The organism is Mesorhizobium sp. AA23 (assembly GCF_001672435.1).
Classification (GTDB): Bacteria; Pseudomonadota; Alphaproteobacteria; order Rhizobiales; family Rhizobiaceae; genus Mesorhizobium.
This window is the reverse complement of sequence record NZ_LYTP01000001.1, coordinates 527,044-638,506: the sequence shown is the minus strand read 5'-3', so window position 1 is coordinate 638,506 and position 111,463 is coordinate 527,044. Positions and strand designations below refer to the sequence as shown.

General features: G+C 64.5%; 108 protein-coding genes, 3 pseudogenes and 1 riboswitch (2 of these 112 running past the window's edge). Of the genes and pseudogenes, 58 read left to right on the top strand and 53 right to left on the bottom strand.

The genetic code is table 11. The features are described from left to right. A protein-coding gene (locus A9K66_RS03065; RefSeq protein WP_067319484.1) for a peptidase M32 crosses the window boundary here: on the bottom strand, positions 1–60 show its 5' end (the start). Its footprint begins 1,425 nt before the window's first position; only the first 60 of its 1,485 coding nucleotides appear in the window; the start codon lies at positions 58–60; the stop codon falls past the left edge of the window. 147 nt (positions 61–207) lie between these two features. Here A9K66_RS03065 and A9K66_RS03060 point away from each other — a divergent pair, with 147 nt between their 5' ends. Beyond that, on the top strand, positions 208–561 hold the full coding sequence (locus A9K66_RS03060; protein WP_067319482.1) for a DUF1304 domain-containing protein: 354 nt from the start codon (positions 208–210) through the stop codon (positions 559–561). An 88-nt stretch (positions 562–649) separates the two neighbouring features. Here the strand turns inward: A9K66_RS03060 and A9K66_RS03055 are convergent, their stop codons facing one another. The 8 genes from A9K66_RS03055 to A9K66_RS03020 form a co-directional block, all read right to left on the bottom strand. After that, positions 650–1,075 carry a hypothetical protein gene (locus A9K66_RS03055; protein ID WP_067319480.1) on the bottom strand — a complete coding sequence of 142 codons (426 nt, stop codon included), beginning with the start codon at positions 1,073–1,075 and terminating at the stop codon, positions 650–652. Positions 1,076–1,323: 248 nt separating this feature from the next. Then, complete coding sequence (locus A9K66_RS03050; RefSeq protein WP_067319478.1) at positions 1,324–2,352, bottom strand: peptidoglycan -binding protein; 1,029 nt, start codon at positions 2,350–2,352, stop codon at positions 1,324–1,326. A 1-nt stretch (position 2,353) separates the two neighbouring features. After that, complete coding sequence (locus A9K66_RS03045; RefSeq protein ID WP_067319476.1) at positions 2,354–3,373, bottom strand: MotA/TolQ/ExbB proton channel family protein; 1,020 nt, start codon at positions 3,371–3,373, stop codon at positions 2,354–2,356. A gap of 105 nt (positions 3,374–3,478) precedes the next feature. Continuing rightward, entirely contained in the window at positions 3,479–4,171 is a 693-nt protein-coding gene (locus A9K66_RS03040; protein ID WP_067319474.1) for a hemolysin III family protein, read from the bottom strand. 193 nt (positions 4,172–4,364) lie between these two features. Continuing rightward, on the bottom strand, positions 4,365–5,165 hold the full coding sequence (locus A9K66_RS03035; protein WP_067319472.1) for an inositol monophosphatase family protein: 801 nt from the start codon (positions 5,163–5,165) through the stop codon (positions 4,365–4,367). 25 nt (positions 5,166–5,190) lie between these two features. After that, positions 5,191–5,757: an elongation factor P gene (efp, locus tag A9K66_RS03030; protein ID WP_067001754.1), complete on the bottom strand. Its 567-nt coding sequence runs from the start codon at positions 5,755–5,757 to the stop codon at positions 5,191–5,193. Between the two features lie 132 nt (positions 5,758–5,889). Continuing rightward, positions 5,890–7,050, bottom strand: coding sequence for a tetratricopeptide repeat protein (locus A9K66_RS03025; protein WP_245307364.1), 1,161 nt, complete (start codon positions 7,048–7,050; stop codon positions 5,890–5,892). Position 7,051: 1 nt separating this feature from the next. Next, positions 7,052–7,699: a thiamine phosphate synthase gene (locus tag A9K66_RS03020; protein ID WP_067319470.1), complete on the bottom strand. Its 648-nt coding sequence runs from the start codon at positions 7,697–7,699 to the stop codon at positions 7,052–7,054. A gap of 226 nt (positions 7,700–7,925) precedes the next feature. On the opposite strand from A9K66_RS03020, the gene A9K66_RS03015 reads away from it, so the two are divergent. Continuing rightward, positions 7,926–8,576 carry a class I SAM-dependent methyltransferase gene (locus A9K66_RS03015; protein WP_245307362.1) on the top strand — a complete coding sequence of 217 codons (651 nt, stop codon included), beginning with the start codon at positions 7,926–7,928 and terminating at the stop codon, positions 8,574–8,576. Positions 8,577–8,685: 109 nt separating this feature from the next. Here A9K66_RS03015 and A9K66_RS03010 read toward each other — a convergent pair. Then, positions 8,686–9,145: pseudogene (locus tag A9K66_RS03010) on the bottom strand (GNAT family N-acetyltransferase). A gap of 193 nt (positions 9,146–9,338) precedes the next feature. Between A9K66_RS03010 and A9K66_RS03005 the strand changes: the two are divergent. Next, complete coding sequence (locus A9K66_RS03005) at positions 9,339–10,109, top strand: sulfite exporter TauE/SafE family protein (RefSeq protein WP_067319468.1); 771 nt, start codon at positions 9,339–9,341, stop codon at positions 10,107–10,109. 38 nt (positions 10,110–10,147) lie between these two features. Here A9K66_RS03005 and A9K66_RS03000 read toward each other — a convergent pair whose 3' ends face one another. Next, complete coding sequence (locus A9K66_RS03000) at positions 10,148–10,699, bottom strand: DUF2269 family protein (RefSeq protein WP_067319698.1); 552 nt, start codon at positions 10,697–10,699, stop codon at positions 10,148–10,150. A 524-nt stretch (positions 10,700–11,223) separates the two neighbouring features. On the opposite strand from A9K66_RS03000, the gene A9K66_RS02995 reads away from it, so the two are divergent. The 16 genes from A9K66_RS02995 (at position 11,224) to ftsH (ending at position 26,387) form a co-directional block, all read left to right on the top strand. Then, positions 11,224–11,754 (top strand): DUF1465 family protein, encoded by a 531-nt coding sequence (locus A9K66_RS02995; protein ID WP_067001767.1) that lies wholly within the window; start codon positions 11,224–11,226, stop codon positions 11,752–11,754. Between the two features lie 213 nt (positions 11,755–11,967). After that, positions 11,968–12,480, top strand: coding sequence for a crossover junction endodeoxyribonuclease RuvC (gene ruvC / locus A9K66_RS02990; protein ID WP_067001770.1), 513 nt, complete (start codon positions 11,968–11,970; stop codon positions 12,478–12,480). A gap of 53 nt (positions 12,481–12,533) precedes the next feature. Further along, positions 12,534–12,803, top strand: coding sequence for an AbrB/MazE/SpoVT family DNA-binding domain-containing protein (locus A9K66_RS02985; RefSeq protein WP_067319466.1), 270 nt, complete (start codon positions 12,534–12,536; stop codon positions 12,801–12,803). Then, positions 12,781–13,200: a type II toxin-antitoxin system VapC family toxin gene (locus tag A9K66_RS29025; protein WP_082953652.1), complete on the top strand. Its 420-nt coding sequence runs from the start codon at positions 12,781–12,783 to the stop codon at positions 13,198–13,200. The genes A9K66_RS02985 and A9K66_RS29025 overlap by 23 nt, the downstream gene beginning before the upstream one ends. A gap of 10 nt (positions 13,201–13,210) precedes the next feature. Next, entirely contained in the window at positions 13,211–13,831 is a 621-nt protein-coding gene (gene ruvA / locus A9K66_RS02980) for a Holliday junction branch migration protein RuvA (RefSeq protein WP_067319464.1), read from the top strand. A gap of 43 nt (positions 13,832–13,874) precedes the next feature. Next, positions 13,875–14,912, top strand: a complete 1,038-nt coding sequence (gene ruvB / locus A9K66_RS02975) for a Holliday junction branch migration DNA helicase RuvB (protein WP_067002199.1) — start codon at positions 13,875–13,877, stop codon at positions 14,910–14,912. 128 nt (positions 14,913–15,040) lie between these two features. After that, positions 15,041–15,943, top strand: coding sequence for a metallophosphoesterase (locus tag A9K66_RS02970; protein ID WP_067319462.1), 903 nt, complete (start codon positions 15,041–15,043; stop codon positions 15,941–15,943). 145 nt (positions 15,944–16,088) lie between these two features. Then, on the top strand, positions 16,089–16,562 hold the full coding sequence (ybgC, locus tag A9K66_RS02965) for a tol-pal system-associated acyl-CoA thioesterase (protein ID WP_067319460.1): 474 nt from the start codon (positions 16,089–16,091) through the stop codon (positions 16,560–16,562). A gap of 394 nt (positions 16,563–16,956) precedes the next feature. Next, a complete protein-coding gene (tolQ, locus tag A9K66_RS02960) occupies positions 16,957–17,667 on the top strand; it encodes a protein TolQ (protein WP_067001789.1) in 711 nt (236 codons plus the stop codon). 9 nt (positions 17,668–17,676) lie between these two features. Beyond that, positions 17,677–18,138, top strand: coding sequence for a protein TolR (gene tolR / locus A9K66_RS02955; RefSeq protein ID WP_067319458.1), 462 nt, complete (start codon positions 17,677–17,679; stop codon positions 18,136–18,138). 7 nt (positions 18,139–18,145) lie between these two features. Beyond that, entirely contained in the window at positions 18,146–19,300 is a 1,155-nt protein-coding gene (locus A9K66_RS02950; protein WP_067319456.1) for a TonB family protein, read from the top strand. A 79-nt stretch (positions 19,301–19,379) separates the two neighbouring features. Next, the gene (gene tolB, locus A9K66_RS02945; RefSeq protein WP_245307372.1) at positions 19,380–20,660 is read left to right on the top strand and encodes a Tol-Pal system beta propeller repeat protein TolB; all 1,281 of its coding nucleotides are present in this window, start codon (positions 19,380–19,382) and stop codon (positions 20,658–20,660) included. A 317-nt stretch (positions 20,661–20,977) separates the two neighbouring features. Next, a complete protein-coding gene (gene pal, locus A9K66_RS02940; protein WP_067001802.1) occupies positions 20,978–21,484 on the top strand; it encodes a peptidoglycan-associated lipoprotein Pal in 507 nt (168 codons plus the stop codon). A gap of 270 nt (positions 21,485–21,754) precedes the next feature. After that, on the top strand, positions 21,755–22,900 hold the full coding sequence (gene ybgF, locus A9K66_RS02935) for a tol-pal system protein YbgF (protein ID WP_067319452.1): 1,146 nt from the start codon (positions 21,755–21,757) through the stop codon (positions 22,898–22,900). 51 nt (positions 22,901–22,951) lie between these two features. Then, complete coding sequence (gene tilS / locus A9K66_RS02930; RefSeq protein WP_067319450.1) at positions 22,952–24,346, top strand: tRNA lysidine(34) synthetase TilS; 1,395 nt, start codon at positions 22,952–22,954, stop codon at positions 24,344–24,346. 106 nt (positions 24,347–24,452) lie between these two features. After that, on the top strand, positions 24,453–26,387 hold the full coding sequence (ftsH, locus tag A9K66_RS02925; protein WP_067001810.1) for an ATP-dependent zinc metalloprotease FtsH: 1,935 nt from the start codon (positions 24,453–24,455) through the stop codon (positions 26,385–26,387). A gap of 385 nt (positions 26,388–26,772) precedes the next feature. Here the strand turns inward: ftsH and A9K66_RS02920 are convergent, their stop codons facing one another. Beyond that, entirely contained in the window at positions 26,773–27,672 is a 900-nt protein-coding gene (locus A9K66_RS02920) for a hypothetical protein (protein WP_067319448.1), read from the bottom strand. Positions 27,673–28,028: 356 nt separating this feature from the next. Between A9K66_RS02920 and glmM the strand changes: the two genes are divergently transcribed. The 5 genes from glmM to serA all read left to right on the top strand — a co-directional run bounded on the left by glmM (position 28,029) and on the right by serA (position 34,520). After that, positions 28,029–29,381, top strand: a complete 1,353-nt coding sequence (glmM, locus tag A9K66_RS02915; protein ID WP_067001816.1) for a phosphoglucosamine mutase — start codon at positions 28,029–28,031, stop codon at positions 29,379–29,381. A 217-nt stretch (positions 29,382–29,598) separates the two neighbouring features. Then, a complete protein-coding gene (locus A9K66_RS02910; protein ID WP_067319446.1) occupies positions 29,599–30,414 on the top strand; it encodes an outer membrane protein in 816 nt (271 codons plus the stop codon). Positions 30,415–30,620: 206 nt separating this feature from the next. Beyond that, entirely contained in the window at positions 30,621–31,481 is an 861-nt protein-coding gene (locus A9K66_RS02905; RefSeq protein WP_067319444.1) for an outer membrane protein, read from the top strand. Between the two features lie 194 nt (positions 31,482–31,675). Further along, positions 31,676–32,851, top strand: coding sequence for a phosphoserine transaminase (locus A9K66_RS02900; protein ID WP_067319442.1), 1,176 nt, complete (start codon positions 31,676–31,678; stop codon positions 32,849–32,851). A gap of 67 nt (positions 32,852–32,918) precedes the next feature. Next, positions 32,919–34,520 carry a phosphoglycerate dehydrogenase gene (gene serA, locus A9K66_RS02895; RefSeq protein WP_067001828.1) on the top strand — a complete coding sequence of 534 codons (1,602 nt, stop codon included), beginning with the start codon at positions 32,919–32,921 and terminating at the stop codon, positions 34,518–34,520. Between the two features lie 41 nt (positions 34,521–34,561). Here the strand turns inward: serA and A9K66_RS02890 are convergent, their stop codons facing one another. Continuing rightward, positions 34,562–35,452, bottom strand: a complete 891-nt coding sequence (locus A9K66_RS02890) for a DMT family transporter (protein WP_067319440.1) — start codon at positions 35,450–35,452, stop codon at positions 34,562–34,564. 217 nt (positions 35,453–35,669) lie between these two features. On the opposite strand from A9K66_RS02890, the gene A9K66_RS02885 reads away from it, so the two are divergent. Further along, entirely contained in the window at positions 35,670–36,968 is a 1,299-nt protein-coding gene (locus A9K66_RS02885) for an adenylosuccinate synthase (protein ID WP_067001833.1), read from the top strand. A 71-nt stretch (positions 36,969–37,039) separates the two neighbouring features. Next, on the top strand, positions 37,040–38,884 hold the full coding sequence (locus A9K66_RS02880; RefSeq protein ID WP_067319437.1) for a hypothetical protein: 1,845 nt from the start codon (positions 37,040–37,042) through the stop codon (positions 38,882–38,884). On the opposite strand, the gene A9K66_RS29020 is transcribed toward A9K66_RS02880, so the two are convergent. After that, positions 38,805–39,197, bottom strand: coding sequence for a CcdB family protein (locus tag A9K66_RS29020; protein ID WP_245307359.1), 393 nt, complete (start codon positions 39,195–39,197; stop codon positions 38,805–38,807). The two genes, A9K66_RS02880 and A9K66_RS29020, sit on opposite strands and share 80 nt — an antisense overlap. After that, positions 39,197–39,439, bottom strand: a complete 243-nt coding sequence (locus A9K66_RS02870) for a type II toxin-antitoxin system CcdA family antitoxin (protein ID WP_067319696.1) — start codon at positions 39,437–39,439, stop codon at positions 39,197–39,199. The genes A9K66_RS29020 and A9K66_RS02870 overlap by 1 nt, the downstream gene beginning before the upstream one ends. Before the next feature lie 154 nt (positions 39,440–39,593). Between A9K66_RS02870 and A9K66_RS02865 the strand changes: the two genes are divergently transcribed. Beyond that, positions 39,594–40,532 carry a homocysteine S-methyltransferase family protein gene (locus A9K66_RS02865; RefSeq protein ID WP_067319433.1) on the top strand — a complete coding sequence of 313 codons (939 nt, stop codon included), beginning with the start codon at positions 39,594–39,596 and terminating at the stop codon, positions 40,530–40,532. Between the two features lie 16 nt (positions 40,533–40,548). Here the strand turns inward: A9K66_RS02865 and A9K66_RS02860 are convergent, their stop codons facing one another. After that, positions 40,549–42,363 (bottom strand): ABC-F family ATP-binding cassette domain-containing protein, encoded by a 1,815-nt coding sequence (locus tag A9K66_RS02860; RefSeq protein ID WP_067319431.1) that lies wholly within the window; start codon positions 42,361–42,363, stop codon positions 40,549–40,551. A 1-nt stretch (position 42,364) separates the two neighbouring features. Beyond that, entirely contained in the window at positions 42,365–43,009 is a 645-nt protein-coding gene (locus tag A9K66_RS02855) for a thiamine diphosphokinase (RefSeq protein WP_067319429.1), read from the bottom strand. 141 nt (positions 43,010–43,150) lie between these two features. After that, positions 43,151–43,264, top strand: a riboswitch (TPP riboswitch). A gap of 42 nt (positions 43,265–43,306) precedes the next feature. Here A9K66_RS02855 and thiB point away from each other — a divergent pair. The 4 genes from thiB (at position 43,307) to A9K66_RS02835 (ending at position 48,507) form a co-directional block, all read left to right on the top strand. After that, on the top strand, positions 43,307–44,314 hold the full coding sequence (thiB, locus tag A9K66_RS02850; RefSeq protein WP_067319427.1) for a thiamine ABC transporter substrate binding subunit: 1,008 nt from the start codon (positions 43,307–43,309) through the stop codon (positions 44,312–44,314). A gap of 162 nt (positions 44,315–44,476) precedes the next feature. Next, positions 44,477–46,099 (top strand): thiamine/thiamine pyrophosphate ABC transporter permease, encoded by a 1,623-nt coding sequence (gene thiP / locus A9K66_RS02845; RefSeq protein ID WP_067319425.1) that lies wholly within the window; start codon positions 44,477–44,479, stop codon positions 46,097–46,099. Next, complete coding sequence (gene thiQ, locus A9K66_RS02840) at positions 46,096–46,857, top strand: thiamine ABC transporter ATP-binding protein (RefSeq protein WP_067319423.1); 762 nt, start codon at positions 46,096–46,098, stop codon at positions 46,855–46,857. The genes thiP and thiQ overlap by 4 nt, the downstream gene beginning before the upstream one ends. A gap of 207 nt (positions 46,858–47,064) precedes the next feature. Beyond that, positions 47,065–48,507, top strand: a complete 1,443-nt coding sequence (locus tag A9K66_RS02835) for a M48 family metalloprotease (protein WP_067319421.1) — start codon at positions 47,065–47,067, stop codon at positions 48,505–48,507. Between the two features lie 82 nt (positions 48,508–48,589). Here the strand turns inward: A9K66_RS02835 and A9K66_RS02830 are convergent, their stop codons facing one another. Both A9K66_RS02830 and A9K66_RS02825 read right to left on the bottom strand, forming a co-directional pair. Beyond that, positions 48,590–50,587, bottom strand: a complete 1,998-nt coding sequence (locus A9K66_RS02830) for a caspase family protein (RefSeq protein WP_067319419.1) — start codon at positions 50,585–50,587, stop codon at positions 48,590–48,592. Between the two features lie 146 nt (positions 50,588–50,733). Next, entirely contained in the window at positions 50,734–51,597 is an 864-nt protein-coding gene (locus tag A9K66_RS02825; RefSeq protein ID WP_067319417.1) for an RNA polymerase factor sigma-32, read from the bottom strand. Positions 51,598–51,904: 307 nt separating this feature from the next. Here A9K66_RS02825 and A9K66_RS02820 point away from each other — a divergent pair, with 307 nt between their 5' ends. From A9K66_RS02820 to A9K66_RS02810, 3 genes are all read left to right on the top strand, one after another. Then, positions 51,905–52,678: an amino acid ABC transporter substrate-binding protein gene (locus A9K66_RS02820; RefSeq protein WP_067319416.1), complete on the top strand. Its 774-nt coding sequence runs from the start codon at positions 51,905–51,907 to the stop codon at positions 52,676–52,678. Positions 52,679–52,798: 120 nt separating this feature from the next. Beyond that, positions 52,799–53,479, top strand: a complete 681-nt coding sequence (locus A9K66_RS02815) for an ABC transporter permease subunit (protein ID WP_067319414.1) — start codon at positions 52,799–52,801, stop codon at positions 53,477–53,479. Further along, positions 53,476–54,270, top strand: a complete 795-nt coding sequence (locus tag A9K66_RS02810; protein ID WP_067319412.1) for an amino acid ABC transporter ATP-binding protein — start codon at positions 53,476–53,478, stop codon at positions 54,268–54,270. The genes A9K66_RS02815 and A9K66_RS02810 overlap by 4 nt, the downstream gene beginning before the upstream one ends. Before the next feature lie 256 nt (positions 54,271–54,526). On the opposite strand, the gene A9K66_RS02805 is transcribed toward A9K66_RS02810, so the two are convergent. From A9K66_RS02805 to A9K66_RS02780, 6 genes are all read right to left on the bottom strand, one after another. Continuing rightward, positions 54,527–55,108 (bottom strand): CarD family transcriptional regulator, encoded by a 582-nt coding sequence (locus A9K66_RS02805; RefSeq protein ID WP_040974338.1) that lies wholly within the window; start codon positions 55,106–55,108, stop codon positions 54,527–54,529. A gap of 375 nt (positions 55,109–55,483) precedes the next feature. After that, the gene (gene fdxA, locus A9K66_RS02800; RefSeq protein WP_067001876.1) at positions 55,484–55,822 is read right to left on the bottom strand and encodes a ferredoxin FdxA; all 339 of its coding nucleotides are present in this window, start codon (positions 55,820–55,822) and stop codon (positions 55,484–55,486) included. Between the two features lie 149 nt (positions 55,823–55,971). After that, complete coding sequence (locus A9K66_RS02795) at positions 55,972–56,358, bottom strand: RNA-binding S4 domain-containing protein (RefSeq protein ID WP_067319410.1); 387 nt, start codon at positions 56,356–56,358, stop codon at positions 55,972–55,974. A gap of 15 nt (positions 56,359–56,373) precedes the next feature. Continuing rightward, the gene (locus A9K66_RS02790) at positions 56,374–59,793 is read right to left on the bottom strand and encodes a helicase-related protein (RefSeq protein ID WP_067319408.1); all 3,420 of its coding nucleotides are present in this window, start codon (positions 59,791–59,793) and stop codon (positions 56,374–56,376) included. A gap of 723 nt (positions 59,794–60,516) precedes the next feature. After that, a complete protein-coding gene (locus tag A9K66_RS02785) occupies positions 60,517–61,239 on the bottom strand; it encodes a beta-ketoacyl-ACP reductase (RefSeq protein ID WP_067319406.1) in 723 nt (240 codons plus the stop codon). Positions 61,240–61,372: 133 nt separating this feature from the next. Further along, complete coding sequence (locus tag A9K66_RS02780) at positions 61,373–62,560, bottom strand: acetyl-CoA C-acetyltransferase (protein WP_067319404.1); 1,188 nt, start codon at positions 62,558–62,560, stop codon at positions 61,373–61,375. A 300-nt stretch (positions 62,561–62,860) separates the two neighbouring features. Here A9K66_RS02780 and phaR point away from each other — a divergent pair, with 300 nt between their 5' ends. After that, entirely contained in the window at positions 62,861–63,454 is a 594-nt protein-coding gene (gene phaR / locus A9K66_RS02775) for a polyhydroxyalkanoate synthesis repressor PhaR (RefSeq protein WP_067319402.1), read from the top strand. Between the two features lie 3 nt (positions 63,455–63,457). Here the strand turns inward: phaR and A9K66_RS02770 are convergent, their stop codons facing one another. Continuing rightward, positions 63,458–64,609 carry a citrate/2-methylcitrate synthase gene (locus tag A9K66_RS02770; RefSeq protein WP_067319400.1) on the bottom strand — a complete coding sequence of 384 codons (1,152 nt, stop codon included), beginning with the start codon at positions 64,607–64,609 and terminating at the stop codon, positions 63,458–63,460. A 93-nt stretch (positions 64,610–64,702) separates the two neighbouring features. Between A9K66_RS02770 and A9K66_RS02765 the strand changes: the two genes are divergently transcribed. The 3 genes from A9K66_RS02765 (at position 64,703) to A9K66_RS02755 (ending at position 68,660) form a co-directional block, all read left to right on the top strand. Further along, positions 64,703–65,788, top strand: coding sequence for a citrate synthase/methylcitrate synthase (locus A9K66_RS02765; RefSeq protein WP_067319398.1), 1,086 nt, complete (start codon positions 64,703–64,705; stop codon positions 65,786–65,788). A 201-nt stretch (positions 65,789–65,989) separates the two neighbouring features. Further along, positions 65,990–67,120 (top strand): patatin-like phospholipase family protein, encoded by a 1,131-nt coding sequence (locus tag A9K66_RS02760; protein ID WP_067319396.1) that lies wholly within the window; start codon positions 65,990–65,992, stop codon positions 67,118–67,120. A 118-nt stretch (positions 67,121–67,238) separates the two neighbouring features. Next, complete coding sequence (locus tag A9K66_RS02755) at positions 67,239–68,660, top strand: coniferyl aldehyde dehydrogenase (RefSeq protein ID WP_067319394.1); 1,422 nt, start codon at positions 67,239–67,241, stop codon at positions 68,658–68,660. Positions 68,661–68,870: 210 nt separating this feature from the next. Here A9K66_RS02755 and A9K66_RS31415 read toward each other — a convergent pair whose 3' ends face one another. Next, complete coding sequence (locus A9K66_RS31415; protein ID WP_280944302.1) at positions 68,871–69,005, bottom strand: hypothetical protein; 135 nt, start codon at positions 69,003–69,005, stop codon at positions 68,871–68,873. A gap of 22 nt (positions 69,006–69,027) precedes the next feature. Between A9K66_RS31415 and A9K66_RS02750 the strand changes: the two genes are divergently transcribed. From A9K66_RS02750 to A9K66_RS02740, 3 genes are all read left to right on the top strand, one after another. Next, the gene (locus tag A9K66_RS02750; protein WP_082953667.1) at positions 69,028–70,200 is read left to right on the top strand and encodes an efflux RND transporter periplasmic adaptor subunit; all 1,173 of its coding nucleotides are present in this window, start codon (positions 69,028–69,030) and stop codon (positions 70,198–70,200) included. A gap of 74 nt (positions 70,201–70,274) precedes the next feature. Further along, entirely contained in the window at positions 70,275–73,451 is a 3,177-nt protein-coding gene (locus A9K66_RS02745) for an efflux RND transporter permease subunit (protein ID WP_067319392.1), read from the top strand. 99 nt (positions 73,452–73,550) lie between these two features. Further along, complete coding sequence (locus A9K66_RS02740; protein ID WP_040991775.1) at positions 73,551–73,709, top strand: DUF3309 family protein; 159 nt, start codon at positions 73,551–73,553, stop codon at positions 73,707–73,709. 64 nt (positions 73,710–73,773) lie between these two features. On the opposite strand, the gene A9K66_RS02735 is transcribed toward A9K66_RS02740, so the two are convergent. Further along, entirely contained in the window at positions 73,774–74,730 is a 957-nt protein-coding gene (locus A9K66_RS02735; RefSeq protein ID WP_067319390.1) for an SDR family oxidoreductase, read from the bottom strand. Between the two features lie 96 nt (positions 74,731–74,826). On the opposite strand from A9K66_RS02735, the gene A9K66_RS02730 reads away from it, so the two are divergent. Next, a complete protein-coding gene (locus tag A9K66_RS02730; RefSeq protein WP_067319388.1) occupies positions 74,827–75,741 on the top strand; it encodes a LysR family transcriptional regulator in 915 nt (304 codons plus the stop codon). Here the strand turns inward: A9K66_RS02730 and A9K66_RS02725 are convergent. The 3 genes from A9K66_RS02725 to A9K66_RS02715 all read right to left on the bottom strand — a co-directional run bounded on the left by A9K66_RS02725 (position 75,699) and on the right by A9K66_RS02715 (position 78,245). After that, complete coding sequence (locus A9K66_RS02725) at positions 75,699–76,880, bottom strand: MFS transporter (protein WP_067319386.1); 1,182 nt, start codon at positions 76,878–76,880, stop codon at positions 75,699–75,701. The two genes, A9K66_RS02730 and A9K66_RS02725, sit on opposite strands and share 43 nt — an antisense overlap. Positions 76,881–77,109: 229 nt before the next feature. Beyond that, entirely contained in the window at positions 77,110–77,418 is a 309-nt protein-coding gene (locus tag A9K66_RS02720; protein WP_067319384.1) for a DUF1244 domain-containing protein, read from the bottom strand. A gap of 29 nt (positions 77,419–77,447) precedes the next feature. Further along, complete coding sequence (locus tag A9K66_RS02715) at positions 77,448–78,245, bottom strand: N-formylglutamate amidohydrolase (RefSeq protein ID WP_067319382.1); 798 nt, start codon at positions 78,243–78,245, stop codon at positions 77,448–77,450. A gap of 244 nt (positions 78,246–78,489) precedes the next feature. Here A9K66_RS02715 and A9K66_RS02710 point away from each other — a divergent pair, with 244 nt between their 5' ends. Next, positions 78,490–78,978, top strand: coding sequence for a DUF1036 domain-containing protein (locus A9K66_RS02710; RefSeq protein WP_156750994.1), 489 nt, complete (start codon positions 78,490–78,492; stop codon positions 78,976–78,978). Continuing rightward, on the top strand, positions 78,975–80,402 hold the full coding sequence (pyk, locus tag A9K66_RS02705) for a pyruvate kinase (RefSeq protein WP_067319379.1): 1,428 nt from the start codon (positions 78,975–78,977) through the stop codon (positions 80,400–80,402). Before A9K66_RS02710 ends, pyk begins: the two co-directional genes overlap by 4 nt. 152 nt (positions 80,403–80,554) lie before the next feature. On the opposite strand, the gene A9K66_RS02700 is transcribed toward pyk, so the two are convergent. The 3 genes from A9K66_RS02700 to ykgO form a co-directional block, all read right to left on the bottom strand. After that, complete coding sequence (locus A9K66_RS02700; protein WP_067319377.1) at positions 80,555–81,613, bottom strand: alpha/beta hydrolase; 1,059 nt, start codon at positions 81,611–81,613, stop codon at positions 80,555–80,557. Between the two features lie 297 nt (positions 81,614–81,910). After that, entirely contained in the window at positions 81,911–82,528 is a 618-nt protein-coding gene (locus A9K66_RS02695) for a hypothetical protein (RefSeq protein WP_067319375.1), read from the bottom strand. 111 nt (positions 82,529–82,639) lie between these two features. Then, complete coding sequence (gene ykgO, locus A9K66_RS02690; protein WP_040974291.1) at positions 82,640–82,765, bottom strand: type B 50S ribosomal protein L36; 126 nt, start codon at positions 82,763–82,765, stop codon at positions 82,640–82,642. 335 nt (positions 82,766–83,100) lie between these two features. Between ykgO and A9K66_RS02685 the strand changes: the two genes are divergently transcribed. Next, complete coding sequence (locus tag A9K66_RS02685) at positions 83,101–83,517, top strand: lysozyme inhibitor LprI family protein (protein ID WP_067319373.1); 417 nt, start codon at positions 83,101–83,103, stop codon at positions 83,515–83,517. A gap of 6 nt (positions 83,518–83,523) precedes the next feature. Here the strand turns inward: A9K66_RS02685 and A9K66_RS02680 are convergent, their stop codons facing one another. The 8 genes from A9K66_RS02680 to A9K66_RS02645 all read right to left on the bottom strand — a co-directional run bounded on the left by A9K66_RS02680 (position 83,524) and on the right by A9K66_RS02645 (position 89,976). Further along, positions 83,524–84,600, bottom strand: a complete 1,077-nt coding sequence (locus tag A9K66_RS02680) for a 5-(carboxyamino)imidazole ribonucleotide synthase (RefSeq protein WP_067319371.1) — start codon at positions 84,598–84,600, stop codon at positions 83,524–83,526. Further along, on the bottom strand, positions 84,597–85,094 hold the full coding sequence (gene purE / locus A9K66_RS02675; protein WP_067319690.1) for a 5-(carboxyamino)imidazole ribonucleotide mutase: 498 nt from the start codon (positions 85,092–85,094) through the stop codon (positions 84,597–84,599). The genes A9K66_RS02680 and purE overlap by 4 nt, the downstream gene beginning before the upstream one ends. Positions 85,095–85,185: 91 nt before the next feature. Next, positions 85,186–86,391 (bottom strand): aminotransferase class V-fold PLP-dependent enzyme, encoded by a 1,206-nt coding sequence (locus A9K66_RS02670; protein WP_067319370.1) that lies wholly within the window; start codon positions 86,389–86,391, stop codon positions 85,186–85,188. Positions 86,392–86,408: 17 nt separating this feature from the next. Continuing rightward, complete coding sequence (locus A9K66_RS02665; protein WP_067001934.1) at positions 86,409–86,870, bottom strand: RidA family protein; 462 nt, start codon at positions 86,868–86,870, stop codon at positions 86,409–86,411. A gap of 37 nt (positions 86,871–86,907) precedes the next feature. Continuing rightward, positions 86,908–87,702 (bottom strand): amino acid ABC transporter ATP-binding protein, encoded by a 795-nt coding sequence (locus tag A9K66_RS02660; RefSeq protein WP_067319368.1) that lies wholly within the window; start codon positions 87,700–87,702, stop codon positions 86,908–86,910. Positions 87,703–87,706: 4 nt separating this feature from the next. Beyond that, positions 87,707–88,357: an amino acid ABC transporter permease gene (locus A9K66_RS02655; protein ID WP_067001941.1), complete on the bottom strand. Its 651-nt coding sequence runs from the start codon at positions 88,355–88,357 to the stop codon at positions 87,707–87,709. Beyond that, entirely contained in the window at positions 88,357–89,022 is a 666-nt protein-coding gene (locus tag A9K66_RS02650; protein ID WP_067319366.1) for an amino acid ABC transporter permease, read from the bottom strand. Before A9K66_RS02650 ends, A9K66_RS02655 begins: the two co-directional genes overlap by 1 nt. Before the next feature lie 123 nt (positions 89,023–89,145). Then, positions 89,146–89,976: a transporter substrate-binding domain-containing protein gene (locus A9K66_RS02645; RefSeq protein WP_197504271.1), complete on the bottom strand. Its 831-nt coding sequence runs from the start codon at positions 89,974–89,976 to the stop codon at positions 89,146–89,148. A gap of 162 nt (positions 89,977–90,138) precedes the next feature. Here A9K66_RS02645 and A9K66_RS02640 point away from each other — a divergent pair, with 162 nt between their 5' ends. Continuing rightward, positions 90,139–90,939, top strand: a complete 801-nt coding sequence (locus tag A9K66_RS02640; RefSeq protein ID WP_067319364.1) for an IclR family transcriptional regulator — start codon at positions 90,139–90,141, stop codon at positions 90,937–90,939. Between the two features lie 24 nt (positions 90,940–90,963). On the opposite strand, the gene A9K66_RS02635 is transcribed toward A9K66_RS02640, so the two are convergent. After that, the gene (locus A9K66_RS02635) at positions 90,964–91,167 is read right to left on the bottom strand and encodes a DUF465 domain-containing protein (protein WP_067001951.1); all 204 of its coding nucleotides are present in this window, start codon (positions 91,165–91,167) and stop codon (positions 90,964–90,966) included. A gap of 235 nt (positions 91,168–91,402) precedes the next feature. Between A9K66_RS02635 and A9K66_RS02630 the strand changes: the two genes are divergently transcribed. From A9K66_RS02630 to A9K66_RS02620, 3 genes are all read left to right on the top strand, one after another. Continuing rightward, a complete protein-coding gene (locus A9K66_RS02630) occupies positions 91,403–91,582 on the top strand; it encodes a YdcH family protein (RefSeq protein WP_040998838.1) in 180 nt (59 codons plus the stop codon). A 254-nt stretch (positions 91,583–91,836) separates the two neighbouring features. Further along, positions 91,837–93,087 (top strand): flavodoxin-dependent (E)-4-hydroxy-3-methylbut-2-enyl-diphosphate synthase, encoded by a 1,251-nt coding sequence (ispG, locus tag A9K66_RS02625; protein ID WP_067319688.1) that lies wholly within the window; start codon positions 91,837–91,839, stop codon positions 93,085–93,087. 3 nt (positions 93,088–93,090) lie between these two features. Further along, positions 93,091–93,951 carry a lytic transglycosylase domain-containing protein gene (locus A9K66_RS02620; protein ID WP_067319362.1) on the top strand — a complete coding sequence of 287 codons (861 nt, stop codon included), beginning with the start codon at positions 93,091–93,093 and terminating at the stop codon, positions 93,949–93,951. 1 nt (position 93,952) lies between these two features. On the opposite strand, the gene A9K66_RS02615 is transcribed toward A9K66_RS02620, so the two are convergent. The 5 genes and pseudogenes from A9K66_RS02615 to A9K66_RS02595 all read right to left on the bottom strand — a co-directional run bounded on the left by A9K66_RS02615 (position 93,953) and on the right by A9K66_RS02595 (position 98,892). Further along, positions 93,953–96,283, bottom strand: a complete 2,331-nt coding sequence (locus A9K66_RS02615; protein WP_067319360.1) for a response regulator — start codon at positions 96,281–96,283, stop codon at positions 93,953–93,955. 125 nt (positions 96,284–96,408) lie between these two features. Next, positions 96,409–96,750 carry a hypothetical protein gene (locus tag A9K66_RS02610; protein ID WP_067319357.1) on the bottom strand — a complete coding sequence of 114 codons (342 nt, stop codon included), beginning with the start codon at positions 96,748–96,750 and terminating at the stop codon, positions 96,409–96,411. Then, positions 96,747–97,635, bottom strand: a pseudogene (locus A9K66_RS02605) (NAD(P)-dependent oxidoreductase). Before A9K66_RS02605 ends, A9K66_RS02610 begins: the two are co-directional and overlap by 4 nt. Beyond that, positions 97,632–98,168: a gluconokinase gene (locus tag A9K66_RS02600; protein ID WP_082953650.1), complete on the bottom strand. Its 537-nt coding sequence runs from the start codon at positions 98,166–98,168 to the stop codon at positions 97,632–97,634. The pseudogene A9K66_RS02605 and the gene A9K66_RS02600 overlap by 4 nt, the downstream one beginning before the upstream one ends. After that, positions 98,137–98,892, bottom strand: a complete 756-nt coding sequence (locus A9K66_RS02595) for an SDR family oxidoreductase (protein ID WP_067319353.1) — start codon at positions 98,890–98,892, stop codon at positions 98,137–98,139. Before A9K66_RS02595 ends, A9K66_RS02600 begins: the two co-directional genes overlap by 32 nt. Before the next feature lie 78 nt (positions 98,893–98,970). Between A9K66_RS02595 and A9K66_RS02590 the strand changes: the two genes are divergently transcribed. The 3 genes from A9K66_RS02590 to A9K66_RS02580 all read left to right on the top strand — a co-directional run bounded on the left by A9K66_RS02590 (position 98,971) and on the right by A9K66_RS02580 (position 102,082). Continuing rightward, positions 98,971–99,918 (top strand): 2-hydroxyacid dehydrogenase, encoded by a 948-nt coding sequence (locus A9K66_RS02590; RefSeq protein ID WP_067319351.1) that lies wholly within the window; start codon positions 98,971–98,973, stop codon positions 99,916–99,918. A 61-nt stretch (positions 99,919–99,979) separates the two neighbouring features. After that, the gene (locus A9K66_RS02585; protein ID WP_067319349.1) at positions 99,980–101,014 is read left to right on the top strand and encodes an L-idonate 5-dehydrogenase; all 1,035 of its coding nucleotides are present in this window, start codon (positions 99,980–99,982) and stop codon (positions 101,012–101,014) included. Between the two features lie 75 nt (positions 101,015–101,089). Beyond that, positions 101,090–102,082: a LacI family DNA-binding transcriptional regulator gene (locus A9K66_RS02580; protein ID WP_082953666.1), complete on the top strand. Its 993-nt coding sequence runs from the start codon at positions 101,090–101,092 to the stop codon at positions 102,080–102,082. 67 nt (positions 102,083–102,149) lie between these two features. On the opposite strand, the gene A9K66_RS02575 is transcribed toward A9K66_RS02580, so the two are convergent. From A9K66_RS02575 to A9K66_RS02565, 3 genes are read right to left on the bottom strand one after another with little or no spacing between them, the layout of a single operon-like run. Beyond that, positions 102,150–103,247 carry a substrate-binding domain-containing protein gene (locus A9K66_RS02575; protein WP_067319345.1) on the bottom strand — a complete coding sequence of 366 codons (1,098 nt, stop codon included), beginning with the start codon at positions 103,245–103,247 and terminating at the stop codon, positions 102,150–102,152. 13 nt (positions 103,248–103,260) lie between these two features. Then, positions 103,261–104,343: an ABC transporter permease gene (locus A9K66_RS02570; protein ID WP_067319343.1), complete on the bottom strand. Its 1,083-nt coding sequence runs from the start codon at positions 104,341–104,343 to the stop codon at positions 103,261–103,263. 9 nt (positions 104,344–104,352) lie between these two features. Then, the gene (locus A9K66_RS02565; protein ID WP_067319341.1) at positions 104,353–105,846 is read right to left on the bottom strand and encodes a sugar ABC transporter ATP-binding protein; all 1,494 of its coding nucleotides are present in this window, start codon (positions 105,844–105,846) and stop codon (positions 104,353–104,355) included. A gap of 133 nt (positions 105,847–105,979) precedes the next feature. Between A9K66_RS02565 and A9K66_RS02560 the strand changes: the two genes are divergently transcribed. Further along, positions 105,980–106,903, top strand: coding sequence for an SMP-30/gluconolactonase/LRE family protein (locus A9K66_RS02560; RefSeq protein ID WP_067319339.1), 924 nt, complete (start codon positions 105,980–105,982; stop codon positions 106,901–106,903). 37 nt (positions 106,904–106,940) lie between these two features. On the opposite strand, the gene A9K66_RS02555 is transcribed toward A9K66_RS02560, so the two are convergent. Then, positions 106,941–107,858, bottom strand: a complete 918-nt coding sequence (locus A9K66_RS02555) for a polyprenyl synthetase family protein (protein WP_067319337.1) — start codon at positions 107,856–107,858, stop codon at positions 106,941–106,943. A 128-nt stretch (positions 107,859–107,986) separates the two neighbouring features. Between A9K66_RS02555 and A9K66_RS02550 the strand changes: the two genes are divergently transcribed. The 3 genes from A9K66_RS02550 to A9K66_RS02540 all read left to right on the top strand — a co-directional run bounded on the left by A9K66_RS02550 (position 107,987) and on the right by A9K66_RS02540 (position 109,691). Then, positions 107,987–108,694: a transglycosylase domain-containing protein gene (locus tag A9K66_RS02550; protein WP_067319686.1), complete on the top strand. Its 708-nt coding sequence runs from the start codon at positions 107,987–107,989 to the stop codon at positions 108,692–108,694. Positions 108,695–108,847: 153 nt separating this feature from the next. Next, the gene (gene rpmF, locus A9K66_RS02545) at positions 108,848–109,030 is read left to right on the top strand and encodes a 50S ribosomal protein L32 (protein ID WP_006203806.1); all 183 of its coding nucleotides are present in this window, start codon (positions 108,848–108,850) and stop codon (positions 109,028–109,030) included. Between the two features lie 259 nt (positions 109,031–109,289). Next, complete coding sequence (locus A9K66_RS02540) at positions 109,290–109,691, top strand: hypothetical protein (RefSeq protein WP_067319335.1); 402 nt, start codon at positions 109,290–109,292, stop codon at positions 109,689–109,691. Between the two features lie 34 nt (positions 109,692–109,725). Here A9K66_RS02540 and A9K66_RS02535 read toward each other — a convergent pair whose 3' ends face one another. Beyond that, a complete protein-coding gene (locus A9K66_RS02535; RefSeq protein ID WP_067319333.1) occupies positions 109,726–110,247 on the bottom strand; it encodes a helix-turn-helix domain-containing protein in 522 nt (173 codons plus the stop codon). Between the two features lie 97 nt (positions 110,248–110,344). On the opposite strand from A9K66_RS02535, the pseudogene A9K66_RS02530 reads away from it, so the two are divergent. After that, positions 110,345–111,168: pseudogene (locus A9K66_RS02530) on the top strand (alpha/beta hydrolase). Between the two features lie 91 nt (positions 111,169–111,259). Beyond that, a protein-coding gene (locus A9K66_RS02525; RefSeq protein WP_067319331.1) for a glutathione S-transferase family protein crosses the window boundary here: on the top strand, positions 111,260–111,463 show its start. It continues 453 nt past the right edge of the window; the window shows 204 of its 657 coding nt (coding positions 1–204); it begins with the start codon at positions 111,260–111,262; the stop codon falls past the right edge of the window.

Sequence of the window (111,463 nt, the reverse complement as noted above, 5' to 3'; positions counted from 1 at the left end):
CAGCGCATGTTCCAGCGCTTCGAGCCTATGGCCGAGCTGATCGAGTTTTTGGAAGGACATGGAGAGTTTCCGGCTGCAAAGGGGTTGGCGCGAAAAGATACCAAGGCGCGCAGCTTGGCAACCCTGATCCGCCCGTTCCGGATCAGCCCACCTTGCCTTGCAACAGCGCTGCGTGATCAAGGTTGGGGCCAACGAGCGGAGGGGACAATGATCGGCAATATCCTGACCGGGCTGGTGGCGCTGATCCACTGCTACATCGTCTATCTGGAGATGGTGCTGTGGGACACGCCGCGCGGCCACAAGGCGTTCAACCTCAAGCCGGACTTCGCCAGCGCCTCGAAAGTGCTCGCCGCCAACCAGGGGCTCTATAACGGCTTTCTTGCTACAGGCCTGATCTGGGGGCTCTATCTCGGCACCGGTGGGTTCCAGATCAAGATGTTCTTCCTGCTTTGCGTTGCCGTCGCCGGCCTCTATGGCGGGGCGACCGTCGGCCGCAAGGTCCTGTTCGTCCAGACGCTGCCTGCGGTGCTTGCCATTATCGCGCTTTGGCTCGGCCGGTGACTGAAAAAAGGACGCCCTCGGGCCAGGTCCCTCGGGCGCCAGATCGTCCCTTCCTGGTCTCGAAACGGCAGTCGCGGCCCGAAACCGCTCAGCCGTTCGGATAGTGACCGCCGTCGGCGCCGTCGCCCATCAGGAAGCCGCTGCCGGTATCGGTTCTCAGCTTCTGGTCGACATTGTCGAGACGGCGCAGCAGATCGTGATATTGCGCAGCCGGAATCCTGCCGTGATCCGAAGCGGCTACGTGCTCGGCCACCTGGCTGATGTGCGCGGCGCGCATATGCAGTTGCTGCGCTTCCGAGGCCGAGATGTCGTTTGCTTGCCGCGCGTCGGCGATGCCCTGATCCACACCCTGGACCTGCTCGATCAGGCTGGTCACCCGCGGTCCGGTGAAGTCGGTTGGATCGGTTGCGTCGAGAGCGCCCTTGTGATGTCCGGCGGCGTAGGCGCCGGCGAGCGGAGCGGCAATCAGAATCGCGGCGAGAGTTGCAGTCTTGAGAGATGTCAAAGCGCGCATGACGGCGCGTCCTCCTGCTGGGGAAGGAGCGGCCATCCCGCTCTGCTTCCGAGCTAGTGGGCCGTCCGGTTCCGTCGCGTCGCGATGGGAGGCATCGCCGGCGGTTCCCGGCCCTGCGCAGCAAATTAGGGCCTCCAAGTCGCCGAGTGTAATTAAAAAAAGATAATGTTTTCAGGCCTTGCCGGCGAGCTTCTGCGCGCTAGAGTTGAGCCTGCGAACAAATTCGCGTGAGTTCGCGTGATGCCGGATCAACGTTCGGTGAGCTTCAGTTCAATTCGGCGATTCTTGCTGCGCGCCTCATCCGTGTCGGCCGGATCGAGCGGCTGGAATTCGCCGAAGCCGGCGGCTACCAGCCGGTTCGCCGGCACGCCGTTCTCGATCAGGAACTTCACCACCGAGGTCGCACGGGCGGTCGACAGCTCCCAGTTGTCGCGATAGCGGCCGGTGCCGGACAAGGGCTTGTTGTCGGTGTGGCCATCGACGCGCAGCACCCAGCTGATCTCGGGCGGGATTTCCCTCTGCAGCTCGATGACGGCATCGGCGAGCTTCTTCATCTCGACCTTGCCGGCATCGTTGATCTCGTCGGAGCCGGTCGGGAACAGCACTTCCGACTGGAAGACGAAGCGGTCGCCGACGATGCGGATGTTCTCGCGGTCGGCGAGGATCTCGCGCAGTCGGCCGAAGAAATCGGAACGGTAGCGGTTGAGCTCCTGGACGCGCTGCGCCAGCGCCACGTTCAGGCGGCGGCCGAGATCGGCAATCTTGGTGTTGGACTCGCGGTCGCGCTGCTCGGACACGTTGAGCGCGTCCTCGAGCGCCGCGATCTGCTTGCGCAGTGCGGCGATCTGCTGGTTGAGGATCTCGACCTGGCTCAGCGCTTGCTGGCTGATCTGGCGCTGGTTGCTGAGTTCGCCGGACAGCGCGTCTGCCCGCTTGTTGGCCGCGTCGCCGGCGCCGGCACCCTGCTCCAGCAATTGCTGAAGACGGCTCTTTTCCGCCTCCGCCGCCGACAGCGAGGCCTGCAGATTGGCGAGCGTATCTTCCTTGTCCTGGCTGTTCGAGCGCTCCAGCGCCAGCAACTGCGTCAGCTCGTTGATCTGCGAGTTGAGGCGGCTGAGCACCGTGTCCTTGCCGGAGATTTCGCGGCTGAGCAGGAATTGCGCCAACACGAAGACCGTCAGCAGGAACATGATGGCGAGCAGAAGCGTCGACAGCGCGTCGACGAAGCCGGGCCAGTAGTCGATGCGGCGATCGGCGCGCCGCCTTGCCAGCGCCACGTCAGTGCACTCCGGTCTTCTTCAGGGCGTCAGCGATCTTTTCCAGCGTGTTGCGCATCGCCTTCTGTTCGTCCGACTGCGCCTCGACCCAGTCGCGCATGATCTGCTGTTCGGAGCGCATGTTCTTGACCAGTCCGGAAATGCCGTCCGCCAGGTTGGCCATGGCGGTGGCGACGCGCGGGTTGGAGCCGCCGCCGTTTTCCTGCAGGCTGCGCAGCCGTTCCGACAGCAGGCGGATCTCCTCCGACGGCTCGGCGCGCGCCGATTCCGACACGACGATATCGGACGAGAGATCGGTGACCGAGGACAGCCAGTTCTCGAGCTCGGTGTAGAAGCGGGTCTGGGCGCGGCCCGCCTGCAGGTCGAGGAAGCCGAGCACCAGCGAGCCGGAGAGGCCGAACAGCGAGGACGAGAAGGCCGTGCCCATGCCGGCGAGCGGCGCCGAGAGGCCCTGCTTGAGCGCGTCGAGTACGGCGGCGGCATCGCCGCTGCCGGGGTCGAGCGCCTCGATCGTCTCGCGGATTGAGGCGATGGTGTTGAGCAGGCCCCAGAAGGTGCCGAGCAGGCCGAGAAACACCAGCAGTCCGACAAGATAGCGCGAGGTGTCGCGGCTTTCATCGAGGCGCGTGGCGATGGAATCGAGCATGGTGCGCATCGAAGAGGTCGAGAAGGCGATCGTCGACGAGCGGCCGATCATCGCCTTCATCGGCGCCAGGAGCACCGGCTCGGTGGTCTCGGAGCCGGCGCGGAAGGAGTTGACCCAGCGCACCTCTCTGAACAGCCGGCCCACCTGGGCGAAGGCGAGCAGGATGCCGACGGCGAGCACGCCGATGATCAGCCCGTTGAGGCCGGGATTGCTGGAGAAGGCGGAGGAGATCTGGCGGGTGAGGATGGCGGCGATGAAGGCGACGATGACCAGGAAGATCACCATCGTGAGCAGGAAGACCTGCGGGCTCGACAGTTTGTGCGGATCGTAGACCAGGACATCCGAGCGCCTGCCGAAGGATCTGAGAAAAGCCATCCGTGCCCCGTTTCCGATGCCACCCGCCGCAGAATTGCCGCGACTCTAAACGGAATTGTGACCAAATTGAATGGTGCTTGACAATATCGCCCCGCGCGGGTCGTTTCAAAAACGGCTGATGACCAGACAGTCGACCATGGCGGCCAGGTGCAGCCCGGCGCCGGTGACGACGAAGCCATGCCAGACGGCATTGTGGAAGCGCAGGCCTTTCCAGGCAAAGAAGATGACGCCCAATGAATAGACGATGCCGCCCGCGACCAGCAGCATGACGGAGGCAGGCGGCAGCGTCGCGGCCAGCGGTCCGGCGAGCACGACGCCGCTCCAGCCGATGGCGAGATAGAAGAGGATCGCCAGCCGGTCGTAGCGCCCGGGCAGGAACATCTTGATGGCGATGCCCATTGCCGCCGCGCTCCACACGATAACGATCATCGGCATGGCAAGCGCGGACGTGTGGAGCTGGGCCAGGAAAGGCGTGTAGGTGGCGGCGATCAGCAGATAGATCGCGGCATGGTCGAAGCGGCGCAGGATCCACTTCGCCGGCCACGAAATCGGCCACAAATTATAGGCCAGCGATACCGACAGCACGGTGAGCAGCGACACAACGTAGAAGACGGCGGCGACATACTCACCCGGGCCGGAATGGAAGGCGGCTAAAGCCAGGAAGGCAGAGCCGGCGGCGATCGCCAGCACGATGCCCACAGCATGGACGATGCCATCGGCGATCATCTCGGCGCGTGAATAGTGCCAGCGGCCGACAAAGGGGATTTCGATCGTTGTATTTGCGCGAGCGTCGTTCATGAATGATCCTGCAACCATAATCTGGGCAGTCGCGGATCAGTATTTCAAGCTTCGGTTGCGGTTTTGCGACGAGCGCGCTGCGCGTCCTTTTCGACGCGCAAAGGAGGCTGCAGCCCTTTGATTTGCGCTTATCCGTTCCGAACCGGAGGTCAGCGAATCAATTCCGATTTCGGGGTGATGCGATAGGGGCGCTTCAGCGCGCAGCCAGCGGCTTCTTTACCGTCTTCAAGAGGGCGCGTTGGATAAGCTCGTTGCCGGCGACGATGGAGCCGGCCTCCAGCATGTCCTGCCCGCCATCCATATCCGAAACGAAGCCGCCCGCTTCACGGATGAGCAGGGCGCCGGCGGCGATGTCCCAGGCCGAAAGGCCGGTTTCCCAAAACCCGTCCATGCGGCCGGCCGCGACATAGGCGAGATCGAGCGAGGCTGAGCCAAGGCGGCGGACGCCGGAGACCTCGGCCATGACATTGCGCAACTCGATCAGGAAATTGCCGTGCTGGCCGCGCCCAAGATGCGGCACGCCGCAGCCGATCACGGCATCGGTGAGCTTGGCGCGTCCGGCGACGCGCAGCCGGCGGTCGTTCATGAAGGCGCCGCCGCCGCGCTCGGTGGTATAGAGCTCATCCATGGCCGGATTGTAGACGACACCGGCGACGATCTGGCCCTGGCGCTCGAGCGCGATCGAGACCGCGAAGAGCGGGATGCCGTGGAGGAAGTTGGTCGTGCCGTCGAGCGGGTCGACGATCCAGCGATGCTGGCCGTCCTCGCCGTCGACGGCGCCGCGCTCCTCCATCAGGAAGGCGTAGCCCGGCCGCGCCTTCGACAGTTCGGTAAAGACGATCTCTTCGGCCTTGCGGTCGGCCTGGCTGACATAGTCGCCAGGCCCCTTCATCGAGACCTGCAGGTTCTGCACCTCGCCGAAATCGCGCGACAGCGACCGGCCGGCCTTCATCGCGGCCTGGACCATGACATTGAGGAGAGCGGAACGCGCCATTCTTCTTCTTCCTGTGTTGGCCGTTTTATTCTGCGCGACGCACGTAAGTGATCTCGTTGGTGTCGACGATGATGCGCTCGCCGGCCGAGATGAAGGGCGGCACCAGGACGCGGACACCGTTTTCCAGCACTGCAGGCTTGTAAGAGGACGCCGCCGTCTGGCCCTTCACCACGGGGTCGGCCTCGGTGATGGTCAGCGTCACCTGGTCGGGCAGCGAGATGCCGATCGGCCGCTCCTCATAGAGCTGGACCGTGACCATCATGCCGTCCTGCAGGAACGCGGCGCGCTCGCCGACGAAATCCTTGTTCAGTTCGAGCTGCTCGTAGCTTTCGGTGTCCATGAAAACCAGCGCGTCGCCCTGCTCGTAGAGGAAGGAGAAATCCTTCATCTCCAGCCGGATCTGCTCGACGGTCTCGGCCGAGCGGAAGCGCTCGTTGAGCTTGGTGCCGTTGATCAGGTTCTTCAGCTCGACCTGGTTGTAGGCGCCGCCCTTGCCGGGCTTCACGGTGTTGGTCTTGACCGCGACCCAGAGGCCGCCGTCATGCTCGATGACATAGCCGGGACGGATTTCGCTGCCACTGATCTTGGCCATGTTGAACTGATCCGGAATGAGATTTTTGGCGCGGAGCGCGCTTTGGCGCCTCCAAGACCACAAATCGCATTGAGTGGCAAGGGAGGGCGTCGCGAACGCTCATGGAGATGGCCGATGCCGTGAGCCGTCTTTTCAGGGCAGCCGGTTCGCCTTCTGCAGCGCCTGCTTGGTCTGACCGTCGTCGAGGCCTTGCAGGAAATCGTCCATCTGCGGGTCGATCAACCCGGCGCGCCGGGCGACGATATACCAGGCTCCGGCCAGGATCAGATCGGGGTCGGTACCGATGCCGCCCATATAGAGTTTGGCGAGGCGGTTCTGGGCGGCGACATTGCCGCCTTCGGCCGCGCGCCTCATCCAGGCAAAGCCCGATTTCAGGTCGCGATCGCCGCCGCGCCCCTCGATCATCCATGCGGCGAGGTCAAGTTGCGCGGTGTCGTAGTTCTGCCGGGCGGCCTGCGCCAGCAGGGTGCGTGCCTTGGCGTCGTCCCGCGGTTTTCCGCCGGCGCCGTTGGCGTAGATTTGCGCCATCGCGTACTCGGCGTCGGCAAGGCCGGTACTGGCGGCGCGCTCATAATACACAGCCGCCTTGGCGATGCCGGCATCGCCCGGATCCTGCTGGACGAGCAATTGGGCGAAGTTGAACTGGGCCAGGCGGTTGCCCGCCTCGGCGGCGGCCTGCATCAGCGCATAGGCTTCCTTGGCGTCCTTCTTCACATAGCGTCCGTCGAGCAGCATCAGCGCATATTGGAACTGTGCTTCCGGCACGCCCTGCTCGGCGGCGAGCCCATACCATTTCGCGGCCTCTGCCGCGTTGAGCGGCACGCCCAGCCCACGCGACAGGATCTCGGCGACCAGTGTCTGCGCCGCGGGGTCGCCGTTCTTGGCCCGCACCAAGGCAAGGTTGTAGGCGGTCTTATAGAGGCCGCGCTGGAAGGCGCCGTAGGCGGCGTCCGGGAGCTTGGCGCCGAAGCGATCGGGATTGATGGTATCGGCCGATGGCGGTTGAAGCGTTGCCGGCTGTGGCAGCGGTGTTTCGATCGGCTTATCGGCATGGGCCGCGCCAGTATTCGGGGCGGCAGCATTCGGGGCGCCGGTATTTGGGGCGCTTATATTCGGAATGCTTGTATTCGGGGCGCCGCTAGCAGGGGCGCTTGTATCCGGCGCGCTCGTGTCGGGTGTGGTCGTGTCCGGTCTGGGCTGCGGCACCGGCGGGGTCTCGGCGGCCAGCGCAGCGGCCGCCTGGATCGTCAAGGCAGCGGCCAACGCCGCGAAGGAAAGCCTGGGCCAGCGCACGTCAGTCCTCGAAGCGCGGCGCGATTTGGTCGAGCAGCGCGTTGGCCGCGGCGACCGCCGCGCGCGGATCGAGTCCGTCGGCGAAGACGGCGCTGGAGAGCGCCACGAACTCGGCGCCGGTGGCCGCTACCGTTTCCACCGACGCAAGCTCGGAGCCGGCCATCACGATGCAAGGAATCTGGATCATCTGGGCCCACCATTCACCGAGAGCGAGATTGCGGTGGTGCGGCTCGGGCTTGTTGTCATAGCCGAAGCGGCCGAAGAACATGTAGTCGGGCCGCTCCTCGCCGAGCTCCAGCGCCTCGTCGCGGGTCTTGGCGCCGCCCGCCCCGACCATCATCCTGTCGGCCAAGCGCTCGATCGTCTCGGCCAGTTCCTGGCGGTTTGCCTCGACATGGATGCCGTCGGCATGGACGCGGCCGGCGATGCGGCTGTCGCCGGCGATGATGACGGCGACGCCGGCTGCCTGCGCGATCGGCACGATCTTCTCGGCGAAGGCCTGGAAGGCGGCGTCATCCATGCCGTTTTCGGGCAGGATCAGCGAGGCGACGTCGCCGCCGTCGAAGGCGGTGCAGATGTGCTCGGGAGCTACAAGCGGCGGCGCGATCAGCACGATTCGGCAGCGATTGGGCGGGGTTGCTTCATTCATCGGTCTTCGATCCCGGTTTTCGCCTATGCCGGGCGAACATGGTGGCATTGCGGCATAGAGCAAAGCGTCCGGCTTGAACAGGAGGCGGGCGAAGATCGCCGCTGAAAAGCGTCGCGGCAGCAGCGGCTTGCGCCAATCTTCAAGGACTGACAGACGGCCTGTTGAAGCTCCTGATGGACGCTAACGAAACGACCGCTAGGTTAGCAAGCGAAAGCACGGGAAGAGCATGGCGCAAAATATCTACGACAAGGCCGATTTCTTCGAAGGCTACAGCCGTCTGCATCGTTCGGTGGAAGGGTTGGACGGCGCGCCCGAGTGGCCGGTTCTGCGCGCCATGCTGCCGAAGGTGGGTGGTCTAAGCATCGTCGATCTCGGTTGCGGCTTCGGCTGGTTCTGCCGCTGGGCGGGGGCGCACGGAGCCAAGCAGGTTCTGGGCCTCGACCTGTCGGAAAGGATGCTCGCCCGAGCACGCGCCGCCGGCTCCGACGAAGCCATAGCCTATGAGCGCGTCGACCTCGACGAGCTCAGTTTGCCGAAGGCGCGCTTCGACCTCGCCTATAGCTCGCTTGCCCTGCATTATGTCAGCGATGCCGCGCGGCTGTTCGCGACGGTTTACCAGGCCCTGGTCCCTGGCGGGTTTCTTCGTCTTCTCGACGGAGCATCCGATCTTCATGGCTCCAAGCAATCCGGGCTGGTCCGTGGACGCCGCAGGAAGGAACGTCTGGCCCGTCGATCAGTATCTGGTGGAAGGGCCGCGCACGACCGACTGGTTCTCCGAGGGCGTGGTGAAGCACCACCGCACACTCGGCACCACGCTCAACAACCTGATCCAGGCCGGGTTCACCATCGGCCGCGTGGAGGAATTCTGTCCAACTGAAGGGCAGATCGCCGCCAGGCCTGAACTGGCCAAAGAGGTCGAGCGGCCGATGTTTCTTCTGGTTCAGGCGCGACGATGAGAGGTCGGCGGCATCGCCCGCGCGGGTGCGTCAAATATCCAGCTTGTAGCCGATGTGGCTCGCCTTGAAGCCGAGCCGTTCGTAGAAGCGGTGCGCGTCGAGCCGGCTCTTGTTGGTCGTCAGCTGCACCACCCTGCAGCCGCGCTCGCGGCATCTTTCGATCGCCCATTCCAGCAGGCGATGCCGGGAGCCCGTCTCCGCGCCGGCTCGCCGCGACGCGCACCGCCTCGATCTGGCCGCGCCAAGCGCCCTGCAACGACAGGCCCGGGATAAAACTGATCTGCAAGGTGCCGATGACTTCGGCGCCGTCCGTCATCACCGCCAGGAAATGGTTCGGGTTGCCGTCTATGGTCGCGAAGGCGTCCTGATAGGCTTGCGCCAAAGGCACGCTTGCATTCTCGCGGGCGCGGCCAAGCGCGTCATCGGCAAGCATCGCGACGATCGCCGCAAGATCGGCTTTGTCCGCGCGGCGGATCAGGACTTCGCTCATCGTCAAACCTCATGCTGGGCGGGTGACCTTTTGCATGGCCCGCCGCCAGCCGCAAACTCGGCAGGCCGCATTACGGACAGTTGATCGCGCGCCGACCGGCTGACGGGCGCGCTTCGGCTATCGCGGTCTTTCGCTTTGTGGTCTATTGCAAGTCTCCCGCCATCCTCCAGCCGTTTCTTGTCCCCGTATCTCCATGTCAGGCCTGCTCAGCGATCCCTGGTTCTATGCCGCCGCCATTCCGGCGGTCATCCTTGTCGGCCTGTCGAAGGGCGGCTTCGGCGGCGCCGTGGGCTTCGTCGGCGTGCCGCTGATGGCGCTGGCCATCCCGCCGGTGCAAGCGGCGGCCATCCTGCTGCCGATCCTTTGCCTGATGGACATCGTTTCGGTGTGGACATGGTGGGGCGTCTATGACCGCAAGATGCTGGTCGACATGATGCCCGGCGCCGTCATCGGCATCGGCCTCGGCTGGCTAACGGCGGCCCTGGTGACGGAGGAAATGGTGCGGCTGATCGTCGGCGCGGTCGCGCTGGTCTTCGTCCTGCGCTGGATCTATCTGCAGTTTCGCCACGGCGCCGACCACGAGGTGGGGCCGAACCGCATCGCTGCGGCGTTCTGGGGCATCGTTGCGGGCTTCACCAGCTTCGTCGCCCATGTCGGCGGCCCGCCCTTCCAGGTCTACGCGCTGCCAATCCGGCTCGACCCGAAGGTGCTGTCAGGGACGGCGGCGATCTTCTTCGCCGCTACCAACGCGCTGAAGCTCATTCCCTATTTCGCGCTTGGCCAGTTCGACAGCACCAATCTCACCGCATCGTTTGCGCTGATGCCGCTGGCGCCGCTTTCCACCATCGCCGGCGCCTGGCTGGTGCGCCGCATGCGGCCGGAGGTGTTTTACCCGTTCACATACGCGACGGTGGCGGTGGTGGCGCTCAAGCTGCTCTGGGACGGTATTGCCGGCCTGATTTAACGGGCAGGGCGGCGCACCGGCCGCCCGCCACAGAAGGATCAAGCGGCGCTCGGCACCAGCTGGCGGCCGCCGCCAAGCGCAAGCGCTGCGCCGGACGCGATCACCAGCACCATGCCGGCGAGGATGCCGATGTCGTGAAGCGTAGGCTTCAGCACCATGTCGGCGATGATCACCAGCATCACCGCGTAGTCGAAACGCGCCCAGCGCATCATGCGCTGGCCGATGGCGAGAACCGCCGGCGTCACGCCTTCGTTGGCGACCATGGCGCCCATCCGCTCGCCGGTCGGCTTGAAAACGAGCATGCCGATCGAGAAGGTCGTGGCGTAGCCGACAAGGCCGATGATGATCCACAGGTCGGAAAAGCCGACCCAGAAGCCGCACATGATCAGGCCGAAAATCAGGGTGAGCATCGACATCGGCGCGAAGAAGCGGCCGCCAAGCTCGCCGCTCGCCCGCATCGCTTGCAGCTTGTCCTGGATGTTGCCGGCGCGCTCGGCGAGCACGCCGAGCAGGAACAGGACGAAGCCGCCGCCGACCCACAGGATGGCCGAGACGACGTGAAGGAATTTGACGATCGAATACCAGTCCATGGTGTGCTCCTGCATTTCTTGATCGGTGACGGCGTCGACTGCGCCAGCCATTGAGAGGAGCGGGCGTTTAGCGCGGAGCGTGTTTCGAAACGATGTCGCGGCGGCGGGACCGATGTTTCGGCGCCGCCATATGCATCCAGGGCTGGATGGCGCGGGAGGGAGCCGGGCCGTCCCGTTCCGGCACAGGAAAAGTCCGTTCGCTTGAAAATTCCGCACGGCGTTAAGCCTTCATTAAGCTTTACAGGCGTTTACTAGGACCCATCCAGTTTGTCTGGATTCTTACCGAGTGGTTGGAGCCACTTTGTTTGACGCCTCCCTGTTAAACTCCTGAGAGCCGCCTTATCCGCGGCTCTTTTTTTGCTCGTTGGCCGCCGGCGGACAACGCGCCTCGGCGTTAACCGTTTGTTAAACATGCGCTTGCCTTCATGGGCATCGAAGCGCATTTTCAAGCCTCAGTCGTTTAAGGGTGCAGGACGTATCGGCAAGGATGCCGAATCGGCTTGCGGCAGTGCAGGGGCGTATCGATGAACGAGCCTTCGAAGGGCAGCGCGAAAACCATAAAGCTCGCGGAACGCCGGGTTTTCTCCCAATCCTTCAAGCCGCTTTACCAGGAGGGCATGGGCCTGGTCGAACAGGCGGCCGAATATCTTGACGGCAAGGGCAGGCTCGAAGCCAAGAAGCTGTCGCGCACGGCGGCGACGCTCTATGCGGCCGAATCGATGCGTCTTACCACGAGGCTGATGCAGGTCGCCTCCTGGCTGCTTTTGCAGCGCGCGGCCAATTCCGGCGAGATGACCCGCGACCAGGTCGCCTCGGAAAAATCCAAGGTGCGGCTCGATACCGCCTCCGCGCATGACGAGGCGCTGGGCTGGAGCGAATTGCCAAAGGACTTCCTGGACCTGGTGAGCCGGTCGCTGCGCCTGCAGGCGCTGGTGAAGCGCATGGACGAGGAGATCTACGGCGGCGCCATGCACGACACGCCGGCCGCCGGCCGCCGCGCCAACCCGGTCTCCGATCAGATCAGCCTGCTGAACACGGCCTTCGCCCGCGGCTAACAGGCTGCTCCAAAATTCGCTCTGATGGCCATCTGGCGCTGTTTCTTGCGCGTCCGGTGCTCGCATACCAAAGCACGCTCCGCACCGGTTCTCGAGAACGCCGCCTTACGACTCATCGGATCGAATTCTGAAGCAGCCCATCCCCGGCACAGGCTGTTTCTGGTTTGTTCACAATTCACTGGCATCGCCATGCGCCGAGGTTAGACTTGGCGCATGGGGGAAGCGATTCGCATCATCGGCATCGATCCGGGCCTGAGGCGCACCGGCTGGGGCATCGTCGAGAGCCTCGGCAATTCGCTGCGCTTCGTCGCCTCCGGCACCGTGCGTTCCGACGACAAGGCGCCGCTCGCAACGAGGCTCTGCCAATTGCATGATGGGCTCGCCGAAGTGCTGCACCAGGCCATGCCGCACGAGGCGGCGATCGAGCAGACCTTCGTCAACAAGGATGCCACAGCAACGCTGAAGCTCGGCCAGGCGCGCGGCATCGCCATGCTGGTGCCGGCGCGCGCCGGGCTGGCGGTAGCGGAATACGCGCCCAACGCGGTCAAGAAGGCGGTGATCGGCGTCGGTCACGGCGAGAAGAAGCAGATCCATATGATGGTGAAAGTGCTGATGCCGAAAGCGGTGTTCGAGACCGACGATGCCGCCGATGCCCTGGCCATCGCCATATGTCATGCGCATCACCGTCAAAGCGTCGCCTACCGAATGGCGGCGCTGGCCGGGTAGTGTTCTTGACTTGTTCTCATTTGCGCAGTAAGTAATACCTTCGGAGTATTACCATGCGTGTGACCACCAAAGGGCAAGTCACGATCCCCAAACAAATAAGGGACCACTTGGGCATAGGCCCGGGTTCGGAGGTCCAGTTCGTGGCTACGGACGAGGGCGCCCGGCTTGTCGCCGTCAACGAAAACATTTCGGAGGAGGAAGCTGCCCGCAAATTCAAAGAGGTCCTCGGCAAGATGGAGGGGACGCTGGATTTGGGCGGCATGACGACGGACGAGTACATGGAGTGGTTGAGGGGACCACGTGAAAATCTCGACGTTGATTGACACAAACGTGCTCATTGACGTCTGGGGTCCGGCTGGGCCGCTGACGGAATGGTCTTCGTCCGCGATTATCTCCTGCCGACGCGATGGCGCGTTGGTCATCAACAGCATCGTCTGGTCCGAGCTTGCTCCCCTGGTTGCTTCCGAAGCAATGCTGAGGAAAGCAGCCGAGAGGCTTGAAATGGATCGCGAGTTTTTGCCCTGGGAAGCCGCATTCTTGGCTGGGTTGGCACATTCCCGTTATCGGCGGGCCGGCGGTGTTCGAGAGCGGACCTTGCCGGATTTTTTCATTGGCGCTCATGCGGCCGTTGCTGGTCACCGCCTATTGACGCGCGACGCTCCTCGCTATCGCAGCTATTTCCCCGACCTCGAAATCGTCTCTCCGGAAACGCATCCATGAAGGCCAGGACATGATCGGCAAGCTGAAGGGCACGCTGGATGAGATCGACGAGGATTCCTGCATCGTGGACGTGCACGGCGTCGGCTATGTCGCCCATTGCTCGGCTCGCACATTGGCATCGCTGCCGTCCCCCGGCGAGGCGGTGGTGCTGTTCATCGAGACCTATGTGCGCGAGGACATGATCCGGCTATACGGCTTTCAGACCCCGCTCGAGCGCGAGTGGTTCCGCCTTTTGATGAACAATGTGCAGGGCGTCGGCGCCAAGGTGGCGCTGGCCGTGCTGTCGACGCTGGCGCCGCCCGACCTCGCCAATGCGATCGCGTTGCGCGACATCGCCATGGTGTCGCGCGCACCGGGCGTCGGCAAGAAGGTGGCCGAGCGCATCGTCACCGAATTGCGCACCAAGGCGCCGGCCTATGCGGGCGCCGCCACCGGCACGATCAGCCTCAAGCAGGAGCTTGGCGAAGGCGTGGCGGCAGCACCCATCACCGACGCGGTCTCGGCGCTGGTCAATCTCGGCTATTCGCGCGACATCGCCGCCAATGCGGTGGCCGCGGCCCTAAAGTCGGCCGGCGAAGGGGCGGACGCCTCGAAGCTGATCCGCTTCGGCCTGAAGGAACTGGCGCGGTGAGGTGGCGCTTGTCCCGGTCCTTGCCGTATGCAAGGAAGACCGCATGAGCCTTTCGCCCCGTCTCATTGCCCCCGACAAGCGCGGCGAGGATGCCGACCAGAGCTTGCGGCCGCAGTCGCTTGACGAGTTCGTCGGCCAGGCTGCGGCGCGTGCCAATCTCAAGGTCTTCGTCGATGCCGCCAAGAGCCGCGGCGAGGCGCTCGACCATGTGCTGTTCGTAGGCCCGCCGGGGCTCGGCAAGACGACGCTGGCGCAGATCATGGCGCGTGAGCTCGGCGTTAATTTCCGCTCTACGTCGGGGCCGGTTATCGCCAAGGCCGGCGACCTTGCGGCGCTGCTCACCAATCTCGAGGAGCGCGACGTGCTCTTCATCGACGAAATCCACCGGCTCAATCCGGCGGTGGAAGAAATCCTCTACCCGGCGATGGAGGATTTCCAGCTTGATCTCATCATCGGCGAGGGGCCGGCGGCGCGTTCGGTCAAAATCGATCTCGCCCGCTTCACGCTGGTTGCGGCGACAACCCGGCTCGGACTTTTGACGAATCCTCTGCGCGACCGTTTCGGCATCCCGGTCAGGCTCAATTTCTACACGGTCGAGGAGCTGGAGCAGATCGTGCGCCGCGGCGCCCGCATCCTCTCGATGCCGCTCGGTGACGACGGCGCGCTGGAGATCGCGCGCCGCGCTCGCGGCACGCCGCGCATTGCCGGACGTCTGTTGCGCCGGGTGCGAGACTTCGCCTCCGTCGCCGGAAACGGCCATGTCGATAAACGCATTGCCGACGAGGCGCTGACCAGGCTGGAAGTCGACGGGCTCGGCCTCGACGCGCTCGACCGCCGGTATCTCTCGATGATCGCCCGCAACTTCGGCGGCGGACCGGTCGGCATCGAGACGATCGCGGCTGGGCTGTCGGAACCGCGCGACGCCATCGAGGACATCATCGAGCCCTATCTGATCCAGCAGGGGTTCATCCAGCGCACGCCGCGCGGCCGCGTGCTGACCGCCAATGCCTGGCGGCATCTCGGCCTTGAAGCACCGAAAGACCTCGCGCAGCAGCAGATCAGCCTGTTCCAGGAAGAGTAACGGACATTTGTTCGTCGGACGCGCCTTGAAGGGCTTCCTGCGCGAAATCTCCCCAGCTCCGCCAAGCTGAAGGCACAATTGCAGCCTCTAAGGCAGCTTGACGCATTTCCGGGGGTCGGGGCTGACCGATGATCACCAGACGTGGCTTTCTGCGCCTCATCGGCGGATCGTTCCTGTCCATGGTGTCGTTGAGCGCCTATGCGGTCGGCATTGAGCCGATGCTGCTCGCCCATGTGAAACGCTACTCGCTGACGCCGCCGCACTGGCCCGTGGGCCTCAAGCTGCGCGTCGCAGCACTGGCCGACATTCATGCCTGCCATCCCTGGATGACGTCGGAGCGGATCGCTTCGCTCGTCGAACGGACGAATGCCCTGCAGCCAGACCTGATCGTGCTGCTCGGCGACTATGTCGATGGAATGCGGCTGGTCACGGCCGAAGTGTCTGCACCGGAGTGGGCCGCCGCTTTGTCAGGGCTGAAGGCGCCGCTCGGCGTGCTCTCGATCCTCGGAAATCACGACTGGTGGCACGATCATGCGGCGCAACTGGCCAAGGCCGGGCCGACGGCCGCGCGCAGGGCACTGGAGAGCGTCGGCATCCCGGTGCTGGAAAACGACGTGGTGCGGCTGGAGAAGGATGGGCATGGCTTCTGGATCGCCGGACTTGCGGACCAGCTGGCAATCCGGCCGAGCAAAGCCCTGGGCCGCCACGGCTTCAAGGGTCTCGACGACCTCGGCGGGACGCTTGCCAAGGTGCAAGGCGACGAGCCGATCATCCTGCTCGCGCATGAGCCAGACATCTTTCCGAAAGTGCCTTGGCGAGTTTCGCTGACGCTTTCGGGCCACACCCATGGCGGGCAGGTGCGGCTGTTCGGCTATTCGCCGGTCGTGCCATCCGACTTCGGCAACCGCTACGCCTATGGCCATGTCGTCGAGAACGATCGCAACCTGATCGTCTCCGGCGGGCTCGGCTTCAGCATCATGCCGGTCCGGTTCGGCATGCCACCGGAGATCCTGCAGATCGACCTCGGGTAGCTCCGGTATTTTCACGCGGACGGAAAACCGCGCAGGCGCCAAGCGCCAGGACCCCCGCCATCAAGGCTTGATCATCGCGCCCAACAGTGCCATCCGGTTCTCGCGCCAAACACCTGCCTGTTCGGGCCTGAATAAGGAAAGCGCGATGGACGATCATGGTGAATCCGCAGCGCTCAGCCCCGGGCTCTCGGGGGCGCTGACGCAATCCGGCCATCGCCTGATGGCCCGCGTCTACTATGCCGACAGCGATTTCTCCGGCGTCGTCTACCATGCGCGCTATCTCGAATTCTTCGAACGTGGGCGCTCGGACTATCTCAGGCTCGCCGGCGTCCATCACACCGAGCTTGCCGATGGCAAGCATGGCGAGCGCATCGTCTGGGTGGTGCGGCGCATGGAGATCGACTTCCGTTCGCCGGCCCGCATGGACGACATCCTCACCATCGACACGCGCACCGAGGACATTTCGGGCGCCCGCATCTTCATGGCGCAGCAGTTGAGGCGTGGCGGCGAGGTGCTGGTCGAAGCGAAGGTCGAGGCGGCGATCATCGGCGAGAACGGCCGGCCGCGCAGATTTCCGAAGGAATGGATCGCGGCCTTTATGCCGAGGGCGAGCGACTGATCACCGCGAACCGGCTTCGGCCGAATCCCTGTCACGCAGGAGTTGCCCGTTCTGGGACAACGACATGCACCAAAACATCTAAAGCGCGTCGCCTGGACCTGCTTCAGCGCGATGTGCACCGATCAGCCGCGTCCAGCATGGCGCCGGCCCGGTGGGCGCGGCAATGCGCCACGCTTCATATCCTAACCCATCCTTAACCATAACGGTTCATGAAGGAATTGGTGAAGATTGGCGCAATTCGTGTGCCTTCCTTTCACCAAGATTTGCCCCGAAAACGCCGCGAAACGGTGCATTCGGGGCTTGTCCCGCGAGCTTCAGGCTTCGCGCGATCGGACCAAAGGGATGCCATGGGCCAGCCGCCAGCGATGCCCGGAAAAATCTTAAGGACGTAGTCATGGAAAACATCGCACTCGCCGACCCGGGCGCGCATTTGTCGATATGGGCCTTGTTCATGCAGGCCGGCTGGGTGGTCAAATTGGTCATGATCGGCTTGCTCTGCGCCTCGATCTGGACCTGGGCGATCATCATCGACAAGCTTGTCGCCTATAGCCGCATGCGGATGGCGCTCAACCGCTTCGAGCAGGTGTTTTGGTCGGGACAGTCGCTCGAGGAGCTCTACCGCACGCTCGCCGACCGCAAGACCACCGGCATGGGCGCGATCTTCGTCGCCGCCATGCGCGAATGGAAGAAGAGCTTCGAGAAGGGCGCTAAATCGGCGCTGGCATTGCAGACCCGCATCGACAAGGCGATGGATCTCGCGCTGACCCGCGAGATGGAAAGGCTGGAGGGTCGGCTCGGCTTCCTCGCCACCACGGGTTCGGCCGCGCCATTCATCGGCTTGTTCGGCACCGTCATCGGCATCATGACCTCCTTCCAGGCGATCGCCGCCTCGAAGAACACCAGCCTGTCGGTCGTGGCGCCCGGCATCGCGGAAGCCCTTCTGGCGACGGCCATCGGCCTGCTCGCGGCCATTCCGGCCGTCATCGCCTACAACAAGCTGTCATCGGATGCGAACAAGCTCGCCGTGCGCATGGAAGGGTTTGCGGATGAGTTCTCCGCCATACTCTCGCGCCAAATCGATGAAAAAGTCGCGCAGAAGGCCTGAGGTACGATCATGGGTATGTCTGCTGCTAGCGCAGGTGGCATAGGGCGAGGCGGACGCGGCCACCGGCGGCGCGGTCGTCATCATGGCCTGATGTCGGAAATAAACGTCACGCCGATGGTCGACGTGATGCTGGTGCTGCTGATCATCTTCATGGTCGCGGCGCCGCTGCTCACCGTCGGCGTTCCGATCGACCTGCCCGACACGAAAGCCAAGGCGATGAATGTCGACACGCAGCCGATCACGGTGTCGATCAACGCGGCCGGCCAGATCTATCTGCAGGAAACCGAGATCCCGATCGAGGAGCTGGTGGCGAAGCTGCAGGCAATCTCGAAGACCGGCTATGACGAGCGCATCTTCATTCGCGGCGACAAGTCGACGGATTATGGCACCGCCATGAAGGTCATGGCCCGCATTTCGGCCGCCGGCTACAAGAACATCGGCCTGGTTTCGCTGCAGGAACAGGATCAGTAAACGCCAAATGCGGACCGGCCTCACCTCATCGGTCATCTTGCATGCGGTGGCGCTGGCCTTCGGGCTGTTCACGCTGTCCTCGCCGCCCGCCATGCCGGCTTCCGACGTGGAGTCCGTCGCGGTCGACATCGTGCCGATGGAAGCGATCGCGCAGACCCTGCAGGGCGACAAGAAAGCGGTCATGCATGACAAGCCGGCGCCGCTGCCGACCAAGCGCCCGAATATCGTCCCCGACGCGCAGAAGGTCGGCGAGAACAGCGTCGACACCGACAAGCCGGCGACGGACGAAGCCAAGCCGAAGCCGGTCGAGAAGACATCCGCGCCGCCCCCGGCGCCGACGCCGACCGAGAAGCCGGCGGTCGAGGACGTGCCGAAGCCGCAGGAAAAGCCGAAGCCGACCCCGGCGACCGAAGTCGCGCCGACGCCGACACCTAAGGAAGAGGTCAAGCCCGAGCCGGTCAAGCAGACGGAGCCGAAGCCGACACCCGCCAAGGAGCCGACGCCAGCGCCGCCGAAGGACACGACCGCCGCCATCCAGAAGGAAGAGGTCAAGCCGGACGCCGTCGCCGAGGCGATCGCCAAGGAGCAGCCGACCGAGGAGGCTAAGCTTCCGGACTCGGCACCTGCCCCTGCAGCGCGGCCAAAGCCGCAGCCCGCTCCCGCCGAAAGCGCCAAGGCGCCGGAGCGCAAGGACGCGGAAAAGCCGGTGAAGGAAGCTTCCTCGAAGCCGAAGTCGGATGAAAAGCAGTTCAACGCCGACGAGATTTCAGCACTTCTGGACAAGCAGAAGCCGTCGGGTGGCGGCGCCAAGCGCTCCACGCAGCAGTCGTCGCTCGGCGGCGAGAAGGATCAGGGCCAGAAGCTGTCCAAATCCGAGCAAGGCGCGCTCGAAGCTCAGCTCGGCGGCTGCTGGACGTTGCCCGTTGGACTGGAAGGTTCGGAGAACTTCGTCGTCGTGGTCCGGTTCAATCTCGATACCAACGGCAAGCTCGACGGCCGCCCGTCGGTCGAGCAGTCGAGCGGCAACCGGCAGTTCGACGAAAGCGCAGTGCGCGCGGTTCAAAAATGCGACGTGGCCGGCCTGCAGGTTCCAGCCGGCAAGCAGGATATTTGGAACGACATCCGGGTCACCTTCGACCCAAGGGAGATGCTTGGCCTATAGGCCTTGCGTCCGAACCACCAAAGAAGAGAAGCGAGAAGACATGAGATCTTTCCTCAAGCCGCTCCTGACGATTGCAGCCATGGCGCTGGGCATGACGACCGCCGCCACCTTGCCGGCCTGGTCGCTCGTCGAGCTCAACGTCAACAAGGGCAATGTCGAGCCGCTGCCGATCGCCATCACTGACTTCCAGTCCAATGGTGAGCTCGGCGCCCAGATCACGGAGATCGTCACGGCCGACCTCAAGCGTTCCGGCCTGTTCGCGCCGATCGACAAGAGCGCTTTCATCGAGAAGATCTCCGGCCCGGACGCCACGCCGCGCTTCGACGACTGGAAGGTGATCAATGCGCAGGCGCTGGTCACCGGCAGCGTCGGCAAGGAAGCCGACGGCCGTATCCGCGCCCAGTACCGGCTATGGGACACCTTCGCCGGCCAGCAGATGGCCGGGGAGCAGTTCTTCGCCAATGACGCCAATACCAGGCGCGTCGCCCATATCATCGCCGATGCGATCTACGAGCGGCTGACCGGCGAGAAGGGTTATTTCGATACGCGCGTCGTCTTCGTCGACGAATCCGGCGCCAAGAACGCGCGCAAGAAGCGTCTTGCCATCATGGACCAGGACGGCGCCAACGTCCGCTACCTGTCGGACGGCCGTTCGATCGTGCTGACGCCGCGCTTCTCGCCGAACCGGCAGGAAATCACCTACATGTCCTATGAGAGCGGACAGCCGAAGGTGTATCTGCTGCAGATCGAGACCGGACAGCGCGAGCTGGTCGGCAATTTCCCCGGCATGACGTTCGCGCCGCGCTTTTCGCCCGATGGCCAGAAGGTGATCATGAGCCTGCTGCGCGATGACGGCAACTCCAACATCTTCGCCATGGATCTGAGAAGCCGTTCGACCACGCGGCTCACCGACTCGACCGCCATCGACACCTCGCCCTCCTATTCGCCCGACGGCTCGCAGATCGTCTTCACCTCCGACCGCGGCGGCGGCAGCGGCCGCTCGCAGATCTACGTCATGGGTGCGGACGGCTCCAACCCGCACCGCATCTCGTTCGGCGACGGCGTCTATTCCACGCCGGTGTGGTCGCCGCGCGGCGACCTCATCGCCTTCACCAAGCAGTCGGGCGGCGAGTTCCAGATCGGCGTCATGAAGACCGACGGTTCGGGCGAGCGCATCCTGTCCTCCGGCTTCCAGCAGGAAGGGCCGACCTGGGCGCCGAACGGTCGCGTTCTGATGTTCTTCCGCGACTCCGCCGGCGGGCCGAAGCTGGTCACGGTCGATCTTACCGGCCGCAACGAGCAGCAGATCCCGACCTCGAACTTCGCCTCGGATCCGGCCTGGTCGCCGCTGCTGGAGTAGGCAGAGGAACGGAAGAATTTAAGAACGGCGAACTGAAGAACTGAGGAAAATGGAGGACCCGGGGCGCTGGTAAATTTCAGAGAGAAGCTGGCCTAATTTCTTCCTTCAATTCCTCAGTTCTTCAGTTCCTCAATTCCCCCTTTTTTCATGTTTTGGCCGCATTTCCGCCTACGGTCGCCGCGCATTGTGAGCCTAGCTAAATCGGCCGAGGACGGCGGCTCGAAACGAAAAATTAACCGTGTTTCTTGAATGCCGGTTAACCCAAACGTGGTTACTGGGTGATCAACGAAATCACTCGAATGCGAAGGAGAGGCGGCATGGGCCGTATCGCAGCACTTACCAGAAATCCGGCGATGATCGCGCTGGTGGCGGCTCTGGCCATCACCGGCTGCGCCTCGAAGAAGACGCCGAACAGCGCCGCCGATCTCGGCCTCAACGGCGCCGGCTCTGCCACGCCCGGCTCGGCGCAGGACTTCACCGTCAACATCGGCGACCGCATCTTCTTCGACACCGACTCCTCGTCGATCCGCGCCGACGCGCAGACGACGCTGTCGCGCCAGGCGCAGTGGCTCAACCAGTACAGGCAGTATGCCATCGTCATCGAAGGCCATGCCGACGAGCGCGGCACGCGCGAGTACAATCTGGCGCTGGGCGCCCGGCGCGCCGCTGCCACCCGCGACTTCCTGGTTTCGAAGGGCGTCGCAGCCAACCGCCTGAAGACGATCTCTTACGGCAAGGAACGCCCGGTCGCCGTCTGCGACGACATCTCGTGCTGGTCGCAGAACCGCCGCGCCGTCACCACGCTCTCGGGCGCCGGTTCCTGACGCGCCGCGCCGGAAATCGATATCAATTTTCGGAAACGCTCATAAGCGCCACAGCGTCCTTGGCGCGTCTGACGACGCGCGGCGCTGTGGGCGGCAAAAATACAACATCGCTGAACGAAAGGCGGCCTCCGAGCCGCCTTTTTCATATGCGACAGCTTGAAACAAAATTTGGCCGAAGTCTCGCGTCCTGCTAAGAGCGCGAGGGCGCTTTATCCCCCTCCGATTTGGAAAGGCGCATCGGGCCAACAGATTTTCACGGCGAGAGACATAATGCATTTCAGACCGGTCCTGAGCGGCACGCTTGCGCTGCTGCTCCTATCAAGCATCGCAGGCATCGCCGCACCGGCGGACAGCGGGCAAGCCTCGAACAGCGGCTTCACTTTCCATCTGCCGACGCTGGGCATTTTCGGCGACAAAAAGAAGACCGAGCAGGCGCAAGTCGCCCAGCAGGACGGCGCCGGCATGACCGGTCTGGAGGATCAGATCCGCCAGATGAACGGCAAGCTTGAGGAGCTCAATTTCCAGATCCTGCAAATGCAGGAGCAGATGCGCAAGCAGCAGGAGGACAACGAGTTCCGCTTCCAGCAGCTCGAAGGCGGCTCGCAGGGCGCGAAGCCAACGGGCCAAAAGAAGTCGGAGGCCGCGCCGCAGGACGGCAGCAGCGGCAACACGAATATGGGCGATGCTGGCGCCGGCGACAGCGGCACCGACACCAACGTCGCAACGGCTCCGGCGACGCAAGCTCCGGCCGGCACGGCTCCGCAGGACGGCGGCGGCAAGAGCGTCGGCGACGTCATCGTCGAGTCTCAGACCGGCGACCCGGGCAAGTTGATCACCGGCGCGCCGCCGAAGACCTTCGGCACCATCACCGTCGACAAGAACGGCAATGTCGTCAATGCCGACCCCGCCCCGCAGGCGGGCTCGCAGACGGAAGCTCCCGCGGCTACGGCAAACGCGCCTGCCGCGGAGACCGGCAGCAAGGCTGGCAAAGGCAAGTCCGGCGGCACGGTCATGGCCTCGCTGCCCTCGACCAACAATCCGGACGAGCTCTACCGCAACTCCTACCAATTCATCCTGTCGGGCGACTATCCCACCGCCGAGCAGGGTTTCCGCGACCATATCTCGCGCTTTCCCAAGGACGCCAAGGCGGCGGACGCGCATTACTGGCTGGGCGAATCCCTGCTTGGCCAGCAGAAATATCGCGACGCGGCGGAGGTTTTCCTGGCCGCCAGCAAGGATTATCCGAAGGCCAAGAAGGCGCCCGACATGCTGCTCAAGCTCGGCGTATCGCTGGTCGGCCTCAAGCAGAACGACGTGGCCTGCGCCACTTTCAACGAGATCGGCAAGCGCTACCCGGATGTTTCCGGCACGCTGAAGGAACGCATCAAGCAGGAAAAGGCGCTGGCCTCGTGCTAGCTTGCGTGTCGTTGTCCCAGAATCGGGACCGCTTTTGGACGACGCGCAGTGATGTTCGATACCGAGACTGACCTTTCGGATCGCCTTTTCCAAGACTTCGACTTCTCCCACGGCGCCGTTGCGGCCGTGTCCGGCGGCAGCGACTCGACCGCCCTTCTTCTTCTGCTCAAGCACCACCTCGACCGTACCCTGCCCGCGGCAAGGCTGCTTGCGGTGACGATCGATCATGGCCTCAGACCAAGCTCGGCAGCCGAAGCGCAAGCTGTCGCCCGGCTTTGCGCCGAGCACGGCATCGCGCATCGCACGCTCGGCTGGTCCGGCCGCAAGCCATCGACCGGCTTGCCGGCCGCCGCGCGCGAGGCGCGCTACCGGCTGCTGGCCGAGGCAGCCGAAGCGGCAGGCATCGGCGCGGTGGTGACCGGACATACCGCCGACGACCAGGCCGAGACCGTGCTGATGCGGCAAGTTCGTGAAGAGGAGGCCCGCGACGAGGATCCACGCGACGGCCGCGGGCTCGCCGGCATGGCGCCCGCCACGCTCTACGATTGGCGGGTCTGGATCGCCCGCCCGCTGCTCGCCACGCGCCGCGCGGCATTGCGGGAGATGCTGAAGCGTGGCGGCATCGGCTGGACCGAGGATCCGACCAATGTCGACCGGCGCTTCGAGCGGCCGCGCCTGCGCATCTCGCTTGCAGGCAGAGACGGCGAGGCGCGTTTCAAGGAAGCAATCGCGAAGGCCGGACAGGCAGCCGCCGAGCGCGAGAACCTCGGCCAGCGTGCGGCGGCGCTGATCGGCGCCTTCGCTAGCCAGCCGGCTCCGGGGCTCATCCGCCTCGATCGCGATTTCGCAAGTGGTGAGGATAGCGAAGCCGCCGTCTATGCATTTCGCATCCTGCTCGCCACGGTCGGCGGCGTCACGTTCCTTGTCGACGAGGCGCGTTGCCGGGCGCTGTTCGAGCATCTGCGGTCGGGGACGCTTTGCGCCACATTGTCGCGGACGGTGGTCGACGCGCGCCGCACCGGCGGCATCTTCCTCCACCGCGAGGCCCGCAATCTGCCCGCCGTTCCGGCTGCTGAGCAGGCCTTGTGGGACGGTCGGCGGAGGATCACATTGAGCGACAGGCCGAGCGGGTTGGTGATCGCGCCACCAGGTCTCGGCGCCGCCAAGCGATTTACCCCGGAAGGCGACGTTCCGGCGAGCTTGCTGCGCAAGGCGCAGGCCGCCGAGCCCGCGCTGTGGCGCGGCGGCGAACGCCTTGATTTGGCTGGCGGTGATGCCGCGCCGCCGGCGATGGCGATCGTCCCTGCGGTGTCGCCCTTCACCCGCTTCCTGCCGTCCTTCGATCTCCGGCCCGCTGCCGCCGTCGCCGCGCTGATCGGCGCGCCGCCGCTGCCGCCGTCGCCTTTTCGCGGCCATGATCGCGGCGGAGCATGGGCGAAAGCTTAACCGAGGCATGCTGTTCTGCTTGGCAAGGGGAGACGCTCTCCCTATGTTAGGCCCAAGCCTCCAATCATCATCGTGGGTCCGCGCGCGGACGCCAACAGGACAATAGATGAATCCGAATTATCGCAACCTCGCGCTCTGGGCGATCATAGCGGTCCTGCTCATCGCCTTGTTCAATCTTTTCCAGACGCCGCAGACGCGCGGCGCTTCGAGCGAGATTGCTTATTCGCAGTTCCTGCAGGATGTCTCTTCCGGCCGGGTCAAGAGCGTGACGATCGCCGGCGCCCGTATCTCGGGCAACTACACGGACAACGCCAACGGCTTCCAGACCTATTCGCCGGGCGATCCGTCGCTGGTCTCCAGGCTGCAGGACAAGAACGTCACCATCAACGCGCGGCCTGAAAGCGACGGTTCGAACTCGCTGTTCGGCTATCTGATCTCGTGGCTGCCGATGATCCTGATCCTCGGCGTGTGGATATTCTTCATGCGCCAGATGCAGTCCGGCTCCGGCCGCGCCATGGGCTTCGGCAAGTCGAAGGCGAAGTTGCTCACCGAGGCGCATGGCCGCGTCACCTTCCAGGACGTCGCCGGCGTCGACGAGGCCAAGGAGGACCTGGAGGAGATCGTCGAGTTCCTGCGCGATCCGCAGAAGTTCCAGCGGCTCGGCGGCAAGATTCCGCGCGGCGTGCTGCTGGTCGGCCCTCCCGGAACCGGCAAGACGCTGCTCGCCCGCTCCGTCGCAGGCGAGGCCAATGTGCCGTTCTTCACCATCTCCGGCTCGGATTTCGTCGAGATGTTCGTCGGCGTCGGCGCAAGCCGGGTGCGCGACATGTTCGACCAGGCCAAGAAGAACGCCCCCTGCATCATCTTCATCGACGAAATCGACGCCGTCGGCCGCCATCGCGGCGCCGGCCTCGGCGGCGGCAATGACGAGCGCGAGCAGACGCTGAACCAGCTGCTGGTCGAGATGGACGGCTTCGAGTCCAACGAAAGCATCATCCTGATCGCGGCCACCAACCGGCCCGACGTGCTCGACCCGGCGCTGCTCAGGCCGGGCCGCTTCGACCGCCAGGTGGTCGTGCCGAACCCCGACATCGTCGGCCGCGAGAAGATCCTCAAGGTGCATGTGCGCAACGTGCCGCTGGCGCCCAATGTCGACCTCAAGGTCATCGCGCGCGGCACGCCCGGCTTCTCCGGCGCCGACCTGATGAACCTGGTCAACGAATCCGCGCTGATGGCGGCGCGTCGCAACAAGCGGCTCGTCACCATGGCCGAGTTCGAGGACGCCAAGGACAAGATCATGATGGGCGCCGAGCGCCGCTCGTCGGCGATGACGCAGGCCGAGAAGGAGCTGACCGCCTATCACGAGGCAGGCCACGCCATCCTGGCGCTCAACGTGCCGACGGCCGATCCGCTGCACAAGGCGACCATCATCCCGCGCGGCCGCGCGCTCGGCATGGTCATGCAGCTGCCGGAAGGCGACCGCTATTCGATGAGCTACAAATACATGATCTCGAGGCTGGCGATCATGATGGGCGGCCGCGTCGCCGAGGAGTTCAAGTTCGGCAAGGAGAACATCACCTCCGGCGCCTCCTCCGACATCGAGCAGGCGACCAAGCTGGCGCGCGCCATGGTCACGCGCTGGGGCTTCTCCGACAAGCTCGGCCATGTCGCCTATGGCGACAACCAGGAAGAGGTCTTCCTCGGCCATTCGGTGGCGCGCCAGCAGAACATCTCGGAAGAGACCGCGCAGATCATCGACGCCGAGGTGCGCCGGCTGATCGACGATGCCTATTCCACCGCCAAGACCGTGCTGACCAAGAAGAAGAAGGACTGGATCGCGCTGGCCGAAGGGCTGCTCGAATACGAGACCCTGACCGGCGAGGAGATCAAGCAGCTGATCGCTGGCCACAAGCCCGCCCGCGACCTTGGCGACGACACGCCGCCCAGCCGCGGCTCGGCTGTGCCGAAAGCCGGCACCGGCGGCCGTCGCAAGAAGGGCCCCGAGCCCGAAGGCGGCATGGAGCCGCAGCCGCAGGGCTAAGGCTCGATCGAAAACGAAACATAAAAAACGACGCCGCGGCTCAGACCGCGGCGTTGTTGTTTGGGAGGTCACAGACGATTGGCGAGTCGCTCGCGGACCGCACCTGCAAGATCGGCGTCCGGCGCAAGCGCCAATCTTCCTTCTGGCTTATCACGCTTCTGGCCTCGCATGGCACCCCGAACCTCCCGCGCAAAACGCACGAAACTGTTCGCGATGTCTTCGCACACCTGTTCGCGATGTCCTCAGTCCATATAGGGGGAGATTGGTAGCTTCGCCGGCGGGGGTTCTTTTGCGGCGCCGATATGCCTCTTTAAGCGCGTCCAACGAAAAAGCCCGCGCATCTCGCGATGCGCGGGCCTTGGTCTTGGAGGTAAGCCCTGAGCGATCAGCTCTTCAGCTTGGCGTTGCAGAGGCTGTAGAAGCCGCCGCCCTTCTGGATCCACCGCAGGCCGTTCAGCGTGTTGGCGTCCTTGTTGGCATAGTACTGCTCGAGGCAGGTGTGCATGCGGGCCTTGGCCGGCGTCTCGTTGGCGAATTTCGGCGAGATGGCGGTCGGGAAGGTCACGCCCTTCGGCGCAGCCACGCTGGGCTTTGCCGGTTCCTTGGTGAAAGTCGCCTCGGTCGGAGCCGGCACGGTGTCGTCGTCGTCGCCGGCGCCGCATTCGGTCTTGCGGAAGTCATTCCACTTCATGCCGTTGAGCTTGTTGGCGGTCTTGGCAGCCTGGTATTTGCTGCTGCATTCGGCCATGGTCAGGCCCTTGGCCGAACCACCGTCAGCGGCGGTGGAAGTCTTGCTGGTGGCAGGTTTGGCGGTTGCCGCAGCAGCGGCGCCGGGGCCGCATTCAGCCTTGCGGAAATCGTTCCACTTCATGCCGTTCAGCGTGCCGGCCGCCTTAGCGGCCTGATACTTGGTGCTGCATTCCTTTGCGGTCAGGCCCTTGGCCGTGTCGTCCGAGGCAGCTGCCGTCTTTGCCTTCTTGGTGTCAGAAGCCTTGGTCTCGGTCGCAGCCTTGGTCTCGGTCGCAGCCTTGGTCTCGGTCGCAGCCTTGGTCTCAGTCGCCGCCTTGGTGTCGGTCGCCGCCTTGGTGTCGGTCGCCGCGGAAGCGTCGCTGCCGCACTGGGCCTTGCGGAACTGGTTCCAGGTCTGGCCATTGAGCGTTCCGGCGTCCTTGGCCGCGTTGTACTTGGTGCTGCACTCGGCCATGGTCAGCGCGTTGGCCGGCGCCGCCAGGAACAGGGTTGCGACGGCGATGCCCGTCAATGTTGCAAGTCTATGAATAAGCATGGCGTTTTTCTCCCTTGCTGCCGCCAAATGGTGCCTATACCAAATCAATAGCTCTCAACTTCGGGCTGCGCCAGATGCTTCCCGCGCGGATGCCCTCACAAAGTGTGTTCCTGCCGACAAGGTGCTAAATTGCTGGCGCTCGGTTCGAGCAAATAAGGTTTTCCCGGGCGGAAAAGCTGTCTGGGCTTCTATATTCCCGCTACAACGAGAGGTCGTGGCAGGCTGCCGAATCACTTGACCGGTCTGCGACAATGATTTTCTAAGGAATGGTAATATATAATCACGAAACGTGATGATCGGATGCGGCCCAATTGTGGCAATACGGGCGGCTGAAACCGACGGGGACTTTGGCAGGTATGGCAGGGCAGTATTTCGGCACCGACGGCATCCGCGGACGCGCCAACAAGTTTCCCATGACGGCCGAGGTGGCCATGCGGGTGGGTATGGCCGCCGGCCTTTCTTTCCAGCGGGGCAACCATCGGCACCGCGTCGTGCTCGGCAAGGACACGCGGCTTTCCGGCTACATGATCGAGAACGCGATGGTGTCGGGCCTGTGCGCCGCCGGCATGGACGTGTTCCTGCTCGGGCCGATTCCGACACCGGCGGTCGCCATGCTGGTGCGCTCGCTGCGCGCCGACATCGGGGTAATGATCTCGGCCTCGCATAACCCTTATTACGACAACGGCATCAAGCTGTTCGGCCCCGACGGCTATAAGCTCTCCGACGAGATCGAGGAGCGCATCGAAGGCATGCTCGACAAGGACATCGAGTTGTCGCTTGCCGATTCCGACGGGCTGGGGCGCGCCAAGCGCGTCGACGGCGTCCACGACCGCTATATCGAATTCGCCAAGCGCACGCTGCCGCGCTCGATGTCGCTTTCCGGGCTTCGGATCGTCGTCGACTGCGCGAACGGCGCCTCCTACAAGGTGGCGCCGGAGGCGCTGTGGGAGCTCGGCGCCGAGGTGGTCGCCATCAATGTCGAGCCGAACGGCTTCAACATCAACAAGGAGTGCGGCTCGACCCATCCGGCCGGCCTGCAGAAGAAGGTGCACGAGGTGCGCGCCGATATCGGCATCGCGCTCGACGGCGACGCCGACCGTGTGGTCATCGTCGACGAGAACGGCGCCATCGTCGACGGCGACCAGATCATGGCGCTGATCGCCGAGTCCTGGCACCAGAGCGGGCGGCTGGCCGGCGGCGGCGTCGTCTCGACGGTGATGTCCAATCTCGGTCTCGAGCGTTTCCTTGGCGACATGAAGCTGCAGCTGCACCGCACCAAGGTCGGCGACCGCTATGTCGTCGAGCACATGCGCGCGCATGGCCTCAATGTCGGCGGGGAGCAGTCCGGCCATATCGTGCTGTCCGATTTCTCGACCACCGGCGACGGCCTGGTTTCGGCGCTGCAGGTGCTGGCCTGCATCAAGCGGCAGAACCGGCCGGTCAGCGAGCTGTCGAAAAAGTTCGAGCCGGTGCCTCAGCTTCTGAAGAACGTCCGCATCTCCGGCGGCAAGCCGCTGGAGGAGGCGCCGGTCAAGGCAGCCATCGAGGAAGGGCGCAACCGCCTGGGCAAGGCCGGCCGCCTCGTTATCCGGCCGTCCGGCACCGAGCCGCTCATCCGCGTCATGGCCGAAGGCGACGATCCGCAGCTGGTCGAGGCCGTCGTCAACGAGATCGTCGGTATCATCTCGGATACCCGCAGCGCCGCCTGATCGCCGCCGCAAAGCGGACGATCGCATCTGCAAGCCCGCCGCCAGGCGGGCTTTTTCGCGCGCGCGCAACACCCCCGGACAACGGAATACCCTCTAAAATTGTAGGCATTCGTGGTTAATCGGTACGGTTAAACGGCTTTTAACCTTTGCAATTCATTATCCACGCCGAGGTTCATCTTCGGGCGATGTCGTCCCGAGGCTTCTTAGGGGTGACAGCATGTTCGATACCGCAAGAATGGCACTGTTTGCCGCGCTGTTGGCGGGAGTGGCCGGACCGGCCCTCGCCGCCGACCTCGGGGAACCACCGCCGGTGGAGGAAGCTCCGCCGCCGCTGGTCGAGGCTCAGCCGATCGACGTCGGCGGCTGGTATATTCGCGGCGACATCGACTACCACAAGTCGACCTTGCGCGGCATCGACTACATTACATACGGGCCACCGCCCGGCACCAACGATTTCGATTTCGGCAAGCTGAAGGGCGGCTTCTCCCTCGGCGGCGGCGTCGGCTACAAGATCAACGATTACTTCCGGACCGATCTAACGGCCGACTATTGGTTCAAGTCGGACTTCAACGGCCAGACCTCGGACCTCGTCACGACATCAACCGAGGTGTCAAGGATGAGCGCGTTGCTGCTGTTGGCCAATGCCTATGTCGATATCGGCACCTATCACGGCATCACGCCTTACGTCGGCGCCGGCATCGGCGGCGCGCACGTCAAGTGGGACACGGTCCACGACCCGAACACCACAGAAACCAACCCGGGTTCGTCCAACTGGCGCTTCGCCTATGCGCTCATGGCCGGCGCTTCCTACTGCCTGACCGACAGGGTGATCCTCGACGCTGGCTACCGCTTCACTCACATCCAGGGCGGGCGCATGTTCGAGTTCGATTCGACGAGTTCCGGGCCGGGGTTCGACCACGGCATCAACACGCATGAGGTGCGCGGCGGTCTGCGCTACCAATTCGGCGGCAACAATGGGTGCGCTACACCGGTGGCCTACCAGCCTGAGCCGGAGCCGATCTACACCAAGTAGCCGCTTCGAGATCCTGAAATTCTGCCGATCGCCCGGCGCCAGTCGGGCGATTTTCTTTTGTGGGTGGCCGGTAAAACAGCATCGAAATCAATTCGGTAACTCCCTGTTATCCTTAACCGGCACTTAACCACTATGGTTAACAATGCTCCTGAAACGGCAGCTGTGCTCGCGTTCGCGACTGGTGCCAATCTCAGGAGCCGGGGACCATGACATCAAAATCGCGTATCGCACTGGCGCTCGCCGCAATCGTGCTGATGCCGGCGACACAGGCGGTGTCGGCCGACTACGATCCGCCGATCTATGTCGACCAGGCGCCGGACTATCAGCCGGTCGAGGTAGGCTCCGGCTGGTACCTCCGCGGCGACGTCGGCTACGCTTTCAGCCACCCGTTCAAGCATGAGGAAACCTCGTCGGGACCGCTCAATAGCTTCAGCGATGAGTCCAGCTTGTTCAGCGGCAGCATCGGCATGGGCTATCACGTCAACGACTACCTGCGGGTCGAGTTGAACGGTGGAATCCTGCCGACCGACAAATTCGCCGCCCATGACAGACTGGGAGCCACCTGCGACGGGCACACGCTTGTGGACGACGGTTTCGGAACGATCAATTCCGTTGCGACCAGCCAGGCCTGCGACCTTTCCGACAACGCTTCCAACAAGGGCTACAGCATCATGGCCAATGGCTATGTAGACCTGGGCACCTATGTCGGGCTTACGCCCTATATCGGCGGCGGCATCGGGCTCGCCTACAACAAATACTACAGAAGCATCGGCGCGCGCGACTGCGTGGAGGTTCCTACGAACAGCGCCGGCACCGGCGGATTTTTCTGCGACGATCCGGCCGGCTATGAAGGGCAGACCGATACTGCGGCAAAGTTCAATCTGGCCTATTCCATCGGCGCAGGGCTCTCTTACCAGGTCACGAAGAACGTTTCGGTCGATCTCGGCTACGAATACTTTTCCGTCCCAGCGGCGAAATACGTCGCCTATGATGGTGGCGCTTTCAATATCCGCAAGGGCATTGACTATCAGACGGTCAAGCTCGGGCTGCGCTACGATCTTTGGTGAGCGAGAGAACTCGGAAATTGCCGGCGGATCGAGCGGTCCGCCGTTCTTTTTCGTTTCCGGCGCGTGGTGCCGTGAGACAAATATCCCGACAGCGACAAAAACTTTGCTCTTGACGCCGAAAGCCTGAAAGCATATCGCCGTCCGTGGGCCACCCCTCCCCAACGAGGGGCCACTATCTGGAAGGATAGACCACGATGACGACGCTTACCAAGCCCGGACTCCGTCCGGCAAACCCCAATTTCTCCTCAGGTCCCTGTGCAAAACGCCCCGGCTGGTCGGTCGAGGCGCTGGAAGCTGCTGCGCTCGGACGCTCCCACCGCGCCAAGATCGGCAAGGGCAAGCTCGAACAGGCGATCGAGCTGACGCGCGAAATCCTCAAGGTCCCGGCCGGTTACCGGATCGGCATCGTGCCGGCATCCGATACCGGCGCGGTCGAGATGGCACTGTGGTCGCTGCTTGGCGAGCGCGGCGTCGACATGGTCGCCTGGGAAAGTTTCGGTTCCGGCTGGGTGACCGATGTCGTCAAGCAGCTCAAGCTCGCCGATGTGCGCAAGTTCGAGGCCGGCTACGGCGTGTTGCCGGATCTGACGCAGATCGATTTCGATCGCGACGTGGTCTTCACCTGGAACGGCACGACCTCCGGCGTGCGCGTGCCGGACGGCGATTTCATTCCGACCGACCGCAAGGGACTCACCATCTGCGACGCCACCTCGGCGGCGTTCGCGCAGCGGCTCGACTTCGATAAACTCGACGTCGTCACCTTCTCCTGGCAGAAGGTGCTGGGCGGCGAGGGCGCGCACGGCATGCTGATCCTCAGCCCGCGCGCCGTCGAGCGGCTGGAAACCTACAAGCCGGCCTGGCCGCTGCCGAAGATCTTCCGCCTGACTTCCGGCGGCAAGCTGATCGAGGGCATCTTTAAGGGCGAGACCATCAACACGCCGTCGATGCTGTGCGTCGAGGACTATCTCGATGCGCTTCAATGGGCGAAGTCGATCGGCGGCCTGGAAGCGCTGATCGCCCGCGCCGACGCCAACGCCGCGGTGCTGGACCGGTTCGTGGCCAGGTCGTCGTGGCTCGGCCATCTGGCCGTCGATCCGGCGACGCGCTCAAACACTTCCGTGTGCCTGTCCTTCACCGATCCGGACGTGGCGGCGCTCGATGCCGACGGTCAGGCGGCTTTCGCCAAAGGTATCGTCTCGACGCTCGACAAGGAAGATGTCGCCTACGACATCGGCTCCTACCGCGATGCGCCGCCCGGCCTTCGCATCTGGTGCGGCGCGACCGTCGAGACCTCCGATCTCGAAGCACTGCTGCCCTGGCTCGACTGGGCCTTCGCCATGCAGAAGGCGTCGCTGAAAGCGGCCGCCTGAGTCATTCGCGGCGGCCTTCGGGCCGCCGATCCCAAACGGATCAATCCCATTCTTCAAGGAGGCCGCCATGGCGCCCCGCGTTCTCGTCTCGGATAAACTTTCAACCACCGCCGTGCAGATCTTCAAGGACCGCGGCATCGAGGTCGACTACCTGCCCGATCTCGGCAAGGACAAGGAAAAGCTTCTCGAAGTAATCGGCCAGTATGACGGCCTCGCCATCCGCTCGGCGACCAAGGTCACCGAGAAGCTGATCAATGCCGCCACCAGGCTCAAGGTCGTCGGCCGCGCCGGCATCGGCGTCGACAATGTCGACATTCCGGCGGCGAGCCGCAAGGGCATCATCGTGATGAACACGCCCTTCGGCAACTCGATCACCACCGCCGAGCACGCCGTTGCGATGATCTTCGCGCTGGCGCGCCAAATCCCGGAGGCCAACGCCTCGACCCATGCGGGAAAATGGGAGAAGAACCGCTTCATGGGCGTCGAGATCACCGGCAAGACGCTGGGCGTGATCGGCTGCGGCAATATCGGCTCGATCGTCGCGACGCGCGGCGTCGGCCTGAAGATGCATGTCGTGGCTTTCGATCCGTTCCTGTCGGACAGCCGCGCTGAAGAGCTCGGCGTCGAGAAGGTCGAGCTCGACGAGCTTTTCGCGCGCGCCGACTTCATAACCTTGCACACGCCGCTGACCGACAAGACGCGCAACATCATCGATGCGGCCGCGATCGCCAAGATGAAGGACGGCGTGCGCATCATCAATTGCGCGCGCGGCGGGCTGGTCGTCGAGGCCGACCTGGTCGCGGCACTGAAGAGCGGCAAGGTGGCCGGCGCTGGCGTCGATGTTTTCGAGGCCGAGCCGGCGGAGAACAATCCGCTGTTCGGCATGCAGAATGTCGTGGCAACCCCGCATCTCGGCGCCTCGACCACCGAGGCGCAGGAGAACGTTGCGCTGCAAGTGGCCGAGCAGATGGCCGATTACCTGATCAAGGGCGCCGTTTCCAACGCCATCAACATGCCGTCGATCACCGCCGAGGAAGCGCCCCGACTGAAACCCTTCGTCAAGCTGGCCGAGGTGCTCGGCGCCTTTGTCGGCCAGGTCACCGAAGATCCGATCAAGGAGGTGGAGATACTGTTCGACGGCTCGACCGCGACGATGAACACGCGCGCGCTGGTGAGCGCCACTCTTGCCGGCCTGATCCGGCCGCAGGTCTCCGACGTCAACATGGTGTCGGCGCCGATCATGGTGAAGGAGCGCGGCATTATCGTCGCCGAGGTCAAGCGCGACAAATCTGGCGTCTTCGACGGCTACATCAAGCTCACCGTCAAGACCGAGCATATGACGCGCTCGATCGCCGGGACCTGCTTCTCGGACGGCAAGCCGCGCTTCATCCAGATCAAGGGCATCAACCTCGATGCCGAGGTCGGCCAGCACATGCTCTACACGACCAATGCCGACGCACCCGGCATCATCGGCCTGCTCGGCACCGTCTGCGGTGAGAACGGCGTCAACATCGCCAACTTCCAGCTCGGCCGCAACCGGCCGGGCGGCGATGCGATCGCGCTGCTCTATCTCGACGCACCCTTCCCGGAAAGGGTGCTCGATCAACTGCGGGCGCACCAATCGATCGATTCGGCCAAACCGCTGCACTTCGATGTCGGCGCCGCCTGAAAGATCATGCCCCGCATGCTTCGGCATGCGGGGCATTTCTTCTACAGAACGGCCCTGCTGCCACTGTATTCGGCCAGCGCGATGCCTCCGAGCACGAGCGCAAGCGCAAGACCCTGATAGAATTGGAACTGCTCGCCGACGATCAGCACCGAAAGCAGGGTGCCGAAGATTGGCACCAGATTGATGAACAGTCCGGCGCGATTGGCGCCGATCAGCTCGTTGCCCTTGATGTAGAAGATCTGCGAGACGACGGACGCGCCGAGCGCGGTGTAGAACGCGACCGCCCATCCTCGCGCGTCCGGGACGATGACGCGGCCCGCCGCCACTTCCCAGACAAAGAACGGCACCGAGGTCAAAAGCGCGGCGAGCGACAGAGCCAGCATGAAGCTTTGCCAGCGAACGGCCGGCTTCAGGCGCAGCCCCACCGAATAGAGGCTGTAGCAGAGGACCGCGACCAGCATGATGGCGTCGCCGAAATTGAGCTCGAGCTTCAGCAGCTGACCGAGGTCGCCATGGCTCGCGGTCAGGGCGACGCCGAGGATGGTGAGCGCGACGCCGACGATCTGCAGGCGCTGCACGTGCAGCCTAAACAGCACGAAGTTGGCGAGGATGATGACGATCGGTATGGCGGCCTGCTCGATCGAGACATTGATGGCGGTCGTGTAGTTCAGCGCCGTGTAGAAGATGACGTTGAACACCGTGAAGCCGCAGGCGCCGAGGCCGGCGACCAGCAGCCAATGCCGGCGCAGTTCAGGCCAGTCCTCGCGAAACGTCCGCCAGCCGACGGGCAGCATGATCAGCACCGCCAGCACCCAGCGCAGGAAAACCAACGTCATCGGCGACACATGGCCGACGGCAAGCTTGCCGGCCACGGAATTGCCGCCCCACAGCAGCATGGTGGAGAGCAGGAACAGATAGGCGGCTCGATGCATCGCTTAATCCTGGACCGGCAGGCGCGGTGGAAGAAGGATGCCGGCCTATTGCGATGGCGAGGCCAAGTAAATGATGCGAAAGCCGGAATTTGTTGTGCCTGGTTTGTTGTGCCCTGGGTGGTTTCGGGGACAAAGAAGGGGTCGCATCGGCCTGCACATGAGGCTATAGAGGCCTGTCGTTTCAAGCCGCCAAGGCGGCATCTCAAGGGAAAAGAACATGGCCAATGTGGTGGTCGTCGGCTCGCAGTGGGGCGACGAAGGCAAGGGCAAGATCGTCGACTGGCTGTCGGAGCGCGCCGACGTGGTCGTGCGCTTCCAGGGCGGCCACAATGCAGGTCATACCCTGGTCGTCGACGGCAAGGTCTACAAGCTTTCGCTCTTGCCGTCCGGCGTGGTCAGAGAGGGCAAGCTGTCGATCATCGGCAACGGGGTGGTCTTCGATCCGCACGCCTTCGTCGCGGAAACAAAGAAGCTCAAGGAGCAGGGCGTGGAGGTGACGCCCGAACGCCTGAAAATCGCCGAAAACACCGCGCTTATCCTGTCGCTGCACCGGGAGCTGGACGGGTTCCGCGAAGACGCCGCCTCGAATTCCGGAACCAAGATTGGCACGACCCGCCGCGGCATCGGCCCCGCATATGAGGACAAGGTGGGCCGGCGTGCGGTGCGGGTGATGGATCTGGCGGATTTGGAAACGCTTCCCCTGAAGGTCGACAGGCTGCTCACGCATCATAATGCGCTGCGCCGCGGGCTCGGCCATCCGGAAGCGACCCAGGAGGCGATCATGCAGGAGCTGACCTCGGTGGCCGGCGAGATCCTGCCTTACATGGACCGCGTCTGGAAGGTGCTCGACGACAAGCGCCGCGCGGGTGCGCGCATCCTGTTCGAGGGCGCGCAAGGCACGCTGCTCGATATCGACCACGGCACCTATCCCTTCGTCACCTCATCCAACACCGTGGCAGGGCAAGCGGCCGCCGGCTCCGGCACCGGCCCCGGCGCGATCGGCTATGTGCTCGGCATCACCAAGGCCTATACGACGCGCGTCGGCGAAGGGCCGTTCCCGACCGAGCAGAAGAATGAGGTCGGCGAGTTCCTCGGCACGCGCGGCCACGAATTCGGCGTCGTCACCGGCCGCAAGCGCCGCTGCGGCTGGTTCGACGCCGTGCTGGTGCGCCAGGCGGTGGCCGTCAACGGCATCAAGGGCATCGCGCTCACCAAGCTCGACGTGCTCGACGGGCTGGACGAGATCAAGGTCTGCACCGGCTATCGCCTCGATGGCGAGTTGATCGACTATCTGCCGGCCAGCCAGGGCGCCCAGTCGCGCGTCGAGCCGGTCTATGAGACGCTCGAAGGCTGGAAGGGAACGACGGCCGGCGCCAGGAGCTGGAACGATCTGCCGGCGCAAGCCGTCAAATATGTCCGCCACATCGAGGAGCTGATCGGCGCCCCGGTTGCACTGCTTTCCACCAGCCCGGAGCGGGACGACACGATACTTGTGACCGATCCGTTTCAAGACTAGTTTCACAGCGCTTCCAGGCGCTACGGCTGATTTGCGGCCGGCCCGGGAAAGAATTGCAGGTCGACTGACGCATGGCAGATTTCGTTGGTGTTCTGAAAAAACAGCTTGCGAAGCACAGCGAGCCCTCGCCCGAGTTGCGCAAGCGGATTTACGAGAATGCTCGTGAGATGCTGGCGAAGAAACTCGCGAACTATTCTCCGCCGTTGTCGGCCGAGGTCATCAGCAAGCAGAAACGTTCGCTCGAAGATGCCGTCGCCAGCGTCGAGCGCGAGTATGCCAAGCCTGCTCCGGCGCCCAAGCCGGCTCCAGCGGAAGATCCCCTGGCGGAGCTGGAACATATTTTTTCCTCGATCGACCGCAACAAGAACCAGCCGAGCCACGTCCGGCAGCCGTCGGTGGCGAAGCCCGAACCTGCCAAGCCGGAGCCCTTCAAGCCGGAGCCCTTCAAGACGGCGCCCGCACCGGCGCCGGTGAAGGCGGAACCGAGCTGGCAAGGCGCAGCAAAGACGGAACCAAGCTGGCAAGGGGCAACGAAGACTGAGCCCGGCGGCTGGCACAAGGTGCCCGCGGCACCGCCCCCCATGCCCTCGCCGCGCGAGGACGATGTCGGCCTGCCCGGGATGAACGCCGCCGAACCGGACGAGGACAGCGATGTCTTTGCCAATGACGAGCAGCCGGCCGATACTTTCCAGCGGCTGCGGCCTGCGCCGCGCAAGCGCAGCTATGGCGGGCTGATTGCTGCCGTTGTCGCATTGCTGGTGCTGGCCGGCGGCGGGTACGGCGTTTGGCTGAACAAGGATGCGTTCAGCTCCATACTCGGCTTGAAGGGCGGCAGCAGCCAGACCGTCTCGACCGAGCCTCTGGTCAAGCCTGCCGCCCCGACAAAGCCGACCGCCGAGACGGCGGCCGCGCCGCCGGCTGCGGGCAATAACGCGGCTGCAGCCAATGAGCCGGCCGAAACAGCGAAATTCACCCAGCGGCTGACGCCCGAGGGCAAGGAAGTAGATCCTGGTCCGGCCGGCGGCCAGAGCACCATCGGCGAGGGCGAATCCGTCGCCGCGCTGACCACGCCGCCGCCAGCCGCGCCTGGGATGACGCCGGCGCCCGCCGCCGGCACGCCGCCCGCCGCGCCAACTCCGGCCGCGACCCCGCCCGCCGCCGACACTCCGCAGGCTGCGCAAACCCCGCCCGCGAGCCCGCCTGCCGGGACCACGCCGTCGGCGCCCACCGGTGCCGCCGCCAATCCGCCCGCGCCGGTCGCCGGAACCACGCCTCCGGCCGCGGCGGCCACTCCGCCTGCCGCTGGCACGACTCCGCCACCCGCGTCCGGGACTGCGCCTGCGACGGCCCAAGCGACCGTGCCGGTCGGCCAGAAAGCGATCTTCTATGAGGAGCGCACCAGCACGCAGCAGGGCACCGCCGAGCCCGGCAGCATCGTCTGGTCGCTGGTGCAGGAATCGCCGGGCGGCGACTTGCCGCCGGAGCCGGCGATCCGCGCCGAGGCGACGATACCCGGCAAGGACATCCAGCTGCGCATGACCATCCGGCGCAATACCGACCAGACGCTGCCGGCCAGCCACATCATCGAGATGATCTTCCTGACGCCGGAAGGGTTTGACGGCGGCGGCGTCGACAACATCCTGCGCATCGCCATGAAGAGCTCGGAACAGGACGCCGGCAGCCCGCTGATCGGCATCCCGGCCAAGATCGCCGACGGCTTCTTCCTCGTCGCCCTCAACGACACCAAGGCCGACGAGGACGCCAACCTGACGCTGCTCAGGGGGCAGGCCTGGATCGACGTGCCGGTGGTCTACAAGACCGGACGCCGTGCCCTGCTCACCATGGAAAAGGGCATTCCGGGCGAGAAGGTTTTTGATGAGGCGCTGAAGGCCTGGGCGACGAAGACGTCCGGTTGAGGCCGAGCGGCTCAGAAGCCCTGAAACAGCATGTCGAGCGCTGCAACGATCTCGTCGTGATGCTTCGCGAGGTTGAAACGGTTTTCCCGAGTTCCGTCGCAGCCACCGTAGCGATCAGATGGGTGGCCATGACCAGCTTGCGTCCATTGAATTCGAAGACCGGGTGCAGCTTCCGCATTGGCGGCGGCGCCGACGCGAGGGGCAAAAGCGGAACGACGACGCGCGTCTTGAAATTGTCGAGCAGGTCGGATTGAACCTCGAGGAGGTAGCCGCCTTCGATGCCGCTGGCGGCAAAGGCGTCATAGCGCGCCATCAGAACTGCCTATGCTCCTTGAGCGGAACGCCGTACGTGTCGACATACTCGTTCCAGGCATCCATGGTGGCGCGGTTTTCGAGCTTCCACAGCCGCGTTTTCTCGGCTGCCTCAGCTTCTGCGATCCCGGCTTCGGCGGCACGAGATACATTCACGTTGAGCCCCTTGGCTTCCTTCATGAGCTGTGAATCGATCGATAGATTTGCCGGCTGGCGGACCGCATTTGCGGCAATCTTGCGCATGATAGCCTCCGCAACATGCGTATAGAATATGCGCATCGCGCGAGTGCTGCAATGGATAGCTTGGACCAGCGCGACCTTCGCGACCGGACCGGCATGGCAAATTCGCCCTCAAATGCTATAGTCGCGCAAGCGGCAGGTCTGACCGGAGACGGCGATGACCAGTGCGAAGATCGACGTTCGTGAGCTGGGTGAAGCCGTTTTCCTGACCGATGGCGGCCTCGAGACCTCGCTTGTTTTTCTGGAAGGCCTCGATCTGCCCTCCTTCGCCGCCTTTCCGCTTCTTGGCGAGGAGGAGGGGCGGACGACGTTGGCCCGCTATTTCCGCCAGTATCTCGACATCGCCGACAAACACGGCGTCGGCTTCGTGCTCGATACTCCGACGTGGCGCGCCAATCCGGACTGGGGCGAAAAGCTCGGCTATTCGAAAGTCGCATTGTCGGGCATAGACATGCAGGCAGTGTCATGGGCGCGGGCGCTGGCTGCGCCCTATGTTGCGCGTGGCATGACCGTGCTGGTCAATGGGGTGGTCGGGCCCCGTGGCGACGGCTACCACGTTGACACAGTCATGTCGCCCGCCGAGGCCGAGACCTATCACGGCGATCAGGTCAAGGCATTCCGCGATGCCAGCGCCGATATGGTCAGCGCCATTACGATGACCTATGCGCAGGAGGCTGCCGGAATAGCCTGTGCCGCGATGGCGGTGGGGCTCCCGTCGGTGATTTCGTTTACCGTCGAGACGGACGGACGCCTGCCTTCGGGGGAGAGCTTGAGAGACGCCATCGAGACCGTTGACGACGAAACGGACGGCGCTCCCGCATATTTCATGATCAACTGCGCACATCCGAGCCATTTCGACGCCGTCCTTGCCGGCGACGGACGCTGGACCAGGCGCATTCGCGGCGTGCGGGCCAACGCCTCAGCCAAAAGCCATGCCGAGCTGGATGCGGCGACCGAACTCGATCCAGGCGATCCTGTCGACCTCGGCCGGCGCTACCGCGCCATGCGCGACCGCTTCGGCCAGATAGCCGTGCTCGGCGGCTGCTGCGGCACCGACAGACGCCATATCGCTGCGATCTGCGAGGCCTGCCTCTGAGGCTTGCCTATAGCGGTTAGCCTTCCATCTCCTCGCGCAGCATCTCCAACTCCAGCCACTCTTCCTCAAGTGAGGCCAGCGTGGTGCGCTCCTTGCCCAACGCCGCAATGGTCTTCTGGAACGAGACCGGATCGCGCTCATAGAAGGACGGATCCGCGATATTGTTCTCCAGCCTTGAGATGGACGCGCTCACCGCCTCGATCTTCTTCGGCAGGGATTCCAGCGCGAATTTCTGCTTGAAGGAGAGCTTCTTGGCCGGGCTTTTAGCGCTGGTCTGTTCGGCCCTGGCCGTCGCTTCGTTCGCTTCAGCCTTCGGCCTTGCCTTGCGCTCCTCCAGCTTCGAGCCGCCGCGTTGCGCCAGCATGTCGGAATAGCCGCCGGCATATTCGATCCAGCGTCCGGCGCCGTTGGGCGCGATCACGCTGGTGACTGTGCGGTCAAGGAAATCGCGATCGTGGCTGACCAGGACGACCGTTCCGGCAAAGCCGGCGACCAGTTCCTGCAGCAGCTCCAGCGTCTCCATGTCGAGGTCGTTGGTCGGCTCGTCGAGCACCAAAAGGTTCGCCGGCCGCGCCAGCACCCGGGCCAGCAGCAGTCGCGCCCGCTCGCCGCCCGAAAGCTCGCGCACCGGCGTGCGCGCCTGCTCCGGCTTGAAAAGAAAATCCTTCATATAGGAGACGACGTGGCGCTGCTCGCCATTGACCACAAGGTTCTCGCCGCGCCCGTCGGTCAGGTAATTCGCCAGCGTCTCCTGCGGGTCGACGGCCTCGCGCTTCTGGTCGAGCGTTGCGATTTCCAGATTGACGCCGAGCCGCACGGTGCCGGCATCCGGCGGCAGCTCGCCGGTCAGCATCTTGAGAAGCGTCGTCTTGCCGACGCCGTTCGGCCCGACAAGGCCGACGCGGTCGCCGCGCTGAATACGGGTCGAAAAGCCCTTGACCACGGTGAGGTCGCCAAAACTCTTCTCGATGCCCTTGGCTTCGATCACCAGCTTGCCGGATTCAGCGGCGTCGCTTGCCACCATCGTCGCCGAACCCTCGGCGCCGCGATGGCTGCGAAAACGCTGGCGCATGGCCTGCAGCTCGCCGAGCCGGCGCATGTTGCGCTTGCGCCTGGCGGTCACGCCATAGCGCAGCCAATGCTCCTCGCGCACGATCTGGCGGCCGAGCTTGTGCTGTTCGCGCTCTTCCTCTTCAAGCACCTGGTCGCGCCATTCCTCAAAGTGCGCGAACCCCTTGTCCAGCCGGCGCGTCTGGCCGCGGTCGAGCCAGACGGTGGCGCGCGAGACGCGCTCGAGAAAGCGGCGGTCGTGCGAGATCAGGATCACGGCCGACGAGGTGCGGGCAAGCTCTTCTTCCAGCCATTCGATGACCGACAGGTCGAGATGATTGGTCGGCTCGTCGAGGAGCAGGATATCGGGCTCCGGCGCCATGACGCGGGCGAGTGCTGCGCGGCGCGCCTCGCCGCCGGAAAGGTCGTTCGGCCGCTCCTCGCCGGTCAGGCCGAGATGCTCCATCAGATAAGTGGCGCGATGCGGGTCGTCGGCCGGCCCGAGGCCGGCTTCGACATAGGCGCGCACGCTGGCGAAGCCATCCATATCGGGCATTTGCGGCAGGTAGCGCACCGTTGCCGAGGGCTGGCGGAATACTTCGCCGTCCTGCGGTTCGATCAGCCCCGCGACGATCTTGAGCAGCGTCGACTTGCCCGAACCGTTGCGGCCTACAAGCGCGATCTTCTCGCCGGCGGAGGCGCTCAGTGCCGCGCCGTCGAGCAGCGGCGTGCCGCCAAAAGTCAGTTTTATGCCATCCAGATTGAGAAGAGGCGGGGCCATGTCAGCTTTCGGGAAGAGGATAGGGGTGGGCGAGCAGCAGCGCCCGGCCACGCTCGAGCGCGATCTCGAGCCGACCCTTGATCTCATTTGATATGGTAAGCGATGAGCCGAACGCCACCTCGACACCGTCCAGCGGCCATTTGGCGCCTGAGACCGTCAGGCCGGCGAGGTCGGAGAAGCCGAGCACCGAGAACAGCGTGCCCTCGGCGTAGTCGAAGCCGGCTTTGCCCGGCAGGATGGGCACGCCCTCCTGGGCGCCGCTGGTCAGCAGCACGGTCGTGCCCGCCTCGGCCAGCCGCACGCTTAGAGCCAAATGCAGAAAGGCATGATCGGCGCGCTTGCCGCCGAAGGCGCCGGCCAGCACCAGGCTGGTGGCGCCGCGCGCCAGCGCCGCGGCAATGGCGAGCTCGCCGTCGGTCATATCCTTCTCGGTCGGGAAAATCTTGCGCGGCACGGCGGCCAGATTCTCCGGCAGGCTCGCCGGCACCGAGTCGAAATCTCCGACCCAGAGCTCCGGCAGCAGGCCAAGCATATCGGCATGGCCGATACCGGCATCGGCGGCGATGATGCGGGAGCCTTCGATCTGGCGATCGAGCCGAGGCGTGCGGACGAGATCGCCGCCAAGCAGGATGGTGAATGTGCCCATGGCCGTCGCCCTTACCAGCCCGGCCAACGAAACGGAAGCGGGCGCGTCCAAACGGAATCGCACTTCGCTACCGCGGTGAACCCTGATGGATGCCCAGGAAACTTCCGCTTGCGCGCCGCATCGGCCGGGCCTATGTCTCGAAATGCTCTAACGGGGTGCCGGACGCTGATTTTGCGAACCGGCTGAGAGGCACAAAGCCAACCCGCTGAACCTGATCCGGTTTGTACCGGCGGAGGGATTAGACGTTTCGGACCATCCGACGCCTCAATTCCTTTAACGCGAACGAAGGAGGCGCCGATGCGCTCGCTATTGTCCAACCTTGTTCTTGCAGTCGGCCTTGTTTCGCTTTTGGCAGGCGGACCTGCCGAGGCTAAAGACAAGCTTACCGTCTACACCTACGAAAGCTTCACCGCCGACTGGGGTCCCGGGCCCGCGGTGAGGAAGGAATTCGAGGCCGAATGCGGCTGCGATCTTGAATTCGTCTCGGTTGCCGACGGCGTGGCACTGCTCAACCGCGTCAAGCTGGAGGGCGCCGGCACCAAGGCTGATGTCGTGCTCGGCCTCGATACCAACCTGACCGCGGATGCCAAGGCGAGCGGCCTATTCGCGCGGCATGGCGCGGTGGCCGATTTGAATGTGCCCGGCGGCTGGAAAGACGACACTTTCGTGCCTTTCGACTACGGCTATTTCGCCGTCGTCTACGACACCGAAAAGCTGAAGACGCCGCCGAAGAGCTTGAAGGAACTGGTCGAGGGCGCCGGCCCCGACAAGATCATCATCCAGGATCCGCGCACTTCGACGCCGGGCCTCGGGCTGCTGCTGTGGGTCAAGTCGGTCTATGGCGACAAGGCGCCGGAAGCCTGGGCCAAGCTGAAGCCGAAGGTGCTGACCGTGACGCCGGGCTGGAGCGAGGCCTATGGTCTGTTCACCAAGGGCGAGGCGCCGATGGTTCTCTCCTATACCACCTCGCCGGCCTACCACATGGTGGCCGAGAACACCGAGCGCTATCAGGCGGCGTCCTTCGAGGAGGGCGAATATCTGCAGATCGAGGTCGCCGGCATCACCAAAACCGGCGCGAAGAACCCGCTGGCGGAAAAATTCATAGCCTTCATGACCGGGCCCAAGTTCCAGGACATCATCCCGGAGACCAACTGGATGTTCCCGGCCGGCAAGACCGACAAGCCGCTCAACCCGGCCTTCGAAAAGCTGGTGAAGCCGACCAAAACCCTGCTGTTCAGCCCGGACGAGGTGGCGGCCAACCGCAAGGCCTGGGTGGATGAATGGCTGGCGGCGATGAGCAAGTAGGACGCAGGATGGCGCTTGAGCACCCCCCTCTGTCCGGCCGGCCATCTCCCCCGCAAAGGGGGAAATTCGCGGTCATCGGTCCTAGAGTGGGAGATGTCCGGCAGGACAGAGGGGGGTGCGACGGAACGTGGCGTTCGCTAGCTCGAGCCAACGTGGTGCAGCGTGCAATCCACGCCGCGCCCTGACCCTCGCATCACCGCCGGCATCATCGCCCTTGTCGCCATTACTTTGCTCATCGGCGGCGCCTTCGCCGGCCTCATCCTCGAAGGCGCAAGCGGTCCGTCCAGCGCTGCCGCGGCCTTCGACAGCTATCTGCTCCGCGTCGCCCGCTTCACGCTTTGGCAGGCGCTGCTGTCGACATTGCTTTCGGTCTTGCCGGCAGTGTTCGTCGGCCGCGCCCTGTCCAGGCACACCAACTTTCCCGGACGTCGCCTGATCCTGCAGTTGTTCACGGTGCCGCTGGCGCTGCCGGCTATCGTCGCCGCGCTCGGCGTGTTGGCGCTTTACGGCCATGCCGGTTATTTTGCCGGCATCCTCGGCACGTTCGGCGGTGGGGAATGGCCGGGCATTTACGGCCTTTCCGGCATCCTGGTCGCGCATGTCTTCTTCAACCTGCCCTTGGCCACGCGGCTGTTCCTCGAGGCGCTCGGCACCGTGCCGGCCGACCAGTGGCGGCTGGCGAGCCAGCTCGGTATGGACGCTCGGTCGGCCTTCCGGCTGATCGAATGGCCGGCGCTGCGCACGGTGCTGCCGGGGGTCGCCGGGCTGGTCTTCATGCTGTGCATCACCTCCTTCACAATCGTACTGACGCTGGGTGGCGGGCCGGCGGCGACGACGCTGGAGGTCGCGATCTACCAGGCGCTGCGCTTCGATTTCGATCCCGCGCGGGCCGTGACACTAACGTTTCTGCAGATCGTGCTGACCTTCGTCGTGGTCGCCATGCTGACGCGACTCGGCGCCAACACGGTCGGCGATGCGAATCTGCCGGTAGCGCCACGCCGCTATCTTGCGACCAGCACCACCGAGGCCGTGTTGAATGCCGGCCTCATCGTGCTTGCGCTGCTGTTCGTCGCCGCACCGATGGCGGCGACCGTGCTCGCCGGGCTGGAGGCGGATCTCGGCCGGCTGGCCGGCGAGGACGCCGTGCGCCGCGCGACGCTCACCAGCGCCGGGCTCTCCTTTCTCTCGGCGCTGTTTTGCGTGATGCTGTCGCTGTCGCTGATCGCCGCCCGACGCGCACTGGCCCTGAGGCGCCGCGCGGGCGGCGCCATGTCGCTGCTCGAACACGCCGCCGACACCGGCGCCGGTTTCGTGCTGGTCGTGCCGCCGATCGTGATCGGCGCCGGCTGGTTCCTGGCTCTGCGCAACATCACCGATGTCTTCGCCATCGCACCCGTCATGGTCGTCGCGGTCAATGCGGTGATGGCGATGCCATTTGCCATTCGCGCCGTCCGCCCTGCCTATGACGCGGCGAGCGAGCGCCACGAGCGACTCTGCCTGGCGCTCGGCATTTCCGGCTGGAACCGGCTGCGGCTGGTCGACTGGCCGTCGCTCCGGCGGCCCTTGGCCACCGGCTTTGCGTTCGCCATGGCGCTGTCGCTCGGCGATCTCGGCGTGATCGCGCTGTTCGGCAGCGATTCCGTCCAGACCTTGCCCTATCTTCTACTCGCGCGCATGGGCAGCTACCGGACCGCCGACGCCGCGGGGCTGGCCTTGCTGCTCGGCCTCGTCTGCCTGCTGCTGGTTGTCGCCGCCGACTGGCTGGGGCGGGAGGCAAAGGCATGACGAGGGATAATAATGGCATCGCGGCCACGAAGGGCCTGGCCGTCACGTTGGACGGCGTATCCTTCAGCTATGGCGAGGCATCCTTCCGGTTCGATGTCGAATTCGCCGCCGGCAGGATCACCGCCATCATGGGGCCGAGCGGTTCAGGCAAGTCGACGCTGCTCAATCTGGTGGCCGGCTTCGAATCACCAAATGCTGGCAAGGTGCTGATCGGCGGGATCAATGTCGACAATGCGCCGCCCTCGGCGCGGCCGGTGTCGATGGTGTTCCAGGAAAACAACCTGTTCGCCCATCTTTCGGTCGAGGGCAATGTCGGGCTTGGCCGCTCGCCATCGCTCAAGCTCACGGCCGACGACCACCGCGCGGTCGCGGACGCGCTGGGGCGTGTCGGCCTCGCCGGCAAGGAAAAGCGGCTGCCGAGCGAGCTTTCCGGCGGCGAGCGGCAGCGCGTCGCGCTGGCGCGGGTGCTCATACGGGACCGTCCGGTGCTTCTGCTCGACGAGCCTTTCGCCTCGCTCGGCCCGGCGCTGCGCGAAGACATGCTCGATCTCGTGGCCGGCATCCACGCCGAGCGACAGATGACCGTGCTTTTCGTCACGCATCAGCCGCAGGACGCGCGCCGCATCGGCCAACGGATCGCGTTCGTCGACGAGGGCAGGGTCGCGGCAACAGGGTCGGCCGCCGATTTCTTCGACGGTGCTGGACCGGAGGCCTTCCGGCGCTATATCGGCGATCGAGGCGGCAGCGTTGCCGGATGACAACACATTGCCCGGAAGCGGACATAATTTACGGCCAAACCGGCTGCGGGTGATCAGGCGTTTGCTTGCCTTGTCCGGGGGAGTGTGGCTAGGTCCGGCCATGCTGGTCCGGGTGGGCCGTGATTTGCCGAAAGATTACGAAAGGAAGCCGATCTGACAGCCGGCATCGAGAGGGTATGGACTAAGCCGCTGGCGCGATTTTTCGCGATGGCCGGCTTTGCCGTGGCGCTGGCGAGCTGCCAGATGTTCACGCCGCCGGACGTGCAGGAGTCCGGCTTCCAGCCCTCCGACAAGCCGATCACCGTCGACAATGTCGTCGCCAATGCCAGGCTGGCCGAAATGGCCAAAGCGCAGCATCCGCGGATTCTCGCCACCTATGGCGGCGAATATTCCGATCCGAAGCTCGAGCGCATGGTGGCCAAGGTCGTCGGCAATCTGACGGTGGTCTCGGCCAATCCGACCCAGACCTATCGCATCACCATCCTCAACTCGCCCAACGTAAATGCCTTCGCGCTGCCGGGCGGCTATCTCTATGTCACGCGCGGACTTTTGGCGCTGGCCAATGACTCCTCCGAGCTTGCGGCCGTCATCGCGCATGAGATGGGCCACGTCACCGCCAATCACGGGTTGCAGCGGCAGCAGCTCGAGGCCGAGGAAGGCTTGGCGACCAAGGTCGTCTCCGATGTGCTCGGCGACAGCCCGACCGCCAAGGCCGCTCTCATCCGCGGCAAGCTGAGGCTTGCGCAGTTTTCGCGCAACCAGGAACTGCAGGCCGACGCGATCGGCATCAAGTCGATCGGCGAAGCGGGCTATGACCCCTATGCGGCCGGCCGCTTCCTGCAGTCGATGTCGGCCTATACCGATTTCCGCTCGGTCAGCGGCGCCACGGATGCCAGCCTCGACTTCCTGGCCACGCATCCCAACACGCCGCAGCGCATCGAGCTGGCGCAGCGGCTCGCCCGCAACTTCGGACCGCCCGGCGTCGGCACGCGCGACCGCGATGCCTTTCTCGCCGGCATAGACGGGCTGCTCTACGGCGACACGCCGGAAGAGGGCTATGTGCGCGGCCAGACCTTCCTGCATCCCGGCCTTGGCGTGTCGTTCTCGGTGCCCGAGGGTTTCGTCATCGACAATTCGGCGGCCGCGGTGACCGCGACCGGTCCGGGCGACATCGCCATCCGCTTCGATGGCGTGGCGATCGACAAGTCTGTGTCGCTCACCGACTATATCCGCAGCGGCTGGGTCGCCGGACTAGACGATGCCAGCGTGCGCCAGGAAACGGTCAACGGCAACGAGGCGGCGATGGCGCATGCCAGCGCGCAAGGGTGGCAGTTCGATATCGCGGTCATCCGGGCCAGCGGACAGGTCTACCGGCTGCTGACTGCGGCACCCTCGGCCAGCACCGCGCTGGAGCCGGTTGCGCGCTCCGTCAGCAGCTCCTTCCGCACGTTGAGCGCGGCCGAGAAGGCGGCTCTGAAGCCGCTGCATATCCGGGTGGTCACTGTGCAGCCCGGCCAGAACATGGGCACGCTTGCCGCTCAGATGGTCGGCGTCGACCGAAAGCTCGACCTGTTCCGGGTGCTCAACGCAATGTCGCCGGGCGCGAGCGTGTCGGCCGGCGACAAGGTCAAGATCGTCACCGACAAGTAGGGTCGCATCCCGTTTCGTGCTTCCGCAACGAATCAGCCGCGCGCTTCGTTCGGTCAACCCGGGCGCGCGGCTGCCGCAGCAATCAGAGCCCGCCACCGCTGCCGCCTTCAGGGCTGGTCTGGCCGCCGGTGCTGCCCCCGCTGCCCTCACCACTTTGGCCGCCGCCGGACCCCGAATGATCGCCGCTACTGCCGCGCCAGGGCGCCGGTCCGGTATCGGTCTGAGGTGGTTTGACCACTGTCGGGACTGTCACCGTCGGCGTCTTCGGCGCGGGTGTGCGGACAACCTTTACCTTGGTGACTATTTTCGTCACAACCTTCGGCTTGCACACTGCGACCGTTAAGGTGCTGCGCGCGGGAAGGCCGAGAATGCTCATCGAATATGCCTCTTGCCGCGCGATGCCGGCTTTGAGGAAAGCCAAGGCGCGGGCCTCGTCGGCGGGCACGCCGTTGCGGCCATCCTTGAAGATCACGGCGAGATCGTTCATCGCGTTGACGTGCCCCATGGCCGCCGCCTTGAGCAGCAGGTCCAATCCCTTGCCGGTATTCCGCTCGACGTCGACACCATTGAACAAGGCTCGCCCCCAAGCGGCCATCGCATAGGGGTCTCCCTTGTCGGATGCTTCTGAATAGAAGCTGATCGCTTTCGCGGAGTCCGCGGCCGGTCCTATTCCGGACGAAGCGATATGGCCGAGCTCGAACATGGCGCGGACGTGCCCCCTGTCGGCAGCTTCCTGGATAGCTTTCCTGGCCTCGTCGACCTTGCCGGACGCCAGCAGCGCCCGCCCAAGCTCGTAACGAAACCGAGCGACGTCGGGGTAGGCCTTCACCGCCGCCTGGCAAGCCTCAGCGGCCTCGCCGGCGATCTCGTTCTGCAAACGGCCGGGCGCGACGCCCTGCAGGTCGAGCGGTGCGCCCGCCGCCTGGTCGCAGGGGTCGACGCTTGGCGACAGCTTCATCATCGCTGCCTTGGACGCGTTGCCGCCGCGGATTTGGAAGCCAATCTGGACCGGAGCAGCCGAGCCGATCTGCGGCTCGTAACGCAAATTATCGACTTCACCGGCCATCAGGCTGGAATCCGGAGACAGGGTCCGGTCCGGCAGCGACAGAGTTCCCGTTGCCGGATAGCTTGCAAGCTTCAGGCTGAGCGCGGGGTCGTTGCTCGGGAAATCGAGCTTCAGCGGAACCGGACCGACGCCAACCGGGATGCTGATATCGCGATTTGCGATCGCCTCGGCGGCGCCGGTGATCTGGCTGCCGCTCTCCGGATCCGGCTGCTCCTGCTTGGCCGTGACCTCCTGACCCTCGGCGTCATCGTGGCGCATCAGCACCACCTCGTCGACCAGCGAGGAATTCTCCCACGGAACCTGCTTGCCGTTGGTGGCTTTGACCACGTCGCGGCGAACCGCCGCCATCACCGTGCGGATTTCCTGGTTGGGCGCCAACGCGTGGCGCGAAAAGGCAGATGAGAACGGGCTGAGGGCACCGCGCCCGTCATAGGCGACCGCGCCTGGCTCGGTGGCGAAGGCAATCAGCGTGTTCAGTGAGCTCTTCACCTGCGCAAGGCCGGCGTCGCCCGCGACGATCAGCTGGTCCCTCAGCCAGTAATCCTGGCGGGGGAAAGGATTGTTCCGGCAGGCGTCGAGGATGATCACCTGGATCTTCGCTTTCGAGCGCAATTGCTCCAGCACGTCGTCGAGCTTGATCGCCTGGACCTCGATGTCGGCGGCATCCTTCAGCGACGCATCGACGGGGATCAGGAAATTCTCGCCGCCGATCTGAAAACCGTGGCCGGAATAGTAGACGACGGCCAGATCCGCACCGTCCGCCGCGGCGAGATAGTTGCGGAACCGCTCCTCGAACTGAAGCTTGGTCAAGTCCTTGGCCACGAACACGTCGAAGCCGGCCAGCCGGAACGTGTTCGCCACGTCCTGAGCATCCTTGTCCGGGTTTTTGAGAGCCGGAATATTTCGGTATTCGGCATTGCCGATGACCAAGGCAACCCTTCGATCGGCGTGAGCCTCGAACGCGGTGAAGCACACGAGAACCAGGGCTGCAAGGAACGCGCAGCATCGCAGCATGGCAAACCCCCATCAGCTAAAGTTGTGCAGTCAGGAAGACAGTTTACGCCGCGAGGGTCTGTTAAAGAATTCACAATCCATGGCTACGGATGCAGAAAGCCGCCGGGAGATGGCCTCCTGACGTCTTCGAGCCGCTGCCTCGGCTTTCAGGCGGCTTCCGCCAGGAATTCGGGGTTCTGCTTCACCAGCGCCGCCCGCAGCTTTTCCAAGGCGCGGGCTTCGATCTGGCGGACGCGTTCCTTGGAGATGCCGAGCGCCTCGCCGAGCGATTCCAGGGTGGCGCCGTCGTCGCTCAGGCGGCGCTCCTCGATGATGCGCAGCTCGCGCGCATTGAGCGCGCCGAGCGCGCTTTTCAGCCAGACCGCGCGGCGCTCGACGTCGATCGTTTCGCCGACGACCTCGTCGGGAAGCGGATCCTCCGAGACCAGGAAATCCATCCGCTCGGCGGCGCCGTTCTCGTCGGCAAGCGGGGTATTGAGTGAGCTGTCGGGGGCCGAAAGACGCGAATCCATCATCGCCACGTCGGCTTCCGGCACGCCGAGCGCGGCCGAAACCTCGCGGTACAGCGAGGCATTGGAGAGCGGCTCGGCGCCGTTGGCAAGGCGCGCGCGCAGCCGCCTCAGATTGAAGAACAGCGCCTTCTGCGCGGAGCTGGTGCCGCCGCGTACGATCGACCAGTTGCGGAGGATATAGTCCTGCATCGAGGCGCGGATCCACCAGGTGGCATAGGTCGAGAAACGCACTTCGCGGGCGGGCTCGAAGCGGGCAGCCGCTTCCAGCAGGCCGACATGGCCTTCCTGAATGAGGTCGCCGAGCGGCAAACCGTAGTGGCGGAATTTGGAAGCCATCGAAATCACCAGCCGCATATGGGCGACGGTGATCAGATGCAGCGCGTCCTGATCCTTTTTTTCCCTCCAGCGTATGGCCAGGAGATGCTCCTCGTCGCGCTCGAGATAGGGAGCCTTCATTGCCGCCCGGACCAGTGTCCGTCCTGCCACATCCTCGATCATGCCGGCTCCTTTTGGCGGTCGTTGCACTGGATGACGGTTGAAATGACGTCGCAGCGCCCTACAACAGCCAGCAACGTGCCAGAAGCGCGAATGGTTCCGTAGTGCCGGCGGATGCATATGCCTGCCGAAAACGTTTCTGTTATCGATCCGTGAGGCTTGGCTTGGCGGATTTTTCGCTGGTTTTGAGAACTGGATTTCTGGAACGGTCGATTTTTGAAATCTGGTTCCTTATTTCTTGAGCTTCCATCTGCCAGTTTGCGGCTCTCACCATGCGCCGGGGCACCGGTCAAAACGGGATCACAGAAAAATGAAATGGCTCAAATCGCTTCTCGTCGCCGGAACGCTGCAGGTTCTGGCTGTCACAGCCGGTCATGCCGGCGCCAATCTCGACCAGATCAAGCAGGCGGGCGTGATCAAGGTCGGCACGGAGGGCACCTACGCGCCCTTCACCTATCATGACGAATCCGGCGCCTTGGTCGGCTTCGACGTGGAGATCGCCCAGGCGATCGCCGAGAAGCTCGGCGTCAAGGCGCAGTTTCTCGAGGGCAAGTGGGACGGCCTGATCGCCGGGCTCGACGCCAACCGCTACGACGCCATCATCAACGAGGTCGGCATCACCGACGCGCGCAAGGCCAAGTATGATTTCTCAGATCCCTACATCGCCTCCAAGGCGGTGCTGATCGTGCGCGGCGACAACAGCGACATCAAGACATTCGCGGATCTCAAGGGCAAGAAGGCGGCGCAGTCGCTGACCTCGAATTTCGGCAAGCTCGCCGAGAAGAACGGCGCCGAATTGGTCGGCACCGACGGCTTCGACCAGTCGATCCAGCTGCTGCTCACCGGTCGCGCCGACGCCACCATCAACGACAGCCTGTCCTTCCTCGATTTCAAGAAGCACAAGCCCGACGCCAATGTGAAGATCGCCGCGCAGGAAGAGAATGCCGATTATTCCGGTGTCATCGTGCGCAAGGGCGATCCGGAACTGGTGGCGGCGATCAACAAGGCGCTGGCCGACATCAAGGCCGACGGCACCTACAAGAGGATTGCCGACACATATTTCGGCCAGGACGTCTCGCAGTAAGCCCAGTCATCCCTTTTGCTTGAGTTCCGGCGGGCCGTCTTTGACGGCCCGCCGATTTTTACCTGATAGTCGCTCGCATGCGGCCAGAGGGTCGCAGCGTCCGGAAAGGAGAAGGGCTCCGTGCCGCACTGGTTGCAATTGATGCTGGAGTCGCTGCCGGCGCTGCTATGGGCGGCACTGATCTTCACCGTGCCGCTGACGCTGCTGTCCTTCGCCTTGGGGCTTATCGCCGGGCTGGTGACGGCGCTGATCAGGCTGTTCGGCCCGAAACCGCTGGTCGCTCTTGTGCGCTTCTATGTCTGGATCTTTCGCGGCACGCCGCTTCTGGTGCAGCTCTTCCTGATCTTCTACGGCCTGCCGTCGGTGGGCATCCTGCTCGATGCCTTTCCCGCAGCGTTGATCGGCTTCACGCTCAATATCGGCGCCTACACGTCGGAGATCATCCGCGCCGTCATCGGCTCGGTGCCGAAAGGGCAGTGGGAGGCCTCCTATTCGATCGGCATGACCTGGAGCCAGGCGATGCGGCGCACGATCGTTCCGCAAGCGGGCCGCGTCGCGGTGCCGCCGCTCTCCAATACGTTCATATCGCTGGTCAAGGACACCTCGCTCGCGGCGGCAATAACGGTGCCCGAAATGTTCCAGGCTGCGCAGCGCATCGTCGCCACCACCTACGAGCCGCTGATCCTCTATGTCGAGGCGGCGGCGCTCTATCTGGCGATGAGCTCGGTGCTGTCGGCTCTGCAGGCGCGGCTGGAGGTGCGGCTCAACCGCTATGGCGGCTTCCTGGAGGCCAATGCATGATCGGCCTTACCAACATCGAGAAGCGCTTCGGCGACAATCTTGTCCTGAAAGGTGTCACCGTCAGCATCGACGAAGGCAGTGTCACGGCGCTGGTCGGGCCTTCGGGCGGCGGAAAAAGCACGCTCTTGCGCTGCATCAACCTCTTGGAAATTCCGACCTCGGGCACTTTGCGCATCGGCGACGAGACGCTGGAGTTTCGGCCGGGCGCCAAAGTACCGGCAGCGGACATCCAGCGCGTGCGGCTGCAGACCGGCATGGTGTTCCAGAATTTTCAGCTCTTTCCGCATCGCACCGCGATCGAGAACGTCATGGAAGGGCTGGTGACGGTGCTGAAATGGCCGCAGACGGGGGCGCGCGAGCGGGCGATGGCGTTGCTCGAGAAGGTCGGCATGGCGCATAAGGCCGATGCCTGGCCGGCGACTTTGTCAGGCGGCCAGCAGCAGCGCGTTGCGATCGCCCGGGCGCTGGCGCCGTCGCCGCGCGTGCTGCTTTGCGACGAGCCGACCTCGGCGCTCGATCCGGAGCTGGCGCAGGAAGTGGTCGACGTGCTGGGTCAGCTGGCCCGCGAGGGCACCACCATGGTGATAGCCACGCATGATCTGAGACTTGCCTCCAAGATCGCGCAGGAGGTGGTGTTCCTCGATGCCGGCTCGATCGTCGAGAAGGGCCCGGCTTCGATCGTGTTCGACAATCCCGAGCGCGAGCGGACCAAGCGCTTCATCGCCTCGCTGCGGCAGGAGGAAGCGCGGAAGGAAGGCGGGGGCGGGGGATCAGGTACGATTTCTTCATAAGTTGGCGCTGCCCCTCATTGCTCTGCCGGGCATTTCTCCGCGTATAGTGACGGGAGAAAGGACGCTTTCATCAGAGTTCGCCAATCGCCAACGTTTCAAGAATGGGCGCCAACGACGCCGTCATCTCGCTTCTCCCCGTTCACTACGGGGAGAAGGTGCCGGCAGGCGGATGAGGGGCAGCGCCGACCTTCCGATATTGCGCGCAACAAAAAACCCGGCGCAAGGCCGGGTTCTTCGTTGTTCGGCAGGCGAAAGCTCAGGCAGCTTCTTCCTGCTCGGCTTCCTCGTTGTCGGCCTTGGCGCCGCGCTTCGGACCCTTGTTGAGGTTGACCTCGATGAGGCGAACCGCCTCGGTCTCCGACATGCGGTTGACGGCGGCGATCTCGCGAGCCATGCGGTCGAGCGCGGCTTCGTAGAGCTGGCGCTCGGAATAGGACTGCTCCGGCTGGTTGTCGGCGCGATAGAGGTCGCGCACCACTTCCGAGATCGAGATCAGATCGCCGGAATTGATCTTGGCATCATATTCCTGCGCGCGGCGCGACCACATCGTGCGCTTGATGCGGGCGCGGCCCTGCACGACCTTCAGCGCGCGATCGACATAATCCTCTTCCGAGAGCTTGCGCATGCCGATAGAGGTCGCCTTGGCGACCGGCACCTTAAGCCTCATCTTGTCCTTCTGGAAATCGATGACGAACAGCTCCAGCTTGTGACCCGCGACTTCCTGCTCGTCGATGGCCACGATCTGGCCGACGCCATGCGCCGGATAAACGATAAACTCACCGGTCTTGAACCCGTGACGGGCCGCGGTGGACTTCTTCTGCGGGGTGATCGTTGCCATTACGCCCTGAACTCCTTAGTTGTAGCGCCGGCATGGCGGCGCCGGCTGAACTCAGACGATCGGCGGAAGCCGATCTTTAGCCGCACAACAAGTGAACTCACCGGAATAAGCCGGGACCGACAAACCGCACGAATGCGATTGCCTGCCCCAGATCGCTCTGGTCCGGATTTGAAAAGTTCACCTTTCAGTGATTTGGGGCGTTAGCGCCATAAATCGACGTTGTGTCACCGGCATGTTTCGCGGATATAACACAAAAAGTCGGAAGAATCAAGGTTTTGCTGCATTCGCTAACGCCATGCGCCATCGCTGGCTGTCAAGAGAGCAATTGTACCGGCTCGCTTACGTGGCGTCATGCCGGCTTGCCCGGCCCGGCCGTCAGTCGCCTTCGCCGGGCTCCGGCGAGAAATACTTCTCGAACTTCCCGGCCTCGCCGTCGAAGTTCTTGGCGTCGGCCGGCGGCTCTTTCTTGGCAGTGATGTTGGGCCATTTCTCCGCGTATTCGGAATTGACCTGCAACCATTTGTCGAGCCCGGACTCGGTGTCCGGCTTGATCGCGTCGGCCGGGCATTCCGGCTCGCACACGCCGCAGTCGATGCACTCGTCAGGATGGATGACGAGCATGTTCTCGCCTTCGTAGAAACAGTCGACCGGACAGACCTCGATGCAGTCCATGTATTTGCATTTTATGCAATTATCGGTCACGACATAGGTCATCGCAGGCTCCGGGACGTCCCGTATTTGCTGGGCTTTTTTGGTGAGGTAACGCCTTTGCCCGCCGCTTGCAAGGGCAGGACTTCCCGCCTGAGCCGGCATCGCGGAAAGGAATTCCGCGCGCCTGCCGCGACGAGGTTCCGTCGAATCTTCTAGTCCTCGCCGAGCAGCCGGTCCGTCTGCCGCCGCTGCCGCTTGGTCGGACGGCCGGTGCCGGCTTCGCGCAGCGCCGGAATGGCGTCAGGAACCGCCTCGCCCTCGGGCGTCGGCGGCGGCGACATATCCTCGTAAAGCAGCCGCGCCTCGTCGGCAGGACCACGCCGGGCGCCGGGCCCAAGCACCTTCCAGACAAGGATTCGGCGGTCGAGCGTGATGGTCAGAACATCGCCGGCCTTGACCAGATCGGAGGCCTGCGCTGCTTTGTCGCGATTGATGCGGACGCGCCCGGCAATGACGAGCTTAGCCGCCAACGACCGGGATTTCACCGCACGCGAGAAGAACAACCATTTGTCGATGCGCTGGCGGCCTTCTCCAACCATCGCGACCGGCCGAGGCTATTTCTTCAGCTGGTCGCGCAAGGCGGCGAGCTTGGCAAAGGGTGAATCCGGATCGAAGCGCTGCGGACGCTCCTCGCGCGGCTTGCTCTGGAAGGTCGGCTTGCTGCCGCCTGCGGCATTGCCCTTGCCGTCCTGCCTGTTGCCTTTCCAGTCCGGCCGGCCCTCGCGGCGGCCCCCCTCGTGGCGATCGGCACGCTCGCCCTGAGGCCTGCCTTCGCGCCGTTCGCCGCCTTCGCGTTCCGGTCTCGGCTTGAACTTCGAGCGGTCGAAGCGCGGCTTGCCGGCCCCGTCGCGCTGGTCGCGGCGGCCCTCACGGGCTGGCCGATCGCCGGCCTGGCCACCCGTGGCAGCCGCCTGGCCATCGCCTGCCGCCTGGCCGTTGCGCGGACGATTGTCGCGGCGATTGTCATGGCGGTGGCGCGGGCGCGAATGGTCGAAGCGCGCCTGCCGCCACAGCAGGATCGGCTTCTGCTCTTCCGGCTCGGCGGAGGGCTCCGCGCCTTCACCGCTTTCGCCCTCGTGGGGAGCGCCGGCGTCGCCGGTGTTGGTGCCGCCTGCATCGTTGGCGCCGTGACCCCCACCCGCGTCGCTTCGCGCAATGACCTCCGCCATCGAGGCGGAGGGGGAGGCGTCGGCGCTTTCAGCCGACCCAAGCACTGCTGCCGCGTCCACCGCTGCGGCGGCCTCCACAGGCGGAGTCTCTTCCGCGACCGCAGCCGACGCTTCCGCCGGGTCTTTCGCGTCAGGCTCCGTCGCGGCTTCCGCGATGGCGTCGGCAGGAACTTCAGCGGCAGCCGGCTCGGATCCCTCGATCGTTGCCTCTACAACCGTGTCTGTTGCCACGGCGTGCGCCTCTGCCGCCTGTGCAGCACGCGCAGCCTCTTCCGCCGCAAGCTTCGCAGCCGCGGCCTCGCGGGCGGCATTGTCCAGCGCGTCGAGCTTGGCCTTCACCTCCGCCGCCGGCTTCGGTTCGGCGCGATAGCCAAGGCCTTTGAGGATCTCTTCCATGTCGTCGGCGGTGGCGCCGAGGATCGACATCATGGGCGGCGTCACCATGAAGGCGTGGCCGTCATAGGCGCCGTCCGGTCGCTGGCCGAGACCGGGCTTCCAGTTGGTCGCGGGGCGAATGAGATCGGCCAGCCGCTCTAGGATATCGACGCGTACGGCGCGGCGGCCGAGATTGCGATAGCCGGCGAGCTTGTAGAACGTCTTGTCGAAAGCAGGATCGATCACCACCGAGGTGCGGCCCGATGCCAGCGCATGCACCACGTCGCCGAAGCCTGGCTTGTCCTTGCCGTCGCTCTTAAGCGCCCAGAGCAGCGTCACCAGCCCGGCAGGCGCCGGCTTGATCAGCGCCGGCACGAAGACGTGGTAGGCACCGAAGCGGACGCCAAGACGCCGCAGCGCCGCGCGGCCTTCCTGGTCGAGCGACTTCATTTCCTCGGCGATGTCGCGGCGGTTGATGAGACCGAAATGCTCGATGAGCTGGAAGGCGATGCCGCGCGCGATGCCGGTGAGCTGCTCGGCATTCTTCAAATCGACCAGCGGCTTCAAGAGCGACTCGATCTGGAAATTGACGAAACGCTCGGCGCGCGCCGCGACCTTGTCGCGGGCAGGGCCGGTGAGCTGCTCGTCGGCAAGCAGCACAAGGCGCGGCTTCAAGGCCTCGTCGCCGGCAACCAGGGTGCCGATCGGCGCGCCGATCCAGCGCAGGACACCGTCCGAGCCCAATGCCAGATCGCCGTTGGCGCAGGCGGCGAAGCGCTCGGCGCGCGCCTCGAACTCAGCCGCGAGCGCCTTCTGGGCAGCGGTGCGCACCGCCTTGGCGTCCTCGCCGCCGGCGCTCTGGTCGGCGGTGAAGCGGAATCCCTGCAGCTCGCCGACGTGATGGCCTTCGACGAGCACGGTTCCGGTTGGGCTGATTTCAGCTTCAGGCATGGTATTTTCTCTAAGGCGCCGCATGAGGACGGAAGTCCTGCGGTCTACGAAGCGTTTCGTCAACCGCTCATGCAGCGCATCCGACAATCTGTCTTCGATTTCGCGCGTCTTTTCCTGCCAGTGTAGCTGATCGGCCAGCCAGCCCGGTCGGTTGGAGACGAAGGTCCAGGTGCGGATCTGGGCGATCCGGTGCGACAGCGTGTCGATATCACCATCCGTGGTGTCGGCCCGCCGCACCTGCTCGGCCATGTAATTCTCATCGACATGGCCATGGCGTGCAAGGTCCATGTAGATCGAGGCGATGAGGTCGGCATGCTGGGCGGGCGCGATCTTGCGGTAGTCCGGCAGCGCGCAGGCCTCCCACAGCAGCGCCACGCGCTCCCTGCCGGTGGCTAGCGTCCTGATGTCCGCGTCGCGCGACAAATGTTCCAGCGCCTGGGCGTCGACCGCCGGCAATGCCCGGGTCAGCCCTTCGACCGGCGCGTTGGTCTCGATCGAGCGTTTCAGGGCATCGAGGCTGGCAAAATCGAAATCGGCGGTGCGCCACTGCAGCACCTTCACCGGGTCGAAATCGTGCCCCTCGATCTTCTTGACCAGATCCTCGTCGAACGGATCGACCTGGCCGGTGACGCCGAAGGTGCCGTCGCGCAGGTGTCGGCCGGCACGCCCCGCGATCTGGCCTAGCTCGGCGGCGGTCAGGTTGCGGTATTGGTAACCGTCGAACTTGCGGTTCTGGGCGAAGGCAACGTGCTCGAGGTCGAGGTTCAGGCCCATGCCGATGGCGTCGGTGGCGACGAGATAGTCGACGTCGCCCGACTGGAAGATCTCCACCTGGGCATTGCGGGTGCGGGGACTGAGCGCGCCGAGAACGACGGCAGCACCGCCCTGCTGGCGGCGGATCAATTCGGCGATGGCATAGACCTCGTCGGCGGAGAAGGCGACGATCGCCGTGCGCCGCGGCAGGCGGGTGAGCTTCTTCGAGCCGGCATAGGCAAGATGCGACAGCCGCGGCCGCGTCACCACCGAGACGCCCTTCAGCAGGCGTTGCAGGATGCCGTGCATGGTGGCGGAGCCCAGAAGCAGCGTCTCCTGGCGGCCGCGCAGATGCAGGATGCGGTCGGTGAAGATGTGGCCGCGTTCGAGGTCGCCGGCGAGCTGCACCTCGTCGATGGCGACGAAGGCGGCATCGGTCTCTCGCGGCATCGCCTCCACGGTGCAGACGGAATATCTCGCGCTCGCCGGCACGATCTTCTCTTCGCCGGTGACCAGCGCCACCTTGCTGGCGCCGACCTTCTCGCAGACGCGTGTATAGACCTCGCGGGCAAGGAGCCTCAGCGGCAGACCGATGATGCCGGTGTCGTGCGCCACCATGCGCTCGATGGCGAGATGGGTCTTGCCGGTGTTGGTGGGGCCGAGCACGGCCGTCACGTCGCGGCCGGAAAGGATCAGCGGCTGGGAGGGTTTCGGCTGGATATTCATCGGCTCGGAAATGAGGCTTTCTGCCGCTTGTTGTCGGGGACGCGGCGGTTCCGTCGCGTGTGACAGGGCACACATAGGGATTTCAGACGCGAAGCGAAAGCGGAATGATCTCATCAACAGATGGCGCGACGACAGGCAAGGTCAAAATCCGCGGTCGATTAACCGTTGGAACGAGTCTGGAACGAATCGGCGACGAATCACTGACTCACTATGATTCAGGTTTTGTTCACGGCTACATATGGATTTTTTGGCCATGAGTCTCACCACATGCTGAATCTGTGAATTGGCCCGTTTCGTGCTTGGCTCGCGCTGGTGCCGGAGCGTCGTTAACCTTTGTGGGAGAGCGACCGCGACGGACTCGAGCGCGGCCGCCAACATTGTGAAATGGTTGATCTTTCCTAACCGGCGTTAATCTTGTTCGCGCTATTTGCGGCGTGGCGTGTTAACTTTTCGGCCAAAGCCGGAACGAATCGGCGACGAATCAGCGATCTGCAAAGCTTCCTGTTTTGTTCACCTCTAGATATGGTGTTGCCCAAAGCTTGTGCACCGAAAATCCACAGCTTGTGAACCGGGTTTCCCACAGGGCGCGGGGAGGCCGTTAACTTTTGCGTGCCAAATTGAGGCATGCCCACCCGGTGCTGCCGGAGCGCAGACAAAAACAGGCGGCCCGTTTGCGGCGGGCCGCCTGCCATCGGTGTCAGAAGAGTTCAGCCGAACAAGATCTCAGGCGAAATACTGGCCGCCATTGGCGCTTATGGTCGAGCCGGTGATGAAGCCTGCGTCTTCGGAGGCGAGGAAGACAACGCAGCGCGCAATCTCCTCCGGCTCGCCGAGACGGCCGACCGGGATCTGAGCGATGATCGATTCACGCACTTTTTCCGGCACGGCCATGACCATGTCGGTGGCGATGTAGCCGGGGCAAACAACGTTGACGGTGATGCCGGCGCGGGCGCCTTCCTGGGCAAGCGCCTTGGTAAAGCCGATATCGCCGGCTTTCGAGGCCGAATAATTGACCTGGCCCATCTGGCCTTTCTGGCCGTTGATCGAGGAGATGGTGATGACGCGGCCGAACTTCCTATCGCGCATGCCGTTCCATAGCGGATGCGTCATGTTGAAGACGCCGGAAAGGTTGGTGTCGATGACCTCCTTCCACTGCTCGCGGGTCATCTTGTGGAACATGGTGTCGCGGGTGATGCCGGCATTGTTGACCAGCACCGAGACCGGACCGAGATCAGCCTCGACTTGGGCGATGCCGGCGGCGCAAGCGTCATAATCGGCGACCGACCATTTGTAGACGGGGATGCCGGTCTCGGCCTTGAATTTCTGGGCCGCCTCGTCATTGCCGGCATAGTTCGCGGCGACCGAATAGCCGGCATTCTTCAGGGCCACCGATATCGCCGCACCGATGCCGCGCGATCCGCCCGTGACGATTGCTACCTTGCTCATGCATTTCCTCCCTTTGGTCGGAAGAGCGAATAGGGAGTGGCGAATAGCGAGTAGGGATCGATAGCCCGTCGTGCAACGCCATTTCCCCCTATTCGCTACTCCCCATTCGCTATTCGCTCAGTTCGCCATTCGCTCAGTTCAAGGCTTCCACACACATCGCAACGCCCATGCCGCCGCCGATGCAAAGCGTCGCGAGGCCCTTCTTTGCGCCGCGGCGGCGCATCTCGTAGACCAGCGTGTTGAATACGCGGGCGCCCGAGGCGCCGATCGGATGGCCGATGGCGATGGCGCCGCCATTGACGTTGACGATCGAGGGATCCCAGCCCATGCCCTTGTTGACGGCGCAGGCCTGCGCGGCGAAGGCCTCGTTGGCCTCGACGAGATCGAGGTCCTTGGCCGACCAGCCGGCCTTCTCCAGCGCCCGCTTCGAGGCCGGGATCGGGCCGGTGCCCATGATCGCCGGATCGACGCCGGCGGTCGCCCAGGAGGCGATGCGGACCAGTGGGGTGATGCCGCGCCTGGCAGCCTCGGCCTCGCTCATCAGCAGCGCGCCGGCGGCTCCGTCATTGATGCCCGAAGCATTGGCGGCGGTGACGGTGCCGTCCTTGTCGAAGGCCGGCTTCAGCTTGGTCATGGCATCCAGCGTAGCGCCGTGGCGGATATATTCGTCCTGGTCGACGATGGTGTCGCCCTTCTTGCCCTTGATGGTGACGGCGACGATCTCGTCCTTGAACTTACCGGCCTTCTGCGCCGCCTCGGCCTTGTTTTGCGAGGCCAGCGCGAACTCGTCCTGGACTTCGCGGGTGATCTGGAACTGACGAGCGACGTTCTCGGCGGTGTTGCCCATATGGTAGCCGTTGAAGGCATCCCATAGGCCGTCCTTGATCATGGTATCGATCATCTTGTAGTCGCCCATCTTGACGCCGGCGCGCAGGTGCTGGGCGTGCGGCGACAGCGACATCGATTCCTGGCCGCCGGCGACGATCACCTTGGCGTCGCCGGTGGCGATCTGCTGCATGCCGAGCGCAATGGCCCTCAAGCCCGAGCCGCAAACCTGGTTGAGGCCCCAAGCAGTCGTCTCCTTGGGCAGACCGGCATTGATGGAAGCCTGGCGGGCCGGGTTCTGGCCCTGAGCGGCGGTCAGCACCTGACCGAGGATGACTTCGTCCACCTCCGCCGGGTCGACCTTGGCACGCGCAAGCAATTCCTTGATGACGACCGCGCCGAGCTCGTGCGCGGGCGTGGCGGCGAAACTGCCGTTGAAGGAGCCGACTGCTGTGCGGGCTGCGCTGGCGACGACGATTGAATTGGAAGCGGACATTTTCTTCTCCAGGCTTCGAGGTGTCGTTAGGCTATCCTTGGAGACTTTCTTGCCCGTTCAAGCACCTGAGTCAAACCGGAAATCGGCATGGCCGCCATGTGCGGCAAGCAAGTCGAGCGCTTATCGTGACGGCGTGGCCATCGCGCTGCAGCACAATTTGGCCCGCCCTTTCGGCATTAATTGATGCCGCACTGCACAAACCGCTTGGAATTGTGACGCTTTTGCGCATATCCTCGACAAATGGCGCAATCGTTACCGGCCGCTTACTGTGAACGCGCCGGCATCCTGGGGAGGATACGGATGGCCGCAAAAGACGACCCGATCGTCATCAAGAAGTACGCCAACCGCCGGCTCTACAACACCGGCACCAGCACCTATGTGACGCTCGAAGATCTGGCCGAGATGGTCAAGAAGGGCGAAGAATTCACCGTGCAGGACGCCAAGACCGGCGACGACATCACGCATCCGGTGCTGACCCAGATCATCTTCGAGCTGGAGAACAAGGACGGGCAGAACATGCTGCCGATCCCGTTTCTGCGCCAGCTGATCTCCTTCTACGGCGACCAGATGCAGATGATCGTGCCGAGCTTCCTCGAACAGTCGATGATCGCCTTCTCCAAGGAGCAGGAGCGTTTCCGCGAGCAGCTGAAGGGCGCCTTCGGCAAGACGCCGATCGACATGATGAAGACGCCGATGAAGGCGCTGGAGGAACAGACGCGGCGCAACGTCGAGATGTTCCAGAACGCGATGCGCATGTTCACGCCGTTCCCGTCCGGCGGCCCCAATTCCGCTGCGCCCGCCGAGCCGCCGAAGAAGGACGAGAAATCCGACGACCTGCAGGAATTGAAGGCGCAGATCGCCGCCATGCAGCGCAAGCTCGACACCATGTCGTGATGGCTAGCCGTCAGGTGTTCCTGCAGGGCCGTCATAGCGGGCTCGCGGCCTGATCGGCCTGTTGCTCGTCACCTGCTCGATGGCATGCGCCGTCCAGCCGATGCTGCGACCGAGCGCGAACAGGCGAAAGGGCGCGTCGGCGGGGAGATTGAGGCTGCGCGTCAGCGCGGCCAGCGCGAAGTCGACATTCGGGCGCATGCCGGTCGCGGCAAGGACGGCGTCGCGCAGATGAAGCAGATCGTCAGCGATGTCGAGGTCGGGCAGCAGAGCCTCGGCGCGCGGATCGCCTTCGGGATAGAGCTGATGGCCGAAGCCGGGCAGCGGCCGGTCGTGGGCCAGCCAGCGCGCGATCGTCTCGTCCGGCCCGAGCCGCTCGGCATCCTCGACCAGCGCGATGGCCGCGGCGCCGGCGCCGCCATGACGCGGGCCGGTAAGGGCAGCGAGCCCGGCAAGCAGGCAGGCCACGATCGGCGCGCCGGTCGAAGCGGCGACGCGTGCGGCGAAGGTCGAGGCGTTGAGCTCGTGATCGGCCAAAAGCACCAGCGCCTTGCGGATGAGATCGGCACCGGCAGCGTCGACCGACCAGCCGCGCGCCAGCCTTTCATGCACCGGCTCCGCCCCCGGGCTTGCACCGAGTGACGTCGCGAGCACGCTGGTGGCGCTGGCGCCATCCTGCTGCAGCATGCCCGGCCTGCGGCCGAGCGAAGGCCGGCCAGCCGCGGCAAGCGCCGACAATCTTGCAAAGGCCGTCGGGGTGCCGCTCTCGCGAACGATCGAAGGCGTCAGCGATGCGAAGGATATCGCGGCGCCGGATGCCCAAAGCAGGCTTGCTGCCTCCTCCAGCGTCGCTGTCGCGGCAAGCGCAACGGCATCCTTGCCGCGATAAACGAGGCGGCCGTGCAGCACGGTGGAGATGGCAGTGGTGATCGCTGGCTCGCCCCAGGCGATGGCGCTTTCGGCGATCGCCTGGGGGCTGCGCCCGCGCGCCCGACGGGTGGCGAGCGCGGCTATGTCGTCGGCTCGATACTGGCTGCGGCGCGGATCGGCCCCGTCAGGCCGCATGCCGATGCGGCCGCGGCTGACATAGGCGTAAAGGGTCTGCGGCCGGACCTTGAGCCGCGCCAGCGCTTCCTCCCGCGTCAGCCATTCGGACAAGTTCGCACCGCCTCATATTGATTCAGTTGATCAAGATTGATGCGTTGATTGTAGAGCATTAACTGCAGTGCACAAAGGGTCAAGGAGACAGTCATGGCAAATGGGCTCGATGATGTTGTGGCGGCGGAGACGGTTCTTTCCGATGTCGACGGCGCGGGCGGCCATCTCACCATCCGAGGCCATTCGTTGACGGAACTCGCCGGGCACTGGCGCTACGGCCAGGTGGTCCGCCTGTTGTTCGACGGGTTCTTTGACGAGCTTCCCGGCGACGACGAGTTGGAGAAGGCGATCGGCAATGCGCGTGTCGAGGTTTGCGAACGGCTGCAGCCGATGCTCGCTGAACTTCCAGCGCTCGATGTCTACAGCGGCATGCGCACCGGCATCGCTCTTCTGCCCGACGGCGACTCGCTCGCCGACGCGCTCCGGCTGATCGCAGCGCCGGCGGTGCTAACGCCGGCCCTGCTGCGGCTCGGACGCGGCGAGAAGCCTGTTCCTCCGGACGCACGCGCCGATCATGCCAACGACATGCTCCGAATGCTCTCCGGTACGGCCTCGCCGGCGCTTGCCAAGGCGCTCGATACGTATCTGGTGACGGTCTGCGACCATGGGCTCAATGCCTCGACCTTCGCAACGCGGGTGGTGGCGTCGACGCAGGCGGGCTTGACCTCGGCGATCCTGGCCGGGCTCGGCGCGCTCAAAGGCCCGCTGCATGGCGGCGCGCCGGGGCCGGTGATCGAGATGCTCGACGCGATCGAGGCGAGCGGCGACGCGGCCGCCTGGCTGCGAAACGAGATCGCGCGCGGCGAGCGCATCATGGGCTTCGGCCATCGCATCTACCGCGTGCGCGACCCACGTGCCGACGTGCTGAAAGCCGTCGTGCGGCGGCTAGGCACACGTTATGAGACCGGCAGCCGGCTGGCCTTCGCCGAGACGGTGGAACAGGCGGCACTCGACGTGCTCAGGGTCGCCAAGCCGCAACGCTCGATCCAGACCAATGTCGAATTCTATACCGCGCTCCTGCTCGAAGCCGCGGGCTTCCCGAAGGAGGCGTTCTCCAACGTCTTTGCCGCCGGCCGCGTCGCCGGCTGGATTGCGCATGCGCGCGAGCAGCAGGCGACCGGACGCCTGATCCGGCCGCAGTCGCGCTATGTCGGGCCGGCGCCCGATCTCGTCGCCTGACGCCGCGAGCAAACCCCAATGCAATACTCCGCGTCCGGCAGCGGACAGTTTTTTCATGAGCGAAATTTCACCCGATCACGCTTGTGTGCTCGTGTTCTTGCCTTGGTCCGTCCTTATATGCTGCGCTGCAACATAGGCTGACGGCAGCGGTCCCGCTCCAATGACGCAGGGGCAGGCCGGCACATCGAGACAAGGAACGCCATGGCGAAGAACGGCAAGGCGGGGGACAAGAAGAAGATCAACATCGCGCTTCAGGGCGGCGGTTCGCACGGCGCCTTCTCCTGGGGCGTGCTCGATCGTCTGCTCGAAGACGGGCGGCTTGAGATCGCTGCCGTGTCCGGCACCAGCGCCGGCGCGATGAATGCGGTGGCGCTGGCCGACGGCTTCGTGCGCGGCGGCGTCGAGGGCGCGCGCACAAAGCTCGACGATTTCTGGCGTGCTGTGGCCTCGAAGGGGCGGTTCAGCCCGGTGCAACGCATGCCGTGGGACGTGGTCTGGGGGAACTGGTCGATCGAGAACACGCCCGGCTATTTCTTCTTCGACACCATGTCGCGGGTCTTCTCGCCTTACGTCGCCAATCCGCTCGGCCTCAACCCGCTGCGCGATGTGGTCGAGAAGGAGATCGACTTCGGCAACGTGCACGCCTGCAAGTCGATGGAGCTCTTCATTTCGGCGACCAATGTCGAGACCGGGCAGCTGCGCGTCTTCTCGGATGGCGAGATCGACATCGACACGGTGATGGCGTCGGCCTGCCTGCCGCAATTGTTCCGCGCCGTCGAGATCAAGGGCGTGCCCTATTGGGATGGCGGCTATGGCGGCAATCCGGCGCTCTATCCGTTCTTCAAGACTGCGGCGGCCGAGGACGTGCTGCTCGTGCAGATCAACCCGGTGGTGCGCGAAGGCACGCCGAAGAGCGCCAACGAGATCCAGAACCGCATCGACGAGATCACCTTCAATGCCGGGCTGCTGCGCGAATTCCGCTCGATCGCCTTCGTCAAGGAACTGATCGCGGCGGGACGGCTGCCGCATGGCGAATACCGCGACATCCGCATGCACCGCATCGATGCCGACGAGGCTTTCAAGGATCTGTCGGCCTCGTCCAAGGTCAACGCCGAATGGGCCTTCCTCGCCTATCTGCGGGACCTTGGCCGCAGTGCGGCCAGCGACTGGCTGGAGGAGAACTACGACGCGGTCGGCAGCCGAGCGACGCTCGACCTCTCGGGCGAGCTCGACGACGGCTTCAAGCCGATGCGCGGCCCGGCCCCGGGCCGGCGGGTCAAGGAATTCCTCGCCGCGCGCATCAAGCCAGAGTCAGCGCGCCGGCGAGCCTAGTTGCCCAACCCTGTCGCACGTTTCAGCAGGCGCCGAGGTTTCCCTTGCGGAACCGCCGATATGCTGGATTCACCTCCGTCGCGCGAGTAGTTTACCTCGGCGTAAACGGGAGGTAGCGATGCTGCAGACCAGACAGAACTCTCTCGGGGTCAAGTTTGAGGCGCAGTGCAGGGCTTTCGAGAAGGACCCCTTTCCTGGCCTCGCAGTGCGCAAGGACCGGCTGAAGCGGCTGCTGGCGCTGACCGAAAAGCATGAAGCCGAGATCTGCACGGCGATCGACAGCGATTTCACTGGACGGGCGGCGCAGGAAACACGGCTTGCGGAACTGTTCGTCGTTCGCGCCGGCATCAAGCACGCCATCCGGCATCTGCGCGGCTGGATGCGCGAGCGCCGCGTCGCCACCAGCCTGCCGTTCCTGCCGGGGCGCAACCGCCTTCTGCCGCAGCCGCTCGGGGTCGTCGGCATCGTCTCGCCCTGGAACTATCCGTTCCAGCTTGCCATCGCGCCGGCGACTGCCGCTCTAGCCGCCGGCAACCGGGTGCTGCTCAAGCCGTCCGAGCTGACGCCGAATTTTTCAGACCTGCTTGCCCGGTTGGTCGAAGAGCATTTTTCCTCCGACGAGATGAGCGTTGTGGTCGGCGATGCCGAGGTCGGCAAGACATTCGTGTCCATGCCTTTCGATCATCTCCTGTTCACCGGCTCCACCGCTGTCGGCCGGCAGGTGGCGCTGGCCGCGGCCGCCAATCTGACGCCGGTGACGCTCGAGCTTGGCGGCAAGTCGCCGGCGATCTTCGATGCGTCGTGCGATCTCGACGCTGCGGTCGCGAGCGTCGCCTACGGCAAGCTCTTGAATGCGGGCCAGACCTGCATCGCACCCGACTATCTGATGGTCCCGCAAGGGCAAGGCGCGGCGATCGCCGCAAAACTTGCCGGCGCGATGGCGCAGCTCTATCCGCGCGTGGGCGACAATCCCGACTACACGGCGATCGTCAGCGAACGGCACCAGCGGCGCCTGAGCGACATGGTCGCCGAGGCGCGCGAAAGCGGCGCCGATGTCACCGAGGTCAATCCGGCAAATGAAAGGCTTGGCGTGAGCGACCGCAAGATGGCGCCTGTCCTGGTCAGGAACGCCGGCGAGAGTTTGCGGCTGATGCGCGAGGAAATCTTCGGGCCGGTGCTGCCGATCCTCGAATACGGCACGATCGATGAGGCGATCGATCACGTGAACCGCGGCGAGCGTCCGCTCGCCCTCTATTGGTTCGGCAAGAACAGCGCCAATCGCCAAAGGATCATGCAAGAAACCGTTGCCGGCGGCGTGACGGTCAACGACTGCGTGATGCATCTGGTGCAGGAACGGCAGCCATTCGGCGGCGTCGGCGAAAGCGGCATGGGCGCCTATCACGGCGAATGGGGCTTCCGCACCTTCACCAAGGAAAAACCGATCTTCGTCCAATCCAGGCTGGGTGCCGGTGCCCTGCTCAGGCCGCCTTATGGCCGGACGTTCGAGCGGCTGTTCCGCTTGCTCAACCTGATCACCTGATCGGATTTATTTTCGGATTGGGCGCGTCCTCTGATTGCCCCATGCCAATGCGACATGTCATTTCGCAAAAAATTCTTCATCATACTGACGCCTGCTGCCATTGAGTGTCCGATCGGCTGAAAAGCCGGCCCCGATTGAGAAAAGCCAAGCAGTCCAGCATGTAAAACGCGGAAAAAACCAGCGCCCCGAGCTCGGCGGCGCAATAATCCATCAAAGTTTCTGACTGTTTTGCGCAACGGCTTTGCGGTAGAAGCGCGCTTCGCCGATCACGGCAAATTGAAGATGGCTCTGCGCGCCCCCATATCGGCCGCGCGCCCGGGGATCGAAACCGTCGACCTTGCCCAAGCCTGCAACGGAAAAAATGACGATGCCGAAAATCAGGTTTCACAAGCTTGCAGCCATTGCTGTGCTCATCGGATTCGCTGCCTGGATGGCAACGGGCGAGTTCTCGTCCGTGGGCAGCGCCGCCGATCACCAGAAGGAGGGAGAAGCAGGCAAAGCCGCGCAGTCCGGCGTCGAAAAGCCGAAGACGGCGGAGGCCGAGCAGAAGGCAGCATTGCGCACCGTCGCGGTGGTGACGCCGCCGCGCAAAACCTTCGCGCGGGCGATACGGATCTCGGGCCTGACCGAAGCCGACAAGCGCGCTGTGCTTGCTGTCCGCGTCGCCGGTGTCATCGATAAGCTCCCGGTCAAGCAGGGCGATCACGTCAAGACCGGCGACCTCGTGCTGATGCTTGCCGCCGAGGAGAAGCTCTCGAATGTCGACAATGCCAGGCAGCTGCTGGCGCAGCGCAAGGCCGAGCTCGACGCAGCCGAGCGGCTGGCCAAGACCGGCAACCTGCCCAAGCTGCAGCTCGACACTGCCCGCTCGAACCTGACGGCGGCGCAGTCCATGCTGGAGACGGCGCAGGCCGAACTCGACCGCAACGAAGTGAAGGCGCCCTTCGACGGCGTCATCGACCGCGTGCCGGTCGAGCTCGGCAGCTCGGTGATGCAGGGCGGCGAGGTGGCCACCATCCTCAAGCTCGACCCGGTGATCGCGCGCGGCGAGATCAGCGAGCGCGACCTGCGCTACATCAAGATCGGCGACCATGCCAACGTGCGCCTTGTCAACGACCAGAAAGTCACCGGCACGGTGCGCTACATCAGCCGTGACGCCTCCTCGCAGACCCGCACCTTCCGTGTCGAGGTGGCCATCCCCAATGCCGACGGCTCCATCCCCGCCGGCATGACGGCCGAGATCACGCTCAGCGCCCAGCCGACCGATGCGGTCATGCTGCCGCGCTCGGTGGTGACGCTGGGCGACAAGGGCGACCTCGGCATCCGCGCCGTCGGCAAGGACGACAAGGTGGCGTTCTTCCCGATCGACCTCGTCGACGACACGCCGAAGGGCTTGGTGCTTGGCGGCATCCCGCAGGACGCGCGCATCATCGTCGCCGGCCAGGAACTGGTGAAGGAAGGCGATCTGGTGAAGCCGGTCGAGGCCGACCAGGCAACCATCAACAAGCTGATCAGCGAAGCCTCCGCCGGCACGCAATAGCGCGGCCGCAGCGCCGGCTCGGCCGGCGCCGCTGGCCAATGTCGCGGCTTCCAGGGAAACAGCAGGCATAAGTCATGGACATCGTCAGACTCGCCATTCACAACGCCCGCCTCACAATATCGGCGCTGATGTTCCTGCTCGTCGCGGGCTGGGTCGCCTATCAGTCGACGCCGAAGGAAGCGGAGCCGGACGTTCCGATTCCGATGATGTATGTCAGCCTGATCTACCAGGGCATATCGCCGGAGGACTCCGAACGGCTGCTGCTCAGGCCGATGGAAAGCAAGCTCAAGAGCCTGAAGGGGCTCAAGGAGATGCGCTCGGCCGCCTTCCAGGGCGGCGGCTACGTGCTGGTCGAGTTCCAACCGCAGACCAACCTGGCCACCGCGCTGCAGGACACCCGCAGCAAGGTGCAGGACGCCAAGGCCGACCTGCCGCAGGCGGCGGAGGAGCCGACCGTCACTGAAGTCAACGTCTCGGAGTTCCCGGTTCTTGTCGTCACGCTTTCCGGCGACGTGCCGGAGCGCGTGCTGACGTCGGCGGCGCGCGAATTGCGCGACCGCATCGAGGAGGTGCCAGGCGTGCTCGAAGGCTCGCTGCAGGGCGCGCGCGACGATCTAGTCGAAGTCGTCATCGATCCGGTGAAGCTCTCCTCCTACGGACTCCAGCTCGATCAGGTGATCCAGGGCGTCGGCGCCTCCAACAGCCTGGTCGCGGCCGGCAATCTCGAAGGCTCCGAGGGCAAATACGCAGTCAAGGTGCCGTCGCTGATCGAGACGCCCGAGGACGTCGCCAAACTGCCGGTCGTCGCCACGCCCAATGCCGTGGTGCAGGCCAAGGACGTCGCCACCATCCGCTCCACCTTCAAGGACGCCGAGACGGTGACCCGCCTCGACGGCAAGCCGGCGATCGCCATCGAGGTGAAGAAGCGCATCGGCGCCAACCTGATCGATACGCTGAACCATGTCCGGGAGGTGTCGGACACCTTCATCAAGACGATGCCGGAAGGCATGCACGTCACCTACACGCAGGACAAGTCGGTCTTCGTCAACCAGCTTTTGGGCGACCTGCAGAACCATGTGATGATCGCCGTCATCCTGGTGTTCATCGTCATCCTCTACGCGCTGTCGGGACGCGCCTCGCTGCTCATCGGCCTCGCCATTCCGTCGTCCTTCCTGATCGGCATCCTGCTGCTTGCGATGATGGGCTACACGATCAACATGATCGTGCTGTTCAGCCTCATCCTGGCGGTCGGCATGCTGGTCGACGATGCCATCATCGTCACCGAATTCGCCGAGCGGCGCATGAGCGAGGGCATGCCGAAGGCCGATGCCTTCGCGCTAGCCGCCAAGCGCATGGCCGGCCCGGTCATCGCAGCGACAACGACGCGCATCGCCGCCTTCTCGCCGCTGCTCTTCTGGCCCGGCATCATCGGCGACTTCATGAAGTACATGCCGATCACGCTGATCGTGACGCTGTCGGCCTCGATGCTCTATGCGCTGGTCTTCGCGCCGACGCTCGGCGCCATCTTCGCCAAGGCGCCGGCGCATCACGAGGACAGCGATCGCGACGGCTGGTATATGGCTCTGGTCAAGCAGGCGGTGCGTTTCCCGATGACCGTCATCCTGCTCACCGTAGGCCTGCTGGTCGGCGTCGGTTTCGCCTATTCGAAATACGGCGCCGGCGTCGAGTTCTTCCCCAGCGTCGAGCCGGATTACGGCCTGCTCTATGTGCATGCCCGCGGCAACCTTTCGCTGGCCGAAATGGACGCCGCAACCAAGACGGCGGAAAGCCGCCTGCTCGGCTGGCCGGGCGTGAAATCGGTCTACACGCGCGTCGGCAAGACGCAAGGCGGCGGCCAGGACATCCCGGAAGACGTGGTCGGGGTGATCCAGTACGAATTCGTCGACTGGCGCGAGCGCAAATCCGCCAACCAAATCCTCGATGATTTGCGTGGCGTCATGGCCGGCATTCCCGGGGTCGATGTCGAAGTGCGCGTGCCCGAGGCCGGCCCGCCGACCGGCAAGCCGATCCAGATCAGGCTTTCGGCCGCCGACCCGGCCGGGCTCGACGACAAGGCGCGCGCCGTCGCCGCGCGCATCGCCAAGATCCCCAACGTGATCGATGTTTCCGACGGCCTGCCGCCGCCCGGCGTCGACTGGGCACTTGAGGTCGATCGCGCCAAGGCGGCGCAATACGGCATCAGCCCGACCTCGGTGGGCACTGTGGTGCAGCTGGTGACGAACGGTCTCAAGCTGTCGGAGTACCGGCCGGCCGGCGCCGACGACGCCGTCGACATTCGCCTGCGTCTGCCGGAAGACCGGCGCACGCTCTCGACGCTCGACGAGCTCAGGGTGCAGACCTCGCAAGGCTCGGTGCCGATCTCGAACTTCGTGGTCAGGAAGCCCGAGCCGACAGTCGGCGTCCTCAACCGCATCGATGGCGCGCGCACCGTGGTGGTGCAAGCCAATGTCAGCGCCGGCGCGCAAGTGGCAGCGGTGCAGGCGGAAGTCACCAAGGCCGTGGCCGACATGGATTTCGGCAGCGGCATACGCTGGAAGCTCGCTGGCTCCAACGAGGACAGCGCGGAAGCCAGCGCCTTCCTCAGCAAGGCTTTCGGCGCCGCTATCTTCCTGATCTTCCTGGTGCTGCTCGCGCAGTTCAACAAGTTCACCAGCGTGTGGCTTGTTCTCTCCTGCGTCGTCATGGCGACGATCGGCGTGTTCCTCGGGCTGCTTCTGACAGGGGAGGCCTTCGGCATCGTCATGTCGGGCATCGGCGTCATTGCGCTTGCCGGCGTGGTGGTGAACAACAACATCGTGCTCATCGACACCTATGACCGGCTGCGCGAGGAAGGCTGGGACAAGATGGATGCCGTGCTGCAGACCTGCCGCGAACGCGCCAGGCCCGTGGTGTTGACGGCGGTCTCGGCGATCCTCGGCGTGCTGCCGATCGCCTTCGGCCTCGGTCTCGAAATCTTCCATCACGAGACGACGATCAACGCGCCATCGACGCAATGGTGGATTTCGCTGTCGTCGGCGATCGTCTTCGGCCTGTCCTTCGCCACCTTGCTGACGCTGGTGGTGACGCCCTCGATGCTGATGGTGTTCACCCGCGCCAAGGTGAACCCGGGCGCCCGGCGTGGCTGGTTCGGCCGCCTGTTCCGCCGCGGCAAGGGCGAGCTCTCGACAGGCGAGCCGGTAGCGGAAGCCAATGCCGAGCCGGCGGTCGCCTTCCCGAAAGCCGCCGAGTAGGGCGACTTCGCAACTCAGGTACATGGAAGCCGCTCGGGAACTACCGGGCGGCTTTTTGCATTGTTCCCTCGAAGTTCAACCAGACGGCGAGGGTTTTCAATGACGATCGGTACAATTCTCGTAATAATCCTGATCCTGATCCTAATCGGCGCCGTGCCGGCATGGCCGCACTCGCGGTCTTGGGGCTATGGGCCTTCGGGGATTGTGGGAGTCATTCTGGTAGTGTTGCTGATCCTGCTTTTGATGGGCAGGATCTGAACCGACGACCATTTGCGGCCGGGCCTTGAAGTCCGGCCGTTTTCATCTTGAGGTTGTTCTTTGCTCAGGCGGCCTGACGCATGGGCGCGACGGCTATGCCGATGTCTTGCATGGCTTCCGCCACTGCTCGGGCGAGCGGGGTGTGCGGGATTTCGCCGATGACCTCTTCCAGGCGCGCTGACGCCAGCCGGTGCGGCTCGAACCGCAGGTAGGACATCGAGACGATCTCGCGCCACATGGTTACGAACGGGCTGCCGGCGCGCAGCACCCACCAGGGCATGAAGGTGAGTTTCAGCTTGCGGCCTAGCGCCTTTTCGGCGGCGGCCTTGATGTCGAGATCGGTGACGGCGTGGCCGGGGAAATTGATGGCCTCGTAAAAGCCGAGCTTATCGAGATTGCGCGCCAGTGCGACAAAAGCCACCGCGAAGTCGGGCAGATAGGCCCATTCGTGCACGAGCTTGGCCGGGCCGGCGGCGGTGTAGACCCCCTTTTCCATCTTGGCGGCGACGACGAGGTCGAACCAGCCGCCGCTGCCGGTGCCGCCGAAGAAGTCGCCGGCCCTAAGCAGAATGGTGCGCACACGGCCCGCATCGGCTTCGCGACGGACAAGCTCCTCCATGGCGACACGGATGCGGCCCTTCTCGGTGGTAGGAAGGCACGGGGTCTCCTCGGTGATCACCTGCGGCATCGGCGAGCCGTAATTATAGACAGTGCCCGGGAAGAGATGCAGCGCGCCGTTGGCCCGACAGGCTGCCATGACGTTCTCGGTCATCGGCAGGCATTTGTCCCAGTCGGTATAGATCGGGTTCAAGCCATTGAAGATGATGTCGACGCCTTGCGTGGCGCGGATCAGCGACTGGCGGTCCAGAGCATCACCGGCGACGGCAATAGCGCCCTTGAGCTCGGCCGGCACCTTGCCGGTGCGGGTGACGGCGCGGACGTCGAAACCGGCGTCGATGAAGGCCTTGGCAACCACGCGTCCGAGCCGGCCATTGGCGCCCAGAATTGCGATCTTGGTCATTGTTCGTCTCCGTTGCTTGCGTTTGCCCGCTTAATCTGACGTCTTCAAAGTCGAATGGAAATTGACTAAGATCGGCACTCTGTTATTCAAAAACGAATGAATGAATTCGACTGGAATCTAATCAAGAGCTTCGTCGTGGTGGCCGAGACCGGCAGCCTTTCGGCCGCCGCGCGCAAGCTCGCATCAAGCCAGCCGACGCTCGGCCGCCACATCGCCGAGCTGGAGCAGGCGCTCGGCGTCACGCTGTTCCGGCGCGGGCGGCGCGGCTACGAACTGACGGAGGCAGGCAGCGCACTCTACGAGCGCGGAAAGGCAGTCAGCGAGCAGGCCAATGCATTCTCATTGCTTGCGCTGGGCTCGGTCGAGGCGATCGAGGGTACGGTGCGCATCGCTGCCTCGGAGGTGGTTGCGGCCTGCGTGCTGCCGCAGATCACGGCGCGCCTTGGCGAGGAAGAGCCGGGCATCGAGGTCGAGATCGTCGCTTCCAACCAGGTCGAGAACCTGCTGCGGCGCGACGCCGACATCGCCATCCGCATGGTCAGGCCGGCGCAGAACGAGCTGATGGCGCGCAAGGTCACCGATATCGCGCTCTGCATATGTGCTGCGAAATCCTATCTCGACCGACATGGACGCCCGCAGAAGCCGAGCGATCTCGTCGACCATCCTTTGGTCGGTTTCGACCGCAGCGATGAGATCGTTCGCGGCCTCACCGCGTTTGGCATCCCGGTCAGCCGCAGCAACTTCCGCTTCAGGACCGACAACCAGATCGTGCTGTGGGAGGCGGTGCGGGCCGGCAATGGCATCGGCATCGGCCAGGAGCCGCTCGCTAGCCGCGATCCTCGACTGGAGAAGCTGTTGCCGGAGGTTCCCTTGCCCGAGCTGCCGGTGTGGCTTGCAATGCACCGTGACGTGCGCACCAGCATGCGCATCCGCCGCGTCGCGGATTTCCTGCATGAAGAGCTGAAGCGCTACTCCGCCGGCGCAGGCTCGGCGGCAAATTCGGCGCGGTAAGCGAGGTTCGCCATCAACAGCACGATGACCAGCAGGCCGGAAAGCGCTACGAAGATCGGGCCGAAGCTCGAATGCTCGGCGACGAAGCCGATCGCCGACGGCGCCACCAGGATTCCTGAATAGCCCATCGTGGTGACGACGCTCATGCCGGTGCCGGAAGACAAGCCTTCCTGGTTGCCGCCGGCCGAAAACAGGATCGGCACCATATTGGCGATGCCGAAACCGCAGAAGGCGAAAGCGGCAATGGCAAGATAAGGCGAGGGGGAGAGGCCGGCCACCAACATGCCGGCGGCAGCGACAAGCGCCGAGCCGCGCAGCGTCGCCACCGCGCCGAAGCGGTTGCGCACGCCGTCGCCGAGAAAGCGCATGAGCGCCATGACGCCGGAGAAGGCAGCATAGGCGAGGCCGGCAATCGCAAGGTCGGCGCCGAGCTCCTGCTGGAGGTAGAGCGCGGCCCAGTCGAGCACGGCGCCCTCTGAGACCATGGTGAGCAGCGCCATCAACCCGACCAGATAGACAATTGTGTGCCGCGGCAGCGTAAATTTCTGATGCCCGGCGGCCTGCGGCCTGTCGTCGGCGATGAGGTAGCGAACAGCAAAGGCGATGACCAAAAAGGCGAGCGCCGTCACCGCAATCGCATGCGCGAGATAGCCGTAGTTCTGAATGGAATAGCCACCAAGCGCGCCGCCGGCGAAGCCGCCGAGGCTCCAGAAGCCATGCGAGGACGACATGATGGCGCGGGAGAGCCGTCGTTCGACGATCACCGCGTTGGAATTCATGGCGACGTCCATGCCGCCGATCGAGCCGCCGAAGACGAGCATCGCGAGGGCCGCGAGCGGCACGTTGGGCGCAAGTGCCACGACCAGCAGGCCGAAACTGCCGCAGATGCCGAACCAGCGCAGCACGGGGCGCGAGCCGTGCCTGGAAATGAGATGGCCGCACCAGGTCATCGCCATCACCGCGCCGACACCAAACAACAGGATCAGCAGGCCCAGGGTGAATTTCGAGATGTCCAGCCGGGTCAGAAACACCGGGATCTGCGGCGCCCAGCTGCCGGTGAGAAAGCCATTGGCCAGGAAAATGCCGGCAACGGCCCAGCGGCCGCGCGTCGCGGCTTGCCTTGTGGTTTGCACGCTCATGGTTTGAAGTCCGAATGCTTTGCGCGGCAAATTAGATCGATTCAATTTGTAGTCAAGAAGCGCTATGGCAGAAGCGTTGGACCAAGAGGCGCGGACCTGTGAGGAATGGGCTCTACTTTGGAGATTTGGCCGAAACGCCTCCTTCGCCATCCATGGGCGAAGCAGGAGCGAAGCGACGCGCGCAGACCCTGGGATGACAAAGCAGCAGGGGCGAGCCAAATAGGACCGTTCAATGATCCTTCGGCCGCCTGGCCTCGAACTCAGCCTTCTTGGCCTCGGAGGCTTCGGTCTGGTTGAGCGCCTGCCATTCGGCATAGGGCATGCCATAGATGATCTCGCGCGATTCGTCCTTTGTCAGCGCAATGCCGTCGGCCTCGGCCGCCTCGCGATACCAGTTCGACAGGCAGTTGCGGCAGAAGCCGGCCAGGTTCATCAGGTCGATGTTCTGGACGTCACCGCGTGCGCGCAGATGCTCGACCAGCCGGCGGAAGGCGGCGGCCTCGAAATCGCGTTTCCGTTCTTCGCTGAGTTCGGTCATTTCCTGGTCCCCGGCCTCTCGGCCGTTTTTTAGGCCGGCCCGGTGCGCGAGCCGAACATCTTCACCTCGTGTATATCGGCACGGCGGTCGACGGCGTCAACGATCGGAGCCAATCGCTCCGCCCATTGAACAGCGCCAGCGCGGTCGGCGATCAGGTCCTGACGGATCTCGAGCAGGGCATGGGCATAGCCGTTGACAATGGCATGGCGGAACATGGTGTCGCCGCGCAGCGCGCCGTCATAGGGCTCGTTGTCGCCGACGATCAGCGCCTTGTCTTCGGCCAGCATGTCGATCAGCGGCCGCGCAACGCGGTCGTCGCGGTCCCACAAGATGCCGACATGCCAGGGGCGGATGAAGCCTTGCATGCGAGGGGTGAAGGAATGCACCGAGAAGATGAACGGCGCTTTGCCGGAGGCCTGCGCCACCGAGGAAATCATCGCCCCGACCGCGTCGTGATAGGGGCGGTAGAAGCGGTCGAGCCGTCTCTCCCGCTCCTCGGCGGCCATGGGATAGTTTCCCGGCACGACGGTGCCGTCATAGAGCTGGCGGATCAGCGTCGGGTCGTCCTCGCCCCGGTTGGGGTCGATCAGAAGGCGGGAGAAGCCGGCCAGCACGGCCGGCGCATCGAGCGCCGCCGCCAACTCGCGCGTCACCGTCTCGACGCCGATATCATAGGCGATGTGGCGCTCGAACTCGGCAGGCGGCAGGCCGAGGCTGCCATATTCTTCCGGCAGGTCGCGGCGGGCGTGATCGGCCAGAAGCACGATGCCCTTCTTGCGGTCGCCCTCGACGATGTCGAAGGGCGTGAAAGCTGTGGATCGGGTCATCGGCTGAAAACGGTCTGTTCGCTGGCGTCCGGGCGGGGTGGTATCGTCATTCCACGAAGAGGACTGAGGCGCAATGCCGTTGTTTGGCCACGGTTTCTGCAAAGAATCCCGGATGGGATGCCAAATCGTCCACCGGACCCTTCTAAATCGATTGGAATTGAATAAAACGGCGCGTTGACATGCGCCCGGAGTTTGCTGAAAAGGTGCTTCGACGATGCAGATGTGGTTCGCCAAGGGTTTTGGATTGGATTGCGCCGGCAGGTTGCGCAAGCGCCTGAGCCTGCCGCTCCTGATCTTTGGCGCGGGCCTGTGCGCGCTCGCCGCGACCTCGCCGGCGCGCGCCGACTTCCGCGTCTGCAACGCGACGCAGAACCTGGTCGGCGTCGGCATCGGCTATCGGGCGAAGGCCGGCTGGATCACAGAGGGCTGGTGGCACATCGAGGGGTCGACCTGCAAGACGCTGATCGAGGGGCCGCTGTCATCAAGGTTTTACTATCTTTATGCAGAAGACGCCGAGCGCGGCGGGCGTTGGGACGGCCCGATCAACATGTGCGTCGCCGAAAAAGAGTTCAAGATTGCCGGCGTGAATGATTGCGTCGCCCGGGGCTTTCAGCGCGCCGGATTTCAGGAATATGACACGGGCGAGCAGGCAAGCTGGATGGTCCAGCTGACTGACGAGCCCGCAACGGGCGGCGCGCCAGCGGCCCCCGCTCCGGGAACGAACAATCAATGAGACGTAACCGCAAGGTCAAGATCCTCGCCACCATCGGTCCGGCTTCCTCCTCCGAGGAGATGCTGCGAAAGCTCTTCGAGGCAGGCGCCGACGTCTTCCGCATCAATATGAGCCATACCGACCACGAGCTGATGCGCACGCTTGTCGGCCGCATCCGGGCCGTCGAGGCGGCGGTCGGGCGGCCGATCGGCATTCTCGCCGATCTTCAGGGGCCAAAGCTCAGGGTCGGCAAGTTCGCCAATGGCAAGGAAGCACTGACCGTCGGCCAGACCTTCACGCTGGATGACAGTCCGGAACCCGGCACGTCGAAGCGCGTCTACCTGCCGCATCCGGAAATCCTGAACTCGGTCGAGGCCGGTCACCGTCTTTTGATCGATGACGGCAAGCTGGAGCTCAAGGCGGTCAAGAGCGACGGCAAGTCGATCGCCTGCACGGTGGTCGCCGGCACCGGCATCTCCGACAAGAAGGGCGTCAGCCTGCCCGACACCGATCTGCCGGTCGGCGCGCTGACCGAGAAGGACCGCGCCGATCTCGACGCGGTGCTGGCGGCAAGCGTCGACTGGGTGGCGCTGTCGTTCGTGCAGCGGCCGGAGGATCTGGCCGAAGCGCGCAAGATCGCGCGCGGCCGGGCCCTCATCATGGCCAAGATCGAAAAGCCGCAGGCGGTGGCGCGCCTGGCCGAGATCATCGAACTCTCCGACGCGCTGATGGTCGCGCGCGGCGATCTCGGCGTCGAGATGCCGCTCGAGGCCGTGCCCGGCATCCAGAAGCAGATCACGCGAGCCGCCCGCCGCGCCGGCAAACCGGTGGTGATCGCGACCCAGATGCTGGAATCGATGATCACCGCACCCGTGCCGACCCGCGCGGAGGTCTCGGATGTGTCGATCGCCGTCTTCGAAGGCGCGGACGCGATCATGCTTTCGGCCGAATCCGCCGCCGGCGCCTACCCGGTCGAGGCGGTCGCGATGATGAACCGCATCGCCACCAAGGTCGAAGCCGACCCGACGTATGCCGGCATCATCAACGCCCAGCGCTCGGAACCGGAAGCGACCGGGGCCGACGCCATTTCGCTCGCTGCGCGCGAGATCGCGGAGACGCTGAAACTGTCGGCGATCATTTCCTACACCGCCTCTGGAACAACTGGTCTGCGCGCCGCGCGCGAACGGCCGCAAGTGCCGATCGTGGCGCTGTCGCCGATCGTCAACACGGCGCGCCGGCTCTCGCTTCTGTGGGGTACGCATTGCGTGGTCTCGGAGGACGCTATCGACCTCGACGATATGGTCGACCGCGCCTGCCGCATTGCCCTCGAGGAAGGCTTCGGCAAGCCGGGCGACCGCGTCATCATCACGGCGGGCGTGCCGCTGAGGACGCCCGGCTCGACCAACATGCTGCGCATCGCCTATGTCGGCTCAGAGACGCACTAAGCTATTGCCCGTATTCAGGTGGGACCGGCCTGTGAAGCGCGCCTCCCTGCGCTTCCGGGGCTCATGTGGTTAAGTCGGTCCGCTCCGGTTCTGGGAATCCGCTCTGCTCGGCTCGGCCTAATCTGAATCTCGACAGCCTTCCGGTCCCGAGCTTAGCCCGGCGCCAGCTCGGCGTCCGGCACCTTCAGTTCCGGGTACCTGTCAGCGCCTTGCGCGTCGCCGGCGATGCGGCTTTCCACAACGCTCGCCATCGACTGCAGGTCGACCGGCGCGCCGGCCGCCCTTTCGATGGCGCCGACGACGAGGTCCGGGGCGATCCAGTCGGGCTTGTGGCCGAGATTCGCGACCCAGACCAGCTCGGCGCCGGGAATGTCGCGTTCGAGGCCGACGGAATGGACCGTGGCATAGACCACCTTGTCGCGATCGCCGGAGATGACCAAGGTCGGCGCCTTGATCTCACGGTAGCCAGGCGAGGCCGCGCGCACATAATCGTAAAGTTGGGCCACATCGCGGGCGTTGGTGCGGAAGGCAGGCGGCCTCAGAACAAGCGGAATGGAAGCCTTGCCGATATAGCCCTTCGGCACATTGTTCGGTGAAAACACGCAGGCCGTGGCATTGCCGATCCGCAGCATGCCCGCCGCGTAAGCAATGGTCTCGGAAAACAGCCAGCCGACCACCGGAACAGCCGTCAATTTGTAATACCAGGCGGTCGCGCCGCCCGGCCACGGATGGCTCACGGGCGCCAGGAAGACGAGGCCGAGCGTCTTTTGCGGATGCTGGCGCGCGAAGGCGGTTGTGACCGCGCCGCCGAAGGAATGGCCTATGATGATCGCCCTTGCGATGCCGAGCCGATCCATCAACGCGGCGACAGTGTCGGCCTGCGCCGCCAGCGTTTCGTTGTCGCCGCGCTCCGACCAGCCGAAGCCCGGTCGGTCGAGGAACAGCAGCTCGGCGCGGCCCTCGAGCAAAGGCCTCAGCGGCAGCATCTGGTCCTTGAGATTGGCACTGGCGCCATGGATGAAGACGACAGGCGGCAGATCGGCGCCGGCGGCGGGGACGTGGACATAATGGATGCGGGCACCATCGATGTCGGCGAATGCGCCGATCGGCGGATTGCGGCGCTCGATCAGCCAGACGCCGGCGCGGGTAATGCCGGCAAGGGCGATGAGGAAGGCAACGAGGAGGAGGAGCGCGACGCAGATGAGGTACATGCGGAAAGTACGAGGGCGAGCGGATTTAGTTTAAGAGCACGGTGAGTTTGGCGAGCTGGCGGCCTGCTGCCAGCCCAAATTATTGCCCGCTTCGGTGGAGTATCGCAAACGTTCAGCTTGGCCGGCCTGTCAACGTCAGGACGAAGCAGGAGCGAAGCTCCGTCGCGAAGCCGCTGGCATCCACGCCGTCACCTTGCGCGACGGCTGCAGCGGAGCAGAGGTCTGCACCACCGTCGCGGCGCGGGAAGTCACGGCATGGTCGTTGGGTCAAGCCCGAGGATGACGAAGAGCTGCCCCTCAAATGCCCTCGCCGGCCAGGTCTTCCGACAGCGTCGAGACCTGGCCCTGGGCGCTGCGCATCATCGGATAGATGGTGAGCACCTTCTGCCAGGCCTCCAGCGCCGACTGCTTGTGGCCGGTCTCGGCCATGATCTGCGCGAGACCCGACAGCGCGCCGAAATGGCGCGGTTCGAGCCGCAGCGTGTGGTCGATGTCCGACATCGACTTTCCATAGTTCTTCATCAGGAAATGCACGGTAGCGCGGCGGTTCCAGCCTTCGGCATAATCGGGCTGCAAGGTCACCACCTGATCGAGGAAATCGAGCGCGACGTCGAATTTCTGGTCTTCCGCCGCCCTTTGCGCCCATCGCATCATCAGGTCGATCGAGGCGCTGCCGGACTGGTTCCACTCATTCCAGATGCGGCCGGCGATGCGTTCGGCGGCCTTCTCGTTGCGCTCGCGTCTGAGATCGGCAAAGAGCTGGTCGAGCCGCCCCTGCCTGGTCGAGGCGACCGGCGGCGGCGTGATGGCGGGCGCCGGCGAAGCGGCGGGCGGCGTGGCCTCATCCTGCGCCGAAGCGGGCAAGGTCGTTCCGGAAAGGACCAGGGCAATGAAGAACGCAAAAAGAATCCGCATGTCCGGAATCTAGTCCCGGACGGCGGATCGTCAAAATGATTTTAGCGTGAGAGGGCCGGCGAACCGGCAGTCGACATCAGCGGGCGCGGCGCTTAGCGCCGCGCGCAAGTCTCAGCCCTGGCGCGCCTTGTAGCGCGGAGCGGTCTTGTTGATGATGTAGATGCGTCCCTTGCGGCGAACCAGCCGGTTGTCGCGGTGACGCGCCTTGAGCGCCTTGAGCGAGTTCTTGATCTTCATGGTCTTGCCTGTTCGGTCGGGGGCCCGGTCCCGGGCCGAATTTTAAAGGCGCGCCCGAAAAAAGCGCGCCTTGAACTTGCGTGGCTCATAAACGAGGAGCCTTGCCCGTGTCAACCGCAAGCGGGCGGCTCTTATGCCGCAAATGGTGCGCTGATCAAATATTCGCCATAGGTAACGCGCGGCATTGCGCGACTCAGAGGCGGCTGGAATGTTGCGGGCCACGCCAGAGCGGGACATAGGTCCCCTCCGGTTATGTCTATTTGTTTAGCCGCATTTCTGCGACGCCAAGCGATTCCTCTAGGTTGCAGATGCTCTCAGCGAAACGGAGTCTTATCATGCGCCGTCTCTTTCTGCCCGCATGCCTTGTCCTCATCGCGACGGTTCCGGCTGCATGGGCCGAGGACTGCGATCGCAGCGACGACAGCCAGTCGATGATGAATATCTGCGCCAATGCCGATTATCAGGCGGCCGATGCCAAGCTCAACGCCGCCTACAAGGATATTGTCGGCCGCAATGACGAGAAGGCCAACAAGTTGCTGCAGACCGCACAGCGCGCCTGGATCGCCTTCCGCGACGCCGAATGCGCCTATTCGACCGCCGACAGCGAGGGCGGTTCCATCCACCCGATGGAGGTTTCGCAATGCCTGACGGAGCTGACCACGGAGCGCACCAAGCAACTCACCTTTGGCCCCAACTGCCAGGAAGGCGATCCGAGCTGCGCCAGCCCGGACGAGGACGAAGACGTGCAGTAGCCGGCGTTAGCGCCGACGCTCAATGCGCGTGAAATGGCCCATCTTGCGGCCGGGCCGCGACTCGGCCTTGCCGTAGAGATGCAGCATCAGGCCGGGCTCGGCGAGCAGCGCCGGAACCTTCAGCATGTCATCGCCGATCAGGTTTTCCATGACACAGTCGGAATGCCGTGCAGGCGAGCCCAGCGGCAGGCCGGCGATGGCGCGGATATGCTGTTCGAACTGCGAAACGATGCAGGCGGCTTCCGTCCAGTGGCCGGAATTGTGGACACGCGGCGCCAGCTCATTGGCTAAAAGCGAACCGTCGGCAAGCACGAAGAACTCGACGCCGATGACGCCGACATAGTCGAGCGCCGCAAGGATTTTTGCTGCCGCTTGCTTCGCCGCCGATGCGGTGTCCGGTGCGATGGCGGCCGGCAATGTCGACGTTCGCAATATGCCTTCGCGATGGATATTCTCGGCCGGATCGTAGGCTGCAACCGAGCCGTCCTGCCCGCGCGCGGCAATCACCGAAATCTCGCGCTCGAAAGCGACCAGCGATTCGAGGATCAGCGGCACATTGCCCATCGCCTCGCAGGTGCCGGCAAAGCCGCCGGTCTCCATGTTGCGGAAGACGCGCTGGCCTTTGCCGTCATAGCCCATGCGGCGCGTCTTCAGCACGCCGCTGCCGCTGAATTTCTTCAGCGCGGCCGTCAGCTGCTCGTCATTGTCCACTGGGCAGAATTCGGCTGTGGGAACGCCGATGCCGTTCAGGAAGCTTTTTTCGGTCACGCGATCCTGCGCGATTTCCAGCGCGCGGGCCGGCGGACAGACGGGAACGCGCGCCGTGAGTGTCTGCGCCGCTTGAACCGGGACGTTCTCGAATTCGTAAGTGACGACAGCGCTGGCGCCGGCCAGTTCGGCAAGGGCCGCCGGATCGTCATAGGCGGCGACGATCTGACGGTTAGCGACCTGCGCCGCCGGGCTGTCGGCCTGTGGCTCCAGGACGACCGTGCGGTAGCCAAGGCGAGCGGCTGCCATAGCCAGCATGCGGCCAAGCTGGCCGCCGCCGATGATGCCGATGGTCGATCCCGGGGCCAGACTCACGGGGTATCTGCCGGTTCGGTGGCGACCTTGGCGGTCTGTGCGGTGCGCCAGGCATCGAGGCGGGCGGCGAGTTTTTCATCGCTCAGCGCCAGGACGGCTGCGGCGAGAAGGGCCGCGTTGGCAGCACCGGCCTTGCCGATGGCCAAAGTGCCGACCGGAATGCCGGCCGGCATCTGCACGATGGAGAGCAGCGAATCCTGGCCGGACAACGCCTTGGATTCCACCGGCACGCCGAAGACGGGCAGCGGCGTCATCGCCGCCGTCATGCCGGGCAGGTGCGCCGCGCCGCCGGCGCCGGCGATAATCACCTTGTAGCCGGCCGCCTTGGCGCCCTTGGCGAATTCATAGAGGCGGTCCGGCGTGCGGTGTGCCGAGACGATCAGTTTTTTGTGCGGGATGCCCAGCGCATCCAGCGTTTCCGCCGCCTGGCGCATCGTCGCCCAGTCGGACTGGCTGCCCATGATGATGGCGACTTCGGCACGCTGATCGGTCAAGGTTTTCGCTCCCGGCGGCAAAGGCGCGCCTTAGCGGAATTCGCCGGCAGCCGCAAGGATTGTCGCGGCTGTGGGCCGACGGTGGCGAGGTCTAGTCCGGCCAGCGCAGCGCCCCGGATGAATCCTTGCGCGCCGCTTTCATCGCATCCGCGGGACGCTCCTTCGCGGTCAGCACGGCGCGCAGCCGCTCGGCGACGATCTCGGCCTCGCCGGGATGCAGGTTGCACGGGTCGAGGAAGAAGTGTCCGCGCTCGACCTCATGGTTGCGCACGATGACGGGCGGTGAGCCGGCGGCCAAAGCCGAGGTTAGGCCCGCGGCGGTGAAGCGGCTCTCCGGACGGACGAAGACCTGCAGGCGGTCGAGCGGGTTGGCGGTTGGGTCGGGCACGATCTCAGCGCCAATGCCCGGAATGCCTTGCAGCGCATCCTTCCACAGATCGAGCGCCGCCTCTTCGCGCCGGCGGATGCCGGCATGGTCGCGCTTTTCCCAGGCGTCGAGCGCCGCCATGGTGCCGGCGATGCTTTCCTTGCCGACCTTCATGGCCCGCGCGACGCCGCGATTCTGCAGATAGGCGGCGCGCACCAGGTCCTTGCGGCCGGTGACGATGCCGCTGGTCGGGCCACTCAGGAATTTGTGGCCGCTGTAGACGACGATGTCGGCGCCGCGCGCGAGGAAGGTCCGCAGATCGTATTCCGAAGCGGCATCGACGATCACCGGCACATTCTTGGCGTGGCAGATCTCGCAGAACTCCTCTAGCGAAAGCATGCCGTATTGCACCGTGTGGTGGGCGACGACGTAAAGCGCGGCCGCGGTGCGCTCGTTGATCGCCTCGCGCACGTGGTAATCCTGCGTGACGCTAACGGTGCCCGCCGGAATGACCTTGGCGCCGGCCACGCGGATCGACTGATCGATCGGCGCGCCGTAATTGACGATATGGCCGAGCTGGATGACGACCTCCGATTTCAGCCCTTCGGTGTCGTCGGGCAGCCGTTCGATGGCCAGCAGGTTGGTGCCGGTCATCGCTCCGGCGATCGCCATGGTGATGCCTGAGGCGCAGCAGGCGGTGATGAAGCCGGCCTCGCCGCCGGTGAGACGGGCGACGACTGCGCTCGCGGCGCGCTGCAAATCGTCCATCTCCACCCATTGCGAGGCGATCTCGGCCATGGCGCTGATCGCTTCCGGGACGATGATGGAAGCGCCGAGTGTCGTCATCGTGCCCGAGACGTTGATGATCGGACGCAGTCCCAGCCGCTCGCGGATCGTGGTGTTGGAGCCGGTCTCGGAATAGGTTTTCATGGCAGCAGATCCCAGTGTCAGGCGGCGATCTCGACGACCGCTTCGATTTCGACGGTGATGTTTCCAGGCAGCGAGCCGACGCCGATCGCCGAACGCGCGTGGCCGCCGATCTTGTCAAAGACATCGGCGAAGAGATCGGAGCAGCCGTTGACCACCTTCGGGTGATCGCTGAAGGTCGGCGTCGCATTGACGAAGCCGAGCAGCTTGACGACGCGCACGATGCGCCCGAGGTCGCCCGCCGCCGCGTGCATGACGGCAAGCAGGTTGAGGCCGGTGAGCCGGGCATGCTCATAGGCCTGTTCGACGGTGACGTCCTCGCCGACCTTGCCGGTGCAAAGCGTGCCATCGGCGCGCAGCGGCCCCTGGCCCGAGAGGAAGATCAGCCGGCCGCTCTCGGCATGAGTGACGAAGTTGGCGATGGGCGTTGGCGGCTCGGGCAGCGTCAGGCCGAGTTCGGCGAGCCGGGTGTAAGGCGTCATGGAAGAATGCTCCTTGGATGGCATTTGCCATCCGATGTCAGAATTGCGAGGCGCGGAAGCGCGCCAAAAAAGTCCGCAGGCGCTCGTTCGTGGTCTCCGCGGCAAGCACCTCCTTCGGCGGCCCGACGGCACTGACGCCGCCGTCGGCCATGAAGACGATGCGGCTTGAGGCGTCGCGGGCGAAAGCCATCTCATGCGTCACCATCACCATGGTCATGCCGTCCTCGGCGAGGCTTTTCACCACGGCCAGAACCTCGCCGACGAGTTCCGGATCGAGGGCCGAGGTGATCTCGTCGAGCAGCAGGATCTTCGGCTCCATGGCGACGGCGCGGGCGATGCCGACACGCTGCTGCTGGCCGCCGGAAAGCTCGGCGGGCAGGCTGTCGGCCTTGTGGGCGAGACCGACACGACCCAACCAGTGCTCGGCGATCGAGCGCGCCTCGGCGCTGCTCTTGCCGCGTACCTTGGTGAGGCCGAGCATGATGTTGCCGGCCGCCGTCAGATGCGGGAACAGGTTGAAGCCCTGGAACACCATGCCGGTCTCGGCGCGCATGGCGGCCAAGTCGCGCTCGCTGCGGCGCTGGCGCGCGCCGCCGTCGCGAAAACCGACCTCCTTGCCGTCGATGCGGATCGAGCCGCTGTCGTAGCTTTCGAGGAAGTTGACGCAGCGCAGCAGCGTGGTCTTGCCGCTGCCGGACGGTCCGATGATGGCGACCACCTCGCCCTTCGCCACCTTGAGGCTGACCGAGCGCAGTACCTCGACCGAGCCAAAGGATTTCGAGACCTCGGCGATATCGAGAAGCGCAGGGCTGTTATCGGAAGTGGTGGCCATTGTGCTATTCCCGGATGAAGGCAAAGCGCTGCTCCAGCCGTCGGCTGGCAAGCGAAAGCGCGTAGTTGACGCCGAAATAGAGAAGGGCGCCGAGGATATAGAGCGGCATCGCCTCATAGGTGCGGCCAATGACCTGGTTGATGGCCTGCATCAGATCGGTGATGCCGAGCAGCGAGACCAGCGCGCTGCCCTTGACCGCGTCGGTGACGCCGTTGATCCAAGGCGGCAGGAAGCGGCGGAAGGCCTGCGGGAAAATCACGTAGGTAAGGCGCTGGCGAAAGGTCAGGCCAATCGCCATCGCCGCTTCCGATTGGCCTTTCGGGATCGAGGCGACGGCACCGCGCAGATATTCGACGACCTGCGCGGTCTTGAACAAGGTCAACGCCAGCACCGCCGCCCAGAAGGACTGGAGATGCACGCCGACGGCCGGCAGGCCGTAATAGACGAAGAAGATCAGCACCAGGATCGGGATGCCGCGGACGGTGTCGCTGAAGATCCGCACCGCCCAGCGCAAGGGTGCGGGCCCGTAGACGAGGCCAACGCCGAGGACAACGCCGGCGATCAGCGACAGCACCACGACCAGCAGCGATACCCAAAGCGTCAGCGCGAAGCCTTCGGCGAGGAACGGCAGGGCGTAAGCGATCTGGCCAAGCATCAGCGCGCCGTCCTATACCAGCGCTCGACCAGCCGGAGCGCGAAGAGCAGGGCGTAACCCGTCACCAGATACATCGCCGTCACCACCAGATAGACCTCGACGATGCGGAAGGTGTTGAAGTTGATCCACTGCGCGCCGTAGGTCAGTTCGGGCACGGAGATGACGGAAGCGACAGACGTGTCCTTGAACAGCGAGATGAAGGTGTTGGAAAGCGCCGGCAGGGTGATGCGCATCATCGTCGGCAGCCGCACATGGACAAGCCGCTGCCATGGCGTAAGGCCGATCGCCTTGCCGGCATCGATCTGGCCGCGCGGCACGGCTTCGAGGCCGGATCGGAACACTTCGACGAGATAGGCGCCGCTGTAGACGGCAAGCGTGGCGACGAAGGACGTCTGCGCGCTGTAGGCCAGGTCGATGACGGTCGGCAGACCGTAGAACACCAGATAGACCAGCAGGATCAGCGGCACGTTGCGGATGAATTCGACGTAAGAGGCGATAATGCCGCGCACGACACGCCCGGCCGAGACATACCAGACGGCCAGTACCAGTCCGATGACAATGCCGATGGCGATCGAGATCACGGCAAGCTCGAGGCTGAGCAGCAGTCCGCCCCAGAGCTTGTCGAAATGGCGCCAGATCAGGTTGAAATTGAGCGTATAGCCCATGCGTCCGTCTCAATGGCCTGTGGTGACGATAAAGAAATCGCCACTGCAGGAACCCCGTGTCGAGGAGAACAGGCGGAAGGGCGCGTGTTGCGTCCCTCCGCCGGCTAAAGTCAGAAGGCTTCGTCAGATGACCGGGAAGCCCGGGTGGCGCGGCGGCGGCTCCTGGCCGAAATATTCCTTGAAGGCAGCGTCGTAGAGCGCCGTCTCGTGGCCGAACATGGCGATGGTGAAGGTCTGGTTGACGTAGGTCAGCCAGTCGAGGTCGCCCTGCCTGATGGCCGCGCCGTAAAGCATCGAATACCAGCTCTTGCCGGCGTCGAAGTATTTGTCCGGGTTGCGCGAGGCGAGCCAGCGCACGGTGGAGAGGTCGACCGCGGCGGCGTCGACACGCTTGGATTCCAGCGCCTGCAGCACGTTGGCCTGGGTGTCGATCTGCATGACCTGCGCCTGGGGCAGGGCAAAGTGCACCGAGTTTTCGGCATCGACATTCTGCAGGATCGAGATGCGCGTGGCGGAGCCGTTCGCCAGCAGCTTGTCGAAAGTCTTGTTCTCGGAGCCGGGCAGCGTCAGCAGCGCGACGCCTTCGACATAGTAGGGGCGCGAGAAGTGGATCAGCTGCGAGCGCTGCGCCGTCATGGTCATGAACTGGATGGTGATGTCGACCTTGTTGGTGGTCACGTTCGGAATGCGCTGCGCCGGATCCTGCATGACGAATTCGACCTTGGTCGGGTCATCGAAAAGGCCCTTGGCGAGGATGCGCCCCATAGTGATGTCCATGCCGACCAGCTCGCCGGCATCGTTCTCGAAATGCCACGGCGCGTTGGTGCTGCCGGTGCCGACGATCAGCTTGCCGCGATCGAGCGCGGTCCGCAGCACGCTATCGGACGCGGCTTGCGCGGCGGCCTTCTCGGCGCTGACCGCGGTGAGCGCGCCGGCGGTGGCAAGTCCGGCCATTCCCAATTTCAGAAAATCACGTCTTCCGGATGTGTCGTTCACGGCGACCTCCTTTGGTGTGTGTTCCCCATGAATACACGCGTCAGCAATCGATATACGATTGTCTCTTACAAGAGACGTATGTATCCTGTACAAGACAGATACTAACACCGGGAATCGACAATGCAAGACGGCGAAGCGCTGACCGAGTGGCAGGCCGCAGGTTCGGACGAGGACAGGCCCGCGAACTCTCGCGAGAAGGGTCTCAACCGCGCGCTGCACATTCTGGAGTTCCTGCATGCCACGCAGCGCGCGATCGGCATCGGCGAGCTGGCCAAGGGGCTCAACGCCCCCCGCTCGACGACTTACACGCTCGTTCGCGAGCTGGTCGGTGCCGGTCTCCTGGAGATGGCCGGCGACGGCAACCGCGTCTATTTCGGCAAGAAGCTTTACCTCTACGGAATGGCCTATATGCGCGGCAACGACCTCCTCAGGCGCGGACGGCAGGAGGTCGACACGCTGTCGCGCGAGACCGGCGAGACCTCGGAGCTGTGCATGCTGCAGAGCGGCCGCTACACGATCGTCCATTCGAGCCCGGGCACCAGGCCGTTCCGCATCAGCTCGGCCACCGGCCTGCAGATCCCGCTGCCTTGGACCGCGTCGGGCCGGCTGCTGCTCGCCGGCCTGGAACGCAGCCGGATCGAGGCGATGATCTCCCAGGACGACCTCGTGCTGCCGGATGGCCGCAAGATCGAGCTCGACGACTTCATCGACGACATCGCAAAAGCCCGCGTCACCGGCTATTGCGTGACGTCGGGCCTTGTCGACGCCTATACCAAATGCTTGGCGGCGCCGGTCTTTTCAGCGCCCGGGAAGATCGAGGCGACGATGTGCCTGGTGGTTCCGATCGACACGTCGGAAGATCGGACAGGCGAGCTGGTCGCGCTGCTGCGTGACCGCGCCGCGCGGCTTTCGATCCCCTAGCCGTCGAGCGAAGGAAGCTGCCGGTCAGGCGATGATGTCGGGGATGATGCGGTCTTCCAGCGCCATCAGCCGGTCCTTCAGCATCAGCTTCTTCTTCTTCATGCGCTGGATCTGCAGCGGGTCGCAACCCATGGCGATCATCGCATTGATGGCGGCGTCGAAATCGGCGTGTTCCTGTTTGAGCCGGGAATATTCGAGGCGTATCTCAGCCTGTTCCTGTTCGGACATTATCTACCGTCTGCGTATGCGTCGCCCAGGGATGGGCCTTTGGGCGGGGCCGGTGGGGTTTGTGACCGGCGCGCCGCTGATATCACATTTCACATTGTCGTGGAATGCTACCACGCGGCATTCGACATCGAGATTGGTTGGTGGCAAACTGTCATCGTGCCGTCACAGTTGCGACCTGCGGTGGACGTGCCTGAGACGGCTGCAATCGAGGAATCCATGAAAGGGAGAACCAATCATGTCTCTTGCATCCCATCTTGATGAGCTGCAGCGGAAGCACGGCGACATCGAGCGCGAGCTTATCGACGCGATGAATCATCCTTCGGTAGACGACCTCGAGATCGCCACTCTGAAGCGGCGCAAGCTGGCAATCAAGGACGAGATTGAAAAGCTGAAGGCAAAACCGACGGCACACTGAAACTCCTCTAGGCAGCATAAACCGCACCCGTCGGGTGCAAGCCAACCGGTGGCAAGAATGCCGTCGGTACGGTGAGTTTACGCTGAATTTCCCGAGTCTTCCCGGAATGCAACCGCAGCCCGATGTGGGCTGCTGAACCGCGCGGCCGCCAACCAAGCGCAGCCGATTTGCGGACCGTGGCTGTCACCGGCCATTGACAAGCCATCTTTGCTCCGCCACCTCATGCCCGGAACTTCCAGATGAAGGCGGCCGGCATGACCGGATATTTTTCTTCTCCTTTCCCGCGGCGCGCATCGGTCGGCGTCGATGTCGGCGGCGTGATGGTCGGCGGCGGCGCGCCGGTCGTCGTGCAGTCGATGACCAACACCGATACCGCCGACATCGATCAAACCGTTGCCCAGGTGGCGGCGCTGCATCGCGCCGGCTCGGAGATCGTGCGCATCACTGTCGACCGCGACGAGAGCGCCGCTGCCGTGCCGCGCATCCGTGATCGGCTGGCCCGGCTCGGCGTCAACGTGCCGCTGGTCGGCGACTTCCACTATATCGGTCACAAGCTGCTCGCCGATCACCCGGCCTGCGCCGAGGCGCTGGCGAAATACCGCATCAACCCCGGCAATGTCGGCTTCAAGGAAAAGAAGGACCGCCAGTTCGCCGCGATCGTCGAGATGGCGATCAGATACGACAAGCCGGTGCGCATCGGCGTCAACTGGGGCTCGCTCGACCAGGAGCTCTTGACCCGGCTGATGGATGACAACCAGGGCCGGGGCTCGCCGCTCACCGCCCAGGAAGTCACCCGCGAGGCGATCGTGCAGTCGGCGATCCTGTCGGCGGAGATGGCGGAAGAGATCGGGCTCGGCCGCGACAAGATCATCCTGTCGGCCAAGGTCAGCGGCGTGCAGGATCTGATCGCCGTCTATACCGAGCTTGCGACCCGCTCCAACCATGCGCTGCATCTCGGGCTGACCGAGGCCGGCATGGGCACCAAGGGCATCGTCGCTTCCTCGGCTGCCATGGGTATCCTCCTGCAGCAGGGCATCGGCGACACGATCCGCATCTCGCTGACGCCGGAGCCGAACGGCGACCGCACGCGCGAGGTGCAGGTGTCGCAGGAACTTTTGCAGACGATGGGCTTCCGGCAGTTCGTGCCGATCGTCGCGGCCTGCCCCGGCTGCGGCCGCACGACCTCCACCGTCTTCCAGGAGCTGGCCCAAAGCATCCAGGCCGACATCCGCAAGAACATGCCGGTGTGGCGTGAGAAATATCCGGGTGTTGAGAACCTCAAGGTCGCGGTGATGGGCTGCATCGTCAACGGCCCCGGCGAATCCAAGCATGCCGATATCGGCATATCTTTGCCCGGAACCGGCGAGACGCCGACAGCGCCGGTGTTCATCGACGGCAAGAAGGCGGCGACGCTGCGTGGCCCCTCGATCGCGCAGGATTTCGAAAAGATGGTCGCCGACTATATCGAGCAGCGGTACGGACACGGCAAAGCCGCCGCGGAATGAGCCATGCAGCGCTTGCTCAGGACGGCACTGATCCTGATTTGCGCGCTGATCCCTGCCGGTCAGGCATTCGCCGATCCGCCGCAGTCGCGATCGGCCGCAAAACGGCTGATCAACCGCGTCTGTGATCTGATCGAAACTCAGGCCGAGCAAAATGGCCTGCCCAAGGATTTCTTCGCCCGGCTGATCTGGAAGGAGAGCCGCTTCGATCCCAATGCGGTGAGCCCCGTGGGCGCCGAAGGCATCGCGCAGTTCATGCCGGGCACGGCCAAGCTGCGCGGGCTTGCCGATCCCTTCGACATCGGGCAGGCGATCCCCGCCTCGGCCAAGTATCTTGCCGAGATGAAGGCGGGCTACGGCAATCTCGGCCTCGCGGCTGCCGCCTACAATGCGGGCGAGAACCGCGTATCGCGCTGGCTGTCCTCCGGCGGCTTCCTGCCGATGGAGACCGAAAGCTATGTCTTCGACATCATGGGCGAGCCGGTCGACAAGTTCTCGGACACCGCCTATGCCGGCACTATCCGGCCGCTCGATCCGAAGATGAGCTTCGCGGTCGCCTGCCGCAGGCTGCCGGTGATCATGTCGCGGACCGTCGCCATGGCCTCGATCAACTTCAAGCCGTGGGGCGTCCAGGTGGCCGGCAATTTCCGCCGCTCCGCCGCAATCAGCCAGTGGTTGCGGGTTCGCGGCCGATTCCCTTCCCTGCTTGGCAGCCATGATCCTGTGGTCAGCCGCGTGCGCACGCCGATCGGCCGGCGCGGCATCTATGCGGTCAGGATCGGTGCCGACTCGCGCGCCGAGGCCAACGGCATCTGCAATAAGCTGCAAAGCGTCGGCGGGGCGTGCCTGGTTATGCGAAATCGGTAGCTCAAGCCGTCTTCGCCGCCACCGTCTCGCTGAGCCAGGTGCCGATCTTGGCGCCGAGGCGGTCGGGAGAGACCGGCTTCGGCAGGTAGTCGTCCATGCCGGCTTCCATGCATTTTTCGCGGTCGCCCTTCAGCGCATGCGCGGTGACGCCTATGATCGGCGTATGGCTGCCGCTCTGCCCTTCGATGGCGCGGATGGCGCGCGTCGCCTCGTAACCGTTCATCTCAGGCATGGAGACGTCCATCAGCACCAGCCTCGGGCGCAGCGAGCGGTACATCTCAACCGCGGTGCGGCCGTTGCCGGCAATGCGATAGCTGAGGCCGAGGCCGTTGAGGATCTGGCCGAAGACCAATTGGTTCACGTCATTGTCCTCGGCGATCAGGATATCGATCGGACCGCCCGGCGCCGCCGCCGGTTCGGGCGCGAGGACCGGAACGGCTGGACCGCGGATGACGGTGAAGGGCGGCGGAGCTGACTGGACGACGACCGGCTCGCGCACGAAATGCGCCTTGCCGCCTTGCGTGCGCGCCTTCTGGATGGCGGAGATCACGGTGCCGAGCAGCACCGCCGAACGCGCCGGCTTGGTGAGATGCGCGACGATGCCGAAATCGATCACCAATCGGCCGAAATCGACCTGGTCGACCGAGGTGAGCAGCACGACCGGAATGGAGGAAAGGCGGCTGTCGGCGGCGATCGCCTTGGCGACATCGGCGCCGTTCATGCCGGGCATCTGGTAGTCAAGGATGATGCAGTCGACCGAAGCGCCGAGCTGGCAGGCGCGGTCGAGGAAGGCGAGGCCGACGGCGCCGCTTTCGGCCGCGGCGCAGTCGAAGCTCCAGCTGCGCAGCTGCTCGAGCAGGATCTCGCGATTGACCGGGTTGTCGTCGATGACCAATACGCGGGCGCCGGTGACGTCGACCGGCACGATCTCGTCGCGCGCTTGCTGTTTGTGTGCCGGCAGCGGTACGGCGAACCAGAAGACCGAGCCGCGGCCGATCTCGCTTTCAACGCCGATCTTGCCGCCCATCAGGTCGACGAGGCGGGCGGAGATGGCAAGGCCGAGCCCGGTGCCTTCGTGACGGCGGGTGGACGAGCCGTCGACCTGGGCGAATTTCTCGAACACGCTCTGCAGCTTTTCGGCGGGGATTCCGATGCCGGTGTCCTCGACGCGGACCTTGAGCTGGACGGTCCCATCGACCACATCGCCGCCGACATCGATCAGCACATGCCCCTTCTCGGTGAACTTCACCGCATTGCCGAGCAGGTTGGTAACGATCTGGCGGAAACGGCCGGCGTCGCCGACGACGAAGCCAGGCAGGCGCGGGTCGACGCGCACGATGAGCTCGAGGTTCTTTTCGGCAACGCGGGCCGAGACCAGCGTGGCCACGTCCTCGACCGCTTCGGCCAGGCGGAACGGGGCGGGGTCGAGCGTCAGCTGGCCGGCATTGATCTTCGAGAAATCGAGAATGTCGTTGATGATGGTGAGCAGCGCGTTGCCGGATTTGACGATGACGTCGGTGAAGGTCCTCTGGCGCGGCGTCAGCTCGGTCTTGGCGAGAAGCTCGGCCATGCCGAGCACGCCGTTCATCGGCGTGCGGATCTCATGGCTCATATTGGCGAGGAATTCCGATTTCGCCCGGTCGGCCGCCTCGGCCTTGAACAACGATGCGGCGGTTTCGGCGAAGGCGCGGCGGATCGCGTTCTCCATCGGCCGGAAGATCAGAACCGCGGCGATGGCGATGACGGCGATCAGCAGACCGCTCGCCCATAGGAGCAGCCGGTCGCTGGCGGCATCGGCGAGGCGCCGCTCGTCATCGAGCGCGGTGCGCACGCGAACCAGCATCGGCTGGGCGAAAAGATCGTTCTGGTTGCGGATCTCGCGGTAGCTCCATTCGTCGACTGTCTGGGCCACCGACATCAGGTTGAAATTGCGCACCATGTCGCGCGCCGACCAGAACAGATCGTCGTTCACCGAAGCGGATTCGAGCGCATTGAGCGTATTCTTCGACAGCCGCGGCCTGATCGCCGCGAGCTGCGCGTTCAGGATTTCGATCTCGCCCATCAGCCGTTCGGAATGGCCGCGCGCGGCTGCGGTCAGCCCATCGCGGGTCTCAGCCCGCCACACGGTTCCGGTCGTCTCGGCGAAATTGGTGGCGTTGCGCAGGTCGCGCGAGAAGATGACGAAATTGGCGCTCAAGGCATCGACTTCGTGGCGGTATGAGTTCACGCGGTTGAGCGCGAACATGACGGCCGCCGAGGCCAGGGCAAAGACGAGCAATCCCGAAATATAGCGGACCCGGATCGACCGGATGAAGGAGGAATACTCCGGCATGCGTAACCCCAACCCAAACGCACAATTTTAACGGTCGGGATTACGCTTGATTTACATTAAGATTTCGTTGGTGCGGCTGCCTGTCTTGCCTGCGCATTTAGGGCTCAGAGGCAGATTTAAGCACGTCAATCCGTCGACAGGGAAAACTCGTTGGCGATGGTGACGTGGTGGTGAATGCGGCCCTCGAAATATCGGGACAGCACCGCTTCGGTCGCGGCGCGCGATTCGGCGCGGGCTGGGCTCGCGAGGGCCGCGTCGACCGCCGCCATGTCGCGGTAATTGATCGCCAGGATCATCGGGAATTCCGGCGCGCCGTCGTCGCGCTTCTCGGCAAAGCTGACGCGTACGTCTAGCGCGCCCGGGAAAGCCTTCCACTTCGGCAGGACGGTTCTGATCACATCCTCGCGGAAGGCTTCGGTTTGGCCGTCCTTCACCTTGCCTTCAAACAGCGCATAGCGTGTGATCATGCTGCGGGCTCCTCATCCTTGCGTCGGAAAAATTCCATCAAAGCGGCCTGGTCCTCGCCACCCAGTCCGGCGGCCGTCAACAGCCGGTGCACTTCGGCGCAGACGGCCGTCAGCGGCATTGCGGTGTGCGTGCGCCGCGCCAGGTCCTGCGCGGCGTTGAGGTCCTTGACCATATTGTCGATGCGGCCGGTGCGCCGGTAGTCGAGGGTCGCAAAAACGCGGCAGGTATTCCTGCACAATGGCGCTGTCGGCGCGGCCGCCTTTCAGCGCCTGCGGGATCTTGAGAGCGTCCACGCCGGCATCGAGCGCCAGCCGGGTCGCTTCCGCCACAGCCATGAAGTTCAGGGCGCAGAGCACCTGGTTGATCAGCTTCGTCGTCTGCCCCGCACCGGCCGGGCCCATATGCGTATAGTTGCTGGCGACGTGGTGGAGCACCTTGTGCGCGTCCGCCACATCTTCCGCCTTGCCGCCGGCCATCAGCGTCAGCTCGCCGACGAGGGCTTTCGGCGCCCCGCCCGAGAGCGGGGAGTCGACCCAGCGCAGACTCTTTTCGGCGGCGTCCGCCGCCAGCTGGCGCGTCGCGTCGGGGTCGATGGACGACATGTCGATGATCAGCGTGCCGGGCTTCGCGCCAGCGGCGACGCCGCCATCGCCGAACACGGCGCGGCGCACGATCGCAGCGGAATTGAGGCTGAGGATGACGAAGTCGGCCGCTGCGGCGGCCGCGGCCGCGCTGGCCGCGGCGCTGGCGCCCTTCGCAACCAGCGTTTCCACCTTGGCCGTGTCGAGATCGAACACGAAGAGCCGGTTGCCGGTAGCGAGCAGGCGTTCGCCGATCGCTCCGCCCATGGCACCGGCACCGATTAGCGCGACTATGTTGGTCATGACGGTCGCTCCTCAAATCTGGACGTTATGTCCGCGACAATCTTTTCGAGCGGTGCGTCGATCGCCACCGCGATGGCATTCTCGTCCTTGCCTGGCACTTCCAACGTCGCGAACTGGCTGTCGAGCAGGCTGGTCGGCATGAAATGGCCGGTGCGCTCGCTCATGCGCCGGGAAATCAGTTCACGCGAACCATCGAGATAGATGAACAGCACCGGCGCGCGGGCCTGCTCGGTGATGAAATCGCGATAGGCGCGCTTCAGCGCCGAACAACCGACGATGACCGGTGCGGGCTGCAGCCTCAGCGTTCCGCCGACTTTCGACAGCCATGGCCACCTGTCGGCGTCGTCAAGCGGAATGCCCGCGCTCATCTTGGCGGTGTTGGCTTCAGGGTGCAGCTTGTCGCCATCCACATACGTCGCGTGGATCGCACGGGCCAGCGCCTCGCCAACCGTCGTCTTGCCCGAACCGGTGACGCCCATGACGACCATGCGCGGCGGCAGGTCAGATCGAAGCTGTGATGCCGCCATCGACATAGAGGACATGTCCGTTGACAAAGGAAGAGGCGTCCGAAGCCAGGAACACGCAGGCGCCGACCAGTTCTTCGACCTTGCCCCAGCGGCCAGCCGGCGTGCGCTTTTCAAGCCAGGCGCTGAAGGCCGGGTCGGCGACAAGGGCCGCATTGAGCGGCGTGTCGAAATAACCGGGCGCGATGGCGTTGCACTGCAGGCCGTGCCTGGCCCAGTCGGTCGCCATGCCCTTGGTGAGATTGCCGACCGCGCCCTTGGTCGCCGTGTAGGGCGCGATCCCCGGCCGGGCGAGCGCGGTCTGCACGCTGGCGATGTTGATGATCTTGCCGCGGCCGCGCCTAATCATGTGGCGCGCCACGGCCTGGCCGACATGGAAGACGCTGGCGACGTTGGTCTGCAGCAGGCGCTCGAACGCGTCGGCGGGAAAGTCCTCGAGCGGCGTACGGAACTGCATGCCGGCATTGTTGACCAGAATGTCTATCGCTCCGTGAGTCTGCTCGAACGCATCGATGGCGGCGCGTACCGCATCATGGTCGGTTGCATCGAAGGCTAGCGTCACAGCGCCGGGGACTTGCGCGGCCGCAACGGCGAGTTTTGCCTCGTCGCGGCCGTTGAGGACCACTTTGGCCCCGGCACCGGCGAGCCCTTTTGCCAAGGCAAAGCCGATGCCTTGCGAGGAGCCGGTGACGAGCGCGGTGCGCCCGGTGAGATCGAACAAGGTGGACGACATTTTCTCGATTGCCTCTCGTCGCTGTCCGTTTTATGTTATCGATAACATCAGCTGTCAAGTCAAGTGGAGCGAAAACCGATGCAGCGGCCCCATATCCTTCAGGTTGGACCTTATCCCGCGTGGGACGAGGTGCCGCTCAACGAAGCCTTCGTGGTGCATCGTTATTTCGCGGCCGAGGACAAGCCGTCCTTCCTCGCCGACGTCGGGCCGCAGGTCCGCGCCATCGCCACCCGCGGCGAACTCGGCGCGAACCGCGCCATGATCGAGGCGTGCCCGGCACTCGAGGTCGTCTCCGTCTACGGCGTCGGCTTCGACGCGGTCGATCTGTCGGCGTGCCGAGAGCGCGGCGTGCGGGTCACCAATACGCCTGATGTGTTGACCAACGACGTCGCCGATCTCGGCATCGCCATGATGCTGTGCCTGTCGCGCGGCATGATCGGCGCCGAGCGCTGGGTGCGCGACGGCAGCTGGGCCTCTAAGGGCCTTTACCCGCTGAAGCGCCGAGTCTGGGGCCGGCGGGCCGGCGTGCTCGGCCTCGGCCGCATCGGCTATGAGGTGGCCAAGCGTCTGGCCGGCTTCGGCATGGACATCGCCTACAGCGACGTCGCGCCCAAGGATTTCGCCGCGGACTGGGAGTTCGTCGCCGATCCCGTCGCCCTGGCCGGCCGTTCGGATTTCCTGTTCGTGACGCTCGCGGCGTCGGCCGCGACGCGCCACATCGTCAATGGCGAGGTGATCGCGGCGCTTGGCGAGGACGGCATGCTGATCAACATTTCGCGCGCCTCCAATATCGACGAGGATGCGCTGCTCGATGCGCTCGAGAAGAAGGCGCTCGGGTCTGCCGCGCTCGACGTTTTCGAGGACGAGCCGAAGCTCAATCCGCGGTTCCTGGCGCTCGACAACGTCCTTTTGCAGCCGCACCATGCGTCGGGCACCATCGAGACACGCAAGGCGATGGGCAAGCTGGTACGCGACAACCTCGCCGCCCATTTTGCTGGCCAGCCATTGCTGACGCCGGTGCTGTGAAATTGTTTTACGCAAGTTTTCACGCAAAGCCTGCCTGCACAGTCCGAGGAGTTCGCCTGCCATGAAGTCGATCGTCATCCACGCCGCCAAAGACCTGCGCATCGAGGACCGTCCGGTCGAGGAGCCGGGGCCGGGCCAGGTGCTGTTGCGTCTCGCCGCCGGCGGCATCTGCGGCAGCGACCTGCACTACTACAATCACGGCGGCTTCGGAACGGTGCGCCTGAAGGAGCCGATCATCCTCGGCCACGAAGTCTCCGGCGTGATCGAGAGCCTCGGGCCGGGAGTGAGTGGACTGCAGACGGGACAGCTTGTCGCCGTGTCTCCGTCGCGGCCCTGCTACAGCTGCCGCTATTGCCGCGAGGGCATGCACAACCAGTGCCTCAACATGCGCTTCTACGGCAGCGCCATGCCGTTCCCGCATATCCAGGGCGCGTTTCGTGAAATGCTGGTGGCGGACGCGATTCAGTGCGTCCCGGCCGATGGGCTGACCGCCGGCGAGGCGGCGATGGCCGAACCGCTGGCCGTCTGTCTGCACGCGACGCGCCGGGCCGGAGAGATGCTGGGCAAGCGCGTGCTGGTCACAGGCTGCGGGCCGATCGGCCTGCTGTCGATCATCAGCGCGCGCCGCGCGGGTGCGGCCGAGATCGTCGCCGTCGACATCGCCGATTTCACGCTGTCGATGGCCATGCGCGCCGGCGCCGACAAGACCATCAACACCCGAAGCGAGCCGGAAGGTTTGGCGCCCTACCTTGCCGACAAGGGGACCTTCGACATCCTCTACGAATGTTCGGGCGCGGCGTCGGCGCTGGCGCAAGGCATCGCGGCGCTGCGTCCGCGCGGCACCATCGTCCAGCTCGGCCTCGGCGGCGCCGAGATGGCACTGCCGATGTCGACGGTGACCGCCAAGGAACTGTCGATCAACGGCTCGTTCCGCTTCCATCCCGAATTCGCCGTCGGCGTCGAGCTGATGCGCAAGGGGCTCATCGACGTGAAGCCGCTGATCACCCACTCGGTGCCGGTCGACGAAGCACTTTCCGGCTTCGAGCTCGCCAACGACCGCGGCCAGGCGATGAAGGTCCAGATCGCGTTTGCGTGAGCCGCAACGGCGCGTTGCATTCCGCCGTGATATCGATAACGTACGGCCATGCAATCTTCGCCCAAAAGGCCGACCATGGCCGATGTAGCGCATCGCGCCAACGTCTCGACGATGACCGTGTCGCGCGCTTTCAAGCGCGACGCTTCGGTCAGCGCCGATACGCGCGACCGCATCCTCAAGGCGGCTGAAGAGCTCGGCTATGTCTTCGACAGCATCGCCGCCAATCTGTCGTCGCGGCGCTCCGGCTTCGTCGCCGCGACGATCCCCTCGATCAACAACGCCAACTTCGCCGACACGGTGCGCGGCATGACCGAGGGCCTGCGCGACAGCGGGCTGGAGATCCTGCTCGGCTTCACCGACTATAATGTCGAGGAGGAGGAACGCCTGGTCGGGCAATTGCTGCAGCGTCGCCCGGAGGCGATCATCGTCACCGGCGGCCGGCACACGCCGCGCTGCCGCAAGCTGCTGGCAAATGCCGGCGTTCCGGTGGTGGAGACCTGGGATTTGCCAGCCGATCCCATCGGCCACGTCGTCGGCTTTTCCAATGCCGATGCCGGGCGGCTGATGGTCGATCATTTCGTCCAGCGCGGCTATTCGAGGCTGGGCTTTATCGGTGGCGACACCTCGCGGGACACCCGCGGCCTGGACCGCCGGCGCGGCTTCGTCGCGGCGCTGGAGGACCGCGGCCTCGACGCTTCGCGCGTGATTGCCTCCGGCGTGCCGCCGATCTCGATGCGCGAGGGCGCGACCGCCATGGTCGAGATGATCTCGCGCTGGCCGGACACACAAGCGGTGATGTGCGTGTCCGACCTCTCCGCCTTCGGCGCCCTGATGGAATGCGTTCGACGCGGCATCCGCGTGCCGGACGACGTGGCGATTGCCGGCTTCGGCGCCTATGATCTCGCCGAGCAGTCGGTGCCTTCGATCACCACGATCGACGTCGGCGCGCATGAGATCGGCATCCGCGTCGCCGAGCTGGTGCTCGACCTGCTCAACGGGCGGCGAGCGCTCGATGACCGCGTCGTAGTCGGCATGACGCCCAGGGTTGTTGTGCGACACACGGCCTGAAGCGTCGGAAAAAACGAACGGCCGGCGGGATGATCGCCGGCCGCTCGCTGATCGTTCTGGAGGGCGTCTATTTGCCCCAGATCTTCTTGTATTGGTCGCGGTAGCCGTTGCCCGGGTCGAAACGGTTGTCCGGGCCGCCGTCGAACTCGACATTGTCGGAAGTCACCACATGCAGCGGCGAGATGTAGCCCGACCATTTCTCGCCGGCCATGGCGCGGTTGAGCTCGTCGACAAGCTGCCAGCCCTGCAGGTTCAGCGGCTCGGCCACCGTCACCTTCTGGAACTGGCCGGAGCGGATGCGCTGGTAGGCCGATTCCGAACCGTCGCCCGCCGCGACGTTGATCGGCGCATCGGTGCCGGACTTGCCGGCCGCCGCGAGCGACGGCCCCATAAAGTCGAAATAGAGGTCGTTGATCGCCAGCGAATGGGTCCATTGATCGCCGTATTTCTGCAGCAGCGAGGTGGTGAGCTGCGGCATGCGCTGCGAGGTCTCGGCGATCGGCGTGTCGACATATTCGAGCACCTTCCCGCCGAGATCCTCGATCTCCTTCTTCATCCGGTCCGCCTTGGCGATAGCGATCTGGTAGGTGGAATCGGTGAAGATGATGACGCCGGGCTTGCCCTTGGCGTCGACAAAGGCCCAGTCGGCCGCCGCCTTCGAAACTTGCATTGGATCGGTCGAGACGTTGGCGACGATGCCGAGATCGTCGATCGGGCCGACGGTCGGCGCGGCGTGCCAGGCCACCATCGGGATCTTGGCCGTCTTGGCCTGCTCCATCGCCGGCTTCTGCTCGACGGCGTCGAAGCCGTTGATGATGATGCCATCGGGATTGAGCGCCAGCGCCTGGCCGAAGGCAGCGGTGCGGCCGCCGATGGAGCCGGCGCCGTCAAGCGTCTTGACCGTCCACCCCAGGGCGGCAGCGGCTTCCTCGACACCCTTGGTGACGCCGAGGATGCCGCCGTTCTTCATGTCGGCGCCGAGCACGACGATGGTCTTGCCGGCAGCCCCTTTCGGTCCCGTGGTCGGTCCGTCCCACTTCTCGACCTTGCTGGCATATTTATCGACCACCGCTTTGGCGTCGGCCATCGGGTCGGCCAGCGCCGGCGAGGCGATGCCAAGCGCCAGGCAGGCAATTCCGAGCTGTAGGACTGTTCTGCGCTGCATATCGTTTCTCCCATTAAGCATTGTCGGTTGTATTTGTTGATTGGCTGGTGGCTGGTCGGCTGGTGGGCGCGGATGCCGGCACCACCGCGCCGCGGCGCCGCTGCGCGTAGCCGGCAATGCCGATCGCGACGAGCAGGGTGACGCCGTTGAACAACGGCTCTACCCAGAACGACCCGCCGAACTGCTGGATGCCGGAAATGCCTACGGCGAGGATAACGACGCCGACGATCGTGCCCCAGACATTGACGCGGCCCGGCTTGATGGTGGTCGATCCGAGGAATGCGCCGACCAGGGCCGGCAGCAGGTATTCGAGGCCAACACTGGCCTGGCCGATCCTGAGCTTCGAGGCCAGCAGCACGCCGCCCAAGGCGGTGAGCGCGCCGGAGGCGACGAAGGCCCCCATGACGAATTTCTGCACCGGAATGCCGTTGAGCGCGGCCGCCTTCGGATTGGCGCCGATGGCGTAGAGGTAGCGGCCAAGCGGCATATATTCGAGCACCAGCCACATCACCAGCGCCAGCACGACCACGTAGTAGCCGGTGATCGGCAGGCCGAACAGCATGGTGCCGTTGAGGGAAAGGAAACCGTCGGGAAGCACGCCGACGACCTGGCGGCCGCCCGTGTACCACATTGCCAAAGCGTAGAGCACCGTGCCGGTGCCGAGTGTGGCGATGAAGGAGTCGATGCGCGCCACCTCGACCAGCAGGCCGTTGATGAAGCCGGTGAGCACGCCGAGCAGGATGACGATGAGCACCGCGAGCGGCCAGGGCACGCCGAATGCGGTTTGCAGGCTGATGGCAAGGATGTGCCAGAGCACGATGCCGTAGCCGACGGTGAGGTCGATGCGGCCCGAAGTCATCGGAATCATCGCCGCCAGCGACAAGAGCGCGATGATCGCCTTGTCGGAAACGATCGAGCGCAAATTGAGCAGCGTCGGGAACGTCCGCGGCAGGAGCAGCGAGAAGAGCAGGATCAGGAGCAGCGTCAGGATCGGCAGGCCGTAGACCGGCAGATAGCGCGCCGCCTTCTGGCCGTAGCTCAGTCCGGCGAGCTCCGAACGGGTCGGCTCCAGCGCCGTCGATTTGATCGAGTTCATGGATCCTCCTCAGGCGGCTTCGGACACGGAAGCGGCGCTGATGAGCGCCGCCGTCGTCAAGGCATCGCCGGCGAGCTCGCGCACGATGCGATTGTGCGAGAAGACGAGCGCGCGGTGACAGATGTGGGCGACTTCCTCGAAATCGGTGGAGACGACGATCACTGCCAGCCCGGCTTCGACCGCGGCGGCGATCAGCCGATAGATCTCGGCCTTGGCGCCGACATCGACGCCCGCAGTCGGATCCTCGGCGATCAGAAGCTTACGGCCCGTCGCCAGCCAGCGGCCGACGACCACCTTCTGCTGGTTGCCGCCGGAGAGCGCCTCGATCGGCAGGTGCGGGTCATTGGGCCGCAGCCCCAGTCGTGCGCCGAGCTCCCGCGTCAGCTCGCTTTCCCGGGCCGGCTTCATGAAGGAGAAGAGCCCGCGGCCGACGGCCGAGGGGTTGAGATACATGTTCTCGCGCACCGAGAGCGACAGCGCCACGGATTCCTCGGTGCGGTCACGCGCAATCAGTCCGACACCGGCGGCAAGAGCGGCGCCGACCGAGGACAGGTCGAGGCGCTTGCCGTCGAGCCAGACCAAGCCGTCGAAAGCTTCAGTCCCAAACAGCGCACGGCCGACAGCTTCCTGCCCGGCGCCGCGCAGGCCGACCAGGCCAAGCAACTCGCCGGACCGTGCCTCGAAGCGAACCGGACCGACACTGCCGCAAGTCAGGTTTTCCACCCTGAGCCGTTCCGGCCCGTCCCGCCAATGCGACTTGGCAAACATCTGGTGCGCCGGCCGGCCGACGATGAGATCGACCAGTTCCTGCGGCGTGGTCTCGGCCACCGGCTTGACCGCGACCATGCGGCCGTCGCGCATGACGGCGACGCGGTCGGCGATGCGGAACACCTCGTCCAGCCGGTGCGAGACATAGATCATGCCGACGCCGCGCTCGCGCAGCGGCCGGAGCGCCTCGAACAGGCGCTCGACCTCGTCCGCCGGCAGGCTCGCCGTCGGCTCGTCGAGGACCAAGACGTCGGCCTCGGTGGCCAAAGCCCGGGCAATCGCCACCAGAGACTTTTCGGTGCGGGAGAGGTCCTGCACGCGCGTCGCCGGATCGAAGGCACAGCCGACCAGCGCCAGCGCGCGCTCGGCGCGGCGCTCGGTGTCTTGCCAGTCGATCAGGCTGATGCGGCGCGAAAAACCCTGCGCCATGCCGACATTCTCGGCCACGGTCATCCATTCGATCAAGCCGAGGTCCTGATGGATGAAGGCGACCTTCTGCGGCTGATTGGGGCGGGGCGGGCGATGGTGATAATCCTCGCCGCGAAAGCGGATCGTGCCCTGGTCGCGCTTGTGGATGCCGGCGAGCGTCTTGATCAGCGTGGATTTGCCGGCGCCGTTCTCGCCGAGCAGCGCGACGATCTCGCCCTCATGGATGTCGAGCGAGACCGACTTCAGCGCCAGGGTGCCGCCAAAGCGCTTGGAGATGTCGATGAATTCGATGAGCTTGGGCCGCATTTTTTGGCCTCCTCCCAAGCCAAGCAAATGACTGAATTGCGACCGATGTTATCGCTAACATTTATGCAGGTCAAGTCTTGAAAATGGATCAACGCGCCGGCTATCGATGGGCCGGTTTTCGCGGAGAAGTACCATGTTCGGAGACATTGAAGGCGCTGGGTTCGAAGTTCTCGACGAGCGGTTCGAGCAGTGTTTCGTCGGTCACGTTGCGGTCGAGCGGCTGTGGACCGGCGGGCGCTGGCTCGAGGGCCCGGCGTGGTTCGCCGCCGGCCGGTATCTCCTTTTCTCCGACATCCCGAATGACCGCATCATGCGCTACGACGACACCAGCGGCACGGTCTCGGTCTTCCGCTCGCCGTCAAACAACGCCAACGGCAACACCGTCGATTTCCAAGGGCGGCTTGTCACCTGCGAGCATCAAGCGCGGCGCGTCACCCGCACCGAGCATGACGGCTCGATATCGGTGATCGCCGACCGCTTCGAAGGCAGGCGCTTGAACTCGCCCAACGATGTGGTGGTGCGCTCGGATGGCACGGCATGGTTTTCCGACCCGCCCTACGGCATAGCCACCGACTACGAGGGCGACCGCGCCGAGCAAGAGATCGAGGGATGTCATGTCTATCGTGCCGATCCTGCAACCGGTGAGGTAACGCGAGTTGTCTCGACTATGGCAAAACCCAACGGCCTCGCCTTCTCCCCGGACGAGACGATCCTCTATGTCGGCGACACAGGCGTCACGCATCAGAAGGACGGGCCAAGGCACATCCGCAAGTTCGCTGTCGAGGGCAACAATCTGCGCGAACTCGGCGTTTTCACCACCTGCACGGCCGGTCTGTTCGACGGGTTCAGGGTGGACACGACCGGCCGCGTCTGGGCAGGGGCCGGCGACGGCGTCCACTGCTTCGATCCAGACGGCACGCTGATCGGCAAGATCCGCATCCCGGAGACGGTGGCCAACCTGACTTTCGGCGGTCCCAAGCGCAATCGCTTGTTCATCACGGCGCGGCAGTCGCTTTACGCGGCTTTCGTGGTGGCGAACGCGGCGGGGCGGGGGTGAAAGCCGCGACCTGAGGTCCGCGGCGTCGGCTGCGGTCTCAGCTGCTCCGCGTGGCGACAAACGTTGCCGCCGCCTTCAGCAAATCCGCCTGCTCGCCATAGGGCTCCAGCAGTGCATGAGCCTGGTCGATGAGGCCGTGAAGCTGCTCGCGTGCCCAATCGGCGCCGTGCAGCGCGGCAAGTGTCGCCTTGCCGGCAGCGGCGTCCTTCTTGGTCGCCTTGCCCATCTGCTTTGCGTCGGCGGTGAGATCGAGCAGGTCGTCGGCTAGCTGGAAGGCAAGACCGATCGCCGAGCCGAACTCCGCCAGCCTTTCACGGTCGACGGCGGATGCGCCGGCGATGATGGCGCCTGCTTCGCAGGCAAAACGGATCAGCGCGCCTGTCTTCATCGCCTGCAGACGGATGATGCCGGCCTCGTCCGGCCGCTTGCGCTCGGCCTCGAGGTCGAGCGTCTGGCCGCCGACCATGCCGCCGGTTCCGGCGGCGCGGGCGAGCGCCAGCACCAGCGCCGCCCGCCGCTCGGCCGGCAACGCCGTCGCCTCGTCGGCGATGATGTCGAAGGCCAAAGTCAACAGCGCGTCGCCGGCAAGGATCGCGGTTGCCTCATCGAAAGCTTTGTGCACCGTAGGCTGGCCGCGGCGCAGATCGTCGTCGTCCATGGCAGGAAGATCGTCATGGATCAGCGAATAGCAATGCACGCATTCGAGCGCGGCGGCGACGCGCAGCGCCGCCTCGTCATTTGCCGAAAACAACGCCGCGCTTTCCATCACCAGAAAAGGGCGGAGCCGCTTGCCGCCGTTGAGCACGCCATGGCGCATCGCCGCCATCAGGCGTTCCGGCCGGGCGATCTCGCCGGAGAGCAGAGGCGCATCGAAGACCTGCCGCAGCAGGACCTCGACTGCTGCGGCGCGCGTAAAAAGCGCGGATTCGAAGGCCACCTGGTCGTCTTTCAACATGGCCGGACCGGTAGCCGACACTCAGACGTTGCGCAAGCAGCCTCGCGCCATTATGCCGAAGTAGCGGGTGGCACGGGTGGGGCGACTTGACGGAACCGATCGTCGAACATGAAAGCGAAGGGCTGGACATGGCACGGCCGCGGCGCCTGAACCGCGCCGGTCTCAAGCGCCTTGGCCGGCGCTGCCTGGTCGCGGCGATCGTGCTGGCCGCGATGCCGGTCGCGCTCACCTTTCTCTATCTGCCGCCCTTCGTGCATCCGGTTTCGACGCTGATGCTGAAGGATCTTGTCACCTTCTCCGGCTACGACCGGCGCTGGGTTTCGATCGACGATGTGGCGCCGGTGCTCATGCATTCGGTGATCATGTCGGAAGACGGGCAGTTCTGCTTCCATCGGGGCGTCGACCTCGGCGAATTGCGCGGCGTGGTCGACGATGCGCTTGCCGGCGAGGCAACGCGCGGCGCCTCCACCATCACCATGCAGACGGTGAAGAACCTGTTTTTGTGGTCGCGGCCGCTCGGCAGCGTGCGCAAGGTCGTCGAGCTGCCACTGGCCGTCTATTTCGATGCGGTGATGTCGAAGCGCCGCATCATGGAGATCTATCTTAACATCGCGGAATGGGGGCCAGGCATATACGGCATCGAGGCGGCCGCGCAGCATCATTTCGGCGTCTCGGCCAGGCAATTGTCGCGCCGGCAGGCAGCGTTGCTTGCCGTCAGCCTGCCCAACCCGATCGCGCGCAATCCGGCCAGGCCAGGCCCGGGTTTGAGGCGTCTCGCCAATCTGATCGAGCGGCGCGCCGGGCGTTCGGGCGCCTATGTCGGTTGCCTCGAATAAGATGAAGCGGCGCCGGCTCAAAAAAATTCGTGCCAGTGCTGGCCAAAACGGCGCAAGGCGTGTATAGGCACCCGACTTTCTCAGATTATGGCCTCGATGCGGCCCTTTCGCGAGGGTTGCCGGGGCATTTTGACCATGTAGTGGAGCATATCCATGGCCGTTCCAAAAAGAAAAACTTCTCCGTCGAAGCGCGGCATGCGCCGCTCGGCCGACGCCCTCAAGGCCCCGACCTATGTCGAGGACAAGAATTCCGGCGAAATGCGCCGGCCGCACCACATCGACCTGAAGACCGGCATGTATCGCGGCCGCCAGGTGCTGGAGCCGAAGGAAAGCTGAGAAGCTTGCACGGGAAAGCTGAGAAGCTTCCATGGTTGTGACGTTTTCAGAGGACCGGCCGCTGGCCGGTCTTTTTGATTCTGGCGACGGATGAAGGTCCTCGCGTTGGCTGGGCACGAGCCGCCGAAAAGGCAGCGGAAAAACGGCTGACATCGTTATTTCATTAGGATTTAGAGCGTGTTCGGCGCCATCGCCGAAAAGCCTTGACGGCGTGCCCGCCGCGCCTTTTACAAAAGGGTGCCTCATTGGAGACGCCCAGATGTTCGGTGCCATCCCGCTGCTGATCGTGCCCTTCGTCCTCTACAACCTCGGACTGCTCGGCCTGTTCGGCGGCGGCGACGATCCGTGGACGATCGAAATGTTCTCGTTCCGGATGATGTCAGGCGGCGTCTTCTCGATGACGCTCGGCGACCTGATGGTGCTAATCGGGCTGATCTTCCTCTTCGTCGAGATATCGAAATCGGTGCGCACCACCAATGCGTCGATCCTGGATCATCTGTTGTCGACGCTGGTCTTCATCGCCTTCCTGGTCGAGTTCCTGCTGGTGAAGGGCGCCGCGCATTCCGTGTTCTTCACGTTGATGATCATCGCGCTGTTCGATGTGCTGGCCGGCTTCTCCGTGTCGATGCGGTCGGCAAGCCGGGATATCAACTTAAACTAGGATTGCACCCGGCGACCCGGGGTCCAAAACGCCGTCAACCCGCGGCGGCGGCCTGAGGCTTACGGGCGACAACCGCCTCATAGGCGGTCTGCAACTGCCGGCGCACGGTCGGCGTGCCGGGCGGCGTCTTCACCGGCGCTCCAAGATGTTCGTGGCGCAATTCGTCCATGAACCGATCCCACAACGGCGGGCCGCCTTTTTCGAGCAGTTCGGCTCGGATCGACAGCTCCTCGCTGACCGGCAGCCAGACGCGGCCCCAGGCGCCGAGATGCGCCATGATCGGCACAAGGGTGATTGCCATCTCGGTCAGGCTGTAGATCGCCTTCTGCTTGTGGCTGGGATCGTCCGCCTTGGTCAGGAGGCCGAGCTCCATCAGCCGCTTCAGGCGATCGGCCAGGATGTTGGAGGCAATGCCTTCGATCGAGCCGTTGAGCAATTCCCGAAAATGACGCCTGGCGCCGAAGATAATGTCGCGCAGGATGATCAGGCTCCAGCGGTCGCCGAAAACTTCCAGCGACAGATTGATCGGGCAGCCGGAGCGGTGCTCGGTGTTCATGCCAGTCTCCAAAAAACCGGTTGCACTATGATATCAGCCTGCTTATCGTGCAACTGATTGCAATATGCAAGCAGATTGAGAGATAGAGGAGGGAAGGATGACCGTCTTGCCTCGCCCTGAGATCCATTCGGAAAGCTTCGGCGACCCGGCCGACCCGGCGATCCTTCTGATCATGGGCGCCATGGCCTCGATGCTCTGGTGGCCGGAAGCCTTTTGCCGGGCGCTTGCCGAGCGCGGCGGTTTCGTCATCCGCTACGACAATCGCGACACTGGTCTCTCGACCAAGTACACGCCGGGCGCGCCGCCTTACGGGTTCGAGGACATGGTCGATGATGCCGTCCGTGTGCTCGACGATCACAATATCGCCAAGGCGCAGGTCGTCGGCATGTCGATGGGCGGGATGATCGCGCAGATCGTGGCGCTGAAATATCCCGAACGGGTCAGCGCGCTCACCGTGGTCTCCAGCTCACCGCTCGGTGTCGATACGTCCGGTTTGCCGGGGACGAGCGAGGCCTACCGAGAGCATTCCGCCGAAGGTGCCGATGTCGATTGGTCGAACCGGCAACAGGTGATCGACTTCATGGTCAGGGACGCTCGCGCAATCGCCAGCACCCTGCATTCGTGCGACAGCGAACGGACACGTGCGATGATCGAGGAGGACTACGATCGGTCCGGCGGTCTCGCCAGCGCCACCAACCACTTCCTGCTGAAGAGCAGCGGCCCGGAGCGGCGAATAAGGGATTTGACCGTGCCGCTGCTCGTCATCCACGGCACTACCGATCCGCTCTTCCCGATCGAGCACGGCGAGGCGCTCGCGGCGCGGTTGCCGGCGGCAGGCTGGTGCGGATCGAAGGCGGCGGCCACGAACTGCACCGCAACGATTGGCCGCACATCGTCGAAGCAATCGCCGCATTTGGCTAGCCCGGCGGGATTAGGATTGACACCAGCGGTCTGCGAAAATAGTTAAGTGATCACTTCAGTATTGCCTCGACCTCCGCCGACAGGAGAAAAAATGTCCCTGACGCTGTATTTCCATCCGCTCGCGTCCTTCTGCTGGAAGCCGCTGATCGCGGTCTACGAAAACAACACGCGGTTTGCGCCGGTGATCGTCGATCTCGGCGATGCGCCGTCGCGCGCGGCTTTCCTGAAGGTTTCGCCGACGGGCAAGATGCCGGCCCTGCGCGATGACGCGCGGGGCCGCACGGTTATGGAATCG

Coding starts and splice junctions, on each gene's coding strand:
- A9K66_RS03060 (WP_067319482.1), top strand. CDS start 208: ATGATCGGCAATATCCTGACCGGGCTGGTGGCGCTGATCCACTGCTAC.
- A9K66_RS03055 (WP_067319480.1), bottom strand. CDS start 1,075: ATGCGCGCTTTGACATCTCTCAAGACTGCAACTCTCGCCGCGATTCTG.
- A9K66_RS03045 (WP_067319476.1), bottom strand. CDS start 3,373: ATGGCTTTTCTCAGATCCTTCGGCAGGCGCTCGGATGTCCTGGTCTAC.
- A9K66_RS03040 (WP_067319474.1), bottom strand. CDS start 4,171: ATGAACGACGCTCGCGCAAATACAACGATCGAAATCCCCTTTGTCGGC.
- A9K66_RS03035 (WP_067319472.1), bottom strand. CDS start 5,165: ATGGCGCGTTCCGCTCTCCTCAATGTCATGGTCCAGGCCGCGATGAAG.
- efp (WP_067001754.1), bottom strand. CDS start 5,757: ATGGCCAAGATCAGTGGCAGCGAAATCCGTCCCGGCTATGTCATCGAG.
- A9K66_RS03020 (WP_067319470.1), bottom strand. CDS start 7,699: ATGAATGAAGCAACCCCGCCCAATCGCTGCCGAATCGTGCTGATCGCG.
- A9K66_RS03015 (WP_245307362.1), top strand. CDS start 7,926: ATGGCGCAAAATATCTACGACAAGGCCGATTTCTTCGAAGGCTACAGC.
- A9K66_RS03005 (WP_067319468.1), top strand. CDS start 9,339: ATGTCAGGCCTGCTCAGCGATCCCTGGTTCTATGCCGCCGCCATTCCG.
- A9K66_RS03000 (WP_067319698.1), bottom strand. CDS start 10,699: ATGGACTGGTATTCGATCGTCAAATTCCTTCACGTCGTCTCGGCCATC.
- A9K66_RS02995 (WP_067001767.1), top strand. CDS start 11,224: ATGAACGAGCCTTCGAAGGGCAGCGCGAAAACCATAAAGCTCGCGGAA.
- ruvC (WP_067001770.1), top strand. CDS start 11,968: ATGGGGGAAGCGATTCGCATCATCGGCATCGATCCGGGCCTGAGGCGC.
- A9K66_RS02985 (WP_067319466.1), top strand. CDS start 12,534: ATGCGTGTGACCACCAAAGGGCAAGTCACGATCCCCAAACAAATAAGG.
- ruvA (WP_067319464.1), top strand. CDS start 13,211: ATGATCGGCAAGCTGAAGGGCACGCTGGATGAGATCGACGAGGATTCC.
- ruvB (WP_067002199.1), top strand. CDS start 13,875: ATGAGCCTTTCGCCCCGTCTCATTGCCCCCGACAAGCGCGGCGAGGAT.
- A9K66_RS02970 (WP_067319462.1), top strand. CDS start 15,041: ATGATCACCAGACGTGGCTTTCTGCGCCTCATCGGCGGATCGTTCCTG.
- ybgC (WP_067319460.1), top strand. CDS start 16,089: ATGGACGATCATGGTGAATCCGCAGCGCTCAGCCCCGGGCTCTCGGGG.
- tolQ (WP_067001789.1), top strand. CDS start 16,957: ATGGAAAACATCGCACTCGCCGACCCGGGCGCGCATTTGTCGATATGG.
- tolR (WP_067319458.1), top strand. CDS start 17,677: ATGGGTATGTCTGCTGCTAGCGCAGGTGGCATAGGGCGAGGCGGACGC.
- A9K66_RS02950 (WP_067319456.1), top strand. CDS start 18,146: ATGCGGACCGGCCTCACCTCATCGGTCATCTTGCATGCGGTGGCGCTG.
- tolB (WP_245307372.1), top strand. CDS start 19,380: ATGGCGCTGGGCATGACGACCGCCGCCACCTTGCCGGCCTGGTCGCTC.
- pal (WP_067001802.1), top strand. CDS start 20,978: ATGGGCCGTATCGCAGCACTTACCAGAAATCCGGCGATGATCGCGCTG.
- ybgF (WP_067319452.1), top strand. CDS start 21,755: ATGCATTTCAGACCGGTCCTGAGCGGCACGCTTGCGCTGCTGCTCCTA.
- tilS (WP_067319450.1), top strand. CDS start 22,952: ATGTTCGATACCGAGACTGACCTTTCGGATCGCCTTTTCCAAGACTTC.
- ftsH (WP_067001810.1), top strand. CDS start 24,453: ATGAATCCGAATTATCGCAACCTCGCGCTCTGGGCGATCATAGCGGTC.
- A9K66_RS02920 (WP_067319448.1), bottom strand. CDS start 27,672: ATGCTTATTCATAGACTTGCAACATTGACGGGCATCGCCGTCGCAACC.
- glmM (WP_067001816.1), top strand. CDS start 28,029: ATGGCAGGGCAGTATTTCGGCACCGACGGCATCCGCGGACGCGCCAAC.
- A9K66_RS02910 (WP_067319446.1), top strand. CDS start 29,599: ATGTTCGATACCGCAAGAATGGCACTGTTTGCCGCGCTGTTGGCGGGA.
- A9K66_RS02905 (WP_067319444.1), top strand. CDS start 30,621: ATGACATCAAAATCGCGTATCGCACTGGCGCTCGCCGCAATCGTGCTG.
- A9K66_RS02900 (WP_067319442.1), top strand. CDS start 31,676: ATGACGACGCTTACCAAGCCCGGACTCCGTCCGGCAAACCCCAATTTC.
- serA (WP_067001828.1), top strand. CDS start 32,919: ATGGCGCCCCGCGTTCTCGTCTCGGATAAACTTTCAACCACCGCCGTG.
- A9K66_RS02890 (WP_067319440.1), bottom strand. CDS start 35,452: ATGCATCGAGCCGCCTATCTGTTCCTGCTCTCCACCATGCTGCTGTGG.
- A9K66_RS02885 (WP_067001833.1), top strand. CDS start 35,670: ATGGCCAATGTGGTGGTCGTCGGCTCGCAGTGGGGCGACGAAGGCAAG.
- A9K66_RS02880 (WP_067319437.1), top strand. CDS start 37,040: ATGGCAGATTTCGTTGGTGTTCTGAAAAAACAGCTTGCGAAGCACAGC.
- A9K66_RS29020 (WP_245307359.1), bottom strand. CDS start 39,197: ATGGCGCGCTATGACGCCTTTGCCGCCAGCGGCATCGAAGGCGGCTAC.
- A9K66_RS02870 (WP_067319696.1), bottom strand. CDS start 39,439: ATGCGCAAGATTGCCGCAAATGCGGTCCGCCAGCCGGCAAATCTATCG.
- A9K66_RS02865 (WP_067319433.1), top strand. CDS start 39,594: ATGACCAGTGCGAAGATCGACGTTCGTGAGCTGGGTGAAGCCGTTTTC.
- A9K66_RS02860 (WP_067319431.1), bottom strand. CDS start 42,363: ATGGCCCCGCCTCTTCTCAATCTGGATGGCATAAAACTGACTTTTGGC.
- A9K66_RS02855 (WP_067319429.1), bottom strand. CDS start 43,009: ATGGGCACATTCACCATCCTGCTTGGCGGCGATCTCGTCCGCACGCCT.
- thiB (WP_067319427.1), top strand. CDS start 43,307: ATGCGCTCGCTATTGTCCAACCTTGTTCTTGCAGTCGGCCTTGTTTCG.
- thiQ (WP_067319423.1), top strand. CDS start 46,096: ATGACGAGGGATAATAATGGCATCGCGGCCACGAAGGGCCTGGCCGTC.
- A9K66_RS02835 (WP_067319421.1), top strand. CDS start 47,065: ATGGCCGGCTTTGCCGTGGCGCTGGCGAGCTGCCAGATGTTCACGCCG.
- A9K66_RS02830 (WP_067319419.1), bottom strand. CDS start 50,587: ATGCTGCGATGCTGCGCGTTCCTTGCAGCCCTGGTTCTCGTGTGCTTC.
- A9K66_RS02825 (WP_067319417.1), bottom strand. CDS start 51,597: ATGATCGAGGATGTGGCAGGACGGACACTGGTCCGGGCGGCAATGAAG.
- A9K66_RS02820 (WP_067319416.1), top strand. CDS start 51,905: ATGAAATGGCTCAAATCGCTTCTCGTCGCCGGAACGCTGCAGGTTCTG.
- A9K66_RS02810 (WP_067319412.1), top strand. CDS start 53,476: ATGATCGGCCTTACCAACATCGAGAAGCGCTTCGGCGACAATCTTGTC.
- A9K66_RS02805 (WP_040974338.1), bottom strand. CDS start 55,108: ATGGCAACGATCACCCCGCAGAAGAAGTCCACCGCGGCCCGTCACGGG.
- fdxA (WP_067001876.1), bottom strand. CDS start 55,822: ATGACCTATGTCGTGACCGATAATTGCATAAAATGCAAATACATGGAC.
- A9K66_RS02795 (WP_067319410.1), bottom strand. CDS start 56,358: ATGGTTGGAGAAGGCCGCCAGCGCATCGACAAATGGTTGTTCTTCTCG.
- A9K66_RS02790 (WP_067319408.1), bottom strand. CDS start 59,793: ATGAATATCCAGCCGAAACCCTCCCAGCCGCTGATCCTTTCCGGCCGC.
- A9K66_RS02785 (WP_067319406.1), bottom strand. CDS start 61,239: ATGAGCAAGGTAGCAATCGTCACGGGCGGATCGCGCGGCATCGGTGCG.
- A9K66_RS02780 (WP_067319404.1), bottom strand. CDS start 62,560: ATGTCCGCTTCCAATTCAATCGTCGTCGCCAGCGCAGCCCGCACAGCA.
- phaR (WP_067319402.1), top strand. CDS start 62,861: ATGGCCGCAAAAGACGACCCGATCGTCATCAAGAAGTACGCCAACCGC.
- A9K66_RS02765 (WP_067319398.1), top strand. CDS start 64,703: ATGGCAAATGGGCTCGATGATGTTGTGGCGGCGGAGACGGTTCTTTCC.
- A9K66_RS02760 (WP_067319396.1), top strand. CDS start 65,990: ATGGCGAAGAACGGCAAGGCGGGGGACAAGAAGAAGATCAACATCGCG.
- A9K66_RS02755 (WP_067319394.1), top strand. CDS start 67,239: ATGCTGCAGACCAGACAGAACTCTCTCGGGGTCAAGTTTGAGGCGCAG.
- A9K66_RS02750 (WP_082953667.1), top strand. CDS start 69,028: ATGCCGAAAATCAGGTTTCACAAGCTTGCAGCCATTGCTGTGCTCATC.
- A9K66_RS02745 (WP_067319392.1), top strand. CDS start 70,275: ATGGACATCGTCAGACTCGCCATTCACAACGCCCGCCTCACAATATCG.
- A9K66_RS02740 (WP_040991775.1), top strand. CDS start 73,551: ATGACGATCGGTACAATTCTCGTAATAATCCTGATCCTGATCCTAATC.
- A9K66_RS02735 (WP_067319390.1), bottom strand. CDS start 74,730: ATGACCAAGATCGCAATTCTGGGCGCCAATGGCCGGCTCGGACGCGTG.
- A9K66_RS02730 (WP_067319388.1), top strand. CDS start 74,827: ATGAATGAATTCGACTGGAATCTAATCAAGAGCTTCGTCGTGGTGGCC.
- A9K66_RS02725 (WP_067319386.1), bottom strand. CDS start 76,880: ATGAGCGTGCAAACCACAAGGCAAGCCGCGACGCGCGGCCGCTGGGCC.
- A9K66_RS02720 (WP_067319384.1), bottom strand. CDS start 77,418: ATGACCGAACTCAGCGAAGAACGGAAACGCGATTTCGAGGCCGCCGCC.
- A9K66_RS02715 (WP_067319382.1), bottom strand. CDS start 78,245: ATGACCCGATCCACAGCTTTCACGCCCTTCGACATCGTCGAGGGCGAC.
- pyk (WP_067319379.1), top strand. CDS start 78,975: ATGAGACGTAACCGCAAGGTCAAGATCCTCGCCACCATCGGTCCGGCT.
- A9K66_RS02700 (WP_067319377.1), bottom strand. CDS start 81,613: ATGTACCTCATCTGCGTCGCGCTCCTCCTCCTCGTTGCCTTCCTCATC.
- A9K66_RS02695 (WP_067319375.1), bottom strand. CDS start 82,528: ATGCGGATTCTTTTTGCGTTCTTCATTGCCCTGGTCCTTTCCGGAACG.
- ykgO (WP_040974291.1), bottom strand. CDS start 82,765: ATGAAGATCAAGAACTCGCTCAAGGCGCTCAAGGCGCGTCACCGCGAC.
- A9K66_RS02685 (WP_067319373.1), top strand. CDS start 83,101: ATGCGCCGTCTCTTTCTGCCCGCATGCCTTGTCCTCATCGCGACGGTT.
- A9K66_RS02670 (WP_067319370.1), bottom strand. CDS start 86,391: ATGAAAACCTATTCCGAGACCGGCTCCAACACCACGATCCGCGAGCGG.
- A9K66_RS02665 (WP_067001934.1), bottom strand. CDS start 86,870: ATGACGCCTTACACCCGGCTCGCCGAACTCGGCCTGACGCTGCCCGAG.
- A9K66_RS02660 (WP_067319368.1), bottom strand. CDS start 87,702: ATGGCCACCACTTCCGATAACAGCCCTGCGCTTCTCGATATCGCCGAG.
- A9K66_RS02655 (WP_067001941.1), bottom strand. CDS start 88,357: ATGCTTGGCCAGATCGCTTACGCCCTGCCGTTCCTCGCCGAAGGCTTC.
- A9K66_RS02650 (WP_067319366.1), bottom strand. CDS start 89,022: ATGGGCTATACGCTCAATTTCAACCTGATCTGGCGCCATTTCGACAAG.
- A9K66_RS02645 (WP_197504271.1), bottom strand. CDS start 89,976: ATGGCCGGACTTGCCACCGCCGGCGCGCTCACCGCGGTCAGCGCCGAG.
- A9K66_RS02640 (WP_067319364.1), top strand. CDS start 90,139: ATGCAAGACGGCGAAGCGCTGACCGAGTGGCAGGCCGCAGGTTCGGAC.
- A9K66_RS02635 (WP_067001951.1), bottom strand. CDS start 91,167: ATGTCCGAACAGGAACAGGCTGAGATACGCCTCGAATATTCCCGGCTC.
- A9K66_RS02630 (WP_040998838.1), top strand. CDS start 91,403: ATGTCTCTTGCATCCCATCTTGATGAGCTGCAGCGGAAGCACGGCGAC.
- ispG (WP_067319688.1), top strand. CDS start 91,837: ATGACCGGATATTTTTCTTCTCCTTTCCCGCGGCGCGCATCGGTCGGC.
- A9K66_RS02620 (WP_067319362.1), top strand. CDS start 93,091: ATGCAGCGCTTGCTCAGGACGGCACTGATCCTGATTTGCGCGCTGATC.
- A9K66_RS02615 (WP_067319360.1), bottom strand. CDS start 96,283: ATGCCGGAGTATTCCTCCTTCATCCGGTCGATCCGGGTCCGCTATATT.
- A9K66_RS02610 (WP_067319357.1), bottom strand. CDS start 96,750: ATGATCACACGCTATGCGCTGTTTGAAGGCAAGGTGAAGGACGGCCAA.
- A9K66_RS02600 (WP_082953650.1), bottom strand. CDS start 98,168: ATGTCGATGGCGGCATCACAGCTTCGATCTGACCTGCCGCCGCGCATG.
- A9K66_RS02595 (WP_067319353.1), bottom strand. CDS start 98,892: ATGTCGTCCACCTTGTTCGATCTCACCGGGCGCACCGCGCTCGTCACC.
- A9K66_RS02590 (WP_067319351.1), top strand. CDS start 98,971: ATGCAGCGGCCCCATATCCTTCAGGTTGGACCTTATCCCGCGTGGGAC.
- A9K66_RS02585 (WP_067319349.1), top strand. CDS start 99,980: ATGAAGTCGATCGTCATCCACGCCGCCAAAGACCTGCGCATCGAGGAC.
- A9K66_RS02580 (WP_082953666.1), top strand. CDS start 101,090: ATGGCCGATGTAGCGCATCGCGCCAACGTCTCGACGATGACCGTGTCG.
- A9K66_RS02575 (WP_067319345.1), bottom strand. CDS start 103,247: ATGCAGCGCAGAACAGTCCTACAGCTCGGAATTGCCTGCCTGGCGCTT.
- A9K66_RS02570 (WP_067319343.1), bottom strand. CDS start 104,343: ATGAACTCGATCAAATCGACGGCGCTGGAGCCGACCCGTTCGGAGCTC.
- A9K66_RS02565 (WP_067319341.1), bottom strand. CDS start 105,846: ATGCGGCCCAAGCTCATCGAATTCATCGACATCTCCAAGCGCTTTGGC.
- A9K66_RS02560 (WP_067319339.1), top strand. CDS start 105,980: ATGTTCGGAGACATTGAAGGCGCTGGGTTCGAAGTTCTCGACGAGCGG.
- A9K66_RS02555 (WP_067319337.1), bottom strand. CDS start 107,858: ATGTTGAAAGACGACCAGGTGGCCTTCGAATCCGCGCTTTTTACGCGC.
- A9K66_RS02550 (WP_067319686.1), top strand. CDS start 107,987: ATGGCACGGCCGCGGCGCCTGAACCGCGCCGGTCTCAAGCGCCTTGGC.
- rpmF (WP_006203806.1), top strand. CDS start 108,848: ATGGCCGTTCCAAAAAGAAAAACTTCTCCGTCGAAGCGCGGCATGCGC.
- A9K66_RS02540 (WP_067319335.1), top strand. CDS start 109,290: ATGTTCGGTGCCATCCCGCTGCTGATCGTGCCCTTCGTCCTCTACAAC.
- A9K66_RS02535 (WP_067319333.1), bottom strand. CDS start 110,247: ATGAACACCGAGCACCGCTCCGGCTGCCCGATCAATCTGTCGCTGGAA.